Annotated in this window: 88 protein-coding genes (2 of these 88 cut by a window edge); 27 read left to right on the top strand and 61 right to left on the bottom strand. The window is 34.4% G+C overall.

Annotation, left to right across the window (positions count from 1 at the left end):
- From AAEO59_RS02945 to AAEO59_RS02860, 18 genes are all read right to left on the bottom strand, one after another.
- A protein-coding gene (locus tag AAEO59_RS02945; RefSeq protein ID WP_341699259.1) for a DUF6298 domain-containing protein crosses the window boundary here: on the bottom strand, positions 1 to 1,882 show its 5' portion. It extends 1,223 nt beyond the left edge of the window; the window shows 1,882 of its 3,105 coding nt (coding positions 1–1,882); it begins with the start codon at positions 1,880 to 1,882; its stop codon lies off the left edge, out of view.
- Positions 1,883 to 2,107: 225 nt separating this feature from the next.
- Positions 2,108 to 3,793, bottom strand: coding sequence for a thrombospondin type 3 repeat-containing protein (locus AAEO59_RS02940; RefSeq protein ID WP_341699258.1), 1,686 nt, complete (start codon positions 3,791 to 3,793; stop codon positions 2,108 to 2,110).
- A 125-nt stretch (positions 3,794 to 3,918) separates the two neighbouring features.
- Entirely contained in the window at positions 3,919 to 4,584 is a 666-nt protein-coding gene (locus tag AAEO59_RS02935; RefSeq protein WP_341699257.1) for a DUF3826 domain-containing protein, read from the bottom strand.
- Positions 4,585 to 4,676: 92 nt separating this feature from the next.
- Positions 4,677 to 6,395, bottom strand: coding sequence for a polysaccharide lyase (locus tag AAEO59_RS02930; RefSeq protein WP_341699256.1), 1,719 nt, complete (start codon positions 6,393 to 6,395; stop codon positions 4,677 to 4,679).
- Positions 6,396 to 6,517: 122 nt separating this feature from the next.
- Positions 6,518 to 8,503, bottom strand: coding sequence for a RagB/SusD family nutrient uptake outer membrane protein (locus AAEO59_RS02925; protein WP_341699255.1), 1,986 nt, complete (start codon positions 8,501 to 8,503; stop codon positions 6,518 to 6,520).
- 19 nt (positions 8,504 to 8,522) lie between these two features.
- Positions 8,523 to 11,876 (bottom strand): SusC/RagA family TonB-linked outer membrane protein, encoded by a 3,354-nt coding sequence (locus AAEO59_RS02920; RefSeq protein WP_341699254.1) that lies wholly within the window; start codon positions 11,874 to 11,876, stop codon positions 8,523 to 8,525.
- A gap of 368 nt (positions 11,877 to 12,244) precedes the next feature.
- Positions 12,245 to 14,263, bottom strand: a complete 2,019-nt coding sequence (locus AAEO59_RS02915; protein WP_341699253.1) for an aceric acid hydrolase — start codon at positions 14,261 to 14,263, stop codon at positions 12,245 to 12,247.
- A gap of 100 nt (positions 14,264 to 14,363) precedes the next feature.
- Complete coding sequence (locus AAEO59_RS02910) at positions 14,364 to 16,832, bottom strand: pectate lyase family protein (RefSeq protein ID WP_341699252.1); 2,469 nt, start codon at positions 16,830 to 16,832, stop codon at positions 14,364 to 14,366.
- A 9-nt stretch (positions 16,833 to 16,841) separates the two neighbouring features.
- Positions 16,842 to 19,160: a DUF5703 domain-containing protein gene (locus AAEO59_RS02905; protein ID WP_341699251.1), complete on the bottom strand. Its 2,319-nt coding sequence runs from the start codon at positions 19,158 to 19,160 to the stop codon at positions 16,842 to 16,844.
- A gap of 108 nt (positions 19,161 to 19,268) precedes the next feature.
- Positions 19,269 to 20,702, bottom strand: coding sequence for a sialate O-acetylesterase (locus AAEO59_RS02900; RefSeq protein ID WP_341699250.1), 1,434 nt, complete (start codon positions 20,700 to 20,702; stop codon positions 19,269 to 19,271).
- 236 nt (positions 20,703 to 20,938) lie between these two features.
- Complete coding sequence (locus AAEO59_RS02895; protein ID WP_341699249.1) at positions 20,939 to 24,355, bottom strand: glycosyl hydrolase; 3,417 nt, start codon at positions 24,353 to 24,355, stop codon at positions 20,939 to 20,941.
- 114 nt (positions 24,356 to 24,469) lie between these two features.
- Positions 24,470 to 27,769, bottom strand: a complete 3,300-nt coding sequence (locus tag AAEO59_RS02890; RefSeq protein ID WP_341699248.1) for a glycoside hydrolase family 2 TIM barrel-domain containing protein — start codon at positions 27,767 to 27,769, stop codon at positions 24,470 to 24,472.
- 175 nt (positions 27,770 to 27,944) lie between these two features.
- Complete coding sequence (locus AAEO59_RS02885) at positions 27,945 to 29,075, bottom strand: glycoside hydrolase family protein (protein ID WP_341699247.1); 1,131 nt, start codon at positions 29,073 to 29,075, stop codon at positions 27,945 to 27,947.
- 154 nt (positions 29,076 to 29,229) lie between these two features.
- Positions 29,230 to 30,915, bottom strand: a complete 1,686-nt coding sequence (locus AAEO59_RS02880) for a hypothetical protein (RefSeq protein WP_341699246.1) — start codon at positions 30,913 to 30,915, stop codon at positions 29,230 to 29,232.
- Between the two features lie 113 nt (positions 30,916 to 31,028).
- On the bottom strand, positions 31,029 to 33,230 hold the full coding sequence (locus AAEO59_RS02875) for an alpha-L-rhamnosidase-related protein (RefSeq protein WP_341699245.1): 2,202 nt from the start codon (positions 33,228 to 33,230) through the stop codon (positions 31,029 to 31,031).
- Between the two features lie 52 nt (positions 33,231 to 33,282).
- Complete coding sequence (locus AAEO59_RS02870; RefSeq protein ID WP_341699244.1) at positions 33,283 to 34,866, bottom strand: sodium:solute symporter; 1,584 nt, start codon at positions 34,864 to 34,866, stop codon at positions 33,283 to 33,285.
- Positions 34,863 to 35,927 (bottom strand): Gfo/Idh/MocA family protein, encoded by a 1,065-nt coding sequence (locus AAEO59_RS02865; RefSeq protein WP_341699243.1) that lies wholly within the window; start codon positions 35,925 to 35,927, stop codon positions 34,863 to 34,865. The genes AAEO59_RS02870 and AAEO59_RS02865 overlap by 4 nt, the downstream gene beginning before the upstream one ends.
- A 115-nt stretch (positions 35,928 to 36,042) precedes the next feature.
- Complete coding sequence (locus AAEO59_RS02860; protein ID WP_341699242.1) at positions 36,043 to 38,556, bottom strand: L-rhamnose mutarotase; 2,514 nt, start codon at positions 38,554 to 38,556, stop codon at positions 36,043 to 36,045.
- A gap of 281 nt (positions 38,557 to 38,837) precedes the next feature.
- Between AAEO59_RS02860 and AAEO59_RS02855 the strand changes: the two genes are divergently transcribed.
- Both AAEO59_RS02855 and AAEO59_RS02850 read left to right on the top strand, forming a co-directional pair.
- The gene (locus AAEO59_RS02855) at positions 38,838 to 39,788 is read left to right on the top strand and encodes a helix-turn-helix domain-containing protein (protein ID WP_341699241.1); all 951 of its coding nucleotides are present in this window, start codon (positions 38,838 to 38,840) and stop codon (positions 39,786 to 39,788) included.
- Positions 39,789 to 39,937: 149 nt separating this feature from the next.
- Positions 39,938 to 40,930 carry a TlpA family protein disulfide reductase gene (locus AAEO59_RS02850; RefSeq protein ID WP_341699240.1) on the top strand — a complete coding sequence of 331 codons (993 nt, stop codon included), beginning with the start codon at positions 39,938 to 39,940 and terminating at the stop codon, positions 40,928 to 40,930.
- Positions 40,931 to 40,973: 43 nt separating this feature from the next.
- Here AAEO59_RS02850 and AAEO59_RS02845 read toward each other — a convergent pair whose 3' ends face one another.
- The gene (locus AAEO59_RS02845; protein ID WP_341699239.1) at positions 40,974 to 41,924 is read right to left on the bottom strand and encodes an HU domain-containing protein; all 951 of its coding nucleotides are present in this window, start codon (positions 41,922 to 41,924) and stop codon (positions 40,974 to 40,976) included.
- A gap of 102 nt (positions 41,925 to 42,026) precedes the next feature.
- On the opposite strand from AAEO59_RS02845, the gene dprA reads away from it, so the two are divergent.
- The gene (gene dprA, locus AAEO59_RS02840; RefSeq protein ID WP_341699238.1) at positions 42,027 to 43,127 is read left to right on the top strand and encodes a DNA-processing protein DprA; all 1,101 of its coding nucleotides are present in this window, start codon (positions 42,027 to 42,029) and stop codon (positions 43,125 to 43,127) included.
- Positions 43,128 to 43,147: 20 nt separating this feature from the next.
- On the opposite strand, the gene AAEO59_RS02835 is transcribed toward dprA, so the two are convergent.
- From AAEO59_RS02835 to AAEO59_RS02825, 3 genes are all read right to left on the bottom strand, one after another.
- Complete coding sequence (locus AAEO59_RS02835) at positions 43,148 to 43,483, bottom strand: hypothetical protein (RefSeq protein WP_341699237.1); 336 nt, start codon at positions 43,481 to 43,483, stop codon at positions 43,148 to 43,150.
- 154 nt (positions 43,484 to 43,637) lie between these two features.
- Positions 43,638 to 44,615, bottom strand: a complete 978-nt coding sequence (trpS, locus tag AAEO59_RS02830; RefSeq protein ID WP_341699236.1) for a tryptophan--tRNA ligase — start codon at positions 44,613 to 44,615, stop codon at positions 43,638 to 43,640.
- 118 nt (positions 44,616 to 44,733) lie between these two features.
- Positions 44,734 to 45,111, bottom strand: a complete 378-nt coding sequence (locus AAEO59_RS02825) for a GxxExxY protein (protein ID WP_341699235.1) — start codon at positions 45,109 to 45,111, stop codon at positions 44,734 to 44,736.
- A 127-nt stretch (positions 45,112 to 45,238) separates the two neighbouring features.
- Between AAEO59_RS02825 and AAEO59_RS02820 the strand changes: the two genes are divergently transcribed.
- Positions 45,239 to 46,000, top strand: coding sequence for a lysophospholipid acyltransferase family protein (locus AAEO59_RS02820; RefSeq protein ID WP_341699234.1), 762 nt, complete (start codon positions 45,239 to 45,241; stop codon positions 45,998 to 46,000).
- Positions 46,001 to 46,053: 53 nt separating this feature from the next.
- On the opposite strand, the gene AAEO59_RS02815 is transcribed toward AAEO59_RS02820, so the two are convergent.
- From AAEO59_RS02815 to AAEO59_RS02790, 6 genes are all read right to left on the bottom strand, one after another.
- Complete coding sequence (locus AAEO59_RS02815; RefSeq protein ID WP_341699233.1) at positions 46,054 to 46,497, bottom strand: hypothetical protein; 444 nt, start codon at positions 46,495 to 46,497, stop codon at positions 46,054 to 46,056.
- A gap of 137 nt (positions 46,498 to 46,634) precedes the next feature.
- Complete coding sequence (locus tag AAEO59_RS02810) at positions 46,635 to 47,054, bottom strand: hypothetical protein (protein WP_341699232.1); 420 nt, start codon at positions 47,052 to 47,054, stop codon at positions 46,635 to 46,637.
- A 177-nt stretch (positions 47,055 to 47,231) separates the two neighbouring features.
- Positions 47,232 to 48,239 (bottom strand): recombinase RecA, encoded by a 1,008-nt coding sequence (recA, locus tag AAEO59_RS02805; protein ID WP_341699231.1) that lies wholly within the window; start codon positions 48,237 to 48,239, stop codon positions 47,232 to 47,234.
- A gap of 175 nt (positions 48,240 to 48,414) precedes the next feature.
- Complete coding sequence (locus AAEO59_RS02800; RefSeq protein WP_341699230.1) at positions 48,415 to 48,924, bottom strand: acyl-CoA thioesterase; 510 nt, start codon at positions 48,922 to 48,924, stop codon at positions 48,415 to 48,417.
- 42 nt (positions 48,925 to 48,966) lie between these two features.
- Entirely contained in the window at positions 48,967 to 49,350 is a 384-nt protein-coding gene (locus AAEO59_RS02795) for a DoxX family protein (protein ID WP_341699229.1), read from the bottom strand.
- Between the two features lie 4 nt (positions 49,351 to 49,354).
- Entirely contained in the window at positions 49,355 to 50,503 is a 1,149-nt protein-coding gene (locus tag AAEO59_RS02790; RefSeq protein WP_341699228.1) for a DNA polymerase III subunit, read from the bottom strand.
- Positions 50,504 to 51,087: 584 nt separating this feature from the next.
- On the opposite strand from AAEO59_RS02790, the gene AAEO59_RS02785 reads away from it, so the two are divergent.
- Genes AAEO59_RS02785 through AAEO59_RS02775 form a run of 3 tightly spaced genes read left to right on the top strand, consistent with a single transcriptional unit; the run spans position 51,088 to position 55,036 of the window.
- A complete protein-coding gene (locus tag AAEO59_RS02785; protein WP_341699227.1) occupies positions 51,088 to 51,774 on the top strand; it encodes a hydrolase in 687 nt (228 codons plus the stop codon).
- Positions 51,775 to 51,825: 51 nt separating this feature from the next.
- Positions 51,826 to 53,613 carry an amidohydrolase gene (locus tag AAEO59_RS02780; protein ID WP_341699226.1) on the top strand — a complete coding sequence of 596 codons (1,788 nt, stop codon included), beginning with the start codon at positions 51,826 to 51,828 and terminating at the stop codon, positions 53,611 to 53,613.
- Between the two features lie 58 nt (positions 53,614 to 53,671).
- On the top strand, positions 53,672 to 55,036 hold the full coding sequence (locus tag AAEO59_RS02775; protein ID WP_341699225.1) for an alginate export family protein: 1,365 nt from the start codon (positions 53,672 to 53,674) through the stop codon (positions 55,034 to 55,036).
- Positions 55,037 to 55,142: 106 nt separating this feature from the next.
- On the opposite strand, the gene AAEO59_RS02770 is transcribed toward AAEO59_RS02775, so the two are convergent.
- From AAEO59_RS02770 to AAEO59_RS02755, 4 genes are read right to left on the bottom strand one after another with little or no spacing between them, the layout of a single operon-like run.
- Positions 55,143 to 57,665 carry a glycoside hydrolase family 95 protein gene (locus AAEO59_RS02770; protein WP_341699224.1) on the bottom strand — a complete coding sequence of 841 codons (2,523 nt, stop codon included), beginning with the start codon at positions 57,663 to 57,665 and terminating at the stop codon, positions 55,143 to 55,145.
- A 57-nt stretch (positions 57,666 to 57,722) separates the two neighbouring features.
- Positions 57,723 to 58,067 (bottom strand): L-rhamnose mutarotase, encoded by a 345-nt coding sequence (locus AAEO59_RS02765; RefSeq protein WP_341699223.1) that lies wholly within the window; start codon positions 58,065 to 58,067, stop codon positions 57,723 to 57,725.
- A 20-nt stretch (positions 58,068 to 58,087) separates the two neighbouring features.
- Entirely contained in the window at positions 58,088 to 59,998 is a 1,911-nt protein-coding gene (locus tag AAEO59_RS02760; RefSeq protein WP_341699222.1) for a glycoside hydrolase family 97 protein, read from the bottom strand.
- Positions 59,999 to 60,044: 46 nt separating this feature from the next.
- Positions 60,045 to 61,691 (bottom strand): alpha-L-fucosidase, encoded by a 1,647-nt coding sequence (locus AAEO59_RS02755; RefSeq protein WP_188492538.1) that lies wholly within the window; start codon positions 61,689 to 61,691, stop codon positions 60,045 to 60,047.
- Positions 61,692 to 61,932: 241 nt separating this feature from the next.
- On the opposite strand from AAEO59_RS02755, the gene AAEO59_RS02750 reads away from it, so the two are divergent.
- The 11 genes from AAEO59_RS02750 (at position 61,933) to AAEO59_RS02700 (ending at position 74,286) form a co-directional block, all read left to right on the top strand.
- A complete protein-coding gene (locus AAEO59_RS02750; RefSeq protein WP_341699221.1) occupies positions 61,933 to 62,817 on the top strand; it encodes a helix-turn-helix domain-containing protein in 885 nt (294 codons plus the stop codon).
- Positions 62,818 to 63,227: 410 nt separating this feature from the next.
- Positions 63,228 to 63,926, top strand: a complete 699-nt coding sequence (locus tag AAEO59_RS02745) for a sensor histidine kinase (RefSeq protein ID WP_341699220.1) — start codon at positions 63,228 to 63,230, stop codon at positions 63,924 to 63,926.
- Positions 63,920 to 64,609, top strand: coding sequence for a LytR/AlgR family response regulator transcription factor (locus AAEO59_RS02740; protein WP_341699219.1), 690 nt, complete (start codon positions 63,920 to 63,922; stop codon positions 64,607 to 64,609). The genes AAEO59_RS02745 and AAEO59_RS02740 overlap by 7 nt, the downstream gene beginning before the upstream one ends.
- 141 nt (positions 64,610 to 64,750) lie before the next feature.
- Entirely contained in the window at positions 64,751 to 66,151 is a 1,401-nt protein-coding gene (locus AAEO59_RS02735; RefSeq protein WP_341699218.1) for a DUF3500 domain-containing protein, read from the top strand.
- A gap of 169 nt (positions 66,152 to 66,320) precedes the next feature.
- The gene (locus AAEO59_RS02730; protein WP_341699217.1) at positions 66,321 to 67,526 is read left to right on the top strand and encodes a HupE/UreJ family protein; all 1,206 of its coding nucleotides are present in this window, start codon (positions 66,321 to 66,323) and stop codon (positions 67,524 to 67,526) included.
- A 70-nt stretch (positions 67,527 to 67,596) separates the two neighbouring features.
- A complete protein-coding gene (locus AAEO59_RS02725) occupies positions 67,597 to 68,355 on the top strand; it encodes a dioxygenase family protein (protein WP_341699216.1) in 759 nt (252 codons plus the stop codon).
- Between the two features lie 17 nt (positions 68,356 to 68,372).
- Complete coding sequence (locus tag AAEO59_RS02720; RefSeq protein WP_341699215.1) at positions 68,373 to 69,056, top strand: pirin family protein; 684 nt, start codon at positions 68,373 to 68,375, stop codon at positions 69,054 to 69,056.
- Entirely contained in the window at positions 69,053 to 69,556 is a 504-nt protein-coding gene (locus tag AAEO59_RS02715; RefSeq protein WP_341699214.1) for a hypothetical protein, read from the top strand. The genes AAEO59_RS02720 and AAEO59_RS02715 overlap by 4 nt, the downstream gene beginning before the upstream one ends.
- 210 nt (positions 69,557 to 69,766) lie before the next feature.
- Positions 69,767 to 70,954, top strand: coding sequence for a phosphoglycerate kinase (locus AAEO59_RS02710; RefSeq protein ID WP_341699213.1), 1,188 nt, complete (start codon positions 69,767 to 69,769; stop codon positions 70,952 to 70,954).
- Between the two features lie 107 nt (positions 70,955 to 71,061).
- Positions 71,062 to 73,068, top strand: a complete 2,007-nt coding sequence (locus AAEO59_RS02705; RefSeq protein WP_341699212.1) for a LysM peptidoglycan-binding domain-containing protein — start codon at positions 71,062 to 71,064, stop codon at positions 73,066 to 73,068.
- A gap of 204 nt (positions 73,069 to 73,272) precedes the next feature.
- A complete protein-coding gene (locus AAEO59_RS02700) occupies positions 73,273 to 74,286 on the top strand; it encodes a DUF4837 family protein (RefSeq protein ID WP_341699211.1) in 1,014 nt (337 codons plus the stop codon).
- An 8-nt stretch (positions 74,287 to 74,294) separates the two neighbouring features.
- On the opposite strand, the gene AAEO59_RS02695 is transcribed toward AAEO59_RS02700, so the two are convergent.
- From AAEO59_RS02695 to rnpA, 3 genes are all read right to left on the bottom strand, one after another.
- Positions 74,295 to 75,101, bottom strand: a complete 807-nt coding sequence (locus tag AAEO59_RS02695) for an OmpA family protein (protein WP_341699210.1) — start codon at positions 75,099 to 75,101, stop codon at positions 74,295 to 74,297.
- A complete protein-coding gene (locus AAEO59_RS02690) occupies positions 75,101 to 76,738 on the bottom strand; it encodes a S41 family peptidase (RefSeq protein ID WP_341699209.1) in 1,638 nt (545 codons plus the stop codon). The genes AAEO59_RS02695 and AAEO59_RS02690 overlap by 1 nt, the downstream gene beginning before the upstream one ends.
- Positions 76,739 to 76,810: 72 nt before the next feature.
- Positions 76,811 to 77,221: a ribonuclease P protein component gene (rnpA, locus tag AAEO59_RS02685; RefSeq protein ID WP_341699208.1), complete on the bottom strand. Its 411-nt coding sequence runs from the start codon at positions 77,219 to 77,221 to the stop codon at positions 76,811 to 76,813.
- Positions 77,222 to 77,346: 125 nt separating this feature from the next.
- Between rnpA and AAEO59_RS02680 the strand changes: the two genes are divergently transcribed.
- The 7 genes from AAEO59_RS02680 to AAEO59_RS02650 all read left to right on the top strand — a co-directional run bounded on the left by AAEO59_RS02680 (position 77,347) and on the right by AAEO59_RS02650 (position 86,362).
- Entirely contained in the window at positions 77,347 to 78,081 is a 735-nt protein-coding gene (locus tag AAEO59_RS02680) for a lysophospholipid acyltransferase family protein (protein WP_341699207.1), read from the top strand.
- A gap of 11 nt (positions 78,082 to 78,092) precedes the next feature.
- A complete protein-coding gene (locus AAEO59_RS02675) occupies positions 78,093 to 79,079 on the top strand; it encodes an acyl-ACP desaturase (RefSeq protein ID WP_341699206.1) in 987 nt (328 codons plus the stop codon).
- Positions 79,080 to 79,173: 94 nt separating this feature from the next.
- Positions 79,174 to 79,827: an HD domain-containing protein gene (locus AAEO59_RS02670; protein ID WP_341699205.1), complete on the top strand. Its 654-nt coding sequence runs from the start codon at positions 79,174 to 79,176 to the stop codon at positions 79,825 to 79,827.
- A gap of 156 nt (positions 79,828 to 79,983) precedes the next feature.
- Positions 79,984 to 80,412 carry a hypothetical protein gene (locus tag AAEO59_RS02665; protein WP_341699204.1) on the top strand — a complete coding sequence of 143 codons (429 nt, stop codon included), beginning with the start codon at positions 79,984 to 79,986 and terminating at the stop codon, positions 80,410 to 80,412.
- 151 nt (positions 80,413 to 80,563) lie between these two features.
- A complete protein-coding gene (locus tag AAEO59_RS02660) occupies positions 80,564 to 81,646 on the top strand; it encodes an efflux RND transporter periplasmic adaptor subunit (RefSeq protein ID WP_341699203.1) in 1,083 nt (360 codons plus the stop codon).
- 23 nt (positions 81,647 to 81,669) lie between these two features.
- The gene (locus tag AAEO59_RS02655) at positions 81,670 to 84,918 is read left to right on the top strand and encodes an efflux RND transporter permease subunit (protein WP_341699202.1); all 3,249 of its coding nucleotides are present in this window, start codon (positions 81,670 to 81,672) and stop codon (positions 84,916 to 84,918) included.
- Positions 84,911 to 86,362, top strand: a complete 1,452-nt coding sequence (locus AAEO59_RS02650; RefSeq protein ID WP_341699201.1) for a TolC family protein — start codon at positions 84,911 to 84,913, stop codon at positions 86,360 to 86,362. Before AAEO59_RS02655 ends, AAEO59_RS02650 begins: the two co-directional genes overlap by 8 nt.
- Positions 86,363 to 86,502: 140 nt before the next feature.
- Here the strand turns inward: AAEO59_RS02650 and AAEO59_RS02645 are convergent, their stop codons facing one another.
- From AAEO59_RS02645 to AAEO59_RS02520, 26 genes are all read right to left on the bottom strand, one after another.
- Positions 86,503 to 88,512, bottom strand: coding sequence for an LruC domain-containing protein (locus tag AAEO59_RS02645; RefSeq protein WP_341699200.1), 2,010 nt, complete (start codon positions 88,510 to 88,512; stop codon positions 86,503 to 86,505).
- A gap of 141 nt (positions 88,513 to 88,653) precedes the next feature.
- Positions 88,654 to 89,703 (bottom strand): YncE family protein, encoded by a 1,050-nt coding sequence (locus AAEO59_RS02640; protein WP_341699199.1) that lies wholly within the window; start codon positions 89,701 to 89,703, stop codon positions 88,654 to 88,656.
- A gap of 74 nt (positions 89,704 to 89,777) precedes the next feature.
- The gene (locus tag AAEO59_RS02635) at positions 89,778 to 90,968 is read right to left on the bottom strand and encodes a glycosyltransferase (protein ID WP_341699198.1); all 1,191 of its coding nucleotides are present in this window, start codon (positions 90,966 to 90,968) and stop codon (positions 89,778 to 89,780) included.
- Positions 90,969 to 90,973: 5 nt separating this feature from the next.
- On the bottom strand, positions 90,974 to 92,179 hold the full coding sequence (locus tag AAEO59_RS02630) for a glycosyltransferase (RefSeq protein ID WP_341699197.1): 1,206 nt from the start codon (positions 92,177 to 92,179) through the stop codon (positions 90,974 to 90,976).
- Between the two features lie 6 nt (positions 92,180 to 92,185).
- Positions 92,186 to 93,346: a glycosyltransferase family 4 protein gene (locus tag AAEO59_RS02625; RefSeq protein WP_341699196.1), complete on the bottom strand. Its 1,161-nt coding sequence runs from the start codon at positions 93,344 to 93,346 to the stop codon at positions 92,186 to 92,188.
- A 4-nt stretch (positions 93,347 to 93,350) separates the two neighbouring features.
- Complete coding sequence (locus AAEO59_RS02620; protein WP_341699195.1) at positions 93,351 to 94,433, bottom strand: acyltransferase family protein; 1,083 nt, start codon at positions 94,431 to 94,433, stop codon at positions 93,351 to 93,353.
- A gap of 28 nt (positions 94,434 to 94,461) precedes the next feature.
- Positions 94,462 to 95,661: a glycosyltransferase gene (locus AAEO59_RS02615; protein ID WP_341699194.1), complete on the bottom strand. Its 1,200-nt coding sequence runs from the start codon at positions 95,659 to 95,661 to the stop codon at positions 94,462 to 94,464.
- A gap of 40 nt (positions 95,662 to 95,701) precedes the next feature.
- Positions 95,702 to 96,640, bottom strand: coding sequence for a phosphoribosyltransferase (locus AAEO59_RS02610; RefSeq protein WP_341699193.1), 939 nt, complete (start codon positions 96,638 to 96,640; stop codon positions 95,702 to 95,704).
- 28 nt (positions 96,641 to 96,668) lie between these two features.
- A complete protein-coding gene (locus tag AAEO59_RS02605) occupies positions 96,669 to 98,159 on the bottom strand; it encodes an O-antigen ligase family protein (protein ID WP_341699192.1) in 1,491 nt (496 codons plus the stop codon).
- On the bottom strand, positions 98,159 to 99,547 hold the full coding sequence (locus AAEO59_RS02600; RefSeq protein ID WP_341699191.1) for a lipopolysaccharide biosynthesis protein: 1,389 nt from the start codon (positions 99,545 to 99,547) through the stop codon (positions 98,159 to 98,161). The genes AAEO59_RS02605 and AAEO59_RS02600 overlap by 1 nt, the downstream gene beginning before the upstream one ends.
- Positions 99,548 to 99,557: 10 nt before the next feature.
- The gene (locus tag AAEO59_RS02595) at positions 99,558 to 101,936 is read right to left on the bottom strand and encodes an exopolysaccharide transport family protein (RefSeq protein ID WP_341699190.1); all 2,379 of its coding nucleotides are present in this window, start codon (positions 101,934 to 101,936) and stop codon (positions 99,558 to 99,560) included.
- Between the two features lie 15 nt (positions 101,937 to 101,951).
- Entirely contained in the window at positions 101,952 to 102,677 is a 726-nt protein-coding gene (locus AAEO59_RS02590) for a TolC family protein (RefSeq protein ID WP_341699189.1), read from the bottom strand.
- A gap of 21 nt (positions 102,678 to 102,698) precedes the next feature.
- The gene (locus AAEO59_RS02585) at positions 102,699 to 103,904 is read right to left on the bottom strand and encodes a sugar transferase (RefSeq protein WP_341699188.1); all 1,206 of its coding nucleotides are present in this window, start codon (positions 103,902 to 103,904) and stop codon (positions 102,699 to 102,701) included.
- Between the two features lie 32 nt (positions 103,905 to 103,936).
- Positions 103,937 to 104,323, bottom strand: a complete 387-nt coding sequence (locus AAEO59_RS02580; protein WP_341699187.1) for a response regulator — start codon at positions 104,321 to 104,323, stop codon at positions 103,937 to 103,939.
- Between the two features lie 45 nt (positions 104,324 to 104,368).
- Positions 104,369 to 105,307 (bottom strand): UDP-glucuronic acid decarboxylase family protein, encoded by a 939-nt coding sequence (locus AAEO59_RS02575; RefSeq protein ID WP_341699186.1) that lies wholly within the window; start codon positions 105,305 to 105,307, stop codon positions 104,369 to 104,371.
- Positions 105,308 to 105,309: 2 nt separating this feature from the next.
- Positions 105,310 to 106,656, bottom strand: a complete 1,347-nt coding sequence (locus AAEO59_RS02570) for a UDP-glucose dehydrogenase family protein (RefSeq protein ID WP_341699185.1) — start codon at positions 106,654 to 106,656, stop codon at positions 105,310 to 105,312.
- A gap of 590 nt (positions 106,657 to 107,246) precedes the next feature.
- A complete protein-coding gene (locus AAEO59_RS02565) occupies positions 107,247 to 107,564 on the bottom strand; it encodes an Hpt domain-containing protein (protein WP_341699184.1) in 318 nt (105 codons plus the stop codon).
- Positions 107,565 to 107,654: 90 nt separating this feature from the next.
- A complete protein-coding gene (locus tag AAEO59_RS02560; RefSeq protein ID WP_341699183.1) occupies positions 107,655 to 108,053 on the bottom strand; it encodes a hypothetical protein in 399 nt (132 codons plus the stop codon).
- A gap of 65 nt (positions 108,054 to 108,118) precedes the next feature.
- The gene (locus AAEO59_RS02555) at positions 108,119 to 108,616 is read right to left on the bottom strand and encodes a hypothetical protein (RefSeq protein WP_341699182.1); all 498 of its coding nucleotides are present in this window, start codon (positions 108,614 to 108,616) and stop codon (positions 108,119 to 108,121) included.
- 65 nt (positions 108,617 to 108,681) lie between these two features.
- Entirely contained in the window at positions 108,682 to 109,464 is a 783-nt protein-coding gene (locus tag AAEO59_RS02550; RefSeq protein ID WP_341699181.1) for an enoyl-CoA hydratase/isomerase family protein, read from the bottom strand.
- Between the two features lie 9 nt (positions 109,465 to 109,473).
- The gene (locus tag AAEO59_RS02545; protein WP_407934913.1) at positions 109,474 to 110,946 is read right to left on the bottom strand and encodes a sensor histidine kinase; all 1,473 of its coding nucleotides are present in this window, start codon (positions 110,944 to 110,946) and stop codon (positions 109,474 to 109,476) included.
- Between the two features lie 57 nt (positions 110,947 to 111,003).
- Positions 111,004 to 111,558 carry a CopD family protein gene (locus AAEO59_RS02540; protein ID WP_341699180.1) on the bottom strand — a complete coding sequence of 185 codons (555 nt, stop codon included), beginning with the start codon at positions 111,556 to 111,558 and terminating at the stop codon, positions 111,004 to 111,006.
- A gap of 13 nt (positions 111,559 to 111,571) precedes the next feature.
- Positions 111,572 to 112,585, bottom strand: coding sequence for a ferrochelatase (gene hemH, locus AAEO59_RS02535; RefSeq protein ID WP_341699179.1), 1,014 nt, complete (start codon positions 112,583 to 112,585; stop codon positions 111,572 to 111,574).
- Between the two features lie 100 nt (positions 112,586 to 112,685).
- On the bottom strand, positions 112,686 to 113,552 hold the full coding sequence (locus AAEO59_RS02530) for a helix-turn-helix domain-containing protein (protein ID WP_341699178.1): 867 nt from the start codon (positions 113,550 to 113,552) through the stop codon (positions 112,686 to 112,688).
- 132 nt (positions 113,553 to 113,684) lie between these two features.
- A complete protein-coding gene (locus AAEO59_RS02525) occupies positions 113,685 to 114,224 on the bottom strand; it encodes a YceI family protein (protein ID WP_341699177.1) in 540 nt (179 codons plus the stop codon).
- A gap of 15 nt (positions 114,225 to 114,239) precedes the next feature.
- Positions 114,240 to 114,608, bottom strand: coding sequence for a c-type cytochrome (locus AAEO59_RS02520; protein ID WP_341699176.1), 369 nt, complete (start codon positions 114,606 to 114,608; stop codon positions 114,240 to 114,242).
- Between the two features lie 146 nt (positions 114,609 to 114,754).
- On the opposite strand from AAEO59_RS02520, the gene AAEO59_RS02515 reads away from it, so the two are divergent.
- Together AAEO59_RS02515 and AAEO59_RS02510 are read left to right on the top strand one after the other, a co-directional pair.
- On the top strand, positions 114,755 to 115,147 hold the full coding sequence (locus AAEO59_RS02515) for a hypothetical protein (RefSeq protein ID WP_341699175.1): 393 nt from the start codon (positions 114,755 to 114,757) through the stop codon (positions 115,145 to 115,147).
- Between the two features lie 25 nt (positions 115,148 to 115,172).
- Positions 115,173 to 115,343 carry the start of a DUF5777 family beta-barrel protein gene (locus AAEO59_RS02510; RefSeq protein WP_341699174.1) on the top strand. Its footprint extends 669 nt past the window's final position, so 171 of the gene's 840 nt are visible here — the first part of the coding sequence; the start codon lies at positions 115,173 to 115,175; its stop codon lies off the right edge, out of view.

Genomic DNA, 115,343 nt, shown 5'->3' with positions numbered 1-115,343 from the left:
AAAACTGAACTGTTTCAGATAAATTATCGGTATAACCTAGTCCATAATGTCCCGGTACAAAACGCGTAATATGCGGTCTTGACTTAGCTATTTCGCTATCACGCAAACTTCCTCTCCACCAGGGAATATCAATCGTTTCACCAGTAAGCAATCCTTTATCAGAAATTAAAAGTCCGTTTTTAATGGCGATTTTTGAAGCCACTTCAGTTGATTTAATTTCTGCCTTAACTTCATCAAAAACTTTCGCTTTTGAGGAATTCACAGCAATTGGATTTCTGGTCGCTGCCTGACTAATCCACTCTTTTAAAGTGGTTTGCTTTTTATAGGATTCTGCAGTAAGAATTCTAGCCTGTTCAATCGTTGGGCTCGAAGAAGGTTCTGTTCCCAAATCTAAAATTTGAGCCTGCATTGGTAATTTACCAAGTCGTTGTTCCAATAAGGCATAATACAAACTTCTAGGCGAAATATGATTATTTACATCAGCCCAATGTCCGTTTCCAGCCCATTGTGCCCAAACTCCAAATGCCCAGTTGTCAGCCGTAGGCGGACTGTAATTTTCAATTTTAGAAGCCGATGATTCCCAGATTACACTATTAGCCGCATTCCATCCCAGTCCGCGGGCATCCTGTTCTTTGTTTTTAAAACTAATAGCATTTCCATCAATTAAAACAACGTCAAAAAGAATTCCTGTAGCCCAGCTTCCAATAGAACCACTGAAACTGTAAGGCAAATAGGATTCGCATTGTAAAAAAACATTTGGTCCTGCTGTGGCATAACCACCAACAGCAAAATCATTATAGCCATACTCCGAATAACAACGTTGAAATAAAGTTTGTTGCCCTTCGGTATAAAAAGTATTTCTTCTATGTGCTGCGATTTCTGAAATTGGATTCAAAGAAATACAATCTTCAACAGTGATTCTTTTTGCCGATTTCAAAATCGAAACCGCGCCACCTGCAAATTGTTCAAAATTAATTTGTCTTACCCAAATATCCTCTGCATTTTGAATCGAAATTCCATGCCAGCGGTGTTGCTCGTCTTTTAGATTGGTAGTATCGAATTCCGATTTTAACGTCAAATTTTCAACTCCAATTTTATTGATACGACCTGACCAATTGTAAACCACTACTTCTGATTGCGATAATTTTTCGTCCAGAGCATTCGTCAAAGGCGCATCGATGGTGATTTTGTTCCCCTGTACCTGAGTTACTTCCCTATCGGCACGAATGACAAAATCATCTTTTTTCCAGCCTATCCATCCTGTTTCTGCTCCAAAATCAACCATGCCTAGTTTATCAATCCATTGTTGGTTGATAGGAGTATTCACTAAAATACGATCGCCTTTTTTAATATTCGGAGTATTTTTTAAAGCTAATGTAGTCGCACCTAAAGCTGTAAATTCTTCGGCTAATTGAAATTTATCTTTTAGGACACGATTGTTTATTCCTGAAATGTTAACAATTGCTTCTCTATTCGTTCCTGTTCCTAATAAAACGGTTCCCTTATTTCCGGCTCCACTTCCTCTTAAAACAATTCCGTTTGCTTTAATATTGATAACTCCCGAAACCTTAAAAATTCCTTTGTCTAAAAGAACAGCTCCTCTAAAACCGTTGGCATCCGCCTTAAGCGAAGCCACATAATCTACCGCAGCCTGAATCGTTGCTGTAGCATCACCAGAAATTGCAGGTACAAATGCCTTAACCGTAATTGTAGGAATTGCATATTGTGCAGCGCGATAACCTGCAAAGGAGAAATCAGGGATTTCATTTCCTGAATTATCTTTAGTCCTAATTAATTTTCCAGCCTTATCCTTAGTGATTGTTGGAAAATTATTTTGAGCATTTAAAGCAGTTACTAAAAACAACAACAAAAGTGTCTCCATACGAAGACACTTGTTGATTATTTTGCTAAAACAACTATTTATTTTATTTGAATATTGAAATTTATTTTTCATACAATACCATTTATAACTATAAAACAGCATCACTGTTTTAAACCATTAAGGCATTAAGAGAATTTAGGCTTAATCTATCTTCATTTCTTAATGGTTTATTTTTTATTTTAAATGACCAATCTACACTCATAATTGGTTTAAACAGTTAAAAAACTATTGCAGTAAACTAGCCGAAAGCGTATCTCTATTATTATCAGCATTTGTCCAATCTACTTTTTTTGTTGGATCAATTCCGTTAAAGTATTTTTCGATATTGCTATAACCATCTCCGTTTAAATCGCCACTGGCATCTGAAGCATCTTTAGGATTCAAACCATATTTTTTCTCCCAGGCATCAGGAATTCCGTCATTATCTGAATCTTTATAAGCTTTACCTTTGTATTCAGGATAACCTCCTACCTGATCAGGATGAGTAATAATTCCTTTTTTATAGGAATCAGCAGGCAATCTTCTTTTGATAAATTCCTTCCCAATAGCATTTTCTAAACCGTCTTTTACTTCAATTTTTCCCGTGCGAACTTGTTTTACAATTCGTTCATCAACTGCATCTCTCTTTGGCAAAGTAGCCCCAACATTATTCAACACAAATTCATAAGCTTCCTGCGCACTCATCATTGTAATTTTAGGCATTGGAAAAGCCTTATTTTGCTTAATGAAAGCCAATTTATCCTTTGCCTGCTCGAAGGTAAGATTTTCTAATTGAACTCCACCATTCCAGTTGTCTTTGGTTACTTCTGGAACTCCGTCAATATAATTTCCATCAACATAAGCTCTACCAAAAGCTTTAGGTATTATATATCCTGATTCTGGTTTTAAAATTCGGTAACTAATTGGTTCTCCTTTTGGAGTGATAGGCCCTGGTTTAAAATAGTTATTAATGATATTAAACATCGAACGATAATCACCTCCATCAAGTGAACGATTCCACCAGTTGAAAACTACATTGTTGACAAAATTAAAATCGCCATACATACCAATTGAGCAATTTCGGGAAATATTATCTGCCCAAAGATTGCGCATAAACGTACTGTTCAAACCTCCAATAGTACTTCCAAAAGCATGATTGTAAGTATCTAAACCTTCTGCCGAAATGGTATTTTGAATAGTAATATTACAAGCAGGTAATTTTTCTAATTTGGCTTTTGGATTAGCCTGAAATTGGTGACGATACAATGAGATGTTTTCATCTAATCCCCAACTTGTTGAACAGTGGTCAATAATAACATTTCCTATTACGTTTCCTCCTAAAGCATCGTCTCTACGAGTTACTTCGGTTGCTCCTCTTCTAAAACGCATATGGCGGATAATAACATCATGCGTATCGATTTCTAAGGTTTCGCTGGCAATACAAATACCATCACCAGGAGCTGTTTGTCCCGCAATAGTAACATAAGGCGCACGCATACTGATGCGTTTTTTCAACTTAATAATTCCCGATACATTAAACACAATGATTCTAGCTCCTACAGCTTCACAGGCTTCTCTAAAAGTTCCCGGGCCACTGTCTTCTAAACTGTTTACAACGAAAATTTTTCCGCCTCTACCACCCTGTGTATAAGCGCCACCACCTTCGGCTCCGGGGAAAGCAGGAATTGCTGCCGGTACAAAATCTTTTGGATAAGATGCCCAAGGTAAATAAGGACGACCTTGCAAAGCTTCTTTTTTTAAAACATCCTGATTATCAGCCCAAATTTTTGCTAGTCTAACTTCTTCCTGTGCTAAGACAGCATCCGCTTTATCCTGAATCTCTTTTGGAATATCTGGATATTGCGCATGCATTACAGAAGAACTTAGCAGTAAAATACCTAAGCTTAATAGCTGCTTTATTTGGTTTTTCATTTTTTGAGGTTTTTAGAATGAATTATTTATTTGTTTATCAAAAACGGTTCTCGATACATTTTTTACTTCATTTCATTACATAAAAAACACTCGAACTGACGTTTTTGAGAATCTCAAAACAACTACTATTTTTTATTCTTTTCTCTTTCTTCCAATCTTTTATGCCAGTCAGCACTTTCTTTATTTAAATCATAACCTTGTTTAGAAAGATAGTTATTGATTCTTCCTTTGTATTTTCCAAACCAACCGTGTTTTTCTTTAGAAGACCCCGCATCCATTGCATGCTCTCTTGCTTCAACAAGTGCATCATAAATGTACTTTTTTTGTTCAGCAGTTAAATTTGGCAACATATCATTGTAACCTACAACAGTTATAGGCAAAACCCCATAAGTCATTCCGTCTTTTACCTGAACAATCTGACTGTTATTTAACTTTTTGCTTAATTTTTTTAAATATGATTTATGAAGTGATAAGATCTTTTTATCCGCTTCATTTTTTAATTGCTCAATCTCTTTTTGTTGTTTTTCTTTATCAGTAATACTCTTTTTAGTTTCAGCAATTTTTGCATCACGGGTTTCATGAATGGTATTCAATGAACGGTATTGCTCTGCAATGATATCTCTAACGGCCAATTGATCTTTAGCTGATTCTAATTTCAAATCATTAACAATTTTTTGCGCTCTTTCATTAGTGACTTTTACGTATTCCGGATCAACTTTAGTTTGTGCTCCAACGTTTGAACACATAACTCCTAACAATACTGCTATGACTATTTTTTTGTAATTTTTCATAAAAATAAATTTTTAAAATCTAATCTTTATAAAGCAAAATTCTTGCTTCATCATGTACAGACGAAGCAAGAAGTGTGCCATTTACAATTAAATTACTTTTTAAACTCAGCTAATCCTTGTTCATTTTTAGCCAAAGTATCTTCATTATTATCTAAGTTTTTCCAATCTACTTTTTTAGTTGGATCAATACCATTAATATACTTTTCGATATTAGTATAACCATCACCATTTAGATCTCCATTTGCATCAGAAGGATCATTAGGATTCAAACCGTATTTTTTCTCCCAAGCATCCGGCATACCGTCTTTATCTGAGTCTTTATAAGCTTTTCCTTTGTATTCAGGATAGCCTCCTACTTGAGAAATATCAGTAATAATTCCTAACTTATAAGAATCCATTGGTAAACGACGGTGTTCAAACTGATAGAAAGTTTTTCCTTCTAAACCTTTAGCATATTCCGGTTTTCCTGTTTGCACCACTCTTAAAATACGAGTATCTACCACGTCTCTTATTGGTAATTTAGCACCTACATTTTTAAGCACATAATCGTAAGTTTCATCAGCAGTCATAAACTTTTTCAACCACGGCATTGGGAATGGTTTGTCAAAACGCATTTTAGGAAAATAAGTAGAAGCTTCTTCAAAAGACATATGTTCTCCTTTTTTGTTTTCCATTTGTACCCCACCGTTCCAGTTGTCTTTAGAAACTTTCTCGTTTCCTTCCACTACATTTCCGTTTACATAAGCTCTACCAAAAACCATGTAAGGCAATTTGCTTCTACCTGATTCCGGTTTCAAAATTCGGTAGCTAATTGGCTCATCTTTGTTAGTAGCAGGACCTGGTTTGAAATAGTTGTTGATGATATTATACTGAGCCGTATAATCACCACCATCAATAGAACGGTTTACCCAGTTAAAAATCACGTTGTTAGCAAAATTAAAAATTCCATTCCAACCAATAGAAGGATTTCTACCGGTATTACAAGACCATAAGTTTCTAACAAATGAACAATTTTCACCGCCTAAAGTACTTCCAAAAGCGTGGTTGTACGTATCCAGTCCTTCTGCAAACAAACTGTTTTGAATGGTTACATTTACAATACCCATTTTCTTTTCAGGTCCTCCTGTTTCATCATCATACATATGACGGTAGAAAGACATATTCTCGTCTAATCCCCAAGTAGCTGAAACGTGGTCAATAATTACGTTACCAACAGGGTTTCCTCCAATAGCATCATCACGACGACCTACGAAAGTTTCACCACGACGGAAACGCATATGACGGATTACCACATCATGCGTATTAATCCAAATTGTTTCACCAGCTACGCAAATCCCATCACCAGGTGCAGTTTGCCCTGCGATAGTAACATAAGGAGCACGAACAATTAACGGACTTTTTAATTTAATAATTCCAGAAACATTAAAAACGATTATTCTGGCACCACCTTGTTCCAAAGCTTCACGCAAAGTACCTGGCCCTCTGTCCTCTATACTATTTACCGTTAAAACCTTACCTCCGTGACCACCAAAACTATACATTCCTCCTCCTTCAGCACCTGGAAAAGCAGGAATGGAAGCCTGTGGTAAATCAGTAGGTCTCGATGCCCATGGCACAAATGGTTTTCCCTGTCTTGCTTCTTGTTCTACAATCACTTTAGCTCTTTCCCAAGCCTCATTAGAAAGCTTCTCTGCTTCCGCCTTAATCGCATTTTCTCTTGCCTGTACTTCAGGTGATATTTTAGGATATTGTGCAAAACAATTCGCACTTCCTAAAACTAAAAAAGCTAATAAAAAATTTAATTTGTTCATTTTAGAGTTTTCTTAATTAATAAAAAAGTTGGGTTAGAACTGCTATTTATTAGATTAAAAATGGTAGGTGTAATTAGAAGAAATGCCTGAATAATTTCAGGCATTTCTTTGTTATAAAATTACTATTCTTGATAGTTGTATGTACCTGCTGAACCAGCAGCATTTTTCCATCCTATAGTTTGAACAATCCATGGATTTAGCGTTAAAACATTCATTTGAAGACCATTAATATAATAATTAGGCTTCCATTTAATAAAACTAGCCACACCACTAACATTGTCCATAGGTGTATTTAAATCTCCTAGTACAAAATTATTTTTGTAATAAGTTTCTAAAGCCAAAATCTGAGCATCAAAAGTAGATGAAGCAGCATCAATATCAACACTAATACTTGTGCGAGTACTTGCCAAAGGATCCGAAGATGCTGTGGTTTTATATTGCAAATAATGACCTGTACGTTGTGTCCCATTAATAGGTGCTACACCTAATTTAGAACAAGTATTATTAACTATTCCATCAACAGACTCATCACTATATAACATCCATCGGTGTATATCCCAGAAACGTTTACCCTCATAAGCTAATTCAACTCTTCGCTCATACAAAACAGCCTCAATAGCTTTATACTTATCTGCTAATGTTCCAATACCATAATTGTTTGTAGATGAAATACCAACTCTATTTCTAATTTTACCTAAATAAGTCGTTGTGTTAGAAATATCTCCTAAAGCGGCATAACATTCAGCAATATTTAACAACAATTCCGCATAACGATACTCCATAATATCCGTACCTGAATACTGAAACGTAGTAGCATTTGAAGCAGCTGGATTTGACATTTTTCTAATGAAAGCAGGACTCGTCTCATTATTATTATCACTATAAAAAGCGGTACCAGCAGTATTTAACCAACGGTAAGACCAAACCACTGAACTTGTATTTTGACTATATGGCCATTTAACTCCTGAGAAAGCAAAAGTTCTATAAAAACGAGGATCTCTATTTTTAAAGAAAATAAATGGATCATAATTACCAACGCCTCCAACAATTGGCACTGGTCTTGAACCATCATTCATAGGAAATAAATCTATCATTTCTTTTGGTGCTTCTAAACCTCCCTTACCTCCTTGACTTATTGGACGAAGAGACATTTCCCAACTATTATTTTCTGCAAGAGTAGTCGTACCTGTTCCCAACAACTTTACCGTAATCGCTTCCTTACAAAATGCATTGTCTATCAAAAACATATTTTGCCAATCTTTTGCAGAACTCCCGTATAATCCAAACCCATCAGCAGTTAATTGCGTTTCAGCAGCTAAACCTGCAGCCAAAGCAGCATTCCATCTTGTCAAATCTGTATCCCAATTTTTATTAAACAATGGACTGGCATAAGTTAACAAAACTCTAGATTTTTGAGCAAGAGCAGCTCCACGAGTAAAACGACCGTAATTAGCTGCATTCCACTGAGAAGGTAATAAACTTGCTGCCATATCTAAATCAGCAACAATTTGATTCACCACTTCTGTCACTGACGCTCTTGGTAATTTTATGGATTCATCATCAGAAGTAGCATTTTGAACTTTAGTTACTATAGGTACACCTCCATAGGTACGCATTAAATCAAAGTACTGAATTGCTCTTAAATAATAAGCTTGACCTTTTGCTGTTTTACGATAATCTTCACTTAAACTACTTCCTTTTACATCAATATTTTCTAACAGTGAGTTAATATCTCTGATTCTATCGTAAGGTTCATTTTTAACACTACCTCCTAATGCTTTACCATAATAACCTGTTACAGAAGAAACGTCTTCTGCTGTTGTATATACAATACTAGGATTAATCAAATTAGTTATACCCGGTAACTCTTCAGTTAAACTGGATGTATTTGTAAATCCCCCAACTAATGTTAGTCCAGGATTAGTATATCCATAAAAAAAGTTATAATACAATCTATTAATATACCAATCAGTCTGTTCCTGACTTTCATAGAATGAATCATCAATTTGTCCGTAATTTTTCTTATCTTGTAAAAAATCATCACTACAAGAAACACCTAAAACTAGTAAAAGTGCTAATGTTATATATCTATTTATCTTTGTTTTCATAATTCAAATTAATTTAAAATTAGAAGCTTACATTCAAATTAAGTGTCCAAGTCCTAAGTGTAGGATAACCTGCCAAAGAATTATCATACATATTACGATACTTGTTTGGATAAGGATTATACAAATCCCAAAGATTATAACCTGTAATACCTATTGAAAGTTTATCAACATTAATACTTTTTAAAACATCTTTTGGTATTTCAAAACCAGCACTTAAATTTCTTACTGTACAACGGAAGTTATTAACTGTCCAGAAATCAGATGGACTAGAAGTGTAATCTCTAAATGCTAAAGTAGGATACTTTCCATTTAGGTTGTCATAACCATACATATCATTCCAAAAAGTTTCACGAGCATAGAAACCATCAGATGAACCAGTAAATTGTGCTACATTATCTAAACTTTGATAACCGCCCCATGAAGTTGCAATTTGAGATTTGATATAAATTCCATTAAATTTCATCCCTAAATTAGTAGTAAATCCATAAGTTCTATTACTCTTTGCAATTTTACCATAATCTTCTCCTGCAATAATTCTACCATCAGCAGCCTTTTGAACACCTGTAGTTCCATCTAATGCGCCACCTAAATCCTGATAAGCCAAGATACCTTTTCTAAGCTTCAAATCAGCCAATGTAGTCAATCCCATAAAATTTGGAGTACCACCAACTGCAGTAGCATTTTGAGTCAAATAATTCCAATAATTAGTAACATCTTCATCTGTACGAAGAATACCATCACCAGTTGAAGTACCCTTCCATACCTTGAATCCCCATACCGGATTATAAAAAGAAGAACCGTTACGAATTGTATTAGCAGACTCTAAAGTATAACCTGGATCTGGATATTTCTTTACTTCATTATCTCCAAAACCAAAATTAACTCCAACATTGTAACTAAAGTTATCTTTTACTTTATCACTCCAATTAATAGAAAACTCTGTTCCCCAAGCATTAACCGCTGCATAATTCTCTTCCGCAAAACCTCCTCCTACTGAAAAAGGAACACCAACTTGACTTGCTAATGAGATCAACATATCTGTATTCTTATCAAAATAGTAATCCGCAGTGATTTGCAACCTGTTGTTTAATAAATTAAAATCAATACCATAATTATGTTTCCAGTCTGTATCCCATCCAACTTTTCTGTTTGGTGCAACTCTAGGAACTAATGCATTACTTAATGTTCCTCCATTAGATCCAAACTGAACACCTTTATCTACTACAATATCATAATATGTTGCCCATCTCCATGCATTAATATTGTCTTTTCCAGTTTTCCCAACAGAATAACGTAATTTTAAGAAATCAACCCAAGTGACATTATCTCTAAACCAATCTTCTTTCGAAACTACCCAACCGACTTGAGCAGCCGGAAAGCTTCCCCAGTAATTCTCAGGAGCAAATTTAGTTGATGCGTCTGAACGATAAATTAATGACATCAAATATTTATCTTTATAACTATAATTGAAACGCCCTAGATAAGACATTGTACCTCCTTCTCCTCTAATGGAATAACTAAGACCTGCATTCAATGTTCCAGCAGTTGCAGAAGTTCCTATATAATTTTTAGACGTAGTCGTATCATAAAGTAAACGTGTCTGGTAATACTCAGATTCAGAACGTTCAATACCAAACATAGCATCTACACTATGATCTCCAAATTCTCTTGCATAAGTTGCAAAAAAGTCAGCTTGAACATTTTTAGAAGTATTATTATCATATTGAACTCTTGCATTTCTAACATTGTCAGCAATGTTGATTTCAGAACTAGTCGCCTGACTAGCTAAATGATTTCCAGTAGTGAAAAAGTTAGTAATCCTTGCTAGAGTGTAAGGGAGAGCAACTTGTTCTGACCTTGAAGCCGTTTGGCTTTTAGAATAACTTCCTTTTAATGACAAACCTTTTATAAAAGGGACTTTATAGGTTAATGAACCATTAACATTATAGGTAAAATCATTAGTAAAAGATTTAGATCCACTATCAAGAACTGCAAAATAATTCCAACCTGCAATAGAAGAATTAGAGTTTTGACTATTACCTAAATTCACATTAGAACGAGGAAACGGAGAGGTATAATACTCTACACCGTCTTTTGTCAATGATATAGGAATATATTTTGGCATACGTAACAACAAACCATAATCAGCCTGTTCAACATTAGTATAAGCACTAGCAAATCCATTTCTGATACTACCACTAGCCTTTGTAAATGATTTCTCAACATCACCAGAGTTTCCTGATACAGAAAAAGACATGTCTAAATCCTTAGTCACTTTAGCATTAACACCTGAACGGAAATTCCATTTTTGATAATCCTGTTCACCTAAATTGGCTCCTTGTGTTAAATATGCTATACCAGCAAAATAAGTAGCTTTTTCATTACCACCACTAACATTAAGAGTATGTCTTTGTTGAGTAGCTGGCTTCCATGCTTTCTTTAACCAATCGTAATTTAATGATTTCATTTCTTCCAAATCAGTTGCTGAATATAACAAACCTTGATCGATAGTAGGAGTCGTAGCCATTAATATTCTATTATTAAAAACTCCTGAATCATAGGCTGACATAGTTTTAGCGTGGCTAATCGCATCGTTAATCGCAAATTGACTTGAATAGTTTAACTGCGTTTTGCCTTCTTTACCTCTTTTTGTCTTAATAACTATAGCCCCTTGTGAAGCACGAGAACCATAAATAGCAGCAGAACCGTCTTTCAAAACCGTAATACTTTCAATTTCAGAAGGATCTAATCTATTAAACATTTCCAAAGTTGAACGCCCTGTTACAGGATCAACTTGAACCATGTCATCAATAACTATCAATGGAAAATTAGTACTCCCATCTTTTGAAAACCCAAAAACCTGACGAATTTGAAGATCTGCTGTCTCTCCTGGACGTCTTGTTCCATTTCCTCCTACAGATAAACCTGCAATCTGACCCCTTAATGATTCAGACAAGTTTGTCACTGGTAAATCCTGAATATTTTCAGGTTTAATTGTTGCTACAGCACCCGTTAAATGAGATTTTTTCTGAGCCCCATACCCTACAACGACTACTTCATTCAGAGAAGCTGCATCATCTTCCATCGTTATATTGATTGAAGTTGATCCATTAACGGTTTTCTCTACTGTTTTCATTCCAATGAATGAAAACTGCAATACTGCTCCCTTAGGAACCTGGATTTTATAGGCACCATCAATATCGGTCAGAACACCTTTTTTTGTTCCTTTTTCAATAACATTAAGACCGACAACCCCAAGTCCGTCTTTATCCACAACTTTACCTGTGACAGTAATTGCATTTTGAGCAAAACCATTCATACTCATCAAGCAGAACAGTAATACACTAAACACCATTTTAAATGTTTGTTTCATAAGTGTGTTTCTTTTGGTTAAAAAAATTAATTGTTTTCGTTTGGTTTATTATTTCTATTTAGCGAGAAATCTATATATACGCTTAAATCATAAATTGATTTACTTTTTGATTTGGTTAACACATTTACTGTTATTCTGTTAACTTTTAATCAGTGTAAACGTTTACATTTTGTGCTACTTTTTTGTATTTTAACAACTACTTCATCTAAAGCAAATGGAATGTAAACGTTTACATGTTTCAAAAGTAATAAAATTTTGTTACAACAATGCTTTTTATGATATTTTTTTTAAGTTTTTTTTAGCTTTTACTTATTTTTTTAATGTTAAATTTTTATTATCGAAAAAAAACATAAATTTTAACAAGCCTATTAGTGCGAAAACCATACTATCATCTCTTTGCTTTTACCATTTCCCCATGCAAAATAAGGTAGCAGTTTTACTGTAATTTGTTCCTTGGCTATTTTTATAGGCTGATAGAGCGTTTTATTGTTCCAAGAATTGGCATCGTATGCTGCTTTAGCGGATATTGAGATTAGATTTCGGTTATTTAATTGTATTGTTTCCGTCTTAAAATCAGAATTTACATCCAAAACAACTTCATTAACTAAACCTGGTTTAGAAATCCCCTCAGATTCTAGACAATAAACAAGAGGCCCCCTTTTAACAGCTACCTGATTTTTTGTCTCTTCCACCAGTGGATTAGCTTCCATTAGTTGCACAGGCATAGGAATATTTAAGCTGATTACATCTCCTTTTTTCCATTTACGGTCTATTTTAAAATAAGAACCGGAAACAATAGTACCTTCTATCTTTTGATTATTTACTAAAATAGTTGCTCCTTGACTCCACCCTGGAATTCTTAAAAACAAAGCATAATTTTCCTTTGGAGCTTTATCAATGTTAATCGTAATAGCTCCATCCCAAGGATAATTCGTTTGTTGGCGTAACTGTAAATTAGCCCCTCCTTCGGTTGTTGTATTTAAATTACTACTCCCATATAAATTAACATACAATCCTTCTTTAGCCAAACTATAAGCATAATTACTAACTTCAGCTAGAGTTCTGGTTACATTAGGTGCGCAACAATTGGACAAGGCAATATATCCTTCACGTGTATTACTCCATCTTTGTTCAAAAGGCAAATCGACAGAAACATTCAAAGGATTGTTATAACAAAACTTATTACCTTCTAAATTCATTCCAGACAACACACTATTATATAAGGCCAATTCTAACACATCTGTATATTTAGCATCAGCTGTCAATTGAAACATTCTCCAATTCCACAAAACATTTCCAATATTGGCGCAGGTTTCGGTATGAGCTGTAGCATTAGGTAACTGATACGGACGACCATAAGCCTGGTGAATTTTTTGAACAACAGTAGGGTCATAAGAAGTTCCATCAGGAGAAACTCCGTCATACAAAGCGCCGCAGGCTCCGGTAATGTACATTTTGCGATAAGCGACATCCTCCCAAATAGACTCTAAATTGTCTAATAACTTTTTCTCTCCAGTTTCGGCATACAAATCGGCTACACCTGCATACAAATAATTGGCTCTTACCGCATGGCCCATAGCAGTAGTTTGTTGCCTAAACGGAATTCGATCCTGATTATCATCGGTTCCATCAGCGGTAGTTCCTTTAATATCTACTAAATTTTTAGCTAGTTCTAAGTATTTAGGATTTTTAGTCGTTCGATACATTTCGACAATTCCCATATAATGTGATGGACAAATGGCATTACGAGCCAACTCAGGAGAAGCTTTTTTGTAAAAATCATACAAAAAATCGGCAACACCTTTAGCTATATTCAAAAAATTGGTTTTTCCGGTAGCGCGATAATGCACACAGGCAGCAGTCATTAAGTGACCCATATTGTACTTTTCAAAACCCAATTGTTTTTTAACTTCTTCAGGCCCTAAAGTTCCCCAACGCTCATCAATTAAAACCGGAGTATGCAAATAACCATCTTTGCGTTGTACTTTGGCAAATAATGCAATGGCTTCATCCATTTGTTTGTCCAACTTTGGATCTTTTGAAACCGCATAGGAAGCAGCCATGCCTTCGAAAATTTTGTAAAAATCCCCATCGTGAAAAGAAGGCCCTTTAAAAGTTCCTTTTTTATTTCCGGCAGCTATTTCAAAATTGGCGTAAGCATGTGAAACTTCATCATTATGATACAAGTCCCACATATAAGGCAGGGTTTCCTTGTTCTCGACATTCAATTGTTCTTTCCAAAATCCATTAGTCCAATTCACATCCTGCAAACCAACACTTTTTAATTTGGTATATGGACTGGATGAATTATCTACTAAACCTTTGTTTTGGGCAAATGTAACAGCAGTTAGGAGAACCACCGAAACTACAATAATTTTTATTCTCATTTTAATGATTTTAATATTTGACTGCAGATTTAAAATCTAATTTTTAATACCGCAGATTCGCAGATTAATTATTAAAAAATCTGTGAATCTGCGGTCAATTTTATTTTACAAATACATTGATAATTCTACTCATTGTGTCTCCATCGGCATCTTTTACTGAAATCACCAATGAAGCAAAACCTTTATGGATTGCGCTAAATTGAACTTCTTTCCCATTTAAAGCAGCAAGTCCATTGTTTACTTCCGAAATATCATAATTTGGTTTTTTCTCATAACCTTTGAAATAATCTATTATAGAAAACCTTAATTGATCATTTAAATTAATGAAAAAGTGTGGTTGCGCCAACCAATTTAAATAATCTTCCAGTTGTGTATAACCATTAGTAGTAGCAGCATTCGCATCAGCGAAATCTCCCTGAGCCGAATTTGGATTCAAACCTTTTGACTCTTCCCACCAATTAGGCAATCCGTCCTGATCGGTGTCCCAATCTGCAGGACGTTTTTCTGAGGCAAAAACTGGCCAACCTCCTTGATCGGATTCGTTATCAATCATTCCGCCAAGTCCGCTTTTACTTCCTTTATAAGTATAAGTACCTTTCAAAGTTTCTTTAATGATGCGCTGATCATGTGTATCAAAAAACGGTTGATTAGCTCCTACATCTGATAACACATTTTTATAAGCTGCTTCCGCCGATTGCGTATTTACGTGTGATTCAAAAAATGGTTTTGGTAAAAACACATCATAATCAACTATAGCCTTATTAGACAGCGTGAATTTTCTTCCTTTTTCCTGATTTTTTTCATTGAAATATCCCGGCATCACATTGCCATCAAAATAATATTGTTGTTTCCCTTTTCCCACTCCTTCAATTTGGGCGTTTAAAGCCACAAAAATTTTAGTAGCAACTCCCGGTTTATAAAAATTATTGACAAAATTCACCTGATTAGCTCCTCCATCGGTGGCACGAGCACCCCAATTGTACACCACATTATTACGAATATCAATTTTTCCACCATAATAACCATCGCCATTTAATCCGCCACCAATACTCCAGTTACGTCCGTAATTATGTGCTAATAAATTATGGTGAAAACTCCCCACATCTCCCCCAATTGTTGCGGCATAACCATGCATTTTACCCGGACCGTATTTATCATGGCCCGCTACATTTAAGGCCTCAGAGATTAAAGTGCGCTGCAAACTAATATTATGTGCGCCACGGGAACTAAACGACTCATCAATAGTCCAACTAATGGAACAGTGATCAATAATACTATGGTTGGCTCCTGTTAATCCCATACCATCATAGGTAGTTCCACCTCCGATTCGGACTTTTAAAAAACGAATGATACCGTCGTTTCCGGTTAATCCAATTGGCGCTCTGCTAATAGTAATTCCCTCTCCCGGAGCAGTTTGCCCGGCAATGGTTACATTTGGCTGACTAACCACTAATCTGGATTTCAATTGAATATTTCCTGAAACATTAAAAACGATAGTCTTTGGACCTACTTCCTGCTCTACGGCATCTCGTAAACTTCCAGGGCCGCTATCATTCAAATTGGTTACTGTAAGGACTTTTCCACCTCTACCACCAATAGCAAAACGTCCATAACCTTCAGCACCGGGAAAGCCCAATTGGGCTGGTTTAAAAAACCAAACTTTTCCTTTGGTTACTTCGTTATCGGCATCAATTTCATCTACTCTCCAATAATAATCCTCTAAATTATTCAAAGAAGCTGCATCAATGGCAAAGTCATTATTTTTTAAATTCCCTTTAAATTCAGCTGAATTACGGTTGGCAGTAGCCACTTGTTTTTCATTGGTACCAAAATAAAAATCATGAGAAACAGTTCCTACCGCAGCATTCCATTCTAATTTGAAGTCCTTTCCTAAAACTACGTGTTTGTCGTTATTTTCTGGTTTGGGTGTATGGGCCTGTTTTTTTAGATTAGGCAAATCCAATTCAAAACCATTCAAAACTACTTTTTGAATTTTCCCAGCCATTTGAGTATCCGCTTCTAAACGAATTACCACTTCTTTCTCATCTGCAACATTAAATTTAATATAAGAAGTCGCTGCTGCAATAGTAGAAGTCACGCGATTACTTGGTATAATCGTTTGCGAATAAACGCCATTTACAAATACTTTTACCGGAGCATAATTCGCCAATTCCGGACTATCAAAGGTATTATTGAACGTCAACAAAGTATGTGGTCCTTTGGACAAACCAGTAAAAATCATCTCAATACTTCTATCGGCTACAAGCCCGTCATTGACCAATCGGGCGTAATAAGGCGCCTGAATTCCTGTTTTGTACCAACTTGAGGTAATACTTCCTTTCAGCGTAACGGCTATTGTTCCAAATTTCTTTTCGATTAAAGTCCCTTCACTAATTGGCCAGGAAATATAATTAGGATCATTTACTTCCTGAGTACGGCGTTGTGCCAAATCAAAATCAACTTTTAATGATTTTGTCAAAGGAAATATTTGTTTCTCCTGAGCATTCAAAGCCGATGTAAACGTTATCATTGTTCCGGCGCAAAATGCCAGTTGTTTTATCAAATTCATAATCTAATCCTATTTTAATTGTTTTTTCTCTGCCAAGCTCATTCCTAACAGATTCACGATATCTTTTTCTCTTTCTTTTGGAAAAACAGTAAGTATCTTAACTTTTCCGCCTTCCATTTTTACTTCTACAGTAGTATTTTGTGAGGTATGCAATTTAAAATGCACATCCCAGCTTTCAGGCCAAGCCGGGAAAAGCAACATTTTCCCATTAACTTCCTGTAATAACATTTCCTGCATACCTATCATGCCGCTGCCGCCCCAATTGTGATCCGGAACCCAGTCAAATCCAGGCCCCCAAAAAGCAGGAAAACGTCTTTCGGAATTGGCCATTTTAAGCAAATTATATTTGGCTGCTTCCTGAGTTAATCCTAAACGAGCCGCAAAAATATTATCCTGTTTCCAACCCACATGACTTCTAAATTTCAAGGCATCTGTATCATATTTCCAGGTATTCCAGGCAGTTTGGATATCTGCTTTACCCAGACCGTGAATTTTCCAGGGATAAACCGAATACAACTGAGGCACTTCGGTGTTATTGATTCGTTCCCATAACTTGGCCGGAGCCAATGTTTTACGACCGTCAAATTCTCTGAAATTCAAAGGCGGAATACGATTTTGAAAGCCTTTTAAATATTCCAAATCCTCTTTGGAGAAATCATTTTCCGAATGCAACAATAATTGTTCCGTAATTACTTTTAAGGCCGAAATTGTACTGTTCGAATTATACGCCATCTTATAAGTTTCAGCACCCGAGCCCGGATACAAAACCAATTTCCCTTCTCCATCCAAGGCTTTTCGTCCTCTCTGTTTCGCTAAATATTGGTAATGTTCGTCAAAAAATCGCAGACAACTCAGCACAAAAGGCTGGTATTTTTTGATGTCTTTGGCTGCATATTCTTTTTGCTGGAGCATCATCTGACAAAACTCCAAAACGGTATCCCATTCGTATTCCAACCAGGCATTGTACTCCATTCCTGCATCATAATCTGCCGGACGTTTCCATTCGTATTCGGCTGGATTTGGCAAGCCAAAATTCTCCAATTGCTCCGTAAAAGCAGCTCCATTATGTTTCCAATAAACCTTTGAGCGTAATTCGGCATTTTTTTGCAAACTCAAGTAATAATCCAATTGTGATTTCATCATGTCAAAATCACCGCTTTTCAACATTGGAAAATAAACCAAACGTTGGTTTTGAGCTGTCATGGTTCCACCACCCCAATTGCGGAAATCTGGAGTAAAATTCAAATCCTTGTTTGTAAAAACCGGATCAACCGTAAACAATCCACCGTTGAATTTAGTTGGATATTTTCCATACGCATTACAGCCCAACATGTAACGGAACAACTGGTAATTTTGCCCGATTTGGTAAACCGAATCTTTATCCGTTTTTGTTTTTTGCGTATAAATAAAAGAACGATTCCAAAATGAATTCCACCAGGCAACTGTTCTTTTAGGCTCTTTTTTATAGGTCGAAATTTGCTTTTGCAATTCAGTTGCCCACAAAGCAGCATCTGCCGATTGATTGGTATGCAACTGAATTTGGAATTCGTGATTTTTGGCTGCTTTAGTACTTGTAAGTTGGTAGCCTTTAAAATCAGTATCCTGATACATTCCGGTGTAAGTTCCACTAGCTTTTAGATTAGAACCGAATAACTTTCCTCCAAAAGTTAGATTTGCCAAAGGATTTAGCATTTGGTCCTTAACCGATTCCATTTTTTGTTGTTTCACTGCGACATCAAAAACCGTATTGGCTCGATTTCTATGGTAAAACTGTACTCCTTTTTTTTCGAAAGAAATAGAATCTTTGTAGGTTACAATTTCGCCTTGCGGAGCCCATTTATACGAATTGGCATTATTAGCTTTGCCTTTAGAATCACGGTTTTTGAAACGCCAACTTTCATAAGCTACTTTCATTTCAGTTGATGTTTTGCTCCCAACTTCAACATGAATCACCGGATGAAAAACATCCACCCAAAGTTTGACTGTGGTTCCATTTTGCGAAATGTTGATATAACCGTCTTTTAGGTGTAATTGCTGTTTAAAACCTTCCTTTCCTTCAAAAGGATTCGGACTTAAACTCACTTTTATTCTTCCTAATTTCAATAACGTATTGTGCTCATCAAAAGTCCCCGAACGTGAAAAATAAAAATACAAATCACCTTTTTCAACCCATACATTGGCACCAATATCGCCGCCTCCTAAAGGCATGGATTCTGATGAGTTATTGCTTTGCGTATTCCAAAGCTGATTGTAATTATCAAGCACAGCTAACTGCGCCTTGGCACAAAGCGTTAGAAATAGTAGAAATATGGAAATTAATTTTTTCATCAAATATCTTTTATTTAACCATTTAAGACATATTAGTTCATTTTAGAAATATACCTTAAAACTTATATTATCTTATATGACTTATATGGTAAAATCATTTTTCAAAACCTACCAATTATCCGTCCTAAAAGAAGAAAGCGGCAATCCACCCGTACTGAAAATTTGTGCCTCAGCAACATCTTTAAATAAATAACGTACCGCAACCGGATTGGTCACTTTATCCGATTTTAACACCACCGATTTTCTTCGTACTTCTGCTTTTGCCGGATAAAACAGCTTATCTTCACCAGCTATTTCAAATCCGGTAACTTCCTTTCCATAAGAAGTAATCCCATTTGGTGCATTATCAAATGAAACGGTTATCGCATTGTCCTTAATTTCTAATGCTTTATATTCAGGACTTTCAAACTCAAAACCACTTATACCATAGGTTTTGGTCAAAGCCAAATACCCCAATCGAGTTCCTCCTGCTTCTTTATGAATAGGATGAATGTTATTTTCTTCGCCAATATCCATTAAAACTGCCATACCGGAATTGGGTATTTCTTTGGAAGCCTGTAATTGTGCTTCACGCAAATAAGCCGAATTGTATTCTTCCTTATTATCTTTTGGATGAAATTGCGCATAATTGAACGGTGCAATCTGACAATAATAGAATGGAAATTCTCCTTGTCCCCAAAGTCCGCGCCAACTGCTAACCATTTTTTTCATCAACTCTTTGTATTGCCCCGCACGTTCATAATTAGATTCGCCCTGATACCAAATACAACCTTTAATGCCGTAACCAATAACCGGAGAAAGCATCCCATTGAACAAAGTCGTCGCAACTCGATTAGGATCTTTGGCTAAATCTTCTTGTCTCGTTGGAATTTTGGCACTGGTAAAATCTTTCAGCATCTCCTGATTCATCCAGGCTTCCATACTCGAACCACCATAAGAAACATGTATTAATCCCACCGGAACAGCTAATACCTCCTGCAACAACGAACCAAAATACCAGGCAGTAGCACTAAAATTACCCGTTGTTTGTGGTCCTGCTTCGCTCCATTTTCCTTGAAAATCTTCATTTGGTGTCAAAACAGTAGCACGTGGAATCGTAATAAAACGAATTTGTTTGTTAGTCGAATGAACAATCACCTCATTTCCTTTGTAAACGGGCTGTCCCGGAAAACCCTTCAAAGGCATTTCCATATTCGATTGACCAGAACACAACCAAACTTCGCCAATTAATATATTCTTAATTGATTTTGTTTCCTTCGCATCAAAAACCTTCATTTCATAAGGTCCGCCTGCAACCGGAGTCTGCACGACAGTTTTCCATTTCCCGTCTTTATCTGCCTTCACTTCATAAGTTTTAGCGTCCCAAGAGGTTTTAATTTTTACCGTTTGATTTTTATCAGCCCAACCCCAAATTGGAGCCTTTGATTTTTGTTGCAACATCATATTATCCGAAAACAAAGCTGGTAATTTGATCGCTGCGTTCATTTGGAAACCAACTAACAAACTCACAAATGCTATAAACCCATTTTTTAAATTTTTCATTTTCTTATTTTATTTTGCTACAGATTAAAAAGATTTAGTGGATTAATCTATGTAATTCTAAAAATCTGTGGCTAATTATTTTCTTATTTTTTTCTAATTATACAAAATTTTCACCATTAAGGAATTAAGAAACATTTAGCTTAATTTCTATGTCGTAATCAAATATTTTTTAGCCACAGATTAAAAGATTTAAAGGATTTTAATCTGTGGAAATCCGTTAAATCTGTGGCTAAAATTTATTTATTTTCTTTTTCTAAAGTCACCGGCCCCAACAAACCTGCTGGTAATAAATTTTCGCTTTCTACCAATCGATAGCGAGCAAGTGTCCAGGTCAATCGGTCTTTTTCAGGTAATTTTTGGTCACCAATTATGCGATTCGCCCAGGTATTCGTCAGCTTAATTATCAATGTATTATTCCCTTTTTTCAGCGCTTTTGAAATATTGGTACGGTATGGAAAGGTCCAAATCGTCCCGCAATCCACACCATTCAAACTCACTTCGGCCAAATTAGCCATCGAACCTAAATTCAAATACACCGCTTCTTTTAAATCGCCATTCCAATGGAACGTTTTCGAATAGACTGCTGTCCCCGAATAATATTTAATATTTTCATTTGTAGAGGTACTCCAATCAAAAAGTTTATTAATTTGCAAAGCTTTTCCCGGTCCTTTAAATACGGGGTCAAATTGTAGATTCCAGTTTTCATCCAAAGTTTTCACTGTTGTAAAATGAATTGTATTCGAAGCTTTTTCAAATTTAGATTCCGCTGTTTTTTCTTTGAAAATCACAAAACAGCTTTCGTTTTTATCCAATTCCAAAGGAATAATCGTTCTCCCATTTTCAATTTTCCATTCATTTAAAGCAAGCATTTCATCAGTAACCGGATTGTACAATTTCGGAATTTTTCCGCTTTCGCGAAAAGAAAAAATCACATATCGTTGTTTTTCCAACTGATTCGATATGAAATAAATTTCTTCGTCAGCACTTCTACGGTGCGTCCAGGCTACAGAACCTCTGTCGTCGTTCTGATCATCTTGAAATAACACGTCAGCATCGATTCCGATTTTAGAAAAATCAGCATCTAAAAATGGAAGTTTGATAACTGTTCCTTTTCCTAATTTCCAGGAACCTGAATCAGAATTATTACCATTAGACCATAATTCATCAACTACCAATTGCCATTTTTTTCTTTCTTCAGTAGTTTGAAAACTTGGTGTATCTATAGGTTTTTCATCAATAAAGATAGTAGCTCCATCTTTGACTAATTGCAGCATTTTTTCGGTAACAGCCAAAGAAATCATATTATTGGGTGCCATTCTTCGACTACCCGGAAATAATAAAGCTCCATATTCTATTCCGCCGTCAAAACTCACTTTTCCATTTACCACCTTTGCTTTTCTCAATAAAACATCGGCATTAAAAGAATCGTACTGGTAGCCATTCATCGGATTGACCCATTGGGACAAATCGGTATTGTTTTTAGAATAGGTGACCTCTTTTGGCATTTTTGCAGTGGGTTGTCCTTCATTTTTCAATCGGATTTTTTCACTTTCTACTCTTTCTTGACCAAAAACATTTGGCACAAAAGGAAATAACCGATCCGGAACCAAAGAACGGGAAGGCAAATCTTCGCCAATAAAAACAGCCAAATCTACCACAGGTTTTCCTTTTTGCAATTGGAATTGTACCCTTTGGCAATAATCAAACCATGCTTTACCGGGTTTCCACCAAGTTTGGTCTCTTTGGAAAAACGAACCAATATCGTCCAAAGTCATTCCCGGTTTTCGGTCTAACCAAGGATTATGTACAAAAACGTGATAGAAAAAACGGTTGATTCCCAAAGCATAATTTCGATCGGCAATCACTTTTAAGTTCCCCGGATGCTCGTCCCAATCCATTCGTAAAGCCGTAAAAGCTTCAGCCTGAATAATGTCTTTACCATAAATATGTCCGCCCGAAATAGCATCCAACATATCGAAAGGTTTGTCATGCGTAGGGCTTTTCAACCAAAATTCCCCACTTGGATAATCCACATATTGAAAATGCAACAAACCATCACTCATCATTGTTGGCGCCACATTTTCAGAACTGAACTTGATATTATTTTCTTTAGCTATTGCTGCCAAAGTTCCAAAAAAATTATCTCCAACTAATTCGGCTATGGTTTTTCGAACATCGTATAAAACTTTTTCGGTGGTATCTACATTATCGATCGGAATTCCAGCCATAACCGGCAAATAGTTTACCAAATCATAACCTCTTCTTTTTCGAAATTCAGCCTGAAATACGGATGACCAATTTTGACTGCCACATTCCCAGCTGTCCAAATGTAAAATTTCTAAAACTTTAGCAGTCAATTCCGGACCCGCAGTTCGTATAGCTTCTCCAAACCAGTGATCCAACTGAAACCGAATCAACTCCGGATTGAACTTATCCACTTCCAAACCTTTTCCAGCTCCTCCGGTTGCATTTTCATGTCCGGTAGAAGTGTGTCCCATACGGATGATTTTCCAATTTCCTTTAGGTGCCTTCCAGTTCAGATTGCCATTGGCATCTACAAATTGAGAAATATTGATGATGCTTTCTTTTTTAAACGAATTGGCATTCGGTATTTGCGTTGTAGTTGTTTTAGGGCTTAATCGCCATACTGCCCCTGATTTCCCTTCGTAATTATCGATTACAAATTGATTGGAAAGCGTGATATTGCTCACTTTTAGATTCGCCTGATTCCATTTGGCAAAATCCAAATCTTCTGCACCCGGTTCAGTACCAGCCGGGTCAAAAACAAATCGGAAATATTTGGCCGAAATTGCTTTGATGGCGCTTGTTGTCCCGTAATCGGTATTTTGCCAGCCCTGCCGTGGCGGCTGTAATCTTTGATGAAAAGAAAAATTCACCCCATCATTACTGGTTTCAACAATTAAACGCTGTGCCTGAAAATCCAATCCTTTGGTTTGAATATTGATATTGCGACACAAAAATGGCTTTTCAAATTCGTATAAAATCCAGCCTTTGTTACTGATTTTCAAATTACCATCTTTTGAAGGATTGGCCAAAAACGAAGCTTCTTCCCCATTGGAAGTGCTCACTTTTGGAAGTATGATTTTAGAACTTTGTTCAAATTCTTTTATTGGAATAGCAAAAGTCGCTATGTCTTTGTAATACTCTTTATAATGCTCCGGAACAGCCAATTGCATGGAAAATTTTTTACCTCCAACAATTTCAGTTGTGGACCAAACTACTTTTTGCATCGACATTTCAGGGGTAATCCAAGGTCCACCCGCCACTGCAAAACCGTCGGCAGCATGAAAGGCTAATTTTACACCCAAACGATCAGCCTCAACAAAGGCCCATTTGACCATATCCCAAAATTCAGGACTTAATTGCAAAATCGGTGGATAGATTAATGGCGGTTCAGTAGGTCCTTTGATAGTCATCAAATAAGCCCCTTCGATTCCTCCCTGTTTCATCGCTTCCAAATCGGCGGTAATTCCTGCTTTAGAATAAGCCGATTTCATCCAATACCAATATAACCAAGGTTTTGAGGATTTGATGGTAGGCTGAAAAAAAGTATTTTCTTTTTCACGAATTTCCTGTGCGGAAAGCATTCCCACAAAGAGTAAGAGTAAAAAGATAATTTTTTTATGGAACATTTTTATTTTTTTTACCATGTAAGACATATAAGTGCATTTAAGAATAAATTAAAACCAAACTTTAATGTACTTATATGTCTTATATGGTTAATTATCATATATTATTTTAAAAATCTAATATTTCAATTTCTTCAAATTAGTTTCCAATCCGTTTTTTGCTTCCGCAAAAGGAAGGATATAAAAACTATATTGATAATCACCCGAAGGAATTTGATATTTTTCCATTGGTGCTGCAACTGGTGACCAACTGTCATTGCCGCCCACGCCCATTTGTTTTAAATCAATATTTACTGTTAGGAAACCTGGATTTACAAGGTCATACGTATGCTTTGCATCATCCAAATTTTGTTGGGTATAAGGCCAGGCACTCATGCTCAAATTGGAATTGTCTTTCACCACCACTAAGCCGGAGTTTTTTGTTGGTGTAGTAAAAGCCATCCAGCGCACCTCTGTACGATTGCCATTTTCCTGAGGCATTACATAAGGTTCAATGAATTTGTCAATTGGCAGCGAATATTTTCCAACCGTGAAACCAAAACTACGGTCACAATAATTTTCCATTTCGCCTTTACCATACCAGGAAATTTGATTAAAATCTTGGTTGATTCCCATTTGCATTCCAATTCTAGGAATGTTCGGCAATTTAGAAGTCGCTTTGAGTTGGTAATCCACTTTTATTATTCCGTTGGGACTTATATTGTAGCTTACATTTACTGCAGCGCTGTCTTTAATAATTTCGTAATCACTGCTAATTTTTATTGCAGCAGCTGATTGCTCCATTTTTATATTTTTCAACATTGGCTTAGCCAAAAACCACTGTTTTAAAATTTTATGAGGTTTCCAGCCTTTGCGGTCATTATCCGTTAAGGCACGTGTGAAATTTGGCATTAATGCAGATTTCAACTGCTCTTTGCCTTTGTACACATACGAACTCAAAGCTCCATTTGTTCTATTAATACTTATGCTAAAATCAGTTCCGTTGATGGTGTATGCCTCTTTGGTTTCTTTCAAATTGCTTTCTTTTTTGGCTTCCGCCAAAGTAACTTCTGCTTTCTTTTGCAACAAAAATTGGTCTGTAGCAACCGCATAACCTTTAGCTGTCCAAAATTCGTCTTTCGCTAATTGAAATTCGATATTGAGGAAATACTCCGAATCCAATTTCATCTTAGGAACATATTTCTGCACATCCAAAACATAATCTTCACCTGCCGGAATTTTCATTGGCTGAAGAATTACTTGCTTGATCACATTTCCATTTTCTATAATTTTTAAAACTGGAATGTATTCTTCTAATGAATTTACAGATTGTCGATTTTTTACCAAAATTTGTGTTCCTCCATGTGTATTTTTAGGAAATACCCTTATCATCTCAACAGGCTGATAAATCCATTTGTTTTCATACATGGCTGCTTTTGGTCTGCCATCAGGAGCTATTAATCCGTTGATATTGAAATTTCCATCGTGTTTTTTCTCACCAAAATCACCCCCGTAACCAAAATATTCCTGACCCGTTTTTGGATCTTTTCGAAGCATACCCTGGTCTTTCAAATCCCAGATACAACCACCAATTACCCTTGGAGTAGACCGGAATTCATCCCATAATTCTTTAAGATTTCCGGTGGAATTCCCCATAGAATGTGAATACTCTACAAACAATATCGGGCGGGTATCTTTCTTTTGTTCTACCAAAAACTTAGGTGTAAAAACACCCGGATAAAAACGACTCACTATATCAACATAAGGTTCGTCCTGCGGATTTTCAAATCGATGCGAATGGTCCACTGTTTTAGGATAACGGGGATCTAGAGGGTCGATATAACCGTCTAATCTTGGATTTCCCTGAGCCGGTTCGTAATGCACCGGACGGGTAATATCGTAATCGTGCGTCCAGGCAGCCATTGCTGCGTGATTAGGTCCTTTACCGGCTTCGTTACCCAAACTCCACATCACAATACTAGGATGGTTTTTGTCGCGGTGTACCATTCGGGTCATTCGCTCTAAATAAGCGGCTGTCCATTGCTGGTCATTACTCAAATGTCCGCCTAAACCATGAGTTTCCAGATTGGCTTCATCCATGACCATCAAACCATATTTGTCGCACAAATCATAGAAATAAGGATCATCCGGAAAATGAGCAGTTCGAACAAAATTGAAATTGAATTTTTTCATGACCTTCACATCTTCTTCTAAGTCCTGATGATTTACCGCCTCTCCTCTTTCAGGATGATGCCCGTGATGATTGACGCCGTAAACATAGGTTTCTTTTCCGTTGATGAGCATTTTACCATTCTCTGTTGAAAATTCTATGGAACGGAAGCCCAGCTTACAACTTTTTACTTCGCTAATACTTCCATCAGGATTTTTCAAAGTCATTACCAAGGTGTACAAATTGGGTTTTTCAGCACTCCATTTCAGCGGGTTTTTGATGGTTTCCTGAAAAAAACCAAAACGTACTTTGTCTAAACGAGGCGATACTTCTTCAATGATTTCGGAAGCTTTTCGCACTAAGGCTTTTTCAAATAAAGGCTTGTTTTGAGCATCGTACAATTGAACTTCGAATGTTTGATCTTTAATAACTTCTCCTGTCAAATTATCCAATCTAGGACGCAATTGAAAAACGGCATCTTGATAATTTTTGTCTAATTTGGTTTGGTAAAAGAAATCGGCAATACGCAATTTTGGCTCTGCCATCAAATACACTTCACGCTGAATTCCGCTCAATCGCCAATGGTCCTGATCTTCCAAATAGGAACCATCGCTGTAGCGAAATACACGAACCGATAGAATATTTTCTCCTTTTTTAAGATAAGGTGTTATATTAAATTCGGAAGAATTGAAACTGTCTTCACCATAACCTACAAAATCACCATTTATCCAAAGCTGAAATGCTGAACTTACCCCTCCAAAATGGAGACTAACGGTCATTCCATTCCAGTTTTCAGGAACCGTAAATTTTCTTTGGTACGAACCTACCGGATTATCATCCTGAGGTACAAAAGGCGGATTTACCGGACGGAAAGAATACACGGCACTTTTGTATATCGCCATGCCATAACCTTCCATTTCCCAGTTGGATGGCACTTCGATTTTATCCCAGCCTTTTACTTCATTTTTATAAAAATCCTGAGGCGCTTCCTGAAGGTTATTGGCAAATTTAAAATCCCATTCACCATTTAGTATTTTAATTCGGCTTTTTTCACGTTTTCCTTCCAAGGCATCGGCAACATTCGTATAAGAATAAGCTGTAGCTCTTGCCGGTTCCCGGTTAATGCTGGTAATCATTGGGTTTTCCCAAGGCGTAAAAGCATATTTTTGAGGGATTCTTGGAATTCCTGCAGGTTCACCCGTTACCAGTTGGGCATTTGAAGCCACTGAAGCCAAAAGTGTAAATAATATAATTTTAATTTTTTTCATATCCCTTTTCACGCAGATTTTGCAGATTTTTTGAATTAACAAATAACTAAACTAATTCTTAAACCATTTTAACAAATTTAATTCTGTCTATCTATTTTGTCACCTCGAGCGCAGTCGAGATGCTGCACTTGTTCTCGACTGCGCTCGAACTGACAATAGGACTATCTAATAATTCTTATTTCTTTTTCTTTTTCTCCGGTGGAGCGACAAAATGCACTTCACTTTTACCTAAATCCTTAGAAGTAGCTACTGCAATTCCTCTTTGATCGGCCTTGTTTACGGCGCAGTAAAAATGATAAACCACACCATCGTGTTTTACGACAAAAGATTTATGGGCAAACAGATTATCATACGGTTCTGATGATTCAATCAAATTGGCTCCTTTCCATTCTTTCCAGTGAACCAAATCATTTGAAACTGCAAATTGGTTAAACGCACCCTGATCCCAACCGGTCCAGAAAGCACCAAAATAGAACATCACCCAAGTATCATTGATGCGCTGAATATAGGCGTCACCCGAAATTCCTCTGTGATGATTGATTAAGGGTTTATCTCCGTAACGCTTCCAAGTTTTCATATCATTAGAAACTGCTATGGCAATACGTTCTGCACCTTTAGCAGGATTGATACTATCACCTCGGGCATTGTAATACATAATAAAATTATGTCCTGTAATTTTTTCCTCATCACGAATTATACTGTTTTTGTACATGGTGCTGTTATCCCACCAACGTACCTCTTTGTCTTTTGGTGTCAAAACAGGATTTTCCAATCTTTGAAATTCGTGTGCTTTTGTTGGCGATTCCTTGGTATAAGCCATACCGATGGATAAAACTCCGGCTTCATAACCTTTGGTATTTCCGCCAAAATAACTCATCCAATATTTTCCATCGTATTTGTTCCATTTATAAGAACCACCCCAGGTGTAATCCTGCAAAGCGATATACCCTGCTTTTTGATTGACATCCCAATGCGTAGTATCTTTAGAAAATGACATCACTTTTCCTAAATGTTTCCAATCCAACAAATCATTACTTTCGGCAAGCCAGGTTTCATAACCTCTTCCATCATAAATCAGGTAAGTCATAAACCATTTTCCATCTTTTCGAAAAACCGAAGGACAATCCATCTTATAAGAGTTGTCTGTTGGCACCATGACCAAACCGTATTTGTAGGGCGTTTTGATTTCGTTGTAAATCTCATTCATTACCGCATCGGTAATTTCCCTTTTCTTGTATTTTGTGGCGCAACTTACTGTAGCTAAAGCTACTATTGCTAAAACAAGCTTTTTAACTGTATTTATCATTTTATAATTATATTAGGCCATGGATGACACTGATTTTACAGATTCCCACGGATTTATTTTTTTTGCCACAGATTAAAAGATTATCCCAGATTCATTTTTAAATTAAAATCTGTACCAATCTGTTTCATCCGTATAATCAGTGGCCTATCGCTATCTATTTCAACTCCTTCAATCGTTGCTCCATCACCTCGCGATTCAATTTCAATTTCACCATTCCAGTCGGGTGAAAACGTCGTTTCAAATCGATGGCATTGTACACAATGGTATATACATCATTTCCTTCAGGAATCAGGCACAAAGGCGTACGCATGATGTCCCACCATTTGTCCACTTTGGTTTCAATAGGCCAATAACGCGCTTCCGACCAATTCACTCCGTCCTTAGACAAAGAATAGCCCATCATATTAGGCAAATGATGTCCCCAACCGTCAGGACCTCCGTCAAATATGGCAATGTATAAGCCATTTGGCAACTGACTCACAATTGGATTTTCCACAAACAAGGAATGTATGGATTTTATAGGTTTCAAACCTTTATTCATACGAAACCAAGGCCCTTCCAAACTATTCGATTCTGCCAAAGCCACAAACCAGCCTTTTCCGGATTTTTTTGGATAATCTTTCCAACTTTCGAACGGATAAGCACCACTGTAAAAACCGTAAAATTTATCTCCCACTTGGTATGGAAAAAAAGAAGCTACTCCCTGACGTCCTTCCCAAGGTTGTGAATCCAATCCCGGTTCTATGATGATTCCGATATCTTTGTAAGGACCTCCAATTCCATCAATACCCTCAACAGTTGACTCACAACGCCAGATACGACCAAAAGAGTGGTTTGGCTCAATTTCTTTACTCACCGTGTAAGCCAAATAATAACCATACCATTTGTTTGCTTTTTCGTTGAAAACCGGCATGTATGACCAAATCGCCGCGCGACGATCGTTCATAGGATTATCATCTTCGGTAACGGCATAAGTTCCGCTGGCTTGTAAAATAGTCGATTCGCGTTTCCAATGAATGGCATCTTTACTAGTCCAATGTCCAATTTTGGTTTTTACACGATCATAATAATAAGGCACTCCCATTTCACCGGCTCTTTCCGTTGGAAACATATGATAGGTGTTGCCCACTTTCACCACACGACCGCCTTCAAAACCACCTTGAATACCTTCTGTTCCGGGAAAACCTTCATCAATAACCGCTTTATTTTCGCCACCGATAATTTCGAATAATGGTTCCTCATCTGAAAATCCTTCGACGATAAAAGTTGGATTCCACAGTTTACCATCTGGAAATTCGGCGTTTCTGAATGTTAAATTTTGATTGCTTTTCACAGCTCCCAAAACCACAAACAAACCTTTTGCATTTGGTAAAATAGAGTGAGTTCCTTTTGCGAAAGCGATAGCATACACATTTACCGGTGGCAAACCCGTTACGGTTAGTCCATTTTCCAAGATTAATTTAGCTTTATCATTTGTAGCAATTTGCAAATAATCTTTATTGTCTTTTTCCTGAAAAAAACCAATAAGCAATTGCGCATTTTCCTTGAATTTTAATTTTAAAGGCTCATTCGTTCCTTTTTTATATTGTTCCAAAGGAAGTGTTACTCCTGTAAGCCCTTCTAATTCGGAAGCTAAACGAACAATATTGTTTTTACTATTCGAAAAAACATGCGCATATTGCGTGGTTTTGAAAGTTTTGTAGTTAGACTTCACCAATTCAAAAGAAGCGGATTGCCAATTGTTTTTTTGAGCATGAACTGAAAATTGAAAGCATGTCAAAAACAGAGCTATGAAAGCTATCTTTAATTTAAAATTGAATTTTGTGTTTTTTGAAAACATTGGTTTTTATTTTTAATTTTCATCATCTTGTCATTCCGACGAAGGAGGAATCTCATTATACAAAATCAAGCTTTATGTAATTGTTAGTGAGATTGCTTAGTTCCTCGCAATAACTAAAGTGCTTTATAACTAATTTGATAAGCTACATCTGGTTTAACAGTTAATTGATATTTGTTCTTTCCTAACTCAACAATCGTTCCTGAATTGGTTTTTGGTTTTGATTTACTTACGATTATCAATTTTCCTTCTCCTTCAGCTGCATTGACTTTTATTTCAGATTTGCTTACATACAATGCAACCTCTCCTTTTGGTGTTGGTACTTTGCCTTCCATCCATTGCAATCCGCCTAAATTAGGTTTGATTTCGTACTCAGCATAACCAGGAGCGGTAGGTTTCACGCCTAAATAATATTTTCCTAACAAATAAATCGGGCTGGAACCCCAGGCATGGCAAAGACTTTTCCCATAAGGGCGACCGTACATTTCTAAATGCTCCTTCCCTTTTTTATTTGGGTTGTATTCTTCCCAGAAAGAGGTCGCGCCTTCTTTTAACATGCCTCCCCAATAATCTTTCATCTCTTTCAAAACATAATCCTGCTCACCCATAGCACACAAGGCTTCCAACTCGTAGAAACGCATGTATGGCGTGGTGATTTGAAGTACATCTTTATTGAGTAACACCTTGTCTTTTACACTTTGTTTTTGTTCTTCAGTAAAATAATTAAAAAAGATGCCGAACATATTCGCATATCGGGTTACAATATCCTGCATTTTACCATCGATACGCTGGTGCTTCATGACGTTTTCTTTCTTGTCCCAAAACACCTCAAACAATCTGGTTTTAAGATCATCAGCTAATTTTTCATATTGCTTTTGATCCTCATTTTGACCGGCAATTTTGGCACTCACCGCCATAGCTTCCAGACTTCTGGCCAAAAGCATTTGTTCAAAACTCACTTCGCCGGTTTTTGGCAATCCGTTTGCCCAATCAATAAAAACCCAGTCGCCTTCTAATGGCTCCAGGAATCCATTTTTGTTCCTTCTTTCTAAGCAAAATTCCATCAATGATTTCATTCTCGGATAGAACGTTTTGATAAATTTCGTATCTCCAGTATGCAAATAGTAATCGTAAACACCCACAAACCAATACAACGAATAATCCATAATGATATTGATATGTGCTGTTACCGGTTCTTTGCCACGAAGTGCCAAAAGTGTTCTTTCCACCGATGCCGAATCAAAGAATAAATAATAATTCATTAAATAACTTTGATAAGCATCGCCAGACCAAACCCAACGGTCGCGCTTAATTCCGTCTATAAAAAATTCGCGTGAGGTTAAATGCATGGTGTAAGCCGAGACATCCCAAATTTTATTCAATTCCTGATCCGAAGATTTGAATGCCCCGCGATATTCTAATGGCAAATATTCATAATCCATTGAAATGGAATCGTATTTTAAAGCAGGATCTGCAACTACCTGAACATAGCGGAATGCTTTGGACCCAGTATGTGTATAGGTTTCGGTTTGCTTTCCATCAAATGATAAATGATCTAAGGTTTCACATTTGGCTGTATCCAAGGCTTCCTCACGGGACTCGCCATAATATAAGGCTATTTTTCCTTTGCCTTTTAGACCGTGAATTTTAATATAACCAAAGGTTTCTTTACCAAAATCCACCAATTGACCGGCAGCAGTTTTCTCTGTTTTTTTGGCATTCCAAGGAGTCGTAGCCAATCTAAAACCAGAAGGCTTATTTTCTGGCGCATCAAAATTCCAAGAACCCACAGGTACCCAAGGCGTACCGGATTGTTGTGCTTTTCCATTTTCATCAATCCACAATTTATCTTCATTAGTAACCTTCCATGAAGCATCGGATTTGACAAACTTACCAGCAATATAAATGGCAGGCAAGACTTCTTGATTATAGACTTTAAAAGAAATTTTGTGTTTCCCGGCAGGAATTTTCAGTGATTTTGGTTGGCCATAAATCTGAACACCGTCCAAAAGTAACTGAAAAGGTCCTTCGGTGTAGATTTTTACCTCATCGGCTTCCGGGATGTCTACTTCTGTTTGAAAAGTAACTAAGGCATACGGACTATAATATTGCCAAAGGGGTGGAAATACGGCTTCGCGTTCCGTACGTCTTACCTGCATTTTGTTGCTTAACCAAACTTCAAAATCACCCGGATACCAAATCCAGGTTGCTTTGCTATCTTTTGATTGTGCAACAGCCGAATTTGAAGTAAAAAAGAAAAAAACAGCGATTAAACTAATCGAAAATCGAAGCATTAAAGTTGAAAATCTGTATGCCATAAGTTATGGTTTTTAATTTTGGTTGATTTTTTGGTTACTCTGAATTAGCTGATTAGTTAAAGTTAAAAATCAGATATAAAACAAAGATGGTAATACCCAGCAAACCAAATAATAGTTTCACTCGGGTACTAGTTTTAGGAACATCGGTTTCACTAACAAAAGTGGTTTCCGGACTTTTATCTACTAATGAAATGATAATAGCAGAAACCAAAAGCGTGGAAAAAATGTAAAACGATATTAATAAAAAGTGAGGCCAAACCGGATATTTATCGGCAGGAAAAATCCATAAATATAGAACACCAACGAATAAACTAAAGGCTGAACCCCACGAAAGAGTCCAGTTTACGGCCTTTTTTGTGGTACGTTTCCAAAAAATACTCAATAAAAAGACAACCGATAAAGATGGAGCTAAAAAGCCTAAAACCGCCTGAAAAATATTGAATAAATTCTGCCCTTTGATATTATCAATGGCTATGGCAATCAAAATAGAAAACACGCATCCAGCGGCAATTGTCAAACGTCCTATTTTGATTTGATCTTTGATAGTTGCCTCCGGATTAATTTTTTTCACATAAATATCATTGGTGAAAACCGTACTCAAAGCATTCAAAGAAGAACCTATAGTTGCTACTAATACGGCAATCATCACACAAATAACTAAACCGTTCATTCCGCTTGGGAACAAATTCGTAACCATAGTCATATAAGCCAAATCTGAATTTTCTCCTAACTCAGGATACAAAACAGCACACAAAATCCCCGGTAAAATAAATAACGGCAACGCCATTACTTTCAACCAACCGATAAAATTCACTCCTAATTGTCCTTGTTCCAAATTTTTGGCTCCCAATACACTTTGTACCATCGATTGGTCAGTACAAAAGAAAGCCACGGCTGCTACAGGATAACCTAATAAAATGGCTGGCCACGGATAATGGGCATCATCTGCAGGACGCACTAAATTCCAAAAATTCGAAGGCGTCTTAGCAATCAAGGCATCAATTCCACCTACTTGTTGTAAACCTAAATACGATAAGGTTAGCGAAACCACAATTAGCAAAATCATCTGAAACACATTTACCTTAGCAATCGCTTTTAATCCTCCTGCATAAGTAAAAATCCCAGAGAAAATAACTAAAACGGTTACACTTTGCCACATTGGAATTCCTAAAATTTGGCGCACTAAAACTCCTCCACTAAATAATCCTAATGACAACCAGCTTACCAAAATTTTCACCATGGCATACCAGGCCAAAATAGTCTGCGTACTATCGCCATAGCGTTTCCCCATATATTCGGGCATTGTACTTACTTTGCTGGCAATATATTTTGGTGCAAAAACAATAGCTAACAATAATAAAAACACAAAAGCATACCATTCAAAATTTCCGGCTACAATTCCTGTAGTGTAGCCAATGCTGGCAAAAGCCAATAACGACGAAGGCCCCACATTAGTTCCCCACATATTGAATCCGATATTGTACCAATTCAACGAATTTCCGGCCATAAAAAGCGTTTCGTTCTTCTTACTTTGTTTGACACTAACAATGTATCCAATAACCAATAATATCACTAAATAAGCAGCAACAATTACAAAGTCTAAAGCAGTTAATTTATCGTAGATGCTATTATTCATAGGTTGTATTCTTTTAAGATTTCCGCAATTTTTACCGGCATTCCGGTTTGTAATGTTCTGTCCATTGCCTGCAATAAAGCTACGGTTCCAATTCCTTCTTTCATATCAGGATAAGCGGTAAAACCTTGTTCAATACTATCAGCAAAATACTCCAAATAATTTTGGTATTCTCCTCCGTGATGACTTTGGCCTTCAAAACGGAAATAATATTTAATCGTAGCATCACCCCAAGTGATTACTTTTTCTTCACCGGTTTTGTCGGTCACCGCATAACGCAATTCATGATAATCAGCCTGGCTGGCACCTTCAGTAGCTCTCAAAATAGTGCTCATTCCGCTGTCTCTTTGAGCTGGCTGTGTTGGCGAAGTATAAACACCACTCACTCTGGCAATTCTTCCGTCAGTCGCTTTGAAGATAAAGTGCATCGTATCTTCATTCTTCAATCCCGCCGATTTTCCGTTGCTGCTAATCATTCCGTAGCCCATTACCTCTTCGATATTTGGCAAATACCATCTGATAAAATCAACTGGATGGCTCAAACCGCCATACAACCATTTGAATGATTGCAACAAAGACCATTCTTTCTTCAAAAACCATCTGTGGTCAGCGTGATATTGCGCTTCAATCGTAATCAAATCACCTATTAAACCAGCTTCATAATCGGCTCTTTGTCTTTTTGCTGGTTCAAAAAATCTAGAACTTTGTCCGATGAAAACCTTTTTTCCTGTTTTCTCGCTTAGTTCCAACAATTCTTTGGCATCTGATAAATCATCAATAAAAGGCTTAGTACAAACTACGTGTTTTCCGTGCAATAAAGCCTGTTTTACGTGTTCAGCATGCAAATGATCCGGTGTGTAAATAGCAATGATATCAATAGCCTCGTCTTTTAACAAATCGTCATAATTTGTAGTGTAGTGCGGAAAATCAAATTCCTTTGCTCTTTGTTTGCACAATTCTTCATTTCTGTCACATACTTTTACCAGTTCTACTTTGCTGCTTTCTATCGCTGCCGACATGGTACTACGTCCTTCTCCAAGACCTAAAATGGCTATTTTTAACATTTCTCTTTTTGTTATTCGCTGTTATTATTTTTTTCTTTTTGCCACAGATTAAAAGATTTTAAAGGATTTTTTTAATCTGTGTTAATCCGTTTAATCTGTGGCTAAATATTTTAATCTATTTTTTTTCTTCAAGCTTCTTCAAAAAAATCCAGGTTTCACCCGCCTTGGCATCTTCAATTCCGGTTTGGTATTTTTTCATTAAGGCATTCCATTCGTCCACTCGTGGATTGTTTTCGGATGTTTTTGGATTGAGTTTGTCTAAATCTTCGCCCTTTGGAATACTGATTACTAACATTAATTGTCTTCCGTTTTTGAAAACCTGCAATTGTTGGAAATCAGCATTACAGAAACCTTTAGCTATTTCAGGCCATTTTTCAAATTGAGTCTTATGGTAATCCAAATATTCCTGTTGCATTTTTGGATTGTCTACTAAATTGGCTGTCAACACAATATTTTCCCATTCGGAAGCTGGTTTAACGCCTGGACATCTTTCAAAATTTTGAAAATCATAAACCGGATTTTCATAAATTTTTATTTGTAAATCTGGGAAAGCCAAGGCCAATTTTCTTTTAGTTCGTTCCGGTTGATTCATCAAACCGTAAATCACTAGATGATTTTCCCATTGGTACAACTCTTCACCTACAATTCGGAAACCTTTTATAGTCGATTTGATTTTTTCAATATCAAAATCTTTTCCAACTAATTCAATCACAACCGACTTAGGCATTTCCTGTAATCCCCAGGCTTCATCAACAACCACTTCCTTTTTCAAATTAGCATAAGGAGCACGAACACCTGCGTTTTCTTTTATTTTTGGATCTACAAAAGCATAATTATCTTTCCAGATATTTCCGGCAGGACCATTGTTGTTTTTTAAGATTTTCTGAATCGGAATCCAGTTGTTTTGAATAGTAAAATGCTGTGATCCTTCATCGGTGTACAAATACAACCATAAAAACGGATCGTGTGCATACGGACTAAAATATACTTTGTCAATATAGTTCTCTTCAATGCGGCTGTCTGCCTGAGAAGAAAGCGTGTAAATTCCCGCTACATCGTGCAAATGTTTGGCGTAATGATGAATTTTGTTCCCATTGATTTTGTTGTTTCGCATCACATTGGCAGTATGCGTCCAACCCCAGCCCATCGAAATTCCGCTATAAGCCACATCCGAAATTTCGTTGTGTTCAATTGTCAGACCTTTAACAAAACCAGCTGCAATTCCTAAACATCCCCAGTCTTCATTGGCTACATTGGTAATCATATTATCAGCCACCAATTCGTCAGAACAAACTTCTCTTTCATCTTTTACAACCAATGGCAAATGAGCTTCAAAAGGCTCTTCGGAGAAAACACCCAAATTAATTCCGTTTCCGCCAATATCTTTAAATACATTTCCCTGAATGCGATTGTGATTGGTTCCTTTATTGAAATCCAATCCAGTAGAAGACAAATGCTCAAAACGACATCCTTCAAACGTAGTATTATTGGCATAATTCACTTCTACAGCAGCACGTGGTCTTCCCACCCAAGCCTGATTTTCTAAGTTAGCCTGATTAGGTGTTCCTGGAACTTTTAACTTATAAGCATCCAGCAAATACATTCCCGCTTGTAAAGGCACGTGACCTTGTTGCGACGGACGCAACCAATTACTATATTGAAACGAAATTCCTTTAAACTTAAAATAACTTACCGGCGAATCAATTGTACCTTTTACATCCACTAAATTTTCTAAAACAGGCGCAGTTACTTTGGCGGAAGCCATATTTTCTCCTGCTCTTGGGATATAATAGATTTTTCGATTTTTTCTATCCAAAAACCATTCTCCAGCTTCATTCAACATTGACATTCCGTTATTTAGGAAGAATGCCGAGTTACCGTTATTTTTTGAAATCCAAGGCGCCGGCCACGGATGCTCGCTCTGAATACGGCTTTCCGGTTTTTCAAATGAAAGTCGGGCGCTGTCTTTTTTAACCTCAATATTCTTGATACGCAAATTAGCAATAGCCCACCATTGCACGATGAACATTTCCATTCCCGGCTCAAATTTTATAGATTTATCTTTAAAAGGAATCCAACAAGTCTCTGTTTCTTTGTCCCAGGATAAAATACGATCCATTTTGTCTCCAGCAGTACTTTTAGCTCTTACAGCTTTTACATCGTTTATCCAAAGTTGGCGGTAATTAATTACTTCCCCACCTATTTGCGGTGCATCAGCTACCCAAACAGCTCCAGCTTTTAGCCCATTGATTGTCGTAGTTGTTTTTTTCCAGTTTTTAATTTGAATACCTCCATTAAAAATAGGTTTTGCATTCACATCAGCTTCAATAGTTGTAGGGCTATCAGCAGTTCCTGAATCTTCAGGTCTTACAAACAAAGGTTCGTCAAAATAATAGGTCCCGTCTTTGATTATAATATGAATTCCTCCTTTTACCGAAGCATCTTTCAATCGACGCAGTTCTCTGGCTTTTCTCAATGCCATATGTACGGTTGCTAACGGACTTTCTTTTGTTCCTTCGTTAGTATCTTTTCCGTTTGTGGCTACCCAAATATCAGCAGCCTGCATCGAAAACACAGTAAAAAACACCACTAAAAAAGTCAATAGGCCAAGTCGGTTTTTTAAAAACATAAAAAATATTTTAAATTATAATTGAAATCTGATTCTCATCAATTTTAATACCATACTCACTATAAAAACGAACAAAATGTAAACGTTTTCATTTTTAATTTTAAAAAAAAGTCTTTCGACTCTAATATGCTTGATAATAAATAAATTGGGTTGGGCAAGTTAATTATTTTAATATAAAAAAAATCATAATTTTAAACAACGGTCGATTTTATAAAAACAGATACTTTTCTAATAAATAAATTTAATAATTATCTTTATACCAATTTAATACAAATTAATTTATGAATTCTTTTTTATTACCGAAAACGCTACGCGAAAAAGACGAACACGGTAATTATGGCGTTTGGTGGCACGAAAACAATCCTGGACCATTAAAAAAATTGCCTTTCATCAGTCAGTTTGGTAGTATGAAATTCTCAAAAGTCCGCATTGACGACACCATGCGACCTCATTTGAATGACGGAATCGAAATTCACTATGTCAATAGCGGAAAATACGACTGGGTTATTGAAGGCAAAGAAATAGAATTGCTACCCGAAAATTTATCTGTTACCGCGCCCTGGCATGAAAACGGTAGTCTTTCAGGAATTATGGATATTGGCCAAATCAATTGGTTGATCATAAAACCGGAAGATTTTTCAAAAGAAACGGCTTTAAAATTTGGCAATTGGAGTAAATTATCTAAAAATTTCCAAGAAAATCTTGGTAAAATGATTGGTGATGCTAACAATTCGGTACTCGAAAAAGCCAAAAACTTTAAGAAATATTTTGATGAGTTAAGAAATGAATTAGCCTATCAGGAAGAAGGTTTTGAAATTAAAGTTCAAAATATTCTGGAAAATCTGTTCATCGATTTACATCGCCAACTTTCGAATAAAATTCAAAAGAATCAGGAAGACGGTAGCTTTATTGAAAAACTAACTCAATTACTCAAAAGCGATTTAACTCGAAAATGGCATATAGAAGATTTGGCTTTAGCATTCAACATGGGAAAAACCAAATTTACTTATGAAGTCAAAAAATTGACCGGTTTCCCACCCAACAGCTTTATCATAAGTCTGAAATTGGAAAAAGCTATTGAATTAATTCAAAATAACAAAAATAGTAGCATGGCCGAAATTGCATTTATATGCGGATTCTCGTCATTACAACACTTCACATCAACATTTTCACAACGAAATGGTATTAGTCCTAGGAAATACCAACTTCAGCAGCACAAAAAAAGAAAATAATTGTCCTGAAAACTTTCCAAAGTTATCAATTTATAAGCTTCCAACACAGCATCAGCCAAAGCGCATCGTTAATAAATCCTTAATATTTAATTAAATCAAAGCGCTATTTTATACATTTGAACAACAAAACTCAAAAACCATTAAAAAAAATGAAAAAACTAACTTTCCTTTTGTTGCTTACCGGAGTTTGTTCATTTGCACAAACAGCAATTGAAAAAACTAAATTTACTGCTTCAATTGCCAACAGAACCATTGATACTTTGGTTATCGAGGGACCTCAATATTCTAAAAAAATTGCCGTAAACACAAAAGGACAATTTCAAGATGAACTTAGTATTAAATCTGGATTTCACAGATTAACGTATGGAAAAAACATGACTACCATCTATTTGATGCCAGGCAAAGACATTGATTTGAATACAGATGAAAATAATTTTAACGAAAAATTGAGTTACAAAGGAAAGGGAGCTAATGAAAACAACTACCTAAGCCAACTTATGCTTCGAACTAACAAATTCATGTCGGACATTTTCACGAAAGACCAACTTGAATTTGACAAGGCCGTTACAGCCAAAAGCGAACTGGAAAACAAAACAATAGCTGCTGCCAAACTTGATCCCGCATTCAAAGAAAACATTTCTAAAAGTGTTGAAAGCACAATAAACAGAGTTAAAAAAGTTTATGTTGAAAAACAAAAATCCACAGCATTAATTGGTAAACCAGCTTTAGATTTTGAATATGAAAATCACAAAGGCGGAAAAACTAAATTAAGTGATTTAAGAGGTAAATATGTGTATATAGACATTTGGGCTACTTGGTGTGGTCCTTGTAAATATGAAATTCCATTTTTGCAAAAAATTGAAGAAAAATACCATGGAAAAAACATCGAATTTGTAAGCATCTCTGTTGATGTTGAAAAAGACCATGAAAAATGGAAAAATATGGTTACAGAAAAACAACTTGGCGGTATACAATTAATTGCCGACAAAAACTGGAATTCTGAATTTATTACCACATACGGTATCAACGGAATTCCACGCTTTATGTTAATTGATCCTCAAGGAAATTTTGTTAGCAATGACGCCGACAGGCCTTCAAATCCAAATTTAGCTACTCAGTTAGATTCTTTATTGAACAAATAAACATCATAAAAAAAGCCTTTCTTAACACAGAAAGGCTTTTTAATTATAGTGATTGAACCAGCAACCAGGCTTCTGGGTTTTCTGATTCCCGAACTTCATTTTTTAATTTCTGAGCTTCGGCATATGTTGCAAAACTTCCGTAAAGTACAGGATACAAACCATGTTCATTTACTTCTAATCTTCTGGCATTATAGCCCATTTTGATTAACTTTTTCACAACCTGATTTGCATTGCTTTCATCTCTAAAAGCTCCCGCCACCACATGGTAAGGCAATTTAATCACCTCCTCTTCTCCTTTATTCGCTTTTACAGAAAGTGTAACCGGAGCCATCGGGCTTTTGATAAAAAAAGTAGCCTCTTGAATTTTAGACTCCACTTTCTTTTGAACTGCTTTTTCAACTAAAACAGTTTGGGCTTCAATTTGATTATTCCAAACAGAAAAAGCTGCTGTACCTGCTAAACCTAAAATAAAAATTGCCGCATATTTTAAATACGAACGTCCACTTCTTTCTTCAGGAACTAAGGCTATAACTTCTCTTTCTTGAACCAGAGTTGGAATTTCCTCAGATGCTTCGCGTTTCATTGCAGGAGCAATAAAAGAAGACAATCCAAAAGAAGCCGTTAAATAATTCTTTTGTTCAGATGGTCTAAAAATTAAATTATCAGCAGCACTCAAAACAAAAACACCTACATTCTTTACCATTAATGTTCGGTTTTGTTCCAATTCTTTTTTCCATTGTAAAACTTCATATTGAATCGCACTGATAGCATACTCGTATGAAGTTTTTTCAGCTCTTGCAATATGATTAGCCAACAAACCATCATTATTTTTAATGTTGGTATTGAAGGAAATCAATTTCTTAGGAGGATAAAAAGAATTAGCGCTCTCCACCCATTGCGCCGATTGGATTTCAGTCAAAAAAGCACCGAATCCCGGAATGGTAACGCATTGATAACGATATAACAGTTGGCTTATGTAGTGTTCTATATTCATACATACAAAGTTATACATCCAATATAGTTATCAAAATTTTATTCACAATTTTTATTAACAATTCAGAAGAAAATTTATACATTTCAATTTCAAATATTTAGCATGGAAGCATCCGAATTATTTTACACACTAGCCTTACTAAAAGTAGAAGGTGTAGGCGATATTATGGCCAAAAAATTAATGAATCACTGTGGTTCGGCAGAAGCAGTTTTCAAAACAAAATCCCAAAAATTAGCTGCTATTGATGGTGTAGGCAGCATGCTACTTAAAAATTTAAAAGACGAAAGTGTTTTTGATAAAGCCAATAAAGAATTAGAATTTATTCAAAACAACAGCATAAACGTTTCTTATTTTCAGAACGAAAATTATCCCGACAAACTCAAACATTGTGTTGACGCACCTGTACTCCTATTCACCGCTGGTAATATCGATTTAAAAAACCGAAAAATCATCAGCATTGTGGGCACTCGCCAAATTACTTCTTACGGAACGGAGTTTTGCAAAAAATTAATTGAAGACTTAGCTCCGCTAGATCCTGTTATTGTCAGTGGTTTTGCTTATGGAGTTGATATTGTAGCACATCAGCATGCTATGGAACACAATTTACAAACCATCGGTGTTTTAGCACATGGTTTGAACCAAATTTACCCTAAAAACCACAAGAAATACATGGCCAAAATGGAACAAAATGGAGGTTTTATGACCGAATTTTGGAGCTCATCTAATCCGGACAAAGAAAATTTTGTTAAAAGAAACCGTATTGTAGCCGGAATGGCGGAAGCTACCATAGTTATCGAATCGGCGGAAAGAGGCGGTTCGTTAATTACCGCTAATATGGCCAACGATTACAACCGGGATGTATTTGCGGTTCCCGGCAGGACTACAGATAAATACAGCACAGGCTGTAACAACCTTATCAAAACCCAAAAAGCAAACGTACTCACCAGTGCCGCCGATTTGATTTATATGCTCAATTGGGATATTAAAGAAGAACCTAAAGCAGTTCAAAAACAATTATTCGTTTCCCTCGACAATGACGAACAAAAAATTTATGATTACCTCTTAAAAACAGGGAAAGAATTAATGGATATTATTGCACTGGAATGTGAGTTTCCTATTTATAGAGTTTCAAGTATTTTATTGAATATGGAACTCAAAGGCGTAATTAGACCACTGCCAGGGAAATTGTTTGAGGCGATTTAAAATTAAACCGCAGATTTTAATTATTTATAGGAACTAAAAATATTCTTCATAAAAACAGCAATGGACAACAGACCTATTATGGTACTAAAAATAAAAAAACTAAAATTAAGCAAAATAAAAGCTCCAATAATCAAGACAAAATGAACAATTGAAAAATGATAATTTGTTTTTCTACCTAAAATGGCAAGCAACAAGTATCCAACAAAAAATAATAATATAGAAAACCCATAAAGTAAAGCACAATAAAACATTTGATTAGAAATATCATAAGCCCAACCAACCGTTTTGTTCATGCCGATAGATTCGTCTCCAAAGACATAACCCATCCCATAAATCATTAGGACAACTAAAAACATATATTTTGTAAAAAGCTTTTCCATATTAGTCCGCAAATTTCCCAAACTGTTTTATTTAGATTATAACTTTCGAAATTAACAAAAAAAACCGCAAATTCGCAGATTTTATAATTATAATCTGCGAATCTGCGGTAAATTATTTTTCAAAAATAAACTACCTAGGTTCGAAACCTAATTTGGCTCTTACTCTTCCTAATACTCCATTGGCCACAGCCGAAGCTTTCTCAGCGCCTATTTTCAACAAGGCATCCACTTCCTGAAGATTATTAATGTAGTAATGGTATTTTTCTCTTTCGGTTTTGAATTTTTCACAGATTAACTCAAACAAAGCCTGTTTCGCATGACCATACCCATAATTTCCAGCTAAATAATTGGCTCTCATGCTTGCAATTTGCTCTTCATTGGCCAACAACGAATAAATAGCAAAGGCATTACAAGTATCCGGATTTTTTGGCGCTTCCAGTGGTGTACTGTCCGTTTCAATGCTCATTACCTGTTTGCGTAATGCTTTATCTTCAAGGAAAATATTAATGATATTATTAGCCGATTTACTCATTTTCCCTCCATTCGTACCCGGAATCAGCATGCTGTCATCCTGAATTTTAGCTTCAGGTAAAACAAATGTTTCTCCCATTTGATGATTGAAACGCGAAGCCACATCACGAGTCATTTCCAAATGCTGCAATTGATCTTTCCCTACAGGAACAAACTCGGCATCATACAATAAAATATCAGCCGCCATCAGCATGGGATACGAAAACAATCCTGCATTGACATCATCTAATCGATCGGCTTTATCTTTGAACGAATGCGCCAAAGTCAATCTTTGGTAAGGGAAAAAACAGCTCAAATACCAGGACAACTCTGCTGTTTGTGGCACATCAGACTGACGGTAAAAAACCACTTTATTGACATCCAATCCAAAAGCCAGCCAAGCCGCCGCTACACTGTAGGTATTATTTCTTAAAACTTCTCCGTTTTTAATTTGTGTCACCGAATGCAAATCGGCAATGAAAAGAAAGGATTCGTTTTCAGAATTATTTGATAATTGAATTGCCGGAATGATTGCTCCAAGTAAGTTCCCTAAATGCGGAGTTCCTGTACTTTGAACTCCCGTAAGTATTTTTGCCATTATATATTTTTCTCTAGCTGAAATTTTAAACCGCAAAGGTTGCAAAGTTTTCGCTAAGTTCGAAATGTTATTTTATTTTAACGCAAAGAAAGCAAAGATTTTCGCAAAGTTTAAAGTTTTACAAATTATTTACAACTCGTCTGATTCCATTTTTAAGAAGCACTTCGTTAAAATTTATAAGCAATCCTAATTTATAATTCCCCAGTCTTAAATAAGTTAAAGTTTGTGCTAAATGAATCACAGTCAAAGACTCCACACTTTTTAGTTCCACAATTAGTTTATTTTCAACAAACAAATCAACACGATATCCACAATCTATCTTTACCTCTTCAAAAATTACCGGCATTGATTTCTCTTTTTCAACAAAAAGCCCAGCTTTATTTATTTTATAAAACAAACATTCCTTATAAGTATTCTCAAGCAAACCTGGTCCAAGTGCTTTATGAACTTCAATTGCTAAACCAATAACTTTTTTTGAAATTTCATTTTCTGTCATAATCACTTTTTTACTTTATGTATTAAACCTAAAAAATTAATTATCTTTAATTAAAAATAGGTGCTTTACATTTATACTTTGCGAAAAACTTTGCTTTCTTTGCGGTTAAAAAAGTAAATTTGAAAACATGAAAAGCATCAAAATATTTTTTTGGATTTTATGGCGCATCTGGTTTTATATCCTAATGGCTGTTCCTATTTTACTTTTTTTTCCAATATTAATACTGACGATTATATCGGAAAAAGGTTATCCTTATTTTTTTAAAATTGCTCGAATTTGGGCAAAATTTATCCTCTTCGGAATGGGATTCTATTATAAAGTAGAACGCGAACAGGAAATTGACCCTCACAAAAGTTATATGATTGTTGCTAATCACACTTCGATGACCGACATCATGCTGATGCTTGCTATCATTAAAAATCCTTTTGTTTTTGTAGGCAAACAGGAACTTGCCAGAATTCCTCTTTTTGGTTTTTTCTACAAAAGAACCTGTATTTTGGTTGACAGAAGTGATTCGCAAAGCCGTATGGCCGTTTTCACAAAGGCTCACAAACGAATTGAACGCGGATTAAGTGTATGTATCTTCCCTGAAGGTGGCGTCCCTGATGATGAATCTATAATTTTAGACCATTTTAAAGATGGCGCATTCAAATTGGCCATTCAACACCAAATCCCAATTTTACCTATCAGTTTTGGAGACAATAAAGAACGTTTTCCCTATACTTTTTTTGCAGGAAATCCTGGAATCATGCGGGTAAAAATCCATAAACAGGTAGAAACCTTAAATATGACAAATGCAGATAGAAAGGAATTGAAAGATGAAATAAGAGCTACAATTTACAATCAATTGCTGAAATTTGAAACTGCTAAAGAAACTCAAATAGTTTAAATCAAAAAAATCACCTTTTAAGGAGGTGATTTTTTTGATTATCATATAATAGCTTAGCTTGCCGCAGCTACAACAACCTGCACATCTTCATATAAATCTTCCGTTGTATTACCGTCATCATCTTCATCATCTTCATCTGCTCCTTTATAAAATTTAAAAGTATAGGTTCCAACTTTTGTTGGGGTAAAAACTATAGAAACAGTGCTTGGTGAAGGAATAGAACCAGTACAATTCTCCCCATCTTTTGTATCTGTATAAATCGCAATTGTGTTTGTCAATCCATCAGTACCACCTCCAATATACACATCTCTAAAGTTATAGCAAGCAGTAGGTTTTTGATACGTTAAACTTATGGTATACGATTGATTAACAACTAGATTTTCAGGAATAGTATAGGTTTCTACAGCTAAAAAATGTGGTGTATAAGTATCCGTATCTCCAACACTACAACTTAAAAATGTAGTCATTAACACTAAAAGCAAAGCAATTTTTTTCATTTTCTGGGGTTTTATTAATTAAACTCTAATCATGGTTCCTAGATTAGACCGCATAAGAAGAAAATAGTTGCTTTAAAAAAGTATTTTTTTTATACAAAAAATTAGATTACTTTTTTTGTTTTAAACTGGCTGTCCGATTATTCCGCTACAACAACTTGGACATCTTCAAAAACGGGCTTACCTTCCTCGTCATCTTCGATGTAAAATTTAAAGGTATAAGTCCCTGCTTTTTTTGGAACAAAATTAAAAGAAACATCTGATAATGGTGGTAATACTTCTGTACAGCTTTCACCAACTTTAGTATTTGCATAAATACCTATAGTTCTTGTTGTTGATTCAGGATCAGTGCCATAATCATAGTAAATTCCTCCGTAATTATAACAAACAGTAGGCATTTGATACTTCAACTCAATTTTATGAATCTCTCCTACTTTAAAAGTCGAAGGCATAATGTAACTTTCAACAGGCAAAATATAATAATTATATTTATCTCCTTCGTCTATACTACAACTTAAAAATGTAGTCATCAATACTAAAAGCAAAGCAATTTTTTTCATTTTCTGGGGTTTTAATTAAACTCTAATCATGGTTCTTAGATTAGACCGCATAGGAGTAAAATAGTTGCTTGTAAAAAACCTCTTTTTTTTAGAAAATATTTAATTCATTCAATTATTAAATCAAAAATGCCCAACATTACTGCCGGGCATTTTTATATTTCTAAGAAACAAAATCAATTAATTATCAGCTAATTCTTTGATTCTGGCTTTGATTTTTTCTTCCAGTTCCTCTGCTAATTCAGGATTGTCTTTAATTAAATTCTTAACTGCATCACGACCCTGACCTAACTTTGTTTCTCCATAGCTAAACCAAGAACCTGATTTTTTAACGATTTCGAATTCTACGGCTAAATCCAGAATTTCACCTGTTTTAGAAACTCCTTCACCGTACATAATATCAAATTCGGCTACTTTAAATGGTGGCGCTACTTTGTTTTTTACAATTTTAACTTTGGTTCTGTTACCCAAAACATTCTCTCCATCTTTAATTTGAGATGAACGACGAATATCTAAACGCACCGAAGCATAAAACTTCAAAGCATTACCTCCTGTAGTTGTTTCAGGATTTCCAAACATTACTCCAATTTTCTCTCTCAACTGGTTGATGAAGAAAACAGTACAATTAGTTTTACTAATTGTTGCTGTTAATTTTCTCAATGCCTGAGACATCAAACGAGCATGAAGTCCCATTTTAGAATCTCCCATTTCACCTTCAATCTCACTTTTTGGAGTTAAAGCGGCTACAGAGTCAATTACCACAATATCAATTGCTCCGGAACGAATCAAATTCTCAGCAATTTCTAAAGCCTGCTCTCCATTGTCAGGTTGTGAAATAATTAAATTTTCAATATCTACATTTAATTTCTCAGCATAATTTCTATCAAAGGCGTGTTCCGCATCAATAAAAGCTGCAATTCCACCTGCTTTTTGCGCTTCGGCAATAGCATGAAGCGTTAAAGTTGTTTTTCCTGAAGATTCAGGACCATAAATCTCGATAATTCTTCCTTTTGGATATCCACCAACACCAAGTGCCAAATCTACACCTAAAGATCCCGAAGAAATTACCTCAACTTCTTCAATGGCTTTGTCACCCATTTTCATAACGGTCCCTTTTCCGTAGGTTTTATCCAGTTTATCAAGGGTAAGCTGTAACGCTTTTAATTTGGCTTCTTTCTCTGTACTCATCTTCTATTTCGCTTTTCTATCGTTAAATTATTTTCTTTTACCACTAATTTGAAATACAAAAGCCTATCAAAAGCTTCTAATTCCTATTCGATTTTATTTTTTGTGCTCGTAAAAATACTTCTTTTTTTGATGCAAAATTTTTCGTTTAAAAGATTTTACAATCAAAAAATAAAGCCTAGACAAACAAGGCTTTCAACTCCGTTGCTTCTTCAGGTTTCATTTTTCCTGCTAATACCAAACTCAGCTGTTTACGTCTTAAAGCGGCATCATAACGTTTTTTTTCCAACTCCGTTTCCGGAATTATCGGAGCTACTTCAACAGGTTTTCCGTTTTCATCAACCGCAACAAAAGTGTAAATAGCTTCATTAGCCTTTGTTTTAATTCCTGAAATCCTGTCTTCTACCCAAACATCGATATAGACTTCCATCGAACTTCTAAAAGCACGGGAAACTTTTGCCTCAATAGTTACCACACTTCCTAAGGATATTGGTTTTGCAAAAGCCACATGATTTACCGATGCCGTTACAGTAATACATCTGGAATGTCTTTGTCCGGCTATACTGGCAGCACGATCCATTCGAGCTAATAATTCACCTCCAAAAAGATTATTAATATGATTGGTTTCACTTGGCAAAACCAAATCTGTCAAAACAGTTAAAGATTCTGAAGGATGTTTAGGAGTCATCTGTTTATAGATTTATTATTTTAAAATTGTTATTGTTATTACCTAACTCAACCAATACACCGCCATCACTGCCGGAATAAAGTAAATAACAATGGTTCTGGCGCCGTCATAATCTTTGGCTAATCGCTGACCAAAAAGCATCATCAACAAAGTAATTGCCGAAAATAGGGCGCCGTAATAACCAAAAAGTCGGCCGTTGTTTACCAATAATTGAATACAACCCACAAAACACAAAACAGTTGAAATCAGCTCCATTATAACCAAATTGATTAAAGCTAATTTCACATGATTCTTCAATTTAGTTTTTGCAAAATGCTCTTTTAACCAATTAATATTGTCTTCCCAATAAAACAATTTTTCATAACTGGATTGCAAAAAAGTTATTCCGAAAAAAACAAGCAATAATAGCGAAGCCGAATTATTCATAATTTTATTTTTTGTGAATTAAACGTGTCAATTTGATTGACAAATCGGTTAAAATAATTTTTGCATTTCCATTGCGTTCAATATGATACATAGCCTCGGAAAGTTCGTTGAAGATATCCTGAATATTATTTCCGTTTACAAATGGTGCAAAATTCTCTAACTTGAACTTATCGACTTTTGGTTCGAAATAAACCAAGCTTGGCACTTCATAATTAAGCATCAATGCCTGACGGAACATTTCCATACAAAACTGCAAAAACTTCTTTTGGGCTTCTCTTCCCAAAGCCGCAATTTTTTCGCTCCAAAGAATCAAATCCTGAATGGCAGCTGCATCTTTTTTAGCCTTGAAAGCAGCACGAACCCAAGTTACAAACCATTGTTCAAAAGGATGTTCTTCGTCATTATCATGTAACAAATGCAAAGCTGCATTAAAATTCCCCTGTGCCTGATGCGCTAATTTTGCAGCCAACTTAGGATCAACTTCTTCACGGGAAACTAAAGCTTCAGCAATAACAGCTTCACTCAGTCCGTTAAAATGCAATACCTGACATCGTGAACGAATGGTCTGGATAATATCTTCTTCATTTTCAGAAATCAAGATAAATATGGTTTTTTCAGGTGGTTCTTCGAGTAGTTTCAATAATTTATTGGAAGCGGCAATATTCATTTTATCCGCCATCCAAACAATCATGATTTTATAACCGCCTTCATAAGCTTTTAACGACAATGATTTCAGGATTTCCTGAGCATCATCAACTCTAATCTCGCCCTGCTTGTTTTGAACACCTAAAACTGCATACCAGTCAAACAAGCCTCCATAAGGATTTTGAAGAACAAACTCCCGCCAGTCGGCAATAAAATCGATACTTTTAGGGTTTTTCTTTACCTCATCGGTGGTAACGGTAGGATAAGCAAAATGCAAATCGGGATGAGACAGCTTTTGGAATTTTATGTTACAGGCTTGATTTTCACCATTATTTTCGCCTCCGGAATTATTACACAAAATATATTGTGCATAAGCAATTGCCATTGCAAGAGTTCCGCTTCCTTCGGGACCAACAAAAAGCTGCGCGTGTGGAATTCTAGCCAAATCAGCCGTTCTGGTGAGATGGTTCTTGATATGTTCCTGCCCTAAAATTTCTGAAAACTGCATAAGGCAAAGATAGCAGAAAATGGATAAGTCTAAAATTTTAGATTATAAAGTTTCTTATCGCATTCATCTAAGAAAACCTTGAACTTTCAATTGAAAAATCTCAACTAACTAACCCAATTTTCATTTCATAATCTAGATTAAGTTTAAAACAAATGCTAACCAACTAATTTTGGATTTAGAAATTAGGAATGATAAAAACAATATTTTGACAATTGGAAAAAACATCAATTCTAAGCAGAATTCATTTCATAATCTAGGTTAAGTTTTAATCAACAAGCAACCAACTAATTTTGGATTTTGAAAATGTGAATGATGAAAAACAAAAAATAGATTAACAAAAAATTAAACGGATTTTTATTTCATAATCTAGATTAAGTTTCAAACAACAACTCATCAACTAATTTTGGATTTTGAAAATAAGAATGATGAAAAACAGAATTTTCAATAAGAATAGAACATTCTTGTTCTGGAATAAAACAAAACAGAACAAGCAACAAAAATGAAAGTGTGTACGGGAAAAGCTAGCTTCTCAAACTCAATTTATAAACAAATAATAATTAACAACAATTTTAAATTTTAACAACATGAAAAAAATAATCTTATCCCTAGTTTTAGCTGTAACGTCTTTATCAGCATTTGCTCAAAAACCAAGTCCAAACTTATTAAACCCTACAAACCATACTTTAGTGTTAATAGATCATGAAGGTCAAATGGCATTTGCTACAAAAAGTATCGATGCTATCGATTTAAGAAACAATACAGGCTTAGTTGCCGGTGCATCAAAAATTTTCAATGTACCTACTGTGGTAACAACCGTTGCTGAACACTCTTTTAGCGGTCCTGTTTTTCCGGAAATTTTAGAAGCCTATCCAGACAGAACAAAATATGTTGACAGAACAACAATGAATACCTGGGAAGACGTAAACGCTCACAAAGCAATTACCGAAAAAGGTAAAAAGAAGATTGTTTTTGCAGGTTTATGGACAAGTGTTTGTATTGTAGGACCAACATTATCTGCAATAAGCGAAGGATATGAAGTGTATGTAATCACAGATGCAAGTGGCGATATTTCTACAGAAGCGCACAATCAGGCAATTACAAGAATGGTGCAGGTAGGCGCAAAACCTATTACATCTTTACAATATCTATTAGAATTACAAAGAGACTGGTCTCGTAAAGAAACTTACAAAGCGGTGAATGATTTAGCTGTAAAATACGGTGGAGCTTATGGTATTGGAATCCAATACGCAAGAGAAATGTTAAAACACTAAATAAAAACTAAAGGCGGACTTCAATGTCCGCCAAAATCCAACTAGCTAAATATGAAAACAATAACTAAAATCACAACTTTACTGCTTAGCACAATGAGTAGTCTGATATTTGCACAAAAAAATACGACTCCCTCACTAATTGTTTTTAATGCTAAAATTCATACTCTTGACAATCAAAATTCTATAGTACAGGCTCTGGCTGTAAGCGATGGTAAAATTTTAAAACTGGGTAAAAATGATGCCATTTTAAAATTAAAATCATCTCAAACAAAAGTAGTTGACGCTAAAGGAAAAACTATTATTCCCGGATTATTTGACAGTCATTCGCATGTAATTCGCGGCGGAAGATTTTTTAACACTGAATTGCGTTGGGACGGTGTTCGTTCACTAAAACGTGCTTTGCAAATGTTAAAAGAACAGGCTCAAAGAACGCCGGATGGACAATGGGTACGCGTAATTGGCGGATGGAATGCGTACCAATTTGAAGAAAAAAGATTACCAACATTAGCAGAAATCAATGAAGCAACTGGAAATGTTCCGGCATTTATCCTTCATTTATACGGTCATGCTTATTTAAACAAAGCAGGATTAGCCAAATTAAAAATTGACGGAAACACCCCAAATCCTAATGGCGGTCTTATTGAAAAAGACATACAGGGAAATCCAACCGGATTATTGGTTGCAGAGCCTAATGCTTATATTTTATATTCGAATATTGCTAAACTTCCGGAATTATCTGCTGAAGAAAAAATCAATTCGACTCAACAATTTTTAACGGAAAATAATCGCTTTGGAGTTACTGCAGTTATGGACGCTGGCGGCGGATTTCAAAATTATCCGGATGATTACGGAATTACCGGAAAATTAGCTTCTCAAAACAAACTTACGGTTCGCTTACCATTTTACCTTTATCCGCAAAAACCGGGGCAGGAATTGAATGATTTTACCAAATGGATTAGTGAAGTAGAAATTGGCAGCCACGACGATGATCACAGAGATCATTTGGAATATCATGTTCAGGGTGGCGGAGAAAGTCTTGTTGCATCTGCTGCAGATTTTGAAAATTTCGAAAAACCAAGACCTGAATTATCTCCTGCAATGGAAGGACAAATGAAAGATGTTTTAAGTAAACTGGTTCAAAACAAATGGCCATTTAGAATTCATGCTACTTACAACGAAACCATTACACGATTTTTAAATGTAATTGAAGAAGTAAATAAAGAAACTCCTTTAAACGGTTTAACATGGTTTTTTGATCACGCTGAAACTATTACAGTTGAAAATTTAAAAAGAGTAAAAAACTTAGGTGGCGGAATTGCAATTCAACACCGAATGGCTTTTCAGGGTGAAGAATTTATTAAAAGATACGGTAAAAAAGCTGCTGAAAATACGCCTCCGGTAAAAGATATGATCGAAATGGGAATCCCTGTGGGAATGGGTTCAGATGCAACCCGTGTTAGTTCCTACAATCCGTGGATTGGCTTATATTGGTTATCAACCGGCAAAACCGTTGGAGGAACAAAACATCAGGGCGAGAGAAATATTTTAGACCGAACATCTGCATTAAAATTATACACTCAGGGAAGTGCAAAATTGGTAAAATTAGATGCCGACAGAGGAATTTTAAAAGAAAATTATCTGGCAGATTTTGCTATCTTATCGGATGATTATTTTAGTACAGCCGATGAAAAAATACTAGATATAACTTCTGATTTGACAGTTGTAAACGGACAAATTGTTTATGCCGACAGTATTTTTAAAGAATTAATAAATCCGCTTCCAAAAGCAATCCCGGAATGGTCTCCAATAAATTTCTTTGGCGGATACCAAAAAAACTAATCTTAATAATTCAATTCATCATCAAATTGGATAACACTTTCATTTGACAAAAAAAATCATGAAAAAACTAATTCTCCTGTTTCTAGTTACAATTCAATTTGGATTAGCACAAAACCGTCTGGATTTTAAATCACTACGCTACGACGAAGATTATTCTAAAATTGAAAATGATTCTAACAGTACATTTTTAGACAGAATAAAATATATTCCATTGACAAAAGACGAAAATTTAAGTCTTTCTTTAGGAGGAGAATTACGTTCACAATATCAATATTTTAATAATGAGAATTGGGGCGATACAGCAAATGATTCAGATGGATTTTTATTAAACAGAGCTCTTTTTCATTTGGATACAAAATATAAAAAAAGCTTTCGACTGTTTGCACAAATTCAAAGCAGCACCGCAATTAGCCGAATTGATCCGAGTCCGGTTGATAAAAACGAACTGGATATTCACCAGCTTTTTATGGATTTAAATTTCCAATTAAACGAAAGTGATGTTACTTTCAGACTAGGAAGACAAGAATTCATGTATGGTTCACAGCGTCTTATTGCGGTTCGCGAAGGCCCAAACAGCCGACAAGCATTTGATGCCGTTAAAATGATTTGGAAATATAAAAACCTAAAAACGGATTTGTTTTACAGCCAGTTTGTAAAAAACAATTTCGGAAATTTCAACGACAGATTGAATCCAAACACTAAGTTTTATGGTATTTACAATGTAATTAACAAAGTTCCATTGATTCAAAATGTGGATTTATATTACTTAGGATTAGATAAAAAGACGGCTTCATTCAACAGCATTTCGGGAGAAGAAAAAAGACATTCTATTGGAACCCGAATTTGGAGTAAGAACAAAAACTGGAATTATGATTTTGAAACGGTTTTCCAATTCGGATCAATAGAAAATCAATCCATTCAAGCATGGACAGCTTCTTTATACACCAATTATCAGTTTAACCAATTGAAATTCAAACCAAAATTGGGATTAAAAACCGAATTGATTTCAGGAGATAAAGCTACTGATGATAATAAATTACAAACCTTTAATCCGTTATTTCCACGTGGTGCTTATTTTGGTTTGGCGGCTATTTTAGGACCATCAAATTTATATGATATTCATCCTTCAATTGAATTAAAAATCAATGACAAAATGAGCTTTGCCGCAGATTATGATTTCTTTTGGCGTTTTAGTAAAAGTGATGGGATTTATCAGCCAAATACTACTTTGATTTATTCTTCTGCAAATTCTACGCAAAGATATATTGGTTCACAATTAGGAGCATCGATAGATTATGATATTCAAAAATGGTTTGCACTAAAGATTGAAGCAACCTGGTTCAACGCAGGAAGTTATTTAAAAGAGGTAAGTGCAGGAAAAGATATTCTATTTACCGCAGCTACACTGGCATATTATTTTTGATAAAATTATTCTTTTTAGAATTAAAAAACCTATTGTACTATACAAAGTAGCAATAGGTTTTTTATAAATAAAGTGTTAATCCACAGAAAATTACATTAATAACTCGTTATAATTTTTCTATTTGATAGGTTTTGCCTTTAGTTGTTTTGAACGAAATTTGATATCCGTTATCTGCTTTTTGCGAAACGATATTTGAATTTTTTATTTTCACCGGAACGTTAGTTCTGATAATGCATTCAGCTCCATTTAATGATTTTACAGATGCGTCATTCAGTTGTTGTTTGTTCCAATTCATATCTATTTCAAATCCACCTCTGGCAACAAGTCCTTTAATATGACCTTCGCTCCAGGCTTTAGGTAAGGCAGGCAATAATTGAATGAAATTAGATTGACTTTGCAAAAGCATCTCAGCCATACCAGCAGTTCCTGCAAAATTTCCGTCAATTTGAAATGGAGGATGTGCATCAAAAAAATTAGGATATGTACCTCCCGCACGTGAATTGCCGCTTGACGCATCAACATAATTTAAAAGTTGTCTTATCAGGTTATAAGCGTGATCACCGTCCTGCAAACGAGCCCACCAGTTAATTTTCCATCCTTTACTCCAGCCAGTTCCTTCGTCTCCGCGAACTTCAAGCGATTTTTTAGCAGCGTTAAAAAAGTTTGTTGTTAAAGGCGTTATTTCTCTTCCCGGATGCAAACCAAACAGATGAGAGGCATGACGATGATGAATATCTGTTTCTTCAAAATCTTTATACCATTCCATCAATGTTCCGTTTTTGCCAATTTGTAATGGATACAGTTTAGCTCTTTTTGCAATTAAAAGTTCTCTGAAAGCTTTATCAGTTCCTAAAGTTTCAGATGCTTCAATTAAATTATCAAATAAATCTCTGATGATAGACATATCCATTGTAGTAGCCACAGATACCGATTGTTCTTTACCTTGCTTGTCTTTAAATTTATTTTCCGGAGAAGTCGAAGGTGCAGTAACCAAATAGCCATTTTTGTCCTCAACTAACCAGTCTAAAGAAAATAATGCAGCTTCTTTCATAACCGGATAAGCTTTTTCGGCTAGGAATTTTTTATCTCCTGTAAAACGGTAATGCTCGTAAAGATGCTGTGAAAGCCAGTTTCCGCCCATCCACCAGTTCGCCCAAACAGGATCTCCATCGCCTTTATCACCAACAGGATTACTCAATGCCCAAAGATCAGAATTATGGTGCGCTACCCAACCATTGGCATTATAAAATTCACGTGCGGTAACTTTTCCGGTTTTAGCCAGATTTTGAATCCAATCTAAAAGTGGCTGGTGCATTTCAGAAAGATTGGTTACTTCTGCCGGCCAATAATTCATTTGAGTGTTGATGTTAATTGTATAATTGGAACTCCATGGTGCACGAAGTTTTTGGTTCCAAATTCCTTGTAAATTCGCCGGAGGTCCGCCAGGACGGGAAGAAGAAACAAGCAAATATCTTCCGTACTGGAAATATAAAGTTTCTATTTCAGGATCATAGGCGCCATTAGAATAAGCTTTTAATCTTTCGTTAGAAGGTAATTTTGCTTTAGCCGGATTATTGACAGTATCTTTTATAGCAAAAGAAACTCTGTCAAAATACTTTTTGTAATCAGTTGTATGTTTACTAAACAATTGAGCATAAGTTTTTTTAATCGCTTTATTAATTCGTTCTGAAGCAATTTTATTTTCGTCTTTTCCGTCTTTATCCGGACATTTATCAAATCCGTTGAAACTCGTTGCTGCAGCGATATAAAGTACCACTTCGCTGGCATTTTCAATTTTAATTTCCGAATTAGTTGCTGAAACATTTCCGTCCTGATTAATTGCTTTAATACGGTATTGATAACGCATTCCGTCGCATCCTGTAGGATCTTCGTATGTAATTGGTTCTTTTCCTTTCGGATTATAATAATTAGGATTTACATTAGCAGGCGCTTTTCCGCTAACAATAAGTTCGTTGTTATCTTTGGCTGAAGTAGTATATTTCAATACGCTTTTCGAAGAAATAGAAAAATTAAGAGCTGCTTTTTGGTTGGCCGAAATTCGAACCAACATTACATTATCCGGTGCAGAAGTAAAAATTTCACGGATGTATTCAACACCATTAATGGTGAATTTTGTGGTTGCAATTGCGTTCTGAATATCTAAATCACGATAGTAAGCAGTAGGTTTTGCATTATTGAAATCCTGTTTGATGATAATATCGCCCAAAGGCAAGTACGACTGTGAATACAATCCTTGCATTTTTCTGGTAAGCTGATTGGCTTTCGAATAGTCTTCGTCCTGAAATAAAGCTTCTCTAATTTTAGGTAAAAAACTACTGGATTCCGGATTAACATTCGTTTTTACTGGACCGCCACTCCACAACGTACTTTCGTTGAGTTGTAACAATTCTTCTTCGACACCGCCAAAAACCATAGCTCCAATTTTACCATTTCCTACAGGCAAAGCTTCGACCCATTTTTCAGATGGTTTGTCGTACCATAATTTTAGGTCTTGCGCAGTGGAATTGGTTTTGTTTTGTGCATCAGAAAAGGAAATAAATAAAATCTGGATAGCAATTAACGAAACAATTTTTAATTGGTTTAGTTTGGTTTTTTGAAAAATGTACATAAAAAAAGTTTGGTTTAAAATAGAGAAATTTAATAAAAATATTTAGGAGTTATTAATTTAAGGCAATTTATAAATCTGCTCCATCGGCAGCCATTTTTCACCTTCTTTTGCTCCCGGTGGTGCCAGCTGAAATTGCCACATTAATTTTTCCCATTCCTGAACTTTTGGGTTCGCCGCATCCATCATTTGTTTACGTTCCGGAGTAAAAGTTTCATCCACTTCCATAATCATAAACAAGCGATTTCCCAATATGTAAATTTCCAAATCAATAATTCCGGAATCCCTGATGCTTTTAGTAATTTCAGGCCAGGCATTTTCCTTAGCATGATACCGTTTATATTCTTCTATCAGTTTTGGATCATCAACTAAATCACAGACATAACACAATCTCTTTGCATTCATAAAATTCAATTTTACTACATTTATTTTTCCAAAACAGCTACAAATCCGCCTCTTGGAAGACATTCCACATTTACAACATCCCCTCTTTTTACTTTTATTACTTCAACAGCAAATGATTTGTCGTTTACTCCATCCTTGATGAGCTTTAATTTATAATCAGCCTTATCTAAAAAACCAAAATCAATTTTTAATGTTTGTTTTTCATCCTTACCATTAAGTCCCCCTAAATACCTTTGATTTCCTTTTTTTCGAGCCATAATAACTTTCTCTCCGGGATATCCATCCAAAAGTTTGGTCTCATCCCAAGTTACAGGAACATTTTTTAGGAATTCTTTAGGCTCTTTTGGCAAATTATTATATGCTTCAGGTCTATCCGCAAAATGCTGAAAACCGGATTCAAAAACCACCAACAAAGCCAGTTCATGCGCATAAGAAGTAATATGAGGATGCTGCGAATTTGAAAAAGTTACCGGAGTATAATCCATTGAACCAATAACATTTCGGGTAAAAGGAAGCGTCGCATTATGTGCCGCAGCCTTATTGGTAAGTGTTGGTTTATTGTTATACCATTCCGCACCGTAAACTGCTTCAGTTGTCATCAAATTGGGATAGGTTCTAGCCCATCCTCGCGGAGCTGTTGCCCCATGAAAATTAACCATTATCTGGTATTTTGCAGCATCTTTTAAAATATCAATATAATATTTCATCATATCTTGTTGATCGCCATTAAAAAAATCAACTTTGATACCATACACTCCAATTTCTTTAAGCCAAGCCAATTCTTTAGCTCTTTTTTCAGCTGTTAACATACGGTCATTAGGAGTTGGTTCAAGCCAAGATGTGCCTGAATTATACCACATCAAAGTTTTAATTCCTTTGCTTTTGGCATAATTTACAGCATCAACCAAATTTCCACCGTTGCTCATCACGTCCCATTCCCAGTCAATCAAAGTATAAGGCCATTTCATTACGACAGCTAAGTCAGTATATTCTGCGACCTTTTTATAATCTTTAGATCCGTGATTATTAGCCCAATAATTCCAGGAAACGGCTCCCGGTTTTATCCAATTGGTTTCTTTTAACTGATTTGGTTCACTAACATCGGTAATTAAAGTTGATTCGACTACATCAGCCAGTTCTCCAATAATTAAAGTATGCCATTGTGAATTCCAAGGTAAAGTGGTTTTGACCCCAACTTGTTTAAAACTATCTCTTGGTGAAGCATAAGTAACTTTGTACTCATTTGGATTCTTCAAATTACTCAATCTGGCAGCACAATTATTTGCTGTAATATTAGCTTCAGAAATCAACATCCAAACAGGATTATTATTTACCTTAAACAAGGCAGGAAATCCCCATTCCTGTTTTTTATTATCTGTTTTGCCGCTATCTGAAAAAGGAAAAAATCCTTCATAAGAATCTATGAACTCTTGTAACCAACGATTAGTATTCGAAGGAAAAACATAAGTAGTAGTTTCATCAATGACATTTACTAATGAATTCGTTTTGTCGGTGAATTCATAACGAAATGCAACACCATCATTATAAACCCTAAAAACAATATTTAGGGGTTTATTATTCGAATTTACATATTGAAAAGTCTTCTCATTACCCAAATTTGTACACAGTTTTCGCTTACCGGAAATCATTTCATATTTTTGGTTCACCTCTTTTGATTGTGATTCACCAATGAATTTTAGATTATCCGTAAACTGCTGATCCTCTCTGGTAATTCCCATTGGAGAATTGGGTAATACTTCGACATATTCCGTTTTGTTTTTATACAAAATCTTAAAATATACTTGTCCAAAAGAGGTATTATCAGCAGTAACAATCACCTTAATTTTTTTATTTGGCGACAAAATTTCCTGAGCATTTATTGAAAAAATACTTGAAATAAATAGACATACGATTAAACTAATGCATTTCATTGTTCCTTATTCGGTTTTGTGATTAAAAAATGAATTTGAAATTTAATTATGAAACAATCTCCAAAGCATTAGCATAAGAAGCCTCCGGTTTTTGACTTGGGAAATACACCTCAAGACCCTGTTCAGTTTGTTTAAACTTCAATTTTTCTCCTGTACTCACTAATTTTATCCGTCTGATTTTTTCAATATGATGTGGATTAGATTTCCCTAAACTTTTTATAGCAGCCACGCCATTCTCCGGCCAGGCCATTACGGTAGCATACAGTTTTTTGTCTTTTTGAGCAAAACGAATATCTTCGGCTGTATAAGGTTTTCCTTTTCCTTCGTTGAAACCCTGAGCGGTTAAAGCTCCGGCACTTGCCTGCTGCGGACCTTCACCAAATATTTTCCAGGGACGCGTACCATAAATGCTTTTGCTGTTCAGTTTCATCCAAACACCAATTTCTTTTACAATTTCGCGTTCCAATTCATCAATGCTACCATCTCCGCGAACTGGAATATTCAACATCAGATTTCCGTTTTTACTCACGACATCAATTAGTGTATGAATGACAGTTTTGGCTGATTTATAACGTTTGTCGTTATACAGCCTTCTGTCGTAATGCCAGTTTCCAATGCAGGTATCCGTTTGCCAAGGCAAAGGTTCGATATTGTTACTTTGTCCTTTTTCAATATCCCAAACCATCGTTTTACGTTGTTGTTCGGTTAGAATTTTACCCGTAATAACTGCCTGAACCGTTTTATTTTTTTGCAGACTTTTATTATACATATGAGCTGCTATACGTAAACCGGCATCACTCACAGGCCATAATGGAAATGCGGTATCATCAAAGTAAATCATATCTGGATTGTATTTCTCAATCAGATCTATTGTTCTGTCGTGGAATTTTTCACAATAGTCTTTGGTTGGCACAGAAGCTCCATCTCCCCAGTCCCATTGACTATGAACAGATGAATTTCCGGATGGTTTCGCACTTAATTCATGATTTTGCGCATACAAATCCTGAGGGTCTAAACCTTCCCACCAAGTTCCTTTTCCATCTGCTTTAGTTAGCTTTCCATCATAAGGCACTCCAGCCAAAGGACCGTTTTTATCCGCTCCTTGAGCAGTATCAAACCAATTCCAGGCATGAGCCGCATGTACACTCACCGCAAAAGGCAATCCTGCTTTACGAGCAGCTTTTTCCCATCCGGCAATGATATCTTTTTTAGGACCTACTTTAGTCGAATTCCATTGTGGTTGGTATTTGCTATCGTACAAATCTAAATTATCGTGGTGATTTGCCATTGCCATAAAATATTTGGCTCCGGAATCTTTATATAAATTCACCAACTCCTCCGGATTCCATTGATCGGCTTTCCAAACATTGATTACATCTTTGAATCCAAATTTTGATGGATGTCCATACTTTTCCAAATGGTATTTATACTGCCTTGAACCTTCTTCATACATCCCTCTTCCGTACCAGTCTCCTGCTTCAGGTTCACACTGAGGTCCCCAATGTGCCCACATCCCGAATTTTGCATCACGAAACCAATCCGGAACCTGATATTTTTCGAGTGAATCCCATGTTGGTTCAAATGGTCCTTTGAAAGCTGGGGTATTTAAAATTTTCGAATAACCTAACATTGGCGACAAATAGAGTCCAGCTAATGCTGATATCCCTAATTTCAAAGCGTTTCTTCTTTCCATTTTTTACAATTTAGAATCTATTTATATATTTCCGATTTTTAATTTTTTATAAAAACCTTAATAAAGCAACAAAACAAACTAACAAGTATTTTTAAACTACGTATTTTATCTATATTTTTGATTATTAGTTTTTTTTAGACATTTATTTTTAAACAAATGTAAATCTACATGAAGACATAAATTTTATTCAAAAACGATTTTTTATTATACAAAAACGATTTTTCCATCATTTTATATCATTATGCCTAAAAATGTTTTCAAACATTCTTTTTCTTTATTACACATTGATTATGTGAAACTTAATCATAAATGGAATTTCAACAACGTAATTAGCCCCTACTACCGATTATATTATATTGATGAAGGATTAGGAACTATATCGACTAATTCAGAAAAAATAATTTTAGAGCCTGGTTACTTATATCTTATCCCAAGTTTTACAATTTGCAATTTAAATTGCGAAGAATATCTAAGCCAATATTTTATTCAGTTTTTCGAAGAATCCCCAGATGGAATTTCACTATTTAACCAAAATAGAAATGTAATAAAATTAGCCGCAAATGAAACTGATATTATTCTAATCCAAAAAATGCTTCACGCTAATCCCGGAAGAGGAATTAACCGATCAGACAATCCGAAAGAATACGAAAAAGAGGCTTTTTACAAAGAGTACCGTTCGCTTAATGACACTATGAAAACGCACCTGAAATTTGAAAATCAAGGAATCCTGCTTTTACTAATTTCCAGATTTTTGAACGATAAAAATTTCAAACAAAATGCTCCGCAAAGCACACCTTCAAAAATTCTGGACAGCATGAGCTACATTCAGCTTCATTTAGACAAAAACCTGACGGTTGCCGAATTAGCCCAAAGAGTGAATCAAAATCAGGATTATTTTTCAAAACAATTTCAACTTCACACCGGACAACGTCCTTTAAACTACATTCATGAAAAAAAAATAGAACGGGCGCAATATCTTATTGCCACAACCACTAAAAGTCTTCTAGAAATTGCACTGGATACCGGTTTTTCAAATTTGCCTCACTTTTCAAAAATTTTCAAACAAATAGTAAGCCTTACTCCGGGAGAATATCGCAACAAAAACGACTTTTACCTCAATAATTAGAATCCTTTAAATAAGAAACTTACATTTGATAAGTAAACATCATTTTCATGAAAAAAAACATTACTTCTTATTTATTAATTTTTTTCGTGTGCGTAGCATTCTTGCTTTTGCCGTATATGTTTACATCCACGGGAAATGTATTAAAACTGCCTAATTTAGTCAGTAATCCACACGACCGAATTTACTTCCTTATTTATTCGTTGTTGTTAATTTTCTTTCTTTTTAATTACTATTATCTAATTCCCAGCATATATTTTTCAAAAAGGCAGCTATTATATTTCGGAATACTAAGTTTGTTTTTACTCTTTTTCCTTTGGGTTTCCACTCATTTTGATCATCCTGATCGCAATTTTTTGGATTTTAACAAACACCCCAAGTTTCATTTAAAAAGACTCCCTCCTCCTCCCAACATGATAAAACATTTTAACGGAGGACCACCCACACAATATAGCCACACGGTTTTAGTTTATCTAATTGGGGTGATTTCCAGTTTGTTATTTGCCATCAACAATCGATTGAGAAATGTCGAAAAAGAAAAAATACAATCGGAATTGTCTTTCCTAAAAGCGCAAATCAATCCACATTTTTTATTCAATACACTCAATAGCATTTATGCTCTAGCCATTAAAAAAGACGACAAAACTGCCGATGCCGTGGTTCAATTATCAGAATTAATGCGATACATTATTACCAATGCTAATGATGATGTTATAGCACTAGATAAAGAACTTAACTATATTGATAACTTTATTCAACTGCAAAAAACAAGATTAGGAAATACGGTAAAAATAAAATACGAACTCGATGGCATTGTATATGGCAAATGCATTACACCTCTGATTTTGATTTCATTTATTGAAAACGCATTCAAACATGGAGTTAATCCAAATCAGGATTCAGAAATCAATATTAATATTACGATTTTAGAAGATTTTTTAACTTTATTTGTATCTAACAACAAAGTAGATTCTGTTCAATCGCAAAGTGGTATTGGATTACAAAACACCATCGATAGATTAAACCATTTGTACCCTAAAAATCATGAATTATTAATAGATGATTCTCAAAATAAATATACGGTTACTTTAAAAATTAATATAGGATGTTAAAAGCAATTGCACTTGACGATGAACCACTTGCACTGGAAGTATTACAAAGTTTTTGTAATCAAACAGAAGATATTGCTTTAGAAAAAACCTTTACCAAATCAGAGGATGCTTTTAAACATTTGAAAAAATTTCCGGTTGACTTATTATTTTTAGACATTAATATGCCGTCGATTTCAGGCATTGATTTTTACAAAAAACTACCTCACAAAACCATGGTTATATTCACCACCGCTTATTCAGAATATGCTGTTGAGGGTTTTAATGTAAGCGCTACCGATTATATTTTGAAACCATTTACATTTATTCGCTTCAAACAAGCAGTTGAAAAAGCAGTTAATCAATACAGATTACAAAACCAAAATCCGGAACAACTCTATCTATTTATTCGCGCCGATTACAGCCTGCAAAAAATCCTTTTTTCAGATATCTTATTTATCGAAGGATTAGACGACTACTTAAAAATTCATATTCAAAACCAAAAAACCGTGGTTGCCCGCATGACTTTGAAAGCTATTTTGGAAAAATTACCTTCTCCGGAATTTACAAGAGTCCATCGCTCCTTTATAGTTCCGATTTCAAAAATTAACAAAGTCCGAAACAAAATCATTTATATAAATGATGAAGAAATTCCAGTAAGTGCCAGTTATGAAACGGCATTTTTTGCCTTGCTTAATAAAAAGTAAAACCGCTTTTTATAATTACATCAACATTATTTTTATTGATTTTCACTCTTTTACCTCAGTTTTAAATCCAAACACCTCAATCTTTTTTTCAAAATTTAGAATTAAAATACTTTTATATCATAACGTATAAAAGTTAACTCAATGAAAAAAATAAATCTATTTCTAAAAGTAACAACTGCATTGATGTTTATAATTATCATGGCTTGTGGCGGTAACGATGATGACTCATCAAGTTCAAGTTCTGCATCTGTCAGTACTTTATTGAGTGGTTCTGTTAAATTTTCTTCAACTGCAACTACTAGTGTTGCATATTATGGAACAGCTACTTTACCCTACACAGGAGGTAATGGGGCTAGTTACTCAGTCGGTTCGACAATAGCATCTACGGGTGTAACAGGTTTAACTGCTGTTTTAACAGCCGGAACATTAGAAGATGGATCCGGCACTCTTACATACACTATTTCAGGAACACCTACTTCCTCCGGAACAGCAGTTTTCAGTATTACTTTTGGCGGAAAAACTACAACCATCAGCTTAACGGTAAATTCTATCGCTACTGCAAGTTGTGATACTTTATCTGGAAGTGAAAAAGTGGTTTGCCTGGCCAATTCATTTTTAGCGACACTATCAACCTCGCAACAAAGCTCAGTAATACTTACTTTAAATTTAACTAATGCTAAAAGATGGTCAAATTTACCTTGCGCTTTGAGTTGCAGAAATGGTTTACTATTTAGCAGTCTTAGCAGCACTCAACTAGCAGCTGCAAAAGCGCTGGCTCAGGCAGCTTTTGGAACAACTACTGGAGAAGGCTATGATGAATTTAATCAAGTAATGAGCGCTGATAATTATTTAGGACTGACTTCCTCAGGATATTCTTCGGGAAACTATGTTATCGCTTTTTTAGGAACGCCTAGTACAACAGGAAAATGGATGTTACAATTTGGCGGACATCATTATGCCCAAAATATTACTTATGATGGCGGTGCTGTAACAAGTATCACACCATTGCATGAAGCCGTAGAACCTAAAGGATCTTTTACTTACAATAGCACAACATATTCAGGCCCATTAGAATCAGAACATATCGCTATGCAGGAAATGTTGGGATCTTTTACATCAACTGAATTAGCTTCTGCAAAAATTTCAAGTACTTTTTCTGATTGTTTAATGGTTCCTGGTTCAACAACAAATACTTTTCCAAGTATCAAACAAGGTATTAAAGTGAGCAACCTAAGCACAACAGCTCAAGCCAAAGTATTAGCTGCTATTTCAAAATGGGTAAATGATGTTGAAGCTACAGCTGCAGCCAGTATGTTAGCAATTTATGAAAATGAATTGGCTAATTCGTATGTTTGTTACGCTAGCAATACAAGTGCAACTGCAGGAACTGCAAGCTCTTTCTTAACTGCTAATACTGATTATGTTCGAATTGACGGACCTAGTGTTTGGATTGAATTTGCCTGTCAAAATGGTGTTGTTCTTTCCGGAATTCACTATCATACAGTAATGAGAGATCACACAAGAGATTACATTGGACTGTAAATAAAAAAACATGATTATAAAAGATTTTTTCAAAAACAGCTCCCTTAAAAAAAGGGTGCTGCTTTTTTGGATAATAATATTATCAATAATGTTATTACCAAATAAAATCAGCGCACATCAATCCCCCAACACTCTCGTTTTTCTGGATGTAAGTCCAAAGAGTGTAGCTATGGAAATTCAATTACCGATAACTGAACTAGAATTAGCATTTGGAAATTCTATTTCCCAAAATCCTAAGAGATTTATCGAAAAATTTGACCCTAAATTAAAAGAATATCTACTAGCGCATATTCATGCTTACCACACCAAATCAAAACCTTGGTTAGTAGCAATTGAATCCCTGGAAGTAGATGAAGGCAAATATATAGAGACCAAACTCCCTTACTGGGAAATTGTGGCTCATGTAAAATTAAAACCTAACGAATCCGAAAGCACCCGAAATTTCACACTGGACTATGATGTAATTTTACACCAGGTAATAAACCACATTGCCTTAGTATCTATTCGAAATGATTGGGAAGCCGGAATAATTGAGAAAGAACAAAATGAGACTACAGTAATCAGTTGGAATCTTAAAGACAATGTGATTAATCCATTACAAATCAATTTAGATAATGGAAGCTGGTGGATGGGTTTTAAAAGTATGGTAAAATTAGGCATAAAACACATTGAAGAAGGAACTGATCATTTACTATTCTTAATCGTACTATTATTGCCCGCAACCTTAACCGTAAAAGGAAAAAGATGGGGGCATTTTTACGGTACCAAACACAGCTTATTGCGCTTACTAAAAATAGTCACAGCTTTTACCATTGGACATTCGATAACACTATTAATAGGCACATTGAAGTTAATTTATATTCCTGCTCATGCCGTTGAAATATTAATAGCTTTTTCAATATTAGTTTCAGCAATACATGCAATTTATCCACTTTTTCCAAATAAAGAAAGTTATATCGCAGCTGGTTTTGGACTTATTCATGGATTAGCATTTGCGGGCATTCTTTCAAACTTAAATTTAGATAATCGTTCGATGCTGATAAGTATTTTGGGATTTAATATTGGTATAGAATTAATGCAACTTTTCATTGTAATCATTATTATTCCTTGGATAATAATCTTAAGTCAAACACACTCTTACAAATTCATCCGTCCTGTCTTAGCCATTTTAGCTGCAATTGCTGCTGTGGCCTGGATAATCGAACGTATCTCTGGAAAAGCCAATTCAATGACAGTTGCATTACTAAAACTACCAAATTATTTTGTTTGGATAATAGCAACATTGATACTGGTCTCACTAACCGTTTATAGAATTAAATTAAAAAAAAACATCCATTCAATTATGAGTTGTTTACCGCAAAAATCCAAACGCTAACCTCATTATTTTTTTAAAAAAAAAGAATTAAAATACTTTTATTTCCATAAACCTATAAATTGTATTTTGTATGGAAAGAATAGATTTTTTAAAAGGATTAGGATTAGTAGGATTAGGATCTTTGGCTGTGCCAATATTAAGCTCATGTAATAGTGATGATGACTCTTCTACTGACTCCAGCGCAACCGATACAACCGAAGCAACGGATACAGGTAGTTCTTCAGGCTCTTCAAGTTGTACAGTAACAGCAACTGAAACCGCTGGACCATTTCCAACTAAAACCCCTTCGTCATTAGTAAAATCAGATATTACCAGCGATCGAACTGGAGTGCCATTGACCATCAACATCACCATCAAAAATAAAAACGCAAGCTGCGCAGCCCTAGAAGGAGCAATCGTAGACATTTGGCATTGTGATAAAGACGGCTATTATTCAGAATATGGAGGGACTGGCATGCAATCGGCTGATTTTACTTCGGTACATTTTTTAAGAGGAAGACAAACTACTAACGCTAATGGATTAGTAAGTTTTACTTCCATTTTTCCGGGTTGGTACAGCGGAAGAGCTACTCACATTCACGTACACATTTACAATTCTTCAGGAACTTCTTTATTGGTTACTCAAATAGCTTTTCCTGAAGGTTCCGGAAGCGCCGTTGTATTGGTTAATGCTTCAACTGCTAATGGATATACTAAAGGTATGAGTGGTTATACCTATAACGCTAACGACAATGTTTTCTCAGATGGAGTAAGCACAGAAATGTCAACAGTTACAGGAAGTGTTGCTGCAGGATTTGCATTAACTCACACTATAAACGTTGCTGGTTAATTTAAAAACATCGAAGCATGATAAAGCAAAATTCAGCTCAAATTTATCTTGCAGCATCAAGAGGAAAACAGCAAACTGAAGCTTACAATTGTTGGTCAACTTTTAATTTTGACAACTATCAGGAAGAATCCCGAAAAGCCTTCGGGTCCTTATTTCTATTCAATCATTATATTTTAGCACCAAAACAAAGCCTATCAATTGTAGCTCAGAAAAACAGCTTACATTATATTTTACCCCTTTTTGGTGGTATTGAATTTAAAGATCAAAAGCAAAATAACAATCTGCTTGTAACCGAGCAATTCCAGCAAGTTGTTTGTCAAGAAGAAACTAACTTTGAAATTTCAAATCCTTTTGATAAAAATGTAAGCTTTCTGCAAATGGCTTTTGTTACAAAAACTGATGCATATACAACTGCCTTTTTAGGATTTAATTTTAAAGAAAAAAACAAACTTATTCCGTTGTTCGAAAACAATACAGCCTCCGCTTTTATTGCACAATTTGACGGCAGAAATGAAGCTCATTACCAATTAAAAAACAAAGAAAATGGCATTTTCACCTTTATAATCATTGGTGCATTTGAATTTGAAAACAGACTTCTTGAAGTTGGTGATGCCTTAAGCTTAAAAGAAATCGAAGCAGTAGAATGGGAGGCTTTATCAGAAAATGCTATGCTATTAATTATTGAAACATCTTTAGCATGAATTATAAATCCAAAATACAATTGGCTTATCGCTTAGTAATTGACAAAGATTCCACTTTCCTTTGGGACAAATATGTTTTTGAAGATACATTTCAGGAATATTTGCTGCAACATCAAGAATTCAATTCCAAAGAAAATCCATCAAAAACCTTTAGAGAATTACTGGCTGAAAACGAAAAAGCAACACAATTGCATTACCTGACGGGTATTGCAGCAGCAAATTATGTGCAACAACTCAAAGGCAATTTTTATCGCGTGACCGATGTACTTGGCAATAATTATTTCCCATTTATAAACTACCGCTTAGACATCATCAATACCGACATCACGGATATCAACAAACACAAAATAGGCATTACATTTTATTCACCAATGTTAAGCTATTTAGGAATGGTTGACAATCATTTTTTACTTTCCAAAAATACTGACGACAACAATGAATTTGAAACTTTTATGATTCCTACTCAACCTAATCTTTCCGTGAGTTATCTCAAAGAATAAAAACTCCTATTTTGGAAGCAAATTAACAAACAACCAAAATTTAACTTTTTACATACAATTTTTTAAAATAAGAAAAATTACATCAAATAATTGACCTTTTACATCGTTTTCGTTGCAAAAAATGGATTTTTTTGAAACTTTGAAATTTAATACTACTAGAAAATTTCTATATTTGTTTCACTTTCAAAAAAACAATCTAAAATTAAACTAATGAAGACTTTAAACGATTTTGATTTTAAAAATAAAAAAGCAATTATCCGCGTTGACTTTAACGTGCCTTTGGACGAAAATTTCAATGTAACTGACGTTACTCGTATCGAGGCTGCAAAACCTACTATTTCTAAAATCCTTGCTGACGGTGGAAGTGTAATTTTAATGTCACACTTAGGTCGTCCAAAAGGAGCTGAAGATAAATATTCATTAAAACACATTTTAAACACAGCAAGCGAAATTCTTGGTGTAGCTGTAAAATTTGCTACAAACTGTGTGGGTGAAGTAGCACAACAAGCTGCAGCAGAATTAAAAGCCGGTGAAGTTTTATTATTGGAAAATTTACGTTTTCACGCTGAAGAAGAAGCAGGGGATGTTGCTTTCGCAAAAGAATTAGCTTCATTAGGAGATATCTATGTAAATGATGCTTTTGGAACTGCTCACAGAGCTCATGCTTCAACTACAATTATCGCTCAATTTTTCCCAGAGCACAAATGTTTTGGTTCTTTATTGGCTAAAGAAATCGAAAGTATCAACAAAGTATTAAAAGACAGCGAAAAACCGGTAACAGCAATCCTTGGAGGTTCTAAAGTATCTTCTAAAATTACAGTTATCGAAAACATCCTTGACAAAGTAGACCACATGATTATTGGTGGAGGAATGACTTTTACATTCATCAAAGCACAAGGTGGAAAAATTGGTAATTCTATTTGCGAAGATGACAAACAAGAATTAGCTCTTGAAATTTTAAGATTAGCTAAAGAAAAAGGAGTAGAAGTTCACATTCCTGTTGATGTAGTTGCAGGAGACGATTTCTCTAATAACGCTAACACACAAGTAGTTGACGTAACCAACATTCCTGACGGATGGGAAGGTATGGATGCAGGTCCAAAATCATTGGAAGCTTTCGAAAAAGTAATTATGGATTCAAAAACAATCTTGTGGAATGGTCCTTTAGGAGTGTTTGAAATGGAAACTTTTGCTAAAGGAACTATCGCTTTAGGAAACTATATCGCTGCTGCTACGGCCAATGGAACTTTCTCACTTGTAGGTGGTGGAGATTCAGTTGCTGCAGTAAAACAATTCGGTTTTGAAGATAAAATGAGTTATGTTTCAACTGGTGGTGGTGCGATGTTAGAAATGCTTGAAGGAAGAACTTTACCTGGAATCGCAGCTATCTTAGACTAAAAAATAACAATTTTAACACTTTTTATTGATTTTTTTAGTTTTAACCTCTTAAGTTTGCAAAAACGATTTTGTAACCGTTTAAAATTAAGGACGTTGACAATAAAAATATGAGTATAAAAAAAATCACTATATCATTTTTTCTACTATTAACAATTCCCATGTTTTCGCAAGAAATCGCTGAAAGCAAGGGAATTGCTGTTTTAGAAACCAAGCTTTCTTATCTCGATTCTATAAAGCGCAGTTTTGTTAATGACGATATGGCTAGTTGTGTGGACAGTTTGTGGACAAAAGAACTTACAGACATAAACATCTACAATGATCTTACTAAGGATATTGAAAACATAAACACTGATGAGAAAGTTGATTATGAATTACCAACAGCCTTACTAAAATCAAGACTTGAGGCTATGAATGCTAAATCGCCATTTAACATTCAGTACAATCAGGGATTAGAAAACATCATCAAATCGTTCTTAAAAAACAGAAAAAAATCATTTGAACGCCTGATGTCTATTTCAGACTATTATTTCCCAATGTTTGAAGAAGTTTTTTCTAAACAAAATATACCTTTAGAAATCAAATATTTAGCTATTGTAGAATCGGCCCTAAATCCAAAAGCCGTTTCCAGAGTAGGCGCTACAGGATTATGGCAGTTTATGTACCAAACCGGAAAGCAATACAATCTAAAAATTGATTCATACATTGACGAACGAAGCGATCCCTTGAAAGCGACTAATGCTGCAGCTCAATACATGTCCAATATGTTTGCCATTTTTGGAGACTGGGAATTAGTTCTAGCGTCTTACAATTCAGGACCTGGAAATGTTGCAAAAGCGATTAGACGTTCTGGCGGACAACAAAATTTTTGGAGTATTAAGCAAAATTTACCTCGAGAAACTCAAGGTTATGTTCCGGCTTTCTTAGCAACTATGTACCTGTACGAATACCATAAAGAACACGGTATCAAACCTAACAAAGCTATCGTACAACATTTTGCAACGGATACGGTAATGATTAAAAAACAAATGTCTTTCAAACAAATTTCTGATTTATTAGATGTTCCTGTTTCTCAATTACAATTACTTAATCCTTCTTATAAACTCAATGTAATTCCACAATACCAGGATCAAAATCATTATCTAAGATTACCAAAAGACAAGATAGGTTTATTTGTTTCTAATGAAGACAAAATCTACGCTTACATTCAACATGAAGCCGAATTAAAAAACAACAATCCGTTTTTCAAGAGCACCACTGCTACAGCTATTGCTGCAACAACTGAAAAACCTTCTTTCCCTATTGGAAGTACAACCCAATATTACAAAGTAAAACGAGGTGATAATTTAAGTTTCATTGCCAACAAATATAATGTTGACATCAACGACTTGAAAAAATGGAATAAGCTGAGCGGAAATTCAGTTGGTTACGGAAAAGTACTAACCATAATTTCGTCGGCAAAAGAAAGCAATTCCGCAATAGCTTCAGTAGAAACTAAAATCAACAAGACTGAAAAAACAAGAAAAGAAGTTAAAGCAGACAGTCTAATTGCCAGTAACAAAAATTCCAGTTACATTGTTCAAAAAGGGGATAATTTAAATCGTATTGCTGAAGAAAACAACGTAACGGTAGCTCAAATTAAAGAGTGGAATAAACTTTCAGGCAACACTATTCAAGCTGGGATGAACTTACAACTTTCTAATAAAGAAACTGAAAAAAACGAAATCGCTTCTGTTAATCCGGCTGTGGAGCTAAAAAACATTGAATATACAGTTCAAAAAGGAGATAATCTTGGAAATATTTCTAAGAAATTTGGAACTCCTATAGCTGATATAAAAGAATGGAATCATTTAACAGATAACAATATCGCTTTTGGTAAAACCTTAATTGTAGCCAAAGACGAAATTGCTATTACTACTTCAAAAGCTACGGCTGCTTCTTTCAAGAAAAGCAAACTAGAAAGCGCTGATTTACAACGCGACTATTTAGTTAAAAAAGGAGATTCTTTATTTAGCATTGCAAAAAAATCTGGTGTAACTGTATCTGACATTAAAAAATGGAACGATATCAAAAATGAAGATATCAAACCTGGAATGAAATTAAAAATTGGAGGTTAAATCCTAATTCAAATACACAAAAGAGGCTTTATTTAGTTATTAAATAAAGCCTCTTTATTTTATAAATCCATTTAAATAACTTTTTATTACCTATTTAAAAAAATTGGAACGATATTAGCAGTATAAATTAGTAAGAAACCAGAACCAATATATTTAACAATAATTCGTCATTAAAAACTGAATTACCGTTTCAACCAATGCAAAATGAATAAATTCCATTTTATATTGCTTTTCTTTTCCATCTTTTTTATTTCCTGTAAACAGGAAAATATAAACCCACAGAAAACTAATGGAAAAATAAACAACATTTCCGTAATCATAGATGATTTATTGTGGAATGGTGAAATTGGCGACAGTATCCGAAATAAATTTGCTTCTCCTGTAATTGGATTACCGCAAGAGGAACCTCTTTTCACCATTAATCAGTTTCCGGTAAAACTGATGGAGGGTTTTTTGACTGAAAGTCGCAATATAATAATCATAAAAAAAGAGAATAAAGAAGACTACAAAGTTCTTAAGAACAAATATGCTTCTCCTCAAAACATCTTTCAAATTTCAGGAAAAACAGCCGATGATATCTTGTGTTTAATTCAACAGAACGCACCTGAAATCATTAAAACAATTCATCAAACTGAAATTGAGGAATACCAACGAATTAATAGAAAATCACTTTTAGAACCAAAATATTTTAAAGACAAATTCAACATCAAACTTGAAATGCCTTCAACTTATCAGTTAATGCTGCAAAAAAAACATTTTGTATGGTTTAAAAAAGAAATTATTAGTGGCAACACAAGTGTTTTAATTTACGAAGTTCCACTGAGCCAAATAGAAAACAAATCCAATAAAATTGCTCATATCATTCAAATGAGAGATTCCATTGGAAAACTATACATTCATGGTAAAGAAGAAAAAACAGATATGATTACTGAGGAAGCCTATTCGCCTTATTTTTCAAATATAGTCTTAAACCATAAAAGAACTTATGAAACCAAAGGAACCTGGGTTTTAAAAAATGACTTCATGTCAGGACCATTTATTAACTACGCAGTTGTAGATAAAGAGAACAACCGCATATTAGTTTTAGAAGGCTTTTGTTATGCTCCATCAAAAGAAAAAAGAGATTTGATGTTAGAGACCGAAGCCATCATAAAATCTCTGGAAATCAACAAAAAACCACTTGTAAAACAAAAATCAAAGATTATGGCACTTCTTTAAGATCATAATTAATTCTTAGTGATTAAAAATTCGACCCTTCTATCGTAATCATCGCCTTTACCCAAAGGAAATTGATTCCCTAAACCTTTAAAAGACATCCTCAAACTATTTACGTTTTTTGAAATCAGGTATTTGAAAACATTTCTAGCCCGATTCAAGGAAAGCTTTCTTTCTTTAGTCGCTCTGTCTATAGCGTCCTTATAAAAATTAGGGGTACAACACACATGACCGCGAATTTCAAACTCAATATTTTTATTTTTTTGGAGAATTCCGGCAATCCTGTTCAATTCTATTTTCGAAGATTCAGTTAATTGACTACTTCCCAATTCAAAAAAAATATTTTCTAGAAAAATTCTATCCCCTACCTCATGATGATCCTGAAAAGAATTATACATCCCTTTTCCAAAACTATTTCGCTTAACAATCAACAAATCAACTCGCCTGTTTTTTGACCGAATATCTTCAAGACTTGTACCTGAATGCGCATCAATAAGTACACGTCCCTTGCCTTCTACTATAACAATTCTACTTTTATTAAATCCGTTAGCTATCAATATTTCACGAACTGCATTGACACGGTTTTGGGATAATTTCAAATTATAATCGTTATTACCTCTATCATCACAATAACCATAAATTTGAATGGACTCTAACTTAGTTGTATCTATTTCCCGAACAAAATCGACAATGTTTTGTTCCTGAATGGGATCTATAGCATATTTGTCAAATTCAAAATATACCGTCCCAATTTTTTTTTCCTGTGCATAGGAAACCATCAAAATAAAAAAAGACAATAAAACAATTAGTTTAGACATTAGCTCTTTAAAATATTCTTATAATTAGCCGAATCGTTTAAAATTTTAACTGCTTTTTTAATTTCAGAATTGCTTTTCATATAATACCCATAAAAACCCTCCTGATATTGGTAACGCTTAATAATCTCTTCTAAAATCAAATTGACGATCTCCTCCTGATTGTTATCTAACAAAGATTCTTCACTTTTCTCAACTACTGCCAACAATTGGTTGTACTCATTAACAATTGATTTATCAATCGCTTCTTTTTTAGCAATTTCCAGCGTATTTTTTAAAGAAGCTTCTGTTTCTGTATTAAAAGAAATTTTCTGAATTTTTAAAAACTGTTTGAAATCCTGAAAATCAGCATTAGTAAAATTAGGAATCTGATTACCCAGATTAGGATGTTTGTAATAATAAGCAGTTGCATAATTAAAAATGGCATCATTTTTAAGCAATGCATTGGCTATCACACTGGTTTTAGATTCAGCCATCTGCACATCTGGCAAAATTCCACCTCCATCATATACCGTTCTTCCTTTTCTGGTTTTAAAAGAATTATAATTAGCTTCTTTTGTTCGGGTAGCTAAACCATCTTTGTCTTTATGTGCATAATCTAATGCCTGAATACATCTTCCTGAAGGTGTAAAATACCTTGAAATTGTAACCTTCAATTGGGTATTGTAAGTCAGATCTATTGGTTTTTGAACCAAACCTTTACCAAAACTTCTAGTGCCCACAATTACAGCTCGATCTAAATCCTGCAAAGCACCTGATACAATTTCTGAAGCCGAAGCACTTTTATCATTTACAATAATCACTAATGGAATATCTAAATCCACCACATCAAAAGCTGTTTTATAGGTATTATTATGTTTTTCATTAATGGATTTTGTGGTAACAATCACCTCATTTTTTGGAACAAATAAATTACAAATATTGATAGCCTCGTTCAAAAGTCCGCCGGGATTATCCCTCAAATCCAAAACAATTTGCTGCGCTCCCTGCTTTTTTAATTCTAACAAAGCTTCTTTAGTTTCGTTAGAAGCCTTTTTATTAAAACGACTCAGGACAATATAACCGGTTTTATCATCAATTTTAGCGTAATAAGGCACCGATTTTATTTCAACTTCGTCCAATGAAATTTGAGTCGTATTCATTTTACCCTGACGGAGGTATTTGATGTCAATTTTAGTGTTTTTAGCACCTTTTAAAAGCTGAGAAGCATCTTCTTTAAAATCAGTCAAAACCACATCTCCTATTTGAATAATTTCATCTCCGGCTTTAAAACCCGCTTTATCAGCAGGGAAATCTTTATAAACTTCGCGTAAAATGAGTTTGCCAGATCTTTGGGTAATCAACGCCCCAATTCCGGTATATTCACCGGTATTGTTGATTTTAAATCTCAACACATCCTGCTCATTAAAATAAACCGTGTATGGATCTAAACTGGCCAGCATACCTTTGATGGCAGCATTCATCAATTCTCCGGGATTAGTTTGATCAACATAATTCGTATTCAATTCTTTAAAAAGCGTCGTGAAAATTTCCAGTTGTTTGGCAATTTCAAAGAAATCATCTTTAAAACTAACCCCGACATATAAAAATGCAGAAGCGACAACAGGAATTAAATATCTTTCTTGAAAAAAACGAATCATAATTAAGGGAATGTATTATTAATTACTAAAGTAAAAATAAATTATCAATAATAAAATTTAGAAAAAAACCTATTATTTCCCAGAATTACCTTCAGTTTCTGAAGACTCTTTTTTAATATTCTGGTTTACAAATTTCTCAAACAACTGAATGGTTTTAGTATTAATTTCTTCGTAAGACAAACGCTCTTTGGTTTGATAAAAAAACATAAAAGCATATGGTTTATCTAAATTATCTAATAAAATGTGTTTGTTCAATCGATAGGTTTCTCTGAGAATTCTTTTAAAACGATTTCTGTCAACGGCTTTCTTGAAGTATTTTTTTGAAACCGAAACACCCATTTTTATTTTTTCATTTTCATTCAAAGAACCGGAATGATAGACCAAACGCAAAGGATATTTTGAAACTGATTTCCCTTCGGAGAACAACAATCCAATACTTATTTTACTTTTTAGTTTTTCGTTTTTTGGATAGTTAAAGCTCATTTTTTTTGGTAAAATTCAATTTTTTATGAATCACAAAGGTACAATTTAAGCCCAAACCTATTATTATTTACGAATTAAATAGTGCTAAAAAATTATTTACTACTTTTGCAGCTAATTTTTTTGAAATGCAAAAACTTATTTCCTATCCTATATCGGTAATTTATTATTTGTGTTTTGGACTTACATTAGTTGTTTTTCATCCTATCCAATGGTTTTGTCTAAACGTATTTGGATATGAAGCACATAAAAAAAGTGTCGATTATTTGAACTTTTTTTTGCTAAAATGCACTAACTTAGTAGGAACGACCTATACATTTGAAAACAGAGAAAGCATTCCTGAAGGAGTTCCATTAATATTTGTAGCCAATCATCAAAGTATGTATGATATTATTGCGATGATTTGGTATTTGCGTAAATTTCATTGTAAATTTGTAAGTAAGAAAGAGTTAGGCAAAGGAATCCCAAGTGTTTCCTATAATTTGAGACACGGAGGTGCCGCTTTGATTGACAGAAAAGACCCTAAACAGGCCATACCTGAAATAAAAAGACTCGCGGAATATATTGAAACCAATAAACGTTCGGCAGTAATTTTCCCAGAAGGAACCCGAAGCAAAACCGGCAAACCCAAAGAATTTGCCCAAACAGGCGTAAAAATATTGTGCAAGAGTGCACCATCAGCATATGTTGTCCCAGTAAGTATTAACAATTCATGGAAAATGGTAAAATTTGGTTTTTTCCCCGTAGGTTTAGGAAATCATCTTACCTTTGTTGTCCATAAACCTTTAAAGGTGAGCGACTATAATTTCCCCGAATTAATGGAGAAAACGGAAAGTGCAATAGTAAAAGAAATACAATTTTAATAATATATAAAATGTCTATAAAAAACATTCGTTTAGAAGTTATGCAGTTTTTGGAAAAAAACGTGACTGGCTACATGGACCAATATTTGATTCCAGTGGAACAAATATGGCAGCCATCTGATTTTTTACCAAATTCTGAAGGAGATAATTTCTTAGAAGAAGTAAAAGAACTACGTGAAATATCTAAGGATTTACCTTATGATTTTTGGGTAGCCATGGTGGGAGACATGATTACGGAAGAAGCTCTTCCTACTTATGAAAACTGGTTAATGGAAGTAGAAGGCGTAGATAATGAAGGAAGAAATGGCTGGTCAGCATGGGTACGTCAATGGACTGGTGAAGAAAACCGTCACGGCGATTTATTGAATAAATACTTATACTTATCCGGTCGTGTAAACATGCGTGAAATCGAGATGACCACACAACATCTTATCAATGACGGATTCGACATTGGTACCGGAAGAGATCCTTACAAAAACTTTGTGTACACTAGTTTTCAGGAATTAGCAACCTATGTTTCTCACAACAGAGTTTCGCAATTAGCTAAAAAATACGGGGATAAGAAATTATCCAAAATGTGTAAAATGATTGCCGGAGACGAAATGCGTCACCACCATGCTTACAGTCATTTTGTTAGCGAAATTTTCAAGGTAGACCCTAGTGAAATGATGTTGGCTTTCCAATACATGATGAAAGCTAAAATTGTAATGCCGGCCCATTTCTTGAGAGAATCAGGGCAAAAAATCAGCTCGGCGTTTGAATTATTTTCAGATTCTGCACAACGAATTGGTGTTTATACAGCCCAAGATTATGTGGAAATCATGCAGAAACTAATCGATAAATGGGAAATTGAAAAAATTTCAGGTCTTACTGACGAAGCTGAAAAAGCCCGTGATTACCTGATGAAATTACCTGCGAGAATGGCTAAAATTTCAGAAAGATTAGTTATCCCAAAAGAATCTCATATCTTCAAATGGGTTGAACCAGCTAGATTGTAGATTTCAGATTTTTAAAAGTATCAATTACAAATAATAATAAGCTGATTTTTGAAGTTAGACCTTTGAAAATCAGCTTTTTTTATCCCTTTTCACTATGAGTCATAACGAATTAATAAGCAATACCATCTATTTTGTAAAACAACAATTAGAAAATGCCGAAGGCGGACATGATTGGTTTCATATTGAAAGAGTGTATAAAAATGCTTTATTAATTGCCAGAGAAGAAAGCTGTAACTTGCAAATAGTCCAACTTGGAGCTTTACTTCACGATATTGCCGACAGTAAATTTCATAATGGTGATGAAACTATTGGACCAAAAATAGCCAGAGCATTTTTGGAAACACAAGATATTCAGGAACAAGATATCGTTCATATCATCAATATCATCGAAAACATTTCTTTTAAAGGCGGAAATTTTGAAAAAAAATTTAATTCTAAAGAATTAGAGATTATCCAGGATGCGGATCGATTAGACGCCATTGGAGCCATTGGAATTGCCAGAACATTCAATTATGGCGGTTTTAAAAACAGAACACTTTACGACCCGAAAATTGCTCCAAAATTAGACATGAGTACCGAGGAATACAAACGCAGTCAGGCGCCAACTATCAATCATTTCTACGAAAAGCTATTATTACTGAAAGATAAAATGAACACTCCTACAGCAAAAAACATTGCAAATCAAAGGCATCAATTCATGGAAAACTTTCTTTCGCAATTTTATGCTGAATGGGAAGGTGAAAAATAACCAAAGAATCTTTCTTTGTATTTTAACACAAACACCAAATATATTACAACAAAAACTGCATTTTAACGGATTTTTTAATGTTTTTATCATAATTAACAAATATTTATTAACTAATACTTGCCAGAATAACTTTGTAAAATTAGATTTGCATGACAAATGAAGAAGGCAATACAACATATCACCCTTTTATGTATGCTGCTGTTATTAAGCAACGGTTCTTTGTTTGCCCATACGCTAACAAAAATATCATTGTTAGAAATACCATTAAAAACATTCTCACAAGAAACGGTTAATCATTCTGATTTAGAAATTATTTTCAAGAATCAAAGCTCTTTATCAGACGCAGTATTTGAAACTTACCAAAAAAAAGAAATCCTTAGCTCAGACAACGAAGAAGAAGATTCTGAAACTATGGCTTCAAAAAAGTCGGTAGAAAAACATTCCTACCAGCTTCTTTCATTCAAACAACAAGCTATAGCTGTTTTTGTATCCTATTCTAAAAAAACTCAGGCTTTTTTCAAAGAGCTTTCTTACCTACCTTCTTGTAATTCACTTTACATTATATTCGAGGTCTTTCGCATTTGATTTTAACTTTTTAAACAAACAAATAGCATTTAGTTGCTACATCCCTATTTCTTGTCTTTTTTGATTAGACAAGTTAAATATGGCAATTAGGTCGTTGTTTTTTACTCCGATTTAAAATTCATTCCATTGTTTTAAAAAGTTAAAGAATATCATGAAAAAAAATGCAATTTTCATTGGTCTTATGGCCGCAATATGCACTATTGGCTGCAACTCACATAAAGAAGAAAAGAAAGAAGAAGCTACTTTCAATGTTACAAATCCTGTAGCAATGGATACTTCAATTGTTAAAGAATATGTTTGCCAAATCCACTCTATTCAACATATTGAAGTGAGAGCATTAGAAAAAGGATACCTTCAAAAAATCTACATTGATGAAGGTCAAAAAGTTAAAAAAGGACAAGCATTATTCGGGATTATGCCAAATGTTTATCAGGCAGAATTACAAAAAGCAAAAGCTGAAGGAAATGCGGCTTCGATAGAATACAAAAACACTAAACTTCTTGCCGATAATAAAGTGGTTTCTCAAAACGAATTAGCACTTTCTAAAGCAAAACTAGACAAAGCTAATGCTGAAATCAATTTGGCAGCAACTCATCTTGGCTTTACCAATATCAAAGCCTCTTTTGATGGTATTGTAGACCATCTTGTTTCCAGAGAAGGTAGTATGTTGGAAGAAGGTGAACTGTTAACTTCACTATCTAACAACAGTAAAATGTGGGTCTACTTCAATGTTCCTGAAGCTGAATATTTGAATTACATAATGAGTGCCAATAAAGACAAAAAGCAAAAAGTAAATTTGCGAATGGCAAACGACATGATATTCAACCAAACAGGTATAGTAGAAACTATCGAAGGGGAATTCAATAATGAAACAGGAAATATCGCTTTTAGAGCGACTTTCCCTAACCCTCAAGGCATTTTAAGACATGGAGAAACAGGAACCATCCTGATGACTATTCCTTTGAAAAACGTACTTATTATTCCTCAAAAAACAACTTTTGAAGTCTTAGACAAGCGCTATGTTTTTGTAATCGACAAAAACGGTTACGTAAGACAAAGAGAAATTACTATTGGAGCCACACTGGAAAACCTTTTTGTTGTGAAAAAAGGATTAGACGTAAACGACCATATTTTACTAGACGGATTACGATTAGTAAAAAACAATGAGAAAGTGAAATTTAATGTTCAAAACCCTAAAAAAGTATTGAATACACTTGATGTTTACGCCGAGTAAATAACCCCTTAAATAACAACAAAATGTTTAAAAAGTTTATTCAAAGACCGGTCTTAGCGATTGTTATTTCGGTCATTATAGTCTTTATGGGGTTGCTTGCCATCAAACAATTACCCATTTCGCAATTTCCTGAAATTGCGCCAACAACCGTAAACATCTTTATCGCCTATCCGGGTTCGAGTTCAGATGTATTAGTAAAATCAACATTAATTCCGCTGGAGACAGCTATCAACGGTGTACCGGGAATGCGTTACATTGCATCGGATGCAACCAGTGCCGGAGAAGGAACCATTCGTGTCATTTTTGAACCGGGAACCGACCCCAACGTCGCCGTAATCCGGGTAAAAACCAGGGTCGATCAGGTAATGCCTTTATTACCGGACTTAGTACAACGCGAAGGGGTTATCATTACACCTGTTCAGCCAAGTATGTTGATGTATGTGGATTTGTATAGCAAAAAAGGGCATGAAATGGATGAAAAATTCCTTTACAACTATGCTTATACCAACATGCTTCGCGAAATACAACGTATTAACGGAATTGCCAGTGCACAAATCCTTGGTAGCCGTAAATATGCAATGCGTGTTTGGTTAAAACCGGACAGAATGCGTGCTTACAACATTTCGGCAGAAGAAGTAATGAAAGCCATGCAGGAACAAAGTATTCTGGCAAGACCGGGAAGACTTGGACAAAGTTCCGGAATAAAATCGCAATCGCTCGAATATGTATTAACGTACAGAGACCGTTTTAGTGATGCTCAGGAATACAAAGACATCATCATTAGAGCTAATGCAAATGGTGAAGAAATAAAATTAGGCGATATTGCCAAAGTAGAATTAGGAAGTGAATTTTACGATATCTATGACAACTTAGATGGTAAACCATCAGCTTCTATCGTTTTAAAACAAACGCTGGGAACTAATGGTAGTGATGTAATTAGAGACGTAAAAGCCAAACTAAAAGAACTGGAAAAAGACCTTCCACCGGGAGTAGGTTATAAAATTAGTTATGACGTATCGAGTTTCTTAGATGCCTCAATCGAACAGGTATTAGACACACTTAGAGACGCTTTCGTTTTAGTATCCGTTGTAGTATTCTTGTTTTTAGGAGATTGGCGTTCTACATTAATTCCGGTTATCGCCGTTCCTGTATCGTTGATTGGAGCCTTCTTTGTCATGCAGATGTTTGGCTTATCCATCAACCTGATTACCCTTTTCGCCTTAGTATTAGCCATTGGTATTGTGGTCGATGATGCCATAGTTGTTGTGGAAGCTGTACACGTAAAAATGGAAGAAGAACATCTTACGCCATTCAAAGCTTCCAAAGCGGTATTAGGGGAAATTGGGGGAGCTATTATTGCAATCACATTGGTAATGGTTTCTGTATTTATTCCTATTTCGTTTATGTCGGGACCTGTTGGGGTATTCTACCGTCAATTTTCTATTACCATGGCGGGATCGATTATTATCTCGGCTGTTGTTGCCTTGACGCTTACCCCTGTACTTTGTGCCATGTTACTAAAACACAATCATGGTCATGCTAAGAAAAAATCCCCTATTGATCGTTTTATTGATTGGTTTAACAGAGGATTTGAAAAATTGACCGGACATTATGTAGGTATATTAAAACACATTGTAAACCGAAGAGTGATTACTTTCGGAATTCTAATCGGATTCTGTTTTGCGACTTATTTTACTAACGAAGCGCTTCCAGCAGGATTTATTCCAAGTGAGGATCAGGGGATGATTTATGCTATTATCCAAACTCCTCCGGGAACGACATTAGAACGTACCAATGATGTTGCCAAAAAACTGCAACAAATTTGTGAAGAAATTGACGGCGTATCTTCTGTATCCTCTTTAGCAGGATATGAAATCATGACGGAAGGTCGTGGATCAAACGCAGGAACCTGTTTGATTAACCTGAAACCTTGGGACGAAAGAAACCATTCGGTACATGAAATCATGGAAGAATTGGAAAGCAAATCCAAAAACCTGGGAGCCGTTATCGAATATTTTGAACCACCAGCAGTACCTGGATTTGGTTCATCCGGAGGTTTCTCTTTACGTTTATTAGACAAAACAAACGGAACTGATTATCAGGAATTCCAAAGAGTAAACAACGAATTCCTTGCTGAATTAGAAAAACGTAAAGAACTTACAGGTGTCTTTACTTTTTATTCTGCCAATTATCCGCAGTTAAAACTGAATATTGACAATAAAGCAGCAATGCAAAAAGGAGTTTCTATTGGTAAAGCTATGGACAACCTGAATATTCTTATTGGTAGTACTTACGAACAAGGATTTATCAAATTCGGTCAGTTTTTTAAAGTTTATACTCAGGCTGCTCCTGAATATCGAAGAATTCCTTCTGATTTGGAGAAATTGTTCGTGAAAAATGAGGCTGGCGAAATGGTCCCTTATTCTGCTTTCATGAAGGTAGAAAAACAATTAGGACCTAATGAGATTACGCGATACAACCTTTACAATTCGGCTGCAATTCGTGGACTACCGGCTAAAGGCTACACCAGTGCCGATGCTATTAATGCCATTAAAGAAGTAGCCAAAGTAAAATTACCAAGAGGATATGATATTGCCTGGGAAGGATTATCATATGACGAGGCTAACAGAGGAAACGATGCACTGTATGTATTTGGTATCGTATTGATATTCGTTTATCTGGTTTTAGCGGCACAATATGAAAGCTTCTTATTGCCTTTGGCGGTATTATTATCATTACCTGTTGGATTCTTTGGTTCATTTGCCTTATTACAATTAATGGGATTATCAAATGACGTTTATGCTCAAATTGGGGTTATCATGCTTATTGGATTACTTGGTAAAAATGCCGTATTGATAGTAGAGGTAGCCGTCCAGAAGCGTTCGCAGGGAATGAGTATTGTAGATGCGGCTATGGAAGGAGCTAAATTGCGTTTCCGACCAATTTTGATGACCTCATTTGCCTTTATTGCCGGATTAATTCCATTAGTTATTGCAACAGGAGCAGGTGCTATCGGTAACAGAACCATTGGAGGATCTGCTATGGGAGGAATGATTATCGGAACCTTATTTGGAGTTTTTGTTATCCCTGGATTGTATTACACCTTTGCTAAAATGAGCGATGGAAAAACTATGATTCAAGACGAACATAACGAACCTGCTTCTGAAGAGTTCATGAGAGCTAGTGAGGGAGATAGCAAACTCAAATTAAGGCTGAAAGAAATCAACAAACAATTGAAAAAATTAATGAAAAGAGAGGAAGACAATGAATAATCCAATTTTCAAATTTATAAACATAAGGTCAGTGCTGGGACTGACCTTATCTACCCTTGTTTTTCAAAGCTGTGTACCAACAAGAACCGTACGCGACGAAAAAAAGGATTTACCGGAACAATTTCAAAATGTAGCTTCAAAAGACACTACCAATTCGGCTCAAATCAAATGGAAAACCTTTTTTAATGATGCTAATTTAGCTGCACTTATCGATACTGCTTTAGTCAACAATCAGGAGCTGAATATCATGTTGCAACAGGTTGATATTGCTAAGAATGAAATTCAGGCTAGAAAAGGAGAATACCTTCCATTTGTAGGTGTTCAGGTAGCTGCTGAAGTAGAAAAAGTAGGTCGTTACACCAGCCAAGGGGCAAACGATGCCAATACCGAAATTAAACTAGGAAAAGAATTCCCTGAGCCCTTACAAAATTACAAAGTAGGTGCTTTTGCCCGCTGGGAACTGGACGTTTGGAAAAAATTACGCAATGCCAAAAAAGCAGCAGTTATGGAATACCTTTCTTCTGTTGAAGGTAAAAACTTTATGGTTACTAGTTTGATTGCTGAAATTGCTGATTCTTACTATGAATTGCAAGCTTTAGATAATAAACTGGCTATTTTGACTAAAAACTTAGAGTTGCAAAACAATGGATTGAAGATTATCCGTTTGCAAATGCAGGCCGCTAAAGCAACTGCTCTGGGTGTACAAAGACTGGAAGCAGAAGTATTTAAAAACAACAGCGAATTGTACAATGTAAAACAAGATATTGTTGAAACTGAGAACAGATTAAATTTCTTAATAGGTCGTACTCCTCAACATATCAATCGTGATTCTGACCATTTTATAGAACAAAACATAGATACTATTTATGCCGGTATACCTTCACAGCTCTTAACTAATCGTCCTGATATTAGACGGGCAGAGTATGAATTGCAGGCCGCCAAACTGGATACACAGGTGGCCAGAGCAAATTTTTATCCGTCATTTACGTTAAGAGCTGGTGTAGGTTTAGAATCGTTCAAAACGCAATATCTTACTACTATGCCTGAATCTTTGATTTATGGCTTAGCCGGAGATATGGTAGCTCCTTTAATTAATAGAAATGCTATTAAAGCTACATATTACAATGCGAATGACAAACAGTTACAAGCTGTTTTTGATTACGAAAAAACCATTTTAAATGCTCATATCGAAGTATTAAATGGTTTATCAAAAATTGAAAACCTGAAGAAAAGCTATGAGCAAAAAGAACATCAAGTGGCTGCTTTGACCAATTCAATCGAGATCACTAATAAGCTTTTCAGCGCGGCCAGAGCCGATTATATGGAAGTTTTATTAACGCAACGCGATGCTTTAGAATCCAAATTACAATTGGTGGAAACCAAAAAAGAACAACTAACTACCAAAGTTAACATGTACAAATCATTAGGCGGTGGATGGAACTAATTGCCATTTAAAGTTTGATAGTCTTTAAAAATACCCCTAATGAAAGACAAAGCCACTCTACTCCGGAGTGGCTTTGTTGTTTAAACTAAATTGAAACCATTTTTATGATATAACCTTCTCTTCAATCACATATAGTCATTTTATTCTTGAATTAACTCAACATTTCTATTTCCGGAATTATCTTTATACCAATCTTGATATAAAGTCCCACCAGAATTAGCCCATTTAACAAAGAAATTATAAGCATTAGCAATGTTTATTTTTTCTTTAGGAACTTTAAAGTCATGAATAAAGCTAATGGCCCAAGGCATTCCTTTATCCGAAACATAATTCCCTTTATTATCGCGATTCACACCCGTTATTTGAAAATGATTATCTCCAAGAGAGGTAGGTTTAGCATATGGCAAATGGATTTCTCGAGCTCGATCTTTATTAGCGATTATAAATGGATTAAAAGGAGCTATTCCTAGTTCTGAAGTACTAATAGGCTGCGTAAACTCGATAGTTATAGTACGCTCATTAAATAAATTCTTAGCCGCATCTGTCAAAATAATAACTGCATGCTCTTGATTTGCTTCGGTTCCATTAGCACTTTTAACAATATAATTTTCGGTCAAAACAGTTCCGGTTACATTCTTAATTTGCGATGGTGATAGATTAGTCATTTCTATACCTATTCCGTCTGTATATCCTGCTCCGTTAGATTTTACACGGCAAATAATATCCATTTGCACGGCTAAATTTTGAGCATTTAATTTTGCAATTACCTGATAATTTAAAGCTACATCGTTAAAATCATAATCGCCATAAGAAGGCCACAAATCTTCAAACGCAATCGTTCCAGTACCATATTTACTTGGAGTAAACAACTCAAAAGCTACTTGAGCATTCAACGGTGAAGCATCGTCTTGATCTGGAACACCATCTTGGTCAGAATCTACTACAGTATCAACGGTTGTATAAACTCTAAAAGTGGTCAAATCATTAATACTACGTTTATAATCGGTGTTATTCTTAGCATTGATACCGTAAACATACTTCCATCCACCTGTTTGCGTATCCATAATGATTAAATCAGAACTTGAAGCATTATTTGAAAGCCATAAATCTTCATTAGAATCAAAAGTCATAGAAGTAGGTTGAAATGGCAAATTATCTGCACTTATTCGGGTACTTTGGTAAACGTTTGACTGATCAAGTACTAATTTATACAGTCCGGAAAATGTACACAAAAATAAGGTTCCATCTTTTGCGAAAGCTAAATCTCCACCATTTACATTATGAAGTCCCACAATTGATTTGGCTGCACTAAGTGCTCCTGTAGTTGGGTTTATAGTATATATTTTATCGAGTCTTGAAAAATAAAGCAAGCCATCATTTGTATTAAAATCAAGTCTTGGACCACTTACACCTATATTTTTAACGGTTGTCCAGGTATCAGTTGCAATAGAATATTTCATCAATGGATATGGACTTTCATTACCTACGGAATACAAACATTTATTTGCTTGATCAATGGCACAGGTAACGCTTCCCATTGGCATTTGAGACAAGAATGTCAATTTGCCATCTATTGGATTTACTTGAAAAAGTTCGGCTGCACTATTAACACAATACAAATAATCATTTACAATAGTGGTAGCTGTTGATTTATTAAAACTATTATTTACTCTTTTTGTTGTAACTGGCTTGCTATAGGTATACGAAGCTGCCCCATTTTCAATAGAAATAACTGAAGAGGAAAAATTAAGATTGTTTTTTCTTCTTACATACAATTTATTACAGTATTTAGACACATTAATAGTTTGAACCAGAACTCCATTAGTAGGAATTCCTGAAAATATTAATTCGTCTAATACCTCATTTCGATAAATAGGTTCAGTAACCAGTTGATCATTTTCATTTAAAAACGTTTTATCACCTGCATAATAAGGCTCATCTGAATAGGCATAGACATCATACTTAGAAAAAGCTTCCGCATCATTTATTGTAATTTTCACAAGTCGATAAGTACTAAAATCAAATGTTTTATTTGTAATAGTTATATCAGTACTGTTTTCACTTTCATTTTCAACATCCGGAGCACTACAAGCGTGAAATAGCAATACTATTGAGAAAATTTGTGTCAATTTTAAAAAAAATGTTTTCATAACTAATCATTAAAATAAGGTTATAGATTGCTATATATTAAGTAAAACTAAAATTTATCACTAAAAACCTACTAACATATTCGTTTAATACAAATTAACTATCGATAAGCTGTTGCTTTCTGTAGATATTTGGATTACAAATTATTCTATTAAAACCATAGCTTCTGGAACTTCTCCAGTTTGTATTTCACTCACAAAATCAAAAGAATGCATATCTAAAATTTGAATATTATTAGCATTAGAGTTAGAGATAAAAGCATACAAACCATTAGGATGCATTACAATATTCACAGGCCAGGGAGTATGATAAAGTGCTCGCTCCATTGCTGTTTGCTTTCCGTGAATACTCCTATTTACAATTACTTTTTTAGATTTTTGATCAAAAACAGAAATTGTCCCATCTTTTAAATTGGCCACTAAACAGTATTTGCCCTCTCTGGAAAACTTTAAACTTATGGGTTGCTTCCCTGTTTTTAAAGTCTGAGAAACTTCATTCTTTGAAGTGTTTATAATACTTATTGAATTATCGTCTCTATTTGTAACCCAAATTTCAGATCCATCTGGTGTACAATCAATACCAATGGCACCTTTACCACAGGAAATATTCTTTACAAGCTGATTAGTAATTAAATTAACAACACTAACTGAACCCGATTCTCTATTTGATATATAAGCAATGGGTAATTTGGGATGAATTACAAAAAAATGGCTCCCCTTTTGTTTCGTTGGAATTCTTTGTTCAATAGTTTCCGTTTGTGTATTAATTACTAAAAATTCATTACTGATGGCACTTACAACACCTACTTTGTTCGCTATTGGTAAAGAAACAATACCTTCTAAACCAGATACTCCTTCAGAAAAAGAAATTGTTTTCTCAACTTTATTACTATCTATATTAAAGATTAGAATCTTTTTATGTTTGTATTTTTTAGTATTGTAATTAGCAATTACTAGTTTATTTTTTCCTAACAATTTTGCAGCTCCATGCGATTCAATTGCAACAGGAATGGTTGTTATCTCTCTCCCTTTAGCCAAATCAAAAACGGTAATATCTTCACTTTTTTTATTGAAGACATATAATTTGCCATTGGTTTTAATACTATATGAAGGCCATCTGACGATAAATCCAAAGACAAAAAACAGCAACAACAATGCAAATACTGGGTATACTATGTATTTTATTTTTTTCATTTATCTTAAAAAAAGCTGCTTGTATCGAACAGGGTTTAATCTTAGATTTAATTCATTTTCTTCTTTAGTTACAACTACGAAGCTCTTTTAGCTCGTTCCCAGTTTACGGATTGCGACTTTTTCATATATCTAAAAAACCCAAGAACAACCGATAAATTCATAATAAAAAAGTAATAGGGAACAAATAAAATTTTAACCCTTGTTTCTCTATTCTCTAAAAACCAACCTAATAAGGCGGACACATAAAATAGCAATTGAAGCCAAAATAAAACAGCATACAAACCAAAAGAAAATATCCCTTCGTCAATTGCAATTACGGTTAAAATAGGAATTAATAATACTAAACATAACGGGGTTAAACTCCATCTCAAAACGCGATGAGAAATATATTGAAAGGACAAAGTGCCATATTTGAATACATTAAGTAAAGATCTTAATCTTACAATAGACTGTATTCCTCCTGCTGAAATTCTAATTTTACGTTTAAGTTCTTCTTTTACATTTGCCGAGGCTGTTTCCACTGCATAAGCTTCAGGATCATATTGTATGGTATAACCTTGTTGAGCAACGCGTAAGGATATGATAAAATCATCCAGCAGGGTATCTTTTTCAACATGTTGATATAAGTTTGTTCGAATGGCAAACAATTCTCCTGCGGCACCTACCACCGAATACAACTCAGCATCCCATTTTTTTAGTGTTGATTCGTATTTCCAATAAATACCTTCGCCAGCGCCAGAAGCGACATCTGTTTCTTTATTAATAATTCGTTTTTCTCCAGAAACACAACCTACTTGAGGATTACTAAAAAGATTGACAATACGTCTGATAGATTCCTTTCCAAGGTTGGTATTTGCATCACTAAAAATTACAATAGGCGTTTTTACATATTGCATTCCCCTGTTCATAGCTCCTATTTTCCCATTTCTTTCCTCTAAATGGTGTACGGTAGTATTGGGATAATTTTGTAATAAATCAGGAGTTCCATCATCAGAACCATCAGTAACCCAAATGATATTTAATTTTTCTTTAGGGTAATCCAGTTCTAAAGAATTTTTCATTTTAGCCGCCACATAATCCTTTTCATTATAAGCAGCAATGAATAGTGTTACCTCAGGTTCATAATCTAAATTCATTTTTTCTTTTTTCCCTATGTTAAAAAGTCGTCTTATTTTGATTATTGCGAATAACAAAATACCGTAACCCACATAGGTGTAAACTATGATAAACAAGAATACCCAAAAAATTATTTTTAATACAATCATAGCTTTTATTGTTTGTTTTTACTTTTTGTTTCGATGGCTTGTTCTATAATATCTCCAAAGGCCACTGCTCTATTTTCCCAAGAATTTAATTTAGCAAACTGAATTCGGGTTTGAATCAGCTCCTTACTGTCATTTTTTAATTCTTCTTCGATATACTTTTTAAAATACTCTTTGTTTGGGGCTACTTTCACCATAGACTTAAAATCTTCTAAATCAGCAAAGGCAGTCATCACCACGGGCACACCAACAGCTAAATATTCATTTATCTTTAAAGGATAAATATTTTTATTGACTTCATTCATTTTATATGGAATTATACCCAAATCATATTTGGACAACAATTGAGGCACTTCATGTGCTTGAACAGAAGGAAAGAAAGTCACATTTTTAAATTGAGACAAACGCTCTTTTATTTCCTGATTCAACAAATAGCCAGTAAATTCGAATAAAACATCTGGTAATTGCTCGATAGCAAATTCCATACTATCTATATCAAAACGAAAATCCAAAGTGCCAATGTAACCTACTTTTTTAACGGTATTAGTGGCAGTAATATCACTTTTTGCATAAGGAACAAAAAGCTCAAAATCGACACCGTTTTTTACAACATAGCTGTTTGGATTCAACTTTTTCTTTTCTGCGTTTAAATAATCAGAAGTGTTTATAATACAGTCTACTTTTTGACAAAATTGTTTCTCTATTTCATAAATTCGGGACTTATGCCTTTGTGTATCCATTCCATCATAACAATAGTAAATGGTCAAAAATTCCTTTAATTGGTTTAGCATTGGTAAACCATACATGGGATTATAAGCAGTAATAATAATGGGATTGTCTAATTTTAATTTCTTAATAGTTTTACGAAGTTGTCGTTTGTAAATAAACTTATTAATGCTAAATATTTTATTAAAAACAGAATCATTATTTATAAAATCTACCGGCAATACAGGAGGTACGACTAAATGTTTAACAACGGCTCCAGTGGCCGTTTTTTCGTCAATAATTCTTGGTTTAAGACCTAACATGCGCCCAACCTGAGCTCGTTGTTTTCCTAAAACAGACATTACAACATCTTTAAGAGTAAAAGGATATTCTACAAAAACGACCGTGTTTTTTTCAGCTAAAAGCGACAACAATTGAACGGTAGACTTTGTGAATTCGCCGTGCCAGGTAGTTTGAGAAATACAAATGATATTTTTTCCTTCTAACATAATCTGCTATTTTTTAGAAGTTTCAGCATGAATTGATTCATATAATTTCAGGTATTCTTTAGCCATATTTTTCCATGAAAACGCTTTACTTCGTTCTAAACCTTGGTCACAAAGCGTTCTTCTGTAAGCATCATTTTCTATTATCTTAATTAATCCTTGTGTAATTTCTTCGGGATTAAACGGATTAACAATATGTGCTGCATCAGCTGCAATTTCGGGCATTGATGATGTATTTGATGTTATTACCGGCACATTACAACGCATGGCTTCGAGCATTGGAATTCCAAAACTCTCTCTTAATGAAGGATATAAAAAAACACTGCATTGCGAATAAATAGCAGGCAAATCAGAATTAACGACATAGCCAGTTAATACAATATGGTCAATGAGCGCAGGGTCGTTAATTTCAACTAACAATTTAGTAAGCTCCGTTTTATCATAATCAAGCATGACTAACTTAAAGTTAGTTTGGCTTTGTTTTAAAAAATCCGAAAATGCTTTTAAAGTCCCTTTAGTATTCTTTTTAGGATCGGTGTTCCCAAGGAAAAAGAAATAATGATCGGGTAATTTATATTTTTCTTTTACCCTTTGTAATTCATCTTTATCGGTTACTTTTTTAAAGTGTTCACTCACACCGTTATAAATTGCATCGAGTTTCGCATCTCCTTTAATTCCAAAGAATTCTCCAATTCTATTTTTCTCAAAATGAGAAACGGTAATTACTTTTTTGCTCTTTTTAACAACTCTGGGCACAACAAGCTTTCTATAAATATTTCCAAATTTTTGATAACTGCTTGCACTACTTGTTACAATTTTCAAATAGCTACTTTCCATGTAAATAATATCATGAAGAATAGTAACTAAAGGGATACTTGTAAAAAAAGGAGCCGTATTACTAGTACAATGCAGGATATCACAACCATATTTCTTAGCAGCTCTAGGCAATCCTATTTGTTCCCATGTAGGATAAGGACCAGCATTTATTTCGATGATCTTAAAATTAGCCGTTTCTTTAAGGGCTGAATGATCTTCATCTGGTTTTACAAAAATGAAATATTCGTTTGTATGGTCTAACTCCTGAAGATTCTTTATGAGTTCTAATGCAACCATATCCATCCCATGTTTCTTTTTTCTAAAAAGTCTTTGTCCTTCAATACCTATTTTCATTGCACTAATTATTTATGGGTTGTTTCAGTACCGCGTTATGTAAGCTATTTTTAATTTTGGTATACACCACTACTTCCAGTAAATAGGAAAACACAAACATTACAACAATATAAAGTAGACACTCTACCACTCTATTATGGATAAAGTCTAGATACGTTGCTTGTATGACTAAGTAATGATGTGAAATATAAATGACATAAGAAATGGGCGCCAGATATTTAAAAACGCCAAAAAAACGGTTAAATCCAAACCAGTTAAAATGATTCCAGATAAGCGCTCCAAACATTACGATGAATGCAAAAACAAAATTGCGCAATTCCACTATAGGATATGCCACTAATGGATATTGGTAGGTTTTAGTATAGTTGAAATTGAAATACAGATTCAATCCTAAAAGAATAATTATTGCCATCAATACAAAGGCATAAGATTGCATTGATTTAAGGCTAAATTTAGCTCCTTTGAGATAAATATCGGCAAATTGAACACCAATCCACCATAAAGCAAAATACATTAGAATTCTATTCAAAAAAAACGGATAAAAAAGATAGGTAATCGCAGCCAAAATTGTTAAAATGTTTACCCAAGTATTGATTTTAGAAGTACTAACATTTTTTATTAGAGCCATAAACAGCATATAAAACCACCACTCATAAGACAATGACCATAGCACGCCATTTCCCATATATACTGATGAAATTACATTAGGCTTTAGCGAAATCACATCTTGTAACATCAATAAATTACCTAAAAGCGTACCCCATTCCGGATCAGCAATACTGCCTTCGTTATAACACTTAATACCATATGCCAATAAAAAAATGAAAAGCAAGGGAACATATATCCGTACCAACCTTTTGAAAAAGAAATTTTGAAATGATTTATCTGTTGCTTTTTCCCAGGAATATTTAATCACAAAACCACTCAGAATAAAAAACATAATCACAGCTTCAGAACCAAAACGAAATAGAATACCGATGTTGATACCTAAAAAGAAGATCTTTTGAGGCAACAAATGGAAAAGCACAACATAAAGTGCGCAAAATCCTCGAATAGCTTCTAATTTGTCTATTTTAGTATTGTTCATTCGTTTAATTAAAAACTTAACAAGTGGGTTATTTAGCCTTTATTTCTTCTGAAGTAGAAGTATGCTGGGTATGAATAAATGTTTTATTGGCTCCTTTTATTTTAAGCAATGAAAGTAACATCATGAGCATTCCTTTAGGCAAACTAGCCAATGCTTTCAAGGTTTTTAAATTATAGAAAGATTTTGGAACCGAGAAAATAAAGGACAACAAGCAAGCTCCAGCCAAAACAATCCAAGATAAATTTAATCGCTGTTGGTCTAAAAAATAATTAGAGACTAGAAAAGCAAAACTACATAGTAAAACAGCTCCTAACAACAATATTCTGGGAGGTTGAATAAATTGAATTGCTTTGTCAAAATAATCTACGTTGCCTTTTACTACCAAATCTTTACAAGCACTTAAAATATCTTTCTTAAAATAATGCAACTGTGCCGAAAGCCATCTACGGCGTTGATTTCCAAAAACCTCCGATTTTTGAATTTTTTCATCATAAACAATCGCATCGTCCAGATAAACTATCTTACGACCTTCTTTTAACATTTTTAATTCTATTTCCTTATCAAAACCACCTACTGCGGTAACGGTAGACATGAGCGATTTAAAATATTCATATCTAAAAGCCATCCCTGAACCAATGATCGCCGATGACAAGCCTAAAACTCGGTGTCCTTTTCTAAAAATGTTATTGTTTATTTCTTCACTAATAGCGTCAAGTATTGCCCAGGAATTATTAGTATTTTTAGCTGTTCTATGACCTTGAACCGCTATAAAATCGTATTCAAAAACTGCATTTATTTTCTCTAAAAAATCAGAAGCCATTACATTGTCAGCGTCTAAAACAACTGCAATATCGTATTTACTTTCAATGGTAGCCATTGCTTTATTTAAGGCTTTTGACTTTGTACTCTTATCAAAACTAACTTCAACAACTGTAATAGGCAAAGTTTTTAATTTTGAAATAGTTTCCTCTTGAAAAGAATCGGCAATTATTACTACATCATACAAATCAGAAGGATAATCTTGTTGTAAGGCTAAAGTAGCCACTTCTATAATAACACCGTCTTCCTTATAACCCGGAATAAGAACCGCTATCTTTTTTCTATTTCCGTTATCGCTATATTTTTTTTGTTTGTAAAATAAACTTGCGGTTGAAAAAAGCAAGATATAGAGCGTTGCTAATCCCAAAAGACTTAGTAAAACAATTTGTATGATGGTATATAGTAGCATAATTATGGTTTATTTGAAATTATTAGCATGTATGCGACCGTTATTTTAATTTTCTAATCTTATCTCTAATTTTTAAGGCATACTTTCGTAAAAATGGCAGGTGTTTTCCACTTTTGAGATTATACAAGAAAGATTCTGATTCAAAAATCATTTCGAAATTAGCGGTACATAGAACTGGTTTTTTCGAAATTCGGTTAATTTCAATCGCTTGGTTTAATTCACTTTCTACAAATAAGACATAAGGTTTTGCTAAATAAGCTTTGGCCTTATGATCACCATGATTATTCGCTCTTTGTCTAGCTTCCATATTTGGCAAATCAAGCATAACCAAATCGTTGTATTTAATATTATTTGCTTTCAGCCAGGTTTCCGTCTCCTTACGATATTTTTCCAATCGTGAAGTGACAATGGTACCAATTTTACTTCCCGGAATAAATAGTGGCGGCGCATTTAATATAAAATCGATATACTTTTCACCATCATCATTTTGCTCCGGCAAAGGATCGGCACATAGTACACCATCGATATCAAAACAAGATTTTTCAAGAGTTGTATGGTTTAATATATTCCATTGAAAATATCGTGGTAATGGAACTATTTCAAAAAAATAATCTACCATTTTTTCCTTTCCAGGTATGACATAAATAGCACAGTATTTAATATCAAATTTAGCTTCATGGTCTTTTAAAATTTCTTTTACCTCAATCATCGCAGATCCCGAAGCAATACTATCATCAACTACTAAAACTTTCTTATGCTCTCCGGAATCAAAAAACTGACTTCTTGCTCCAGCTTTATAAATATGACCATTTAAAAAAGAATCAATATCTGTATAGGGTTTGTTAAGGTATAATGACAATAAATTTGCCGGTAACATACCGCTTCTTGGCACTCCTACAATTAAATCAAAATCACGCGGAATGATACTTAATTTTTGAAGAATGATATCATTTAAGTTTTTTATATTTCTGTAATACATGGCTTTAGGCTTTAATATTTAGGTTAGTTTAGTAATTTAGTGACTCATTCAATACATTTTGTTGTTCTTCATTTTCTTTCTCAAATACTTCAGTATTTAATATAATAGCCATAGTAGCATAAATTAACAAGGCAGTAGGCATTTGTCCTAAAACGGCATTACCATAAGATGCCACCATTATCCCGGCCATCCCGGCTATTAATGCAGCTATTTTATATTTTAAAAGAGTATCCTTTATCTTGAACATTACGATAAGACTTGCCTTAATCATCACATAAAAAAGTATGGCGAGATGAAGTAACAAGCCCACAATACCTTGTTCAACCCAAATTAATACATACCAACTATCCGTTGCCACATTAGAAAGAAAAGCATTAGGCAAATATTTTTGAGCTTTGGTACCGCCATGACCTATTCCTCCTCCAAATGGTCTTGAAGCCAGATAATTTTTTAATATTTTTTGATTTTCAAGCCTTACTTGTAAGGAAGCATCATTAGGATCAAAAGCCGTTCGCATTCTCCTTACCTGAGCATTTCCCTGAGCAATAGTAGTATATTTAAAAAACACAAATACAGCAGCTAAAAACGCAACCCCAATGACAATTACTTTTACATTTTTACTTAATACAAAATAGGTCATAAATCCAAATATCGGCACACTTAATGCTCCCCTAGTACCTGAAATTACCATCCCATATATTCCTAAAAGGCCAACTAAAATGAAAAAAAACTTAGCGAATGCCTTTTTTTGAGACAGTGCATAAATTAAAAAAACAACTCCAGTATATCCTTGATTTGCACCAAATTGGCCTGCATCACTATAAAAAGAAAATACTCTTAATTTTCCAAATAGAATATGTGTCTTGTAACTTCCTTCATTTAACCATTCCTGCTCTGCAAAATCAACTCCAAAAACCATTTGCATAATTCCTTTCAAAGTAGCTAGAATTGAAAAAAAACCCCAAACGTATAAGAGATAATCTAATTTTTTATTGGTATCAATAAACAAAAGTGTTAACGGAATAAAAAGTAATGGATAAAATGCAATTCCCCTACCCGAAATCCAAGCCTCAATGCTTCTGGCTTCAGGATTGATAATTTCAAAAAGTGAATATCCAAACCATATTATGCATAAATAAGTAATGTCTTTTTTGGCAGGTGTCCAATCTATTTTTTCCCAAAACTTATTTATAAATAAAGCAATATAAGTCAAAACGAGTATGCCATCTATTCCAAAACCCAATGGTAAGCCCTTTATATACCTTCCTACGCCAAGAAGAAGGAAATTTAAAGCAATTGCAACATAAAATCCTATTATGGGAAAACAGAATAAATAATAAAAGAATACAGCGCCAAACAACAAGGCTAAAATGGCTCCTATACCAATTATTCCTAGTTTCACTACGAGAATCCCAAATACAGAAAACACCATAAAAAGCAGCAATAAATACATCGGTTTAGATATATTCATTGAACCTGAATGGTTTTCAAATGGATTGATGTTATTATTCTCGTTCATTATCTAATATTATTTTCTATTCTCACACAACGCTCATATCGATTGTGAGTTATTTTATTAAATAGAGATACATAAAACAAAATTCCTTTTGTAAAAATGGCCGAATAAGACAGTGATAACTCTTTGTTGAGAAAGTACATTCCTAACCAAATTCCAATTATGGTAAAAAATATAGAAGCTATAGCAACCAGAATTAATGATTTGAATATAAAAATAGCGATCAAATCACCAATTATATTCGCAACAAGCATTACAAAAACTTTTATAGCGTTGATTTTTGGTTTATTAATACTGTCTAAGCTTACGCCAGTCATTCGATCAATAGGCAGTAACAATCCATACAAAGAAAACACTCTAACAATGGCAACAACATTAAATCCTGTAATAGGATCTGTTACTAAATATTTGTGACCACTTATTAGCAGAACAAAGAATTCAGCAAAAACAAATGTCACTAAACTGATTCCTACGAAAAAATAGGTCAATGCCCCTGAATAACTATAAAATAAACTCTTTACCTCATCAAGTTGATGTAATAAACTAGCTTTAGACATTTTAGGAAATGCAGTTGCAACAAAACTTCTAAGCGGAATTTGCTGTAACTCTGTTAACTTTAAAGGAATGCTATATAAAGCAACAGCAGCACTCCCTAATGGGCTTAAACTAATAATTAAAGTATCCACACTTCGCAATAAATTAGTTCCTATCAAAGTAAAAGTGGTGTATTTTCCAAAGTGTAATAACTCTCTATTTGTTTCACTACTGGCTTTTTGGATATAAAATATCCCATCCCATCCTAAAAGCAAACTAATAAGTGATGTAATAGCATTGATAACAACCAAAGCTATAATTAATTCATTAAGACCAAGTGGCATTATCAAATAATGAAACAATATTATTAAAAAACCTCCTCCACTATTAATCGCTTTTAAAGCTAAAATTTGGACATACTTTCTATCTGCTTGCAACACAACTAAAGCTACATTCCAAGGAAGATTTAAAAATGCCAATAAAGGATACCAGGTAAAAAACATATCATATCCCGAATGCTGAATCGCCTCAGGAAATAATACTTTACACAGAATTAAAATCACTGCAATAACAACAGTTGCGCCTAAACTTATTAATGCATTAGAACCTATTAATTTTACTCTGTAAGAACCATCAGCTCCTGAAAGATATCGAATCAATCCTGTATTTGTAATCCCAAATCGAAACATTTCCACGAATGAACTTGCAGAAATAAACAGTACCCATTGACCAAAAACATCTTGTGAAAAACTCCTGGCAAGAAGTGCAAATCCTCCAATACCCAAGATAGCAATCACAACGTTTCCTGTCAATGATAGAAAATTATCTTCTCTTACTATTTTCTTTAGCATTTTCATCTACAACACTTTAAATTTGATTTTTTGTAAAAAACTGGAATTTAAACATTGCTTTAATTTTCTTTCTAAACCTGCTTCTTCTTTTTGGAAGTTCACCCAGTAGCGATTCTGTTTCGTTGATACCTACACCATTAACAATGAATTTAATTTTAGAGGATGCCGTTGTTAATAAATTTTGAATTGCTGATTGATCTGCTTCCATCCAAATTCTATTGGAACGACACACTAAAACACCTAAATCAGCCTGAGTTATTAAATCAGCTGGATAATTATTATAAATTAATGCCGGCAATTCAATGATTACAAAATCAGGCTCATAATCAAGTGAGATGTTATTTTGCTCTACGATGTCCAAATAGCTTTTTGCCTGATAAAATTGATGATCTATTTTATACGAATGGTATTCTGATTTGTCCAAATAAGTACTTACATCGGCTAAGAAAGGATTATCTAAATCTATCCTTGGATCCGGATACCCAAAAAGCTTATTGATAAGTGGAAACTTTCTTTGTTGAACAATTGGTTTTTGCTTATTATCATAATTAAGCAACAATACTTTTTTCCCCTCCTGCTTTAATGTCTTGGCAATATTTCCTGCCAAAACTGTTTTTCCCTCCATTCTTTGCGTACTAAACACCACGATACTCTTCACCGGGTTAGGAGATGGATTAGAGCCAAAATACTGTAATATATTTTGAGTAATAATCTCTATTAGTCTTTGTCTAATGAATCCTAGATTCACTTTACCGGGATCTAGAATCATTTTAGGCATCATACCTAAAGCAGTTAATCCTAATTTTTTGCTTGCTCTAGCTGCATTTTTTAACGTATCATCAAAATATTCCATTATCAAAATAATGGCTAAGGTCAATATACCACCTACTAAAGCCGCTGCAATTATTAATAAAGATCTTTTTGTAGGGTTAGGAGATAGAGGATAAAACGGCGGATCAATCGCTTTTAGGTTAGAAGACATTTCGTTGTCCTGCAATTTTAATTTGGCCAGATTGAGTCCGTGTAGTAATTCTAAATAACCCTGTTCAGAAACTGAAATTTCTCTTTCTAATCTTTTAATAGTTGCACCAGCCGGAGCATAAGTAGCATATTGTTTTTGAAAATCCTTGTTTTGCTTGTCCATTACATCAATCTTAGCCTTAAGATCTTCAGATTGAACAACACTATTCATCCAGTCAGGAAGGAGTTTATTTAATGGCACTCCATCAACTGAATTTTGATAACGATAAATATCATCAACACTTTTGTTTATCTCATTGTTTAAAGATTCTCTTTGTCTTTTTAATTCATTGTTCTTAGCTAAAAGATACTCATCAGGTTTAGATTCTAACTTTGATTCGTTAAAAGCAATTTGGTAATTAATATCTCCCAATAATTTCTTTTTGTCAAGAACTTTATTCGTTTGTGTTTGAATTTGGTCTTGAATATTCAGTTTCTGTTCGAGTCTTTTTGTAGATGCATCAGTACCTGCCAATTGTGCCTTCTTATTATTATAATCCACCTCCATATCTTCCTTAACTACCGCCACAGCCTTACTCTGTTCGTAATAGTTAATAATGTTGTACGATTTATTAAACTCAAGAAGTTTATCCTCGGCTAATTTTAGGGTTTTATTTGCCTGATTTAATTGTTCTTCAAAATATTTTACTACTGCATCAGAACGATTCTCTTTAATATTTTTATAATTTTTGATACAAATAGCATTGTAAATCTCAAGTGTTTGTTGACAAATACCCGGATCATCTACTGTATAACTCATTTTTATCAAATCACTGCTATTAATACGAATAGCTTGAATACTTGATAAGGATTTTAGAGAATAATGTTTATCGTCTTCATAATTGAGCAACTCATAAATATAATTATCGTTACTACTTTTCATTAACGTTAATAAATTTTGAACCGTTTTTTCATAGTTGTATCGATTGATTTCAGGTGGTAATGAATTATATACGTCAACACTATCAGCTGTTAAAACTTTATGACTGTTTCCTCTCTCAATGTATTTATAAATATCTTTTGGAACTTTTAACCTCAGTTCTTCCCATAATTTTTTTGAAATATACTTTGGATTAGGCTTAGGGAGCATAATATGAGTAGCAAATAATCGAACGGCTACTTCCTCCTGAGTTTCTCTTGAGTTGATGATATTTATAAGATTATCAAAAGCGGTATTTGTAGCAAAATAATTGAACGCTTTATCCATTTCAATTGAAGAACCAGTTGCTAAACCAGTGTAGAGTACCGTTTGTGATGTATATTCAAAATTAGGTTTACTTGTAAGTACTAAAACTAATAATGCAAGAAACAATGGCAATACAATTAAAATTGCCAAATGCCTCATTATTAATCTTATAAATTCAATAATTTTCATGTTTACTTTTTAGACTTATTGATAAAATGAAAAACCAGCCATGTCTTCTAAAAGTTTTTTTGCTGTAATAAATTCAGATTTAGCTAATTCATAATCCACTTCTACATTTGAAGCAATGCTTGTAATTCGCACATATTCTGCAACAGGAACAACTCCATTACGAAATTCCCTTTCTACCATTTGCATATTTACTTTTCCGTCAGCTAAGGTTTTAGCTTTAATCTTTAATACTTTTTGTTTCAAAATTAAATCTTGATACATCTTAATAACCGTTTGTCTAATCTCGTCTTCTTGAGACTTAGCCATGCTCTTAGCTTCTTCTACTTCTAGTTTAGCTAATCCTACTTGATGTTTTCTATTGATAAAATCAAAAATGGGAAATTTCAGGTATACCCCTACACTATAATTGAATTGTGTTGAAGTTGTTAAAACAGCTGTATTTCCTTGTGCATCTGAATTTGTCGAAAAGTTATTCAAATTACCATACTTTGAATCTGCTTGAATACCAAAATTTCTAGTCCAATAAATCTTCTCGGATGCTAAAGTGGTTTCTTTTACGCCTATGTGTTGATTTCTATATTTCAACATAGCGTTTCGATTTAGAACAGAATCTATGATTCGCTGAAGTGAAGGCAACTCTATATCTTCCTTAATTTCTGAATTATTGGATTGTGCTTTTGAAATCGTAACCCCAAACAAACAAATAGTTACGATTAAAATTACTTTTACTAAGTTTTTCATGTTATAACGAGTAAACCTTAATTACACAGAACCTTTTTGAAGTAATGCTGGAATTGTTCTTAAAATGAGCTTCATATCATACCAAAACGAATAATTATTGCCTTTAAATTGATCTGCATATTCGTTATCAAGGCGTATTCTTTCCTCTTCTGACATTTTTCCTCCTTTACCTCTTAATTCTACTTGCCATAAGCCCGTAATTCCAGGAGGAGCTAAAAAACGTTTTGACATCTCATCTCCCGTTATTAATTCGGCCTCATATACAGGTAATGGCCTATTGCCCACAATAGACATATCACCTTTAAGCACATTGATTAGTTGTGGTAATTCATCTATACTGGTATTTCTAATAAATTTCCCAACCTTTGTAACTCTAGGGTCATCAACGATTTTAACAAAAGTAGAATTGTTTTTTGCCGCTTCTTGTTTTTGAACATTAAACCAATAATCACAAATTGCATGCGTATCAATATACATCAACGGCGAACAAGTTTGTCCTTCAGGTAATGCACTACATTTTGGACAAGGAATATCTAATGGATTATTCTCTAATTTTACCTCATCTTTCTTGTATTGATTTTTTTCCTGAGCTAATTTTTTTAATAACTCATCTGAACCGGTACGCATTGATCTTAACTTATAAAAATCAAATGTTTTGCGCCCTACCCTTTTTGATATATAATAAACTTTGCCTTTAGATTCTAAACGAATGGCTAGTATTATTAACAGTAAAAAAGGAGAGGCAACTAATAGAACTGATGAAGCTACGAAAATATCAAAAATACGTTTTGACAGCGGCATTTTATATGCCTCATCAATAGTGATTTGCTCTTTTTTTACATTTAAGGCTTTTTTGTGATTACATAGAAACGCAATCCTTTTTAAGATAATCAAAGGGTCAGTTACTGATATGACAAAAAAATCATCAATATGTTTTTTAAAAGCTAATTTATAAATATCTTCTTTAAATTCTTTAGACAAAAGAATAAAGGGAATATCATCAAATGCTTTATTTTTTCTTATCCAATCAAAAAGAAATATACCATCATTTCCTGGCAAATTGTATTCACAAATGATGGCATCAGGTTGTTTTTGTTTATTTAGATAATTGGTAGCTTCTATGCTATTATGCAAAATAATTTTCGACCATTCTTGATGCAGCTGATCTATAACATCAAAATATCCTTTAGTATTTCCGATATATAAAATAGTACGATTTTGATTCATGTTGAAGGCTTTAATTTGAGTTAATTAATCCTCTACCACTCAATAGCATAATGTATTGGATAGAGGTTTTTCTTAACTAATTCATCTAATTCTTCTGGATTAAAAGGCTTTGTGAGATAGTCTTGTGCTCCTAGTTTATAGCATTTTATACGTTCCTTGCTTTCTGATTTCCCAGAGAGCATAATAAAAGGAGTATGCTTTGTAAAGCCACGCTGACGTAGTTGTATTAAAAATTCATAACCGTCCATATTTGACATCTGAATATCGCTTATAATCAAATCCGGGATAGAATTTTCAAGCCACAATAATGCATCTAAACCACTATTCATAGTAACTACCTCATAATTTGCTGAAAGGAAGTTTTCTAATAAAAGACAAATACTTACTTCATCATCTACTATTAAAATTTTTTTCTTCATAATTATTCCTTTTAAGTATTTAAAACTAAATCATGCTTTTATAACTCAAACTATGGATTTAAAATAATCTATAGTTTTTAATAAACCTTCATCTAAATTAATCTTTGGAGACCAATCAAGTTCTTTTTTGGCCAAAGTAATATCAGGTTGTCTTTGCATTGGATCATCTGAAGGCAATGGCTGAAAAATTATTTTAGATTTTGATCCGGTCAATTCAATAACTTTTTGAGCTAATTCAAGAATTGTAAATTCGTTGGGATTCCCCACGTTTACAGGGCCTGTAAAGCTATCAGCTGAATTCATTAACCTAATCATCCCTTCAACTAAATCATCAACATATTGAAAACTGCGTGTTTGATTTCCTTCTCCGTAAACCGTTATATCTTTATTTTGTAACGCTTGAACAATAAAATTAGAAACTACGCGTCCGTCATTTGGATGCATTTTAGGTCCGTAAGTATTAAATATTCGGATTATTTTTATTTTAACGTTGTTTTGTTTATGGTAATTTACAAACAAAGTTTCTGCCGAACGTTTTCCTTCATCATAACAAGCGCGTTCCCCTATTGGATTAACATGTCCCCAATAAGTTTCAGTTTGCGGATGCACTAATGGATCCCCATATACTTCACTTGTAGATGCCTGTAAAATTTTAGCATTTACTCTTTTTGCAAGACCTAACATATTAATCGCTCCCATCACAGAAGTCTTCATCGTTTTTATAGCGTTGTACTGATAATGAACAGGAGAAGCTGGACATGCTAGGTTGTAAATTTCATCTGTTTCTATAAAAAACGGCGCAGTAACATCATGTCGAATAAGTTCAAAATAAGGATTGTTTAATAAATGCACCACATTTTGTTTTTGTCCGGTAAAATAATTATCCAAACAATACACTTCGTTTCCTTCATTTAACAAACGTTCACACAAATGGGATCCTACAAATCCAGCGCCACCGGTAACAAGAATTTTTTTTCTAGACATAACTATGAATTTAATTGCATACTATCAATTCTTGTATCTACACCAATACAGAAATATTCAAAACCACTATCTTTCATTTCTTTTTTGTCATAAATATTTCGACCATCAAAAATCACTGCTGTATTTAGTAATTTTTGAACTATTTTAAAGTTTGGAAATTTAAATTCTGGCCATTCTGTAAGTATCGCTAAACAGTCAGCATCAATCAAAGTTTCATATTGATCATCACAATAAGAAATACTGTCACCAAAGTGATGCTTTGCTTCATTAATTGCAATTGGATCGTAAGCTTTAACTATAGCACCTGCTTCTAATAATTTTTTTACGATATATAATGATGGTGCTTCACGCATATCATCAGTTTGTGGTTTGAATGAAAGTCCCCAAAGTGCAATTGTTTTACCCTGAACTTCACCATTAAAATAATTCATAATTTTATGAAACAGCACTAATTTTTGATCATCGTTAACCGCTTCTACCGCTTTAAGAACACGTAAATCATAATTATGCTCGCTTCCTGTTTGTATCAATGCCTTAACATCTTTAGGAAAACAAGAACCACCATAACCTATTCCTGGATAAATAAACTTATTACCTATACGAGAATCTGAACCTATTCCTTTTCGTACTTTGTTGATATCAGCACCAACAATCTCACACAAATTGGCTATGTCGTTAATAAAACTAATCTTTGTTGCCAGCATTGAATTTGCAGCATATTTGGTCATTTCTGCAGAAATAATATCCATAAAAATAACTGGATGACCGTTAAGAGTAAATGGTTTGTACAAACTTTTCATCAAATCTTCAGCTCTTTCACTTTCTAAGCCCACCACAATTCTATCCGGTTTAAGAAAATCATCAATTGCAGCACCTTCTTTTAAAAACTCCGGGTTTGAAGCTACATCAAATGCTATCGATACATTTCGTTTATCTAGTTCTTCCTGCAAAGCTTTTTTCACTTTTTGAGAAGTTCCTACCGGAACGGTACTCTTAGTCACCACTAACAGGTAATCATTAATATATTTTCCGCAATCTCTTGCAACAGCAAGAACATATTTTAAATCAGCACTTCCATCTTCATCTGGTGGTGTACCTACAGATATAAACAAAACCTCGGCATCTACTAAAGCTGAAGCAATATCAGTAGTAAAACTTAATCGCCCTTTTTTCATGTTTCGGGTAATCATATCCTCTAAACCTGGTTCATAAATTGGAATAATCCCTTTATTTAGATTATCAATTTTAGTACGATCTATGTCTACACAACATACATCAATACCAACCTCAGAAAAACAAGCTCCTGTTACTAATCCTACATATCCGCTTCCTACTATTACAATTTTCATATTTTTAATTTTTATATTAATTTACCTATAGAGACCATCAAGAAAAAATAATTTGTGCGGTGAAAAAAAATTAGATTTTTTAGACCTAGAAAATAAAAGATTTTGAATAAAAAAAATAGACCAAATGCAATAAAATACGATTAAATACATATTTAACTGTGATTCGTAAAAATTTTTTCGTTATAAATGTAATAAAAAAATCAATCCTAATATTTTCTTAAAAAAAAAAATCAAAAATTTTATTGAAACGGCTAATGAAAGAAAAGTTGATTAAACAAAAAAACAGCAACTAACTATAATTCAAGTATTTACATAAAAAAAACTCAAAGAATTTAGTTACTATTCTTTGAGTTTTAAATACGGATAAATTGACTTTTAGAGAAAAAATGGTATTACTTCAGTAAACTTCAAATATTATTTCATTTTGGAATAGCAATTAAAAGCGTAAAACACCACAAAAAAGCTTATAAATTATTTTTCAAAATATAAAGAATAGCTTTACAAATAATCATCGTGAAAATTCAAAACACCATAAAGTTACACTCGAAATTAAACATAACTTTGGGCTTCAAAACTTAACAATTAACCTATTAGAGTGCGTCTAAAAAACGTCCCATTACACTTAAAATTTCCGAATACTTTTCATGAAGATTTTTATTATCAGCTTGTAAATTTGATTCATGTTGCGTTGCAAGATTAAAACCTTCTTCAAGCCCTAATAAACTTATTTTGTGTCTCATTTTATGAACATCATTTGAGGCCAATTCGAAATTATTTGAAGCAATATTATCAAAATACTTCGCCTTTTCTATTGGGAATTCGGCTTTAATAACCTCAAATATTTTTTTTTCAAATTCTTTATCTCCGCCTGAGAAACTATTTATATATGAAAAATTAGGCTGTTCCATAATTGTACTTTTTAGGTTAATGATTTCGTTTTTTATATAGATAGGGGCATCTTAAATAGTATTTTATAACTCAATGAAAACAATGCTAAACTACAAAAGTTTATTTTTCATTTCCAGAATTACATCCGAAGGATTCAGAAAAGTTGGTGCTTGTTCCGTAATACTTCCAGCTCGTTTTTTATTGAGTTTAAAAACCACATCCTCTTCGCTGGTAAACAACAAAGCACTTAAAAAAGGCTTATTGATTAACGAACACAAAATGGGATAGGTTTCATCTAAAGTATAAAAATTTTCAGTCTCTTCGGTTTTAAAACGACAAATAACTGACATTTTCATCTCATCATTCTCCAGCAAAACTGGACGAACGTAAACATTCTTGATTTCGGTATCACCAATGGTCTTTGCCAGCGTTAATTTGGCAAAAGTTTTATCTTCTAAACTTTGTTTTACTCTTTCCCAAAAAAGCGCAAAAATAGGCTCGTATGACATTGTATTTTTTTAATTTTTAATTCTAATAAGAAAATTAATCCGTTAACGTAATAGCATCTTATTTCTCAATATAATTCCCTGTTAACTTTATCAACTATATCTTTAATTTTCCAATCCTGGACTGACCAATTATTTCCATTATCTGGAGAAATAAAAGTCAACATCGTTTTAATATTTTCAGTTTTACTTTTAATAGTTTCTTGATATTCAAAAAAAACATTTCCAATAACCATATTATCTATTTTTTCAATTTGAATATCTAATATTTTATCCAAATGAAACTTAGTTAAATTTTTAAAATATTTGTCTAAATCAGTTTTTATTTTGTTAACTAAAACCAAATCTAAAAAACTTCCTTCATTACTTTTTACATAATAGCTTTGGATTTCTATTAACATTCCTTTATCCCAAATTTTAGATATGGAATCATATTTTTTGTTAATATACATTTCGGTTAAATATTCTTTTGATAGTTTATTCAAAGATTTTCTAATTTCTTTTTCATTTTGACTAAAACCAAAATTAAAAACTAACAAAATAAAAACTGTAATAAGTTTATCCACAATACTATTATTTATCAACACTCAACTGCTGCTACTTCTGAAACTTCGGGACTGGCCACTAATAACTACTCCCCTGTAAAAACCGCTTTTCTTTTTTCCAAAAAGGCTTTCGTTCCTTCTTTAAAATCTACAGTACCAAAACATTTACCAAAGGATTTAATTTCAGTTTCATAACCATTCTCTCCTTCCCTAAAATTAGCATTAACGGCATGAATAGCCATAGCAATAGCAGCCGGAGAATTTTTAATGATTTTTTGAGCTATTTCATAACAGAAATCCAACAATTCATCCGGTTTTGTTATGTGGTTTACCAAGCCTACTCGATACCCTTCTTCCGCCGAAATCATGGCTGCACTCAAAATCATTTCAAGTGCACGACCTTTGCCTATTAATTGTGGCAAACGCTGTGTTCCTCCATAACCGGGAATTACACCTAAGGACACTTCCGGCAATCCCATTTTAGCATTGTCTGAAGCCACACGAATATGACAGGCCATAGCCAATTCTAATCCACCACCAAGAGCAAATCCGTTGATGGCCGCAATAACAGGCACTCTTAAATTTTCAACAAAATTAAACAGGGTTTCCTGTCCCTGCGCCGATAATTGAATTCCTTCTTCTACTGAAAATTCAGCGAATTCGGCAATATCTGCACCAGCAACAAAAGCTTTTTCACCACTTCCACTTATAATAATAGCTCGAACATCATGATGTGTTTCCAATACTGAAAATGCATGATGCAATTCCTGTATCGTAACTTTATTTAAGGCATTTAACTTATCAGGTCTATTGATAATGATGGTTGCAATATTATGCTCTTTTGCAATCAAAATGTTTTGGTAGTTCATTGCGTAGATTTAAGAGTTAATAATGGGTAAGGAAACCGTAAAACGAGTTCCAGTGCCGTATTCGGAATCAAAGTTGATGCTTCCTTTATAGTTTTCGATAATGTTTTTTATAATTCCTAATCCCAATCCCATTCCACTACTTTTTGTGGTAAATTTAGGTTCGAATATACGATTGACATCTTCTGTTTTTATTCCAATTCCGTTATCTTCAACAACAATCAACACGTTATTATTCTCTTTTCGAACCGAAACTGCCACCCTCTTCTCCTCTTGTTGTTCCGGGATAGCCTGAATAGCATTTTTTACTAAGTTAGTGATAATTCTGATTAATTGCGTACGATCAATCTTAGAAATTATTTCCTTGGCATCACTTTCAAAAACAATTTGATTTTCATTAAAAATATCCAAGGCCAATTCGACAACCTCAACCACATTCAAAGTCTCGTTTTGCTGAGCCGGCATCGAAGCAAAATTAGAAAATGCCGAAGCTACTGAATTCATGGTATCAATTTGCTGAATTAGTGTTTCGGAGTAATCCCTCATTTTTTGAACGATATTTGGATCTTCGGGATTAAATCGGCGTTGAAAACTCTGCACGGTTAAGCGCATGGGCGTTAGCGGATTTTTAATTTCATGCGCCACCTGTTTTGCCATTTCGCGCCAGGCTTCTTCTCTTTCACTTTGAGCTAATTTTACAGCACTTTTTTCCAGCTCATCCACCATTTGATTATAACCATTAATCAACAAATTGATTTCTTTACTACTGGCAGAAAGTAAAATCTTTTCATTCTTTTTATTCAAACGGGTTTCGTTTAACTTGTCTGAAATGGTTTTCAAAGATTTAGTAATATAAGCCGAAAGAAAATAAGCCAAGGCAAAAGCCACAATAAGCATAAAAGAATACACCTGTCCTAACCGGATCAAAAAGCTATTTAATTCTTTGTCATAAAAACCATCATCTTCCTGATAAGGTAGGTTTAAAACACCCAGCGGTTTAAATCTGTCATCCTTAATTTGGGTAAAAGAAGAGCGATTTTTAATTCCGTTAATGGTTTTAATATCCACATAACGCTTTTCAATCGAGGAACGCACCAGTTTTAAAATGTATTTTGGAACAGGGGGAGCGACTTTATCTACTGAAAAAGATTCTTTAGAGGATTTTAATAATTTACCATTTAAGTCATAAATATTAATTTCGCTATTGTGAATATGTGCTAATTCATGAATTTTATCCTTGAAAATTAAATCTAAATTCTCTGTTGAAAGAGGATAGGTTGTTGTAGAAAGAATGTAATTAATATGTTCCTTAACCGCATTCTCTTTGCGTTCCAAGCGCTCACGATGGTATTCTTTGGCCTCACTTTTAAACTGAATTATTGAAATGGATGCCAATAATACTGAAGCAACAATTATCACTACGATCATCGAAAGGAAAATTCGAATTCGCAACGAAAGCATGGATAATTTGAAGCTCTTAAGCATATTTTTTTAGTATTCAGTATCAGTATTCAGTATCAGTTTTTAACTGAACACTGATTACTATTTACTGTTTTTCTCTCTGATATTTTTATAAAATTTAAAGCCTAACATGATTAAAACTGAGAACAAAACAATCCCAATCACACCATAAATCCAATTTACAGCATTTTTTAATACAACTAAAAAAACAACCGCAAAAAGAATAATGGTAGCTCCTTCATTCCATAAACGCATGAAATTAGTAGAATAGTTTACCTCATCCTTTTGTAATTGTTTAAATATCTGATGGCATTTTAAATGATACAAATAGAGCACAAAAACAAAGCCAAGTTTTACATGCATCCACGGCATTTGTAACCAAGCATTTCCAGTAGGGGTAAATAACAGCATCCAAAAAGCAAAAAAACTTGCTAAAACCGCCGATGGCCAGGTGATAATATACCACAGCCGATAACTCATAATTTTGAATTGTTTTTGCAATATTTCCTTTTCCGGCGAAGGTTTATCGGCAGCTTCAATTTGGTACACAAACAAGCGAACAATATAAAACAAACCCGCAAACCAGGTAATTACAAAAATTAAATGAAGTGACTTTAGGTAATTGTAATATTCCATGAAAATCTATTCTCTATTTTGCCCAATCGTTTATCCAGTTACTAACCGTTTTACACCAGTCATCTCCATCATTTAAACATGGAACAGCTAGGAATTCTTCACCTCCGTTTTCTTCAAATTCTTCTTTGGCACGCATAGCAATTTCCTCCAATGTTTCTAAACAATCAGCCACAAAAGCCGGTGTAACTACCGCTAGTTTTTTAATTCCTTTTGCAGGCATTTTATTGATTTCAACATCCGTATAAGGCTCTAACCATTTGTCTCCAGCCAAACGGGATTGAAAAGTAACGCTGTATTTTTCCTTTGGAATTCCTAAAACTTCGGTAACCAATTTGGTCGTTTCATAACACTGATGACGGTAGCAAAATGCATGAGCCGGTGAAAGAGTATTACAACAAGATCCGTCTATCTTACAATGCGATTTGGTAATATCTGTTTTGCGAATGTGACGCTCCGGCAATCCATGATACGAAAACAACAAATGGTCGTAATCATAAGTTGCTAAAGAACTTTTTATAGAATCGGCTAGATTCTGAATATAATCTGGTTTGTTATAAAAAGCAGGAACCGAAGAAAATTTCATATTTGGAAAATGTTTCTTTCTCACTTCCTCAGCTTTTTCTAAAACCGTAACCGTTGATGACATTGCATGATGCGGATATAAAGGAAACAACAAAACTTCGGTTACTCCTTTATCGGCTAATTCTTTCAGACCTGAATAAATATCCGGATTTCCATATCGCATCGATAAAGCAGCTGGAATACCTAATTGTGGTTTTACTTTTTCAAACATTCTTTTTGAAAGCACAATCAAAGGAGAACCTTCTTCCCACCAAATTTTACTGTAAGCCTCAGCCGAATCTTCCGGACGTTTTCTAAGGATAATTCCGCGAACTAGCAACGCTCTTAATAAAAACGGAACGTCAATCACGTATTTATCCATCAAAAATTCGTCTAAATACGGTTTTACATCTTTGGGAGTTGGACTTTCTGGTGAACCTAAATTGATAAGTAATGTACCTTTCATCTTGTTGATTTTATTGGCGCAAAAGTAATTTAACTAAAGTAGCTATGAATTACTATTAACTATTTTTTATTTATTGTTTAATTTAAAAAATCAATCCTAATTATGCATTCGGATTGATTGACATGAGATATTTTTTTGGAGTGGTTCCAAATTTTTTCTTGAAAGCAGCTATAAAATGACTTCCGGTGCTGTAGCCTATTTTCAATCCTACTTCGTTTACATTATAGGAACCGCTATCAAGTAGTTTTCGGGCAAAGTCCATTTTGTAATCAAACAAAAAGCCATACACCGTGTCGCCATAAATTTGCTTGAAACCCATTTTTAATTTCTTCAAATTCAGCCCTACTTGATCTGCCAATTCCGGTAAACCTGGTGGTTCGGCCATATTAGCGATAATAATTTCTTTGGCTTTCTTGATTTTCAAGACATTTTCTTCATCGACTAAAAACGGACATTGTTCCGCATCCGGATCTTCATTTCGATTAAAAAAAAGACTCAGCAACTCGTAACCTTTGCCTTTGTAATACAAATTTTTGATAGAAGGATTCAGATTGTAATGAAACATTTGGTTCAAAACAATCGCCATCGACGGACTAATGTCACTCTCGTTATAATATTTTTTATCCTGATTTTCCTTGCTTAAAAAAGGAATATGCTCAGCGTCACTGGTAAACAATCCGTGAAATTTTTGAATAGAAACAAAAATAGAAATCAACCAGGATTTAGGTGCAATTTGAACATTCAAAGGCAACTCTTTTTCGGTATTATAAAACAACAAAGCCTTTTCTTCCTTAAGATTAAGCACATAATTCCCCTGATTAAAAATATAATTGGCACTACCTTTTAAACCAAAATGAAACTGAATCAACCCTAAACGCACTGGACGTTGAAAAGTTAAAACGGTATCGGTATTATTTTGGAAACGAATTAAGATAAAATCATCGTCAATTTTTATTTCTTCCTCCATAGTATTGATTTACTTTTACAACTTAATGTAGTCGTTTTGGGTTAAACGTTCATTTAGTGTTTCAAAATTAAATCTTTTTCATGGTTTATTGTTTACTTAGCTCAAATTATTGCACATTCTATACTTTTATAGCTATTTCAAAACAGCCGTTAACTGAATAGCAACCTTATTCGCTACTTTATTCTTAACTATTGCCGGTATTGCAATATCAAAATCACTTGCATTTACCCAAAAATTTGCCTGTAAATTAACCCCCGATGTTGTTTTACTCATTTTGGCCAACGTTTTAATTGAAACACTTTTTCCATGAAGCTCTAATTTACCGTTGATCGTAAAATTTTTAGGAGTTGCCGTCAGACTATTAACATCAAATCCTTCTATTTTTCCTCTAAAAATTGCTTTAGGATAACGATCACTTTCAATGTAATTTTCATTGAAATGTTCTTCCATAAGCGCCACTTTAAATCGAAAAGCTTTCATTATTGCTAAACTGGCTATTTCTGCTGTCTCAGTATTTAAAACCACCGTTACATTATTATTGACCGCTTTGACTTCTTCAAAGGAAGGTACTGAAGCTTCAAAAATAACATTGGCTGATTTACTTATTATTTTACCCTGCGCCACTATAAAATTGGACAATAAAAAAATGCCAATTACGATTACTTTTTTCATTTGTTCCAATTTAAATTATTCCTCTAAAAGTCCGTCTTGCTGCCATTTAGCCACTACATCTATTGTTGCCTGAGGCATTCTTGGACCGCCCTGAGGCATGAGTAAACTATTGCCATTATTCAAAGAAATCCGATTCAACAAGCCACGATTTTGCATCGCATTTTTAACCTGAGTATAGGTCACTAAAGAAAATGATGCCCCATTAGTAGGTGTTGCTCCGTGACAGGAAATACAATTATTATCAATAATTGATTTTACATTTTGCTTATACGTAACAACACCTTGAACCGGCGTATTATCCATTAAAGTTTCAGGATTCTCATTAGAACAAGCCATTAAAAAGCCCGAAAAAATCATCACCAAAATTCTATTTTTTGATTCCATAACAAATTGATTTAAAGATTAATAATTGTTTTTCAATTCATATACGATGGAATTGCTGTTCTGGTTTTTTACAACTTCTTTTTTATCCCTAAAACCAACACTCGTTTTTTTCCGTAGATACACAACAGAACCAAATACCAAATGTCATGAAGAAAATGATACGCTATGGAATACTAATTTTAATCATTGCTGCAATTGCAATCTATCGTTATGCATATCAAGAACACCGAGATATTCAAAACGAAAAAGCCGTTTATGTAGGTACTATGACCTCATTAGAACAGGAATTTATTGCAAATGATAGCCTGGCATTAAAAAAATTCCAAAATCAAACCATTGAATTAACGGTTCAACTATCAGCAGTTGATACTCAAAATAAGGCTCTTGTTTTGGACAAAAACCTCTACGCCACCTTTAACGAAAACCTTCCTAAAAATATCATTCCCGGAAAAACACTAAAAATCAAAGGACGCTTTTTAGGTTATGATGAATTATTGGAAGAATTTAAAATGGATCAATGCACTATTGTAAATCCTTAAAACTAACCATCTAAAAATATATTTTATGAAAAAGTTCATTCTATTTCTGTTATTATTTCCGGCGATAAGCTTTTCACAAGATGATTTGTTAGCCGGAACAGACAGCATAGCTGTCAAAGAAAAAGTCGTTTCAGCTTTTAAAGCTTTAAAAATTGTCAATCTGGAATCGACAAAACTGGCCGCCAAAGGCGATTTG

Source organism: Flavobacterium flavipallidum, assembly GCF_038289905.1.
In the GTDB taxonomy this organism is placed as follows: domain Bacteria; phylum Bacteroidota; class Bacteroidia; order Flavobacteriales; family Flavobacteriaceae; genus Flavobacterium; species Flavobacterium flavipallidum.
The sequence above is the reverse complement of the archived record's forward strand: the minus strand, read 5'-3'. Positions and strand labels throughout refer to the sequence as shown.

Excerpts from the sequence above, each read along its gene's own strand:
- AAEO59_RS02765 (WP_341699223.1), bottom strand. The coding sequence starts at position 58,067 with ATGAATGCAAAGAGATTGTGTTATGTCTGTGATTTAGTTGATGATCCA.
- AAEO59_RS02890 (WP_341699248.1), bottom strand. The coding sequence starts at position 27,769 with ATGAAAAAAATTAAAATTATATTATTTACACTTTTGGCTTCAGTGGCT.
- AAEO59_RS02880 (WP_341699246.1), bottom strand. The coding sequence starts at position 30,915 with ATGTTTTCAAAAAACACAAAATTCAATTTTAAATTAAAGATAGCTTTC.
- AAEO59_RS02875 (WP_341699245.1), bottom strand. The coding sequence starts at position 33,230 with ATGGCATACAGATTTTCAACTTTAATGCTTCGATTTTCGATTAGTTTA.
- AAEO59_RS02825 (WP_341699235.1), bottom strand. The coding sequence starts at position 45,111 with ATGACAGAAAATGAAATTTCAAAAAAAGTTATTGGTTTAGCAATTGAA.
- AAEO59_RS02680 (WP_341699207.1), top strand. The coding sequence starts at position 77,347 with ATGCAAAAACTTATTTCCTATCCTATATCGGTAATTTATTATTTGTGT.
- AAEO59_RS02710 (WP_341699213.1), top strand. The coding sequence starts at position 69,767 with ATGAAGACTTTAAACGATTTTGATTTTAAAAATAAAAAAGCAATTATC.
- AAEO59_RS02625 (WP_341699196.1), bottom strand. The coding sequence starts at position 93,346 with ATGAAAATAGGTATTGAAGGACAAAGACTTTTTAGAAAAAAGAAACAT.
- AAEO59_RS02540 (WP_341699180.1), bottom strand. The coding sequence starts at position 111,558 with ATGGAATATTACAATTACCTAAAGTCACTTCATTTAATTTTTGTAATT.
- AAEO59_RS02925 (WP_341699255.1), bottom strand. The coding sequence starts at position 8,503 with ATGAAAACAAAGATAAATAGATATATAACATTAGCACTTTTACTAGTT.
- AAEO59_RS02560 (WP_341699183.1), bottom strand. The coding sequence starts at position 108,053 with ATGTCATACGAGCCTATTTTTGCGCTTTTTTGGGAAAGAGTAAAACAA.
- AAEO59_RS02725 (WP_341699216.1), top strand. The coding sequence starts at position 67,597 with ATGGAAAGAATAGATTTTTTAAAAGGATTAGGATTAGTAGGATTAGGA.
- AAEO59_RS02730 (WP_341699217.1), top strand. The coding sequence starts at position 66,321 with ATGGAAATTCAATTACCGATAACTGAACTAGAATTAGCATTTGGAAAT.
- AAEO59_RS02620 (WP_341699195.1), bottom strand. The coding sequence starts at position 94,433 with ATGAACAATACTAAAATAGACAAATTAGAAGCTATTCGAGGATTTTGC.
- AAEO59_RS02845 (WP_341699239.1), bottom strand. The coding sequence starts at position 41,924 with ATGAATATAGAACACTACATAAGCCAACTGTTATATCGTTATCAATGC.
- AAEO59_RS02640 (WP_341699199.1), bottom strand. The coding sequence starts at position 89,703 with ATGAAAAAAATAAAATACATAGTATACCCAGTATTTGCATTGTTGTTG.
- AAEO59_RS02565 (WP_341699184.1), bottom strand. The coding sequence starts at position 107,564 with ATGGAACAGCCTAATTTTTCATATATAAATAGTTTCTCAGGCGGAGAT.
- dprA (WP_341699238.1), top strand. The coding sequence starts at position 42,027 with ATGGAAGCATCCGAATTATTTTACACACTAGCCTTACTAAAAGTAGAA.
- AAEO59_RS02705 (WP_341699212.1), top strand. The coding sequence starts at position 71,062 with ATGAGTATAAAAAAAATCACTATATCATTTTTTCTACTATTAACAATT.
- AAEO59_RS02665 (WP_341699204.1), top strand. The coding sequence starts at position 79,984 with ATGAAGAAGGCAATACAACATATCACCCTTTTATGTATGCTGCTGTTA.
- AAEO59_RS02905 (WP_341699251.1), bottom strand. The coding sequence starts at position 19,160 with ATGAAAAAATTAATTTCCATATTTCTACTATTTCTAACGCTTTGTGCC.
- AAEO59_RS02860 (WP_341699242.1), bottom strand. The coding sequence starts at position 38,556 with ATGTTTTTAAAAAACCGACTTGGCCTATTGACTTTTTTAGTGGTGTTT.
- AAEO59_RS02920 (WP_341699254.1), bottom strand. The coding sequence starts at position 11,876 with ATGAAACAAACATTTAAAATGGTGTTTAGTGTATTACTGTTCTGCTTG.
- AAEO59_RS02650 (WP_341699201.1), top strand. The coding sequence starts at position 84,911 with ATGAATAATCCAATTTTCAAATTTATAAACATAAGGTCAGTGCTGGGA.
- AAEO59_RS02745 (WP_341699220.1), top strand. The coding sequence starts at position 63,228 with ATGATAAAACATTTTAACGGAGGACCACCCACACAATATAGCCACACG.
- AAEO59_RS02530 (WP_341699178.1), bottom strand. The coding sequence starts at position 113,552 with ATGGAGGAAGAAATAAAAATTGACGATGATTTTATCTTAATTCGTTTC.
- AAEO59_RS02675 (WP_341699206.1), top strand. The coding sequence starts at position 78,093 with ATGTCTATAAAAAACATTCGTTTAGAAGTTATGCAGTTTTTGGAAAAA.
- AAEO59_RS02910 (WP_341699252.1), bottom strand. The coding sequence starts at position 16,832 with ATGAATTTGATAAAACAACTGGCATTTTGCGCCGGAACAATGATAACG.
- AAEO59_RS02670 (WP_341699205.1), top strand. The coding sequence starts at position 79,174 with ATGAGTCATAACGAATTAATAAGCAATACCATCTATTTTGTAAAACAA.
- AAEO59_RS02810 (WP_341699232.1), bottom strand. The coding sequence starts at position 47,054 with ATGAAAAAAATTGCTTTGCTTTTAGTATTGATGACTACATTTTTAAGT.
- AAEO59_RS02780 (WP_341699226.1), top strand. The coding sequence starts at position 51,826 with ATGAAAACAATAACTAAAATCACAACTTTACTGCTTAGCACAATGAGT.
- AAEO59_RS02580 (WP_341699187.1), bottom strand. The coding sequence starts at position 104,323 with ATGAAGAAAAAAATTTTAATAGTAGATGATGAAGTAAGTATTTGTCTT.
- AAEO59_RS02660 (WP_341699203.1), top strand. The coding sequence starts at position 80,564 with ATGAAAAAAAATGCAATTTTCATTGGTCTTATGGCCGCAATATGCACT.
- AAEO59_RS02545 (WP_407934913.1), bottom strand. The coding sequence starts at position 110,946 with ATGCTTAAGAGCTTCAAATTATCCATGCTTTCGTTGCGAATTCGAATT.
- hemH (WP_341699179.1), bottom strand. The coding sequence starts at position 112,585 with ATGAAAGGTACATTACTTATCAATTTAGGTTCACCAGAAAGTCCAACT.
- trpS (WP_341699236.1), bottom strand. The coding sequence starts at position 44,615 with ATGGCAAAAATACTTACGGGAGTTCAAAGTACAGGAACTCCGCATTTA.
- AAEO59_RS02935 (WP_341699257.1), bottom strand. The coding sequence starts at position 4,584 with ATGAAAAATTACAAAAAAATAGTCATAGCAGTATTGTTAGGAGTTATG.
- AAEO59_RS02785 (WP_341699227.1), top strand. The coding sequence starts at position 51,088 with ATGAAAAAAATAATCTTATCCCTAGTTTTAGCTGTAACGTCTTTATCA.
- rnpA (WP_341699208.1), bottom strand. The coding sequence starts at position 77,221 with ATGAGCTTTAACTATCCAAAAAACGAAAAACTAAAAAGTAAAATAAGT.
- AAEO59_RS02870 (WP_341699244.1), bottom strand. The coding sequence starts at position 34,866 with ATGAATAATAGCATCTACGATAAATTAACTGCTTTAGACTTTGTAATT.
- AAEO59_RS02700 (WP_341699211.1), top strand. The coding sequence starts at position 73,273 with ATGAATAAATTCCATTTTATATTGCTTTTCTTTTCCATCTTTTTTATT.
- AAEO59_RS02790 (WP_341699228.1), bottom strand. The coding sequence starts at position 50,503 with ATGCAGTTTTCAGAAATTTTAGGGCAGGAACATATCAAGAACCATCTC.
- AAEO59_RS02775 (WP_341699225.1), top strand. The coding sequence starts at position 53,672 with ATGAAAAAACTAATTCTCCTGTTTCTAGTTACAATTCAATTTGGATTA.
- AAEO59_RS02630 (WP_341699197.1), bottom strand. The coding sequence starts at position 92,179 with ATGTTAGAAGGAAAAAATATCATTTGTATTTCTCAAACTACCTGGCAC.
- AAEO59_RS02850 (WP_341699240.1), top strand. The coding sequence starts at position 39,938 with ATGAAAAAACTAACTTTCCTTTTGTTGCTTACCGGAGTTTGTTCATTT.
- AAEO59_RS02930 (WP_341699256.1), bottom strand. The coding sequence starts at position 6,395 with ATGAACAAATTAAATTTTTTATTAGCTTTTTTAGTTTTAGGAAGTGCG.
- AAEO59_RS02605 (WP_341699192.1), bottom strand. The coding sequence starts at position 98,159 with ATGAACGAGAATAATAACATCAATCCATTTGAAAACCATTCAGGTTCA.
- AAEO59_RS02550 (WP_341699181.1), bottom strand. The coding sequence starts at position 109,464 with ATGAACTACCAAAACATTTTGATTGCAAAAGAGCATAATATTGCAACC.
- AAEO59_RS02600 (WP_341699191.1), bottom strand. The coding sequence starts at position 99,547 with ATGAAAATGCTAAAGAAAATAGTAAGAGAAGATAATTTTCTATCATTG.
- AAEO59_RS02655 (WP_341699202.1), top strand. The coding sequence starts at position 81,670 with ATGTTTAAAAAGTTTATTCAAAGACCGGTCTTAGCGATTGTTATTTCG.
- AAEO59_RS02770 (WP_341699224.1), bottom strand. The coding sequence starts at position 57,665 with ATGTACATTTTTCAAAAAACCAAACTAAACCAATTAAAAATTGTTTCG.
- AAEO59_RS02900 (WP_341699250.1), bottom strand. The coding sequence starts at position 20,702 with ATGAAAAATTTAAAAAATGGGTTTATAGCATTTGTGAGTTTGTTAGTT.
- AAEO59_RS02750 (WP_341699221.1), top strand. The coding sequence starts at position 61,933 with ATGCCTAAAAATGTTTTCAAACATTCTTTTTCTTTATTACACATTGAT.
- AAEO59_RS02815 (WP_341699233.1), bottom strand. The coding sequence starts at position 46,497 with ATGAAAAAAATTGCTTTGCTTTTAGTGTTAATGACTACATTTTTAAGT.
- AAEO59_RS02915 (WP_341699253.1), bottom strand. The coding sequence starts at position 14,263 with ATGAGAATAAAAATTATTGTAGTTTCGGTGGTTCTCCTAACTGCTGTT.
- AAEO59_RS02715 (WP_341699214.1), top strand. The coding sequence starts at position 69,053 with ATGAATTATAAATCCAAAATACAATTGGCTTATCGCTTAGTAATTGAC.
- AAEO59_RS02585 (WP_341699188.1), bottom strand. The coding sequence starts at position 103,904 with ATGAATCAAAATCGTACTATTTTATATATCGGAAATACTAAAGGATAT.
- AAEO59_RS02635 (WP_341699198.1), bottom strand. The coding sequence starts at position 90,968 with ATGATTGTATTAAAAATAATTTTTTGGGTATTCTTGTTTATCATAGTT.
- AAEO59_RS02735 (WP_341699218.1), top strand. The coding sequence starts at position 64,751 with ATGAAAAAAATAAATCTATTTCTAAAAGTAACAACTGCATTGATGTTT.
- AAEO59_RS02760 (WP_341699222.1), bottom strand. The coding sequence starts at position 59,998 with ATGAAATGCATTAGTTTAATCGTATGTCTATTTATTTCAAGTATTTTT.
- AAEO59_RS02515 (WP_341699175.1), top strand. The coding sequence starts at position 114,755 with ATGAAGAAAATGATACGCTATGGAATACTAATTTTAATCATTGCTGCA.
- AAEO59_RS02755 (WP_188492538.1), bottom strand. The coding sequence starts at position 61,691 with ATGGAAAGAAGAAACGCTTTGAAATTAGGGATATCAGCATTAGCTGGA.
- AAEO59_RS02645 (WP_341699200.1), bottom strand. The coding sequence starts at position 88,512 with ATGAAAACATTTTTTTTAAAATTGACACAAATTTTCTCAATAGTATTG.
- AAEO59_RS02615 (WP_341699194.1), bottom strand. The coding sequence starts at position 95,661 with ATGCTACTATATACCATCATACAAATTGTTTTACTAAGTCTTTTGGGA.
- AAEO59_RS02570 (WP_341699185.1), bottom strand. The coding sequence starts at position 106,656 with ATGAAAATTGTAATAGTAGGAAGCGGATATGTAGGATTAGTAACAGGA.
- AAEO59_RS02695 (WP_341699210.1), bottom strand. The coding sequence starts at position 75,101 with ATGTCTAAACTAATTGTTTTATTGTCTTTTTTTATTTTGATGGTTTCC.
- AAEO59_RS02740 (WP_341699219.1), top strand. The coding sequence starts at position 63,920 with ATGTTAAAAGCAATTGCACTTGACGATGAACCACTTGCACTGGAAGTA.
- recA (WP_341699231.1), bottom strand. The coding sequence starts at position 48,239 with ATGAGTACAGAGAAAGAAGCCAAATTAAAAGCGTTACAGCTTACCCTT.
- AAEO59_RS02575 (WP_341699186.1), bottom strand. The coding sequence starts at position 105,307 with ATGTCTAGAAAAAAAATTCTTGTTACCGGTGGCGCTGGATTTGTAGGA.
- AAEO59_RS02610 (WP_341699193.1), bottom strand. The coding sequence starts at position 96,640 with ATGTATTACAGAAATATAAAAAACTTAAATGATATCATTCTTCAAAAA.
- AAEO59_RS02940 (WP_341699258.1), bottom strand. The coding sequence starts at position 3,793 with ATGAAAAACCAAATAAAGCAGCTATTAAGCTTAGGTATTTTACTGCTA.
- AAEO59_RS02525 (WP_341699177.1), bottom strand. The coding sequence starts at position 114,224 with ATGAAAAAAGTAATCGTAATTGGCATTTTTTTATTGTCCAATTTTATA.
- AAEO59_RS02885 (WP_341699247.1), bottom strand. The coding sequence starts at position 29,075 with ATGATAAATACAGTTAAAAAGCTTGTTTTAGCAATAGTAGCTTTAGCT.
- AAEO59_RS02865 (WP_341699243.1), bottom strand. The coding sequence starts at position 35,927 with ATGTTAAAAATAGCCATTTTAGGTCTTGGAGAAGGACGTAGTACCATG.
- AAEO59_RS02855 (WP_341699241.1), top strand. The coding sequence starts at position 38,838 with ATGAATTCTTTTTTATTACCGAAAACGCTACGCGAAAAAGACGAACAC.
- AAEO59_RS02895 (WP_341699249.1), bottom strand. The coding sequence starts at position 24,355 with ATGTTCCATAAAAAAATTATCTTTTTACTCTTACTCTTTGTGGGAATG.
- AAEO59_RS02520 (WP_341699176.1), bottom strand. The coding sequence starts at position 114,608 with ATGGAATCAAAAAATAGAATTTTGGTGATGATTTTTTCGGGCTTTTTA.
- AAEO59_RS02595 (WP_341699190.1), bottom strand. The coding sequence starts at position 101,936 with ATGAAAATTATTGAATTTATAAGATTAATAATGAGGCATTTGGCAATT.
- AAEO59_RS02835 (WP_341699237.1), bottom strand. The coding sequence starts at position 43,483 with ATGTTTTTAGTTGTCCTAATGATTTATGGGATGGGTTATGTCTTTGGA.
- AAEO59_RS02590 (WP_341699189.1), bottom strand. The coding sequence starts at position 102,677 with ATGAAAAACTTAGTAAAAGTAATTTTAATCGTAACTATTTGTTTGTTT.
- AAEO59_RS02720 (WP_341699215.1), top strand. The coding sequence starts at position 68,373 with ATGATAAAGCAAAATTCAGCTCAAATTTATCTTGCAGCATCAAGAGGA.
- AAEO59_RS02800 (WP_341699230.1), bottom strand. The coding sequence starts at position 48,924 with ATGACTCCTAAACATCCTTCAGAATCTTTAACTGTTTTGACAGATTTG.
- AAEO59_RS02795 (WP_341699229.1), bottom strand. The coding sequence starts at position 49,350 with ATGAATAATTCGGCTTCGCTATTATTGCTTGTTTTTTTCGGAATAACT.
- AAEO59_RS02690 (WP_341699209.1), bottom strand. The coding sequence starts at position 76,738 with ATGATTCGTTTTTTTCAAGAAAGATATTTAATTCCTGTTGTCGCTTCT.
- AAEO59_RS02820 (WP_341699234.1), top strand. The coding sequence starts at position 45,239 with ATGAAAAGCATCAAAATATTTTTTTGGATTTTATGGCGCATCTGGTTT.